This window comes from Microbacterium sp. KNMS (genome assembly GCF_053851835.1).
Window position 1 is genome coordinate 1 of the sequence record NZ_JBSQBP010000002.1, and the last position, 108,564, is coordinate 108,564.

General features: G+C 72.1%; 113 protein-coding genes, 5 tRNA genes and 1 pseudogene (1 of these 119 only partly in view). 65 read left to right on the forward strand and 54 right to left on the reverse strand.

Features of this window, described 5'->3' with window-relative positions; all coding sequences use genetic code 11:
• A partial coding sequence (locus tag ACWXWW_RS01235) for an HNH endonuclease signature motif containing protein (RefSeq protein WP_455968313.1) occupies positions 1-402 on the forward strand: 402 nt, incomplete at its 5' end.
• 66 nt (positions 403-468) lie between these two features.
• On the opposite strand, the gene ACWXWW_RS01240 is transcribed toward ACWXWW_RS01235, so the two are convergent.
• The 7 genes from ACWXWW_RS01240 to ACWXWW_RS01270 form a co-directional block, all read right to left on the reverse strand.
• Positions 469-945: a DUF2017 family protein gene (locus ACWXWW_RS01240; RefSeq protein WP_455968315.1), complete on the reverse strand. Its 477-nt coding sequence runs from the start codon at positions 943-945 to the stop codon at positions 469-471.
• A gap of 14 nt (positions 946-959) precedes the next feature.
• Positions 960-1,271, reverse strand: a complete 312-nt coding sequence (gene clpS / locus ACWXWW_RS01245; RefSeq protein WP_282977914.1) for an ATP-dependent Clp protease adapter ClpS — start codon at positions 1,269-1,271, stop codon at positions 960-962.
• The gene (locus ACWXWW_RS01250) at positions 1,268-1,615 is read right to left on the reverse strand and encodes a metallopeptidase family protein (RefSeq protein WP_271172052.1); all 348 of its coding nucleotides are present in this window, start codon (positions 1,613-1,615) and stop codon (positions 1,268-1,270) included. The genes clpS and ACWXWW_RS01250 overlap by 4 nt, the downstream gene beginning before the upstream one ends.
• Before the next feature lie 60 nt (positions 1,616-1,675).
• On the reverse strand, positions 1,676-2,386 hold the full coding sequence (locus ACWXWW_RS01255) for an alpha/beta fold hydrolase (protein ID WP_455968318.1): 711 nt from the start codon (positions 2,384-2,386) through the stop codon (positions 1,676-1,678).
• 88 nt (positions 2,387-2,474) lie between these two features.
• Positions 2,475-2,550, reverse strand: a tRNA-His gene (locus ACWXWW_RS01260).
• A 39-nt stretch (positions 2,551-2,589) separates the two neighbouring features.
• Positions 2,590-3,216 (reverse strand): oligoribonuclease, encoded by a 627-nt coding sequence (orn, locus tag ACWXWW_RS01265; RefSeq protein ID WP_455968320.1) that lies wholly within the window; start codon positions 3,214-3,216, stop codon positions 2,590-2,592.
• 40 nt (positions 3,217-3,256) lie between these two features.
• Positions 3,257-3,329: transfer RNA gene (locus ACWXWW_RS01270), tRNA-Arg, on the reverse strand.
• A gap of 145 nt (positions 3,330-3,474) precedes the next feature.
• Here ACWXWW_RS01270 and ACWXWW_RS01275 point away from each other — a divergent pair.
• Positions 3,475-3,678 (forward strand): methyltransferase, encoded by a 204-nt coding sequence (locus tag ACWXWW_RS01275; RefSeq protein WP_309299956.1) that lies wholly within the window; start codon positions 3,475-3,477, stop codon positions 3,676-3,678.
• 9 nt (positions 3,679-3,687) lie between these two features.
• Here ACWXWW_RS01275 and yczE read toward each other — a convergent pair whose 3' ends face one another.
• A complete protein-coding gene (gene yczE, locus ACWXWW_RS01280; protein ID WP_455968541.1) occupies positions 3,688-4,338 on the reverse strand; it encodes a membrane protein YczE in 651 nt (216 codons plus the stop codon).
• A 66-nt stretch (positions 4,339-4,404) separates the two neighbouring features.
• Between yczE and yczR the strand changes: the two genes are divergently transcribed.
• Entirely contained in the window at positions 4,405-5,838 is a 1,434-nt protein-coding gene (gene yczR, locus ACWXWW_RS01285; RefSeq protein ID WP_455968542.1) for a MocR-like transcription factor YczR, read from the forward strand.
• A gap of 3 nt (positions 5,839-5,841) precedes the next feature.
• Here the strand turns inward: yczR and ACWXWW_RS01290 are convergent, their stop codons facing one another.
• Positions 5,842-6,108, reverse strand: a complete 267-nt coding sequence (locus tag ACWXWW_RS01290) for a hypothetical protein (RefSeq protein WP_271172049.1) — start codon at positions 6,106-6,108, stop codon at positions 5,842-5,844.
• Between the two features lie 66 nt (positions 6,109-6,174).
• On the opposite strand from ACWXWW_RS01290, the gene msrA reads away from it, so the two are divergent.
• Together msrA and ssb are read left to right on the forward strand one after the other, a co-directional pair.
• On the forward strand, positions 6,175-6,720 hold the full coding sequence (gene msrA / locus ACWXWW_RS01295; RefSeq protein WP_455968321.1) for a peptide-methionine (S)-S-oxide reductase MsrA: 546 nt from the start codon (positions 6,175-6,177) through the stop codon (positions 6,718-6,720).
• Between the two features lie 145 nt (positions 6,721-6,865).
• Positions 6,866-7,348: a single-stranded DNA-binding protein gene (gene ssb, locus ACWXWW_RS01300; protein ID WP_455968323.1), complete on the forward strand. Its 483-nt coding sequence runs from the start codon at positions 6,866-6,868 to the stop codon at positions 7,346-7,348.
• A 3-nt stretch (positions 7,349-7,351) separates the two neighbouring features.
• Here the strand turns inward: ssb and ACWXWW_RS01305 are convergent, their stop codons facing one another.
• Positions 7,352-8,215: a hypothetical protein gene (locus tag ACWXWW_RS01305; RefSeq protein WP_455968325.1), complete on the reverse strand. Its 864-nt coding sequence runs from the start codon at positions 8,213-8,215 to the stop codon at positions 7,352-7,354.
• 127 nt (positions 8,216-8,342) lie between these two features.
• On the opposite strand from ACWXWW_RS01305, the gene ettA reads away from it, so the two are divergent.
• Complete coding sequence (ettA, locus tag ACWXWW_RS01310) at positions 8,343-10,022, forward strand: energy-dependent translational throttle protein EttA (protein WP_271172045.1); 1,680 nt, start codon at positions 8,343-8,345, stop codon at positions 10,020-10,022.
• Between the two features lie 66 nt (positions 10,023-10,088).
• Here the strand turns inward: ettA and ACWXWW_RS01315 are convergent, their stop codons facing one another.
• The 3 genes from ACWXWW_RS01315 to ACWXWW_RS01325 all read right to left on the reverse strand — a co-directional run bounded on the left by ACWXWW_RS01315 (position 10,089) and on the right by ACWXWW_RS01325 (position 13,317).
• Positions 10,089-10,997, reverse strand: coding sequence for a glycine betaine ABC transporter substrate-binding protein (locus tag ACWXWW_RS01315; protein ID WP_282977909.1), 909 nt, complete (start codon positions 10,995-10,997; stop codon positions 10,089-10,091).
• Between the two features lie 65 nt (positions 10,998-11,062).
• Complete coding sequence (locus ACWXWW_RS01320) at positions 11,063-12,010, reverse strand: ABC transporter permease (protein WP_455968326.1); 948 nt, start codon at positions 12,008-12,010, stop codon at positions 11,063-11,065.
• Positions 12,010-13,317, reverse strand: coding sequence for a quaternary amine ABC transporter ATP-binding protein (locus ACWXWW_RS01325; RefSeq protein WP_282977907.1), 1,308 nt, complete (start codon positions 13,315-13,317; stop codon positions 12,010-12,012). Before ACWXWW_RS01325 ends, ACWXWW_RS01320 begins: the two co-directional genes overlap by 1 nt.
• Positions 13,318-13,737: 420 nt before the next feature.
• Between ACWXWW_RS01325 and ACWXWW_RS01330 the strand changes: the two genes are divergently transcribed.
• From ACWXWW_RS01330 to sufU, 3 genes are all read left to right on the forward strand, one after another.
• Positions 13,738-14,220, forward strand: coding sequence for an acyl-CoA thioesterase (locus ACWXWW_RS01330; RefSeq protein ID WP_271172041.1), 483 nt, complete (start codon positions 13,738-13,740; stop codon positions 14,218-14,220).
• 68 nt (positions 14,221-14,288) lie between these two features.
• A complete protein-coding gene (locus ACWXWW_RS01335; protein ID WP_455968327.1) occupies positions 14,289-15,554 on the forward strand; it encodes a SufS family cysteine desulfurase in 1,266 nt (421 codons plus the stop codon).
• The gene (gene sufU / locus ACWXWW_RS01340; RefSeq protein WP_455968328.1) at positions 15,551-15,988 is read left to right on the forward strand and encodes a Fe-S cluster assembly sulfur transfer protein SufU; all 438 of its coding nucleotides are present in this window, start codon (positions 15,551-15,553) and stop codon (positions 15,986-15,988) included. Before ACWXWW_RS01335 ends, sufU begins: the two co-directional genes overlap by 4 nt.
• Here sufU and ACWXWW_RS01345 read toward each other — a convergent pair.
• A complete protein-coding gene (locus ACWXWW_RS01345; RefSeq protein ID WP_282978077.1) occupies positions 15,972-16,832 on the reverse strand; it encodes an acyl-CoA thioesterase in 861 nt (286 codons plus the stop codon). The genes sufU and ACWXWW_RS01345 overlap by 17 nt on opposite strands.
• A 121-nt stretch (positions 16,833-16,953) precedes the next feature.
• Here ACWXWW_RS01345 and ACWXWW_RS01350 point away from each other — a divergent pair, with 121 nt between their 5' ends.
• Positions 16,954-17,616, forward strand: coding sequence for a hypothetical protein (locus tag ACWXWW_RS01350; protein WP_271172038.1), 663 nt, complete (start codon positions 16,954-16,956; stop codon positions 17,614-17,616).
• A gap of 18 nt (positions 17,617-17,634) precedes the next feature.
• On the opposite strand, the gene ACWXWW_RS01355 is transcribed toward ACWXWW_RS01350, so the two are convergent.
• From ACWXWW_RS01355 to pepN, 3 genes are all read right to left on the reverse strand, one after another.
• Positions 17,635-18,057, reverse strand: coding sequence for a globin (locus tag ACWXWW_RS01355; protein ID WP_455968330.1), 423 nt, complete (start codon positions 18,055-18,057; stop codon positions 17,635-17,637).
• Positions 18,054-19,139: a mechanosensitive ion channel family protein gene (locus ACWXWW_RS01360; protein ID WP_455968332.1), complete on the reverse strand. Its 1,086-nt coding sequence runs from the start codon at positions 19,137-19,139 to the stop codon at positions 18,054-18,056. The genes ACWXWW_RS01355 and ACWXWW_RS01360 overlap by 4 nt, the downstream gene beginning before the upstream one ends.
• 69 nt (positions 19,140-19,208) lie before the next feature.
• On the reverse strand, positions 19,209-21,758 hold the full coding sequence (pepN, locus tag ACWXWW_RS01365; protein WP_455968333.1) for an aminopeptidase N: 2,550 nt from the start codon (positions 21,756-21,758) through the stop codon (positions 19,209-19,211).
• Between the two features lie 183 nt (positions 21,759-21,941).
• On the opposite strand from pepN, the gene ACWXWW_RS01370 reads away from it, so the two are divergent.
• The 4 genes from ACWXWW_RS01370 to ACWXWW_RS01385 are packed head-to-tail and all read left to right on the forward strand — an operon-like array spanning position 21,942 to position 26,211.
• On the forward strand, positions 21,942-23,144 hold the full coding sequence (locus tag ACWXWW_RS01370) for a ferrochelatase (protein WP_282977900.1): 1,203 nt from the start codon (positions 21,942-21,944) through the stop codon (positions 23,142-23,144).
• A 41-nt stretch (positions 23,145-23,185) separates the two neighbouring features.
• On the forward strand, positions 23,186-23,683 hold the full coding sequence (locus ACWXWW_RS01375) for a ribose-5-phosphate isomerase (protein WP_271172033.1): 498 nt from the start codon (positions 23,186-23,188) through the stop codon (positions 23,681-23,683).
• Between the two features lie 3 nt (positions 23,684-23,686).
• Positions 23,687-24,709, forward strand: a complete 1,023-nt coding sequence (locus ACWXWW_RS01380; protein WP_271172032.1) for an Fpg/Nei family DNA glycosylase — start codon at positions 23,687-23,689, stop codon at positions 24,707-24,709.
• Entirely contained in the window at positions 24,697-26,211 is a 1,515-nt protein-coding gene (locus ACWXWW_RS01385) for an amidohydrolase (RefSeq protein ID WP_455968543.1), read from the forward strand. The genes ACWXWW_RS01380 and ACWXWW_RS01385 overlap by 13 nt, the downstream gene beginning before the upstream one ends.
• 81 nt (positions 26,212-26,292) lie before the next feature.
• On the opposite strand, the gene ACWXWW_RS01390 is transcribed toward ACWXWW_RS01385, so the two are convergent.
• A complete protein-coding gene (locus ACWXWW_RS01390) occupies positions 26,293-26,778 on the reverse strand; it encodes a Dps family protein (RefSeq protein ID WP_271172031.1) in 486 nt (161 codons plus the stop codon).
• Between the two features lie 183 nt (positions 26,779-26,961).
• Here ACWXWW_RS01390 and ACWXWW_RS01395 point away from each other — a divergent pair, with 183 nt between their 5' ends.
• Positions 26,962-27,507, forward strand: a complete 546-nt coding sequence (locus ACWXWW_RS01395; RefSeq protein ID WP_271172030.1) for a gamma carbonic anhydrase family protein — start codon at positions 26,962-26,964, stop codon at positions 27,505-27,507.
• On the opposite strand, the gene ACWXWW_RS01400 is transcribed toward ACWXWW_RS01395, so the two are convergent.
• Together ACWXWW_RS01400 and ACWXWW_RS01405 are read right to left on the reverse strand one after the other, a co-directional pair.
• Positions 27,508-30,372 (reverse strand): helix-turn-helix transcriptional regulator, encoded by a 2,865-nt coding sequence (locus ACWXWW_RS01400; RefSeq protein WP_455968335.1) that lies wholly within the window; start codon positions 30,370-30,372, stop codon positions 27,508-27,510. It abuts the gene before it with no gap.
• A 47-nt stretch (positions 30,373-30,419) separates the two neighbouring features.
• Positions 30,420-30,602 (reverse strand): hypothetical protein, encoded by a 183-nt coding sequence (locus ACWXWW_RS01405; protein ID WP_271172028.1) that lies wholly within the window; start codon positions 30,600-30,602, stop codon positions 30,420-30,422.
• A 153-nt stretch (positions 30,603-30,755) separates the two neighbouring features.
• Here ACWXWW_RS01405 and ACWXWW_RS01410 point away from each other — a divergent pair.
• The 3 genes from ACWXWW_RS01410 (at position 30,756) to tig (ending at position 32,519) form a co-directional block, all read left to right on the forward strand.
• Positions 30,756-30,829 (forward strand) — tRNA-Gly (locus ACWXWW_RS01410).
• Positions 30,830-30,923: 94 nt separating this feature from the next.
• Positions 30,924-31,000: transfer RNA gene (locus tag ACWXWW_RS01415), tRNA-Pro, on the forward strand.
• Between the two features lie 70 nt (positions 31,001-31,070).
• Positions 31,071-32,519: a trigger factor gene (gene tig / locus ACWXWW_RS01420; protein WP_271172027.1), complete on the forward strand. Its 1,449-nt coding sequence runs from the start codon at positions 31,071-31,073 to the stop codon at positions 32,517-32,519.
• 60 nt (positions 32,520-32,579) lie between these two features.
• On the opposite strand, the gene treZ is transcribed toward tig, so the two are convergent.
• The 3 genes from treZ to glgX are packed head-to-tail and all read right to left on the reverse strand — an operon-like array spanning position 32,580 to position 38,784.
• On the reverse strand, positions 32,580-34,304 hold the full coding sequence (gene treZ, locus ACWXWW_RS01425) for a malto-oligosyltrehalose trehalohydrolase (RefSeq protein ID WP_455968336.1): 1,725 nt from the start codon (positions 34,302-34,304) through the stop codon (positions 32,580-32,582).
• Positions 34,301-36,604, reverse strand: a complete 2,304-nt coding sequence (treY, locus tag ACWXWW_RS01430) for a malto-oligosyltrehalose synthase (RefSeq protein ID WP_455968338.1) — start codon at positions 36,602-36,604, stop codon at positions 34,301-34,303. Before treY ends, treZ begins: the two co-directional genes overlap by 4 nt.
• Positions 36,601-38,784 carry a glycogen debranching protein GlgX gene (gene glgX / locus ACWXWW_RS01435; RefSeq protein ID WP_271172024.1) on the reverse strand — a complete coding sequence of 728 codons (2,184 nt, stop codon included), beginning with the start codon at positions 38,782-38,784 and terminating at the stop codon, positions 36,601-36,603. Before glgX ends, treY begins: the two co-directional genes overlap by 4 nt.
• Before the next feature lie 222 nt (positions 38,785-39,006).
• Between glgX and ACWXWW_RS01440 the strand changes: the two genes are divergently transcribed.
• The 3 genes from ACWXWW_RS01440 (at position 39,007) to clpX (ending at position 41,708) form a co-directional block, all read left to right on the forward strand.
• Positions 39,007-39,600: an ATP-dependent Clp protease proteolytic subunit gene (locus ACWXWW_RS01440; RefSeq protein ID WP_455968340.1), complete on the forward strand. Its 594-nt coding sequence runs from the start codon at positions 39,007-39,009 to the stop codon at positions 39,598-39,600.
• Between the two features lie 23 nt (positions 39,601-39,623).
• Positions 39,624-40,289, forward strand: a complete 666-nt coding sequence (locus ACWXWW_RS01445; protein ID WP_271172022.1) for an ATP-dependent Clp protease proteolytic subunit — start codon at positions 39,624-39,626, stop codon at positions 40,287-40,289.
• Positions 40,290-40,436: 147 nt separating this feature from the next.
• Positions 40,437-41,708, forward strand: a complete 1,272-nt coding sequence (gene clpX / locus ACWXWW_RS01450; protein WP_271172021.1) for an ATP-dependent Clp protease ATP-binding subunit ClpX — start codon at positions 40,437-40,439, stop codon at positions 41,706-41,708.
• Positions 41,709-41,759: 51 nt separating this feature from the next.
• Here the strand turns inward: clpX and ACWXWW_RS01455 are convergent, their stop codons facing one another.
• Positions 41,760-43,691 (reverse strand): amino acid transporter, encoded by a 1,932-nt coding sequence (locus tag ACWXWW_RS01455; RefSeq protein ID WP_455968342.1) that lies wholly within the window; start codon positions 43,689-43,691, stop codon positions 41,760-41,762.
• A 121-nt stretch (positions 43,692-43,812) separates the two neighbouring features.
• Here ACWXWW_RS01455 and ACWXWW_RS01460 point away from each other — a divergent pair, with 121 nt between their 5' ends.
• Both ACWXWW_RS01460 and ACWXWW_RS01465 read left to right on the forward strand, forming a co-directional pair.
• Entirely contained in the window at positions 43,813-44,901 is a 1,089-nt protein-coding gene (locus ACWXWW_RS01460) for a sensor histidine kinase (RefSeq protein ID WP_455968344.1), read from the forward strand.
• Positions 44,898-45,572, forward strand: a complete 675-nt coding sequence (locus ACWXWW_RS01465; protein ID WP_455968345.1) for a response regulator — start codon at positions 44,898-44,900, stop codon at positions 45,570-45,572. The genes ACWXWW_RS01460 and ACWXWW_RS01465 overlap by 4 nt, the downstream gene beginning before the upstream one ends.
• Positions 45,573-45,576: 4 nt before the next feature.
• Here the strand turns inward: ACWXWW_RS01465 and ACWXWW_RS01470 are convergent, their stop codons facing one another.
• On the reverse strand, positions 45,577-47,637 hold the full coding sequence (locus tag ACWXWW_RS01470; RefSeq protein WP_455968347.1) for a M3 family metallopeptidase: 2,061 nt from the start codon (positions 47,635-47,637) through the stop codon (positions 45,577-45,579).
• A 99-nt stretch (positions 47,638-47,736) separates the two neighbouring features.
• Between ACWXWW_RS01470 and ACWXWW_RS01475 the strand changes: the two genes are divergently transcribed.
• Both ACWXWW_RS01475 and ACWXWW_RS01480 read left to right on the forward strand, forming a co-directional pair.
• Positions 47,737-48,345, forward strand: coding sequence for an ArsR/SmtB family transcription factor (locus ACWXWW_RS01475; protein WP_455968348.1), 609 nt, complete (start codon positions 47,737-47,739; stop codon positions 48,343-48,345).
• A complete protein-coding gene (locus ACWXWW_RS01480; RefSeq protein ID WP_421076326.1) occupies positions 48,342-48,587 on the forward strand; it encodes a hypothetical protein in 246 nt (81 codons plus the stop codon). The genes ACWXWW_RS01475 and ACWXWW_RS01480 overlap by 4 nt, the downstream gene beginning before the upstream one ends.
• Before the next feature lie 29 nt (positions 48,588-48,616).
• On the opposite strand, the gene ACWXWW_RS01485 is transcribed toward ACWXWW_RS01480, so the two are convergent.
• Together ACWXWW_RS01485 and valS are read right to left on the reverse strand one after the other, a co-directional pair.
• Entirely contained in the window at positions 48,617-48,844 is a 228-nt protein-coding gene (locus ACWXWW_RS01485) for a hypothetical protein (protein WP_271172015.1), read from the reverse strand.
• Positions 48,844-51,408, reverse strand: a complete 2,565-nt coding sequence (valS, locus tag ACWXWW_RS01490; RefSeq protein WP_455968349.1) for a valine--tRNA ligase — start codon at positions 51,406-51,408, stop codon at positions 48,844-48,846. Before valS ends, ACWXWW_RS01485 begins: the two co-directional genes overlap by 1 nt.
• 413 nt (positions 51,409-51,821) lie before the next feature.
• Between valS and ACWXWW_RS01495 the strand changes: the two genes are divergently transcribed.
• A complete protein-coding gene (locus ACWXWW_RS01495) occupies positions 51,822-52,703 on the forward strand; it encodes a hypothetical protein (protein WP_455968350.1) in 882 nt (293 codons plus the stop codon).
• A 160-nt stretch (positions 52,704-52,863) separates the two neighbouring features.
• On the opposite strand, the gene ACWXWW_RS01500 is transcribed toward ACWXWW_RS01495, so the two are convergent.
• A complete protein-coding gene (locus ACWXWW_RS01500; RefSeq protein ID WP_455968352.1) occupies positions 52,864-53,520 on the reverse strand; it encodes a pentapeptide repeat-containing protein in 657 nt (218 codons plus the stop codon).
• 269 nt (positions 53,521-53,789) lie between these two features.
• Between ACWXWW_RS01500 and ileS the strand changes: the two genes are divergently transcribed.
• The 4 genes from ileS to ndk are packed head-to-tail and all read left to right on the forward strand — an operon-like array spanning position 53,790 to position 59,323.
• Positions 53,790-57,116: an isoleucine--tRNA ligase gene (gene ileS / locus ACWXWW_RS01505; RefSeq protein WP_271172011.1), complete on the forward strand. Its 3,327-nt coding sequence runs from the start codon at positions 53,790-53,792 to the stop codon at positions 57,114-57,116.
• The gene (locus ACWXWW_RS01510) at positions 57,113-58,471 is read left to right on the forward strand and encodes a bifunctional folylpolyglutamate synthase/dihydrofolate synthase (protein WP_455968354.1); all 1,359 of its coding nucleotides are present in this window, start codon (positions 57,113-57,115) and stop codon (positions 58,469-58,471) included. Before ileS ends, ACWXWW_RS01510 begins: the two co-directional genes overlap by 4 nt.
• Positions 58,447-58,869, forward strand: a complete 423-nt coding sequence (locus ACWXWW_RS01515) for a DUF4233 domain-containing protein (RefSeq protein WP_455968355.1) — start codon at positions 58,447-58,449, stop codon at positions 58,867-58,869. Before ACWXWW_RS01510 ends, ACWXWW_RS01515 begins: the two co-directional genes overlap by 25 nt.
• Positions 58,870-58,909: 40 nt before the next feature.
• On the forward strand, positions 58,910-59,323 hold the full coding sequence (gene ndk, locus ACWXWW_RS01520; RefSeq protein ID WP_271172008.1) for a nucleoside-diphosphate kinase: 414 nt from the start codon (positions 58,910-58,912) through the stop codon (positions 59,321-59,323).
• A gap of 67 nt (positions 59,324-59,390) precedes the next feature.
• On the opposite strand, the gene ACWXWW_RS01525 is transcribed toward ndk, so the two are convergent.
• Positions 59,391-59,987: a vitamin K epoxide reductase family protein gene (locus ACWXWW_RS01525; protein ID WP_455968357.1), complete on the reverse strand. Its 597-nt coding sequence runs from the start codon at positions 59,985-59,987 to the stop codon at positions 59,391-59,393.
• 285 nt (positions 59,988-60,272) lie between these two features.
• Here ACWXWW_RS01525 and ACWXWW_RS01530 point away from each other — a divergent pair, with 285 nt between their 5' ends.
• Complete coding sequence (locus ACWXWW_RS01530) at positions 60,273-62,705, forward strand: Rne/Rng family ribonuclease (protein ID WP_455968359.1); 2,433 nt, start codon at positions 60,273-60,275, stop codon at positions 62,703-62,705.
• A gap of 20 nt (positions 62,706-62,725) precedes the next feature.
• Here the strand turns inward: ACWXWW_RS01530 and ACWXWW_RS01535 are convergent, their stop codons facing one another.
• Complete coding sequence (locus ACWXWW_RS01535; protein ID WP_455968360.1) at positions 62,726-62,992, reverse strand: DUF4031 domain-containing protein; 267 nt, start codon at positions 62,990-62,992, stop codon at positions 62,726-62,728.
• A gap of 235 nt (positions 62,993-63,227) precedes the next feature.
• On the opposite strand from ACWXWW_RS01535, the gene rplU reads away from it, so the two are divergent.
• The 10 genes from rplU (at position 63,228) to ACWXWW_RS01585 (ending at position 70,117) form a co-directional block, all read left to right on the forward strand.
• The gene (rplU, locus tag ACWXWW_RS01540) at positions 63,228-63,536 is read left to right on the forward strand and encodes a 50S ribosomal protein L21 (protein ID WP_271172186.1); all 309 of its coding nucleotides are present in this window, start codon (positions 63,228-63,230) and stop codon (positions 63,534-63,536) included.
• 18 nt (positions 63,537-63,554) lie between these two features.
• Positions 63,555-63,809 (forward strand): 50S ribosomal protein L27, encoded by a 255-nt coding sequence (gene rpmA / locus ACWXWW_RS01545; RefSeq protein ID WP_271172004.1) that lies wholly within the window; start codon positions 63,555-63,557, stop codon positions 63,807-63,809.
• A 103-nt stretch (positions 63,810-63,912) separates the two neighbouring features.
• Positions 63,913-65,421, forward strand: a complete 1,509-nt coding sequence (gene obgE, locus ACWXWW_RS01550) for a GTPase ObgE (protein ID WP_455968362.1) — start codon at positions 63,913-63,915, stop codon at positions 65,419-65,421.
• The gene (gene proB, locus ACWXWW_RS01555; RefSeq protein WP_455968363.1) at positions 65,418-66,242 is read left to right on the forward strand and encodes a glutamate 5-kinase; all 825 of its coding nucleotides are present in this window, start codon (positions 65,418-65,420) and stop codon (positions 66,240-66,242) included. The genes obgE and proB overlap by 4 nt, the downstream gene beginning before the upstream one ends.
• Positions 66,239-67,525: a glutamate-5-semialdehyde dehydrogenase gene (locus tag ACWXWW_RS01560; RefSeq protein WP_455968365.1), complete on the forward strand. Its 1,287-nt coding sequence runs from the start codon at positions 66,239-66,241 to the stop codon at positions 67,523-67,525. The genes proB and ACWXWW_RS01560 overlap by 4 nt, the downstream gene beginning before the upstream one ends.
• Positions 67,526-67,568: 43 nt before the next feature.
• Positions 67,569-67,769: a hypothetical protein gene (locus ACWXWW_RS01565; RefSeq protein WP_271172000.1), complete on the forward strand. Its 201-nt coding sequence runs from the start codon at positions 67,569-67,571 to the stop codon at positions 67,767-67,769.
• A 10-nt stretch (positions 67,770-67,779) separates the two neighbouring features.
• Positions 67,780-68,379 carry a nicotinate-nucleotide adenylyltransferase gene (nadD, locus tag ACWXWW_RS01570; protein WP_271171999.1) on the forward strand — a complete coding sequence of 200 codons (600 nt, stop codon included), beginning with the start codon at positions 67,780-67,782 and terminating at the stop codon, positions 68,377-68,379.
• Positions 68,376-69,596 carry a hypothetical protein gene (locus ACWXWW_RS01575; RefSeq protein ID WP_455968366.1) on the forward strand — a complete coding sequence of 407 codons (1,221 nt, stop codon included), beginning with the start codon at positions 68,376-68,378 and terminating at the stop codon, positions 69,594-69,596. The genes nadD and ACWXWW_RS01575 overlap by 4 nt, the downstream gene beginning before the upstream one ends.
• Positions 69,596-69,970 (forward strand): ribosome silencing factor, encoded by a 375-nt coding sequence (gene rsfS / locus ACWXWW_RS01580; RefSeq protein WP_374727730.1) that lies wholly within the window; start codon positions 69,596-69,598, stop codon positions 69,968-69,970. The genes ACWXWW_RS01575 and rsfS overlap by 1 nt, the downstream gene beginning before the upstream one ends.
• Before the next feature lie 71 nt (positions 69,971-70,041).
• Positions 70,042-70,117, forward strand: a tRNA-Ala gene (locus ACWXWW_RS01585).
• Positions 70,118-70,179: 62 nt separating this feature from the next.
• Here ACWXWW_RS01585 and ACWXWW_RS01590 read toward each other — a convergent pair.
• Together ACWXWW_RS01590 and ACWXWW_RS01595 are read right to left on the reverse strand one after the other, a co-directional pair.
• Positions 70,180-71,745 carry an MFS transporter gene (locus tag ACWXWW_RS01590; protein ID WP_455968368.1) on the reverse strand — a complete coding sequence of 522 codons (1,566 nt, stop codon included), beginning with the start codon at positions 71,743-71,745 and terminating at the stop codon, positions 70,180-70,182.
• 18 nt (positions 71,746-71,763) lie between these two features.
• Positions 71,764-72,384, reverse strand: coding sequence for a class I SAM-dependent methyltransferase (locus ACWXWW_RS01595; RefSeq protein WP_455968370.1), 621 nt, complete (start codon positions 72,382-72,384; stop codon positions 71,764-71,766).
• A gap of 100 nt (positions 72,385-72,484) precedes the next feature.
• On the opposite strand from ACWXWW_RS01595, the gene ACWXWW_RS01600 reads away from it, so the two are divergent.
• From ACWXWW_RS01600 to ACWXWW_RS01615, 4 genes are all read left to right on the forward strand, one after another.
• A complete protein-coding gene (locus ACWXWW_RS01600) occupies positions 72,485-73,072 on the forward strand; it encodes a helix-turn-helix domain-containing protein (RefSeq protein ID WP_455968371.1) in 588 nt (195 codons plus the stop codon).
• A 30-nt stretch (positions 73,073-73,102) separates the two neighbouring features.
• The gene (locus tag ACWXWW_RS01605) at positions 73,103-73,390 is read left to right on the forward strand and encodes a SelT/SelW/SelH family protein (RefSeq protein WP_455968372.1); all 288 of its coding nucleotides are present in this window, start codon (positions 73,103-73,105) and stop codon (positions 73,388-73,390) included.
• 94 nt (positions 73,391-73,484) lie between these two features.
• The gene (gene msuE / locus ACWXWW_RS01610; RefSeq protein ID WP_282977871.1) at positions 73,485-74,066 is read left to right on the forward strand and encodes an FMN reductase; all 582 of its coding nucleotides are present in this window, start codon (positions 73,485-73,487) and stop codon (positions 74,064-74,066) included.
• 79 nt (positions 74,067-74,145) lie between these two features.
• Complete coding sequence (locus tag ACWXWW_RS01615; protein ID WP_455968373.1) at positions 74,146-75,024, forward strand: sulfurtransferase; 879 nt, start codon at positions 74,146-74,148, stop codon at positions 75,022-75,024.
• Position 75,025: 1 nt separating this feature from the next.
• On the opposite strand, the gene ACWXWW_RS01620 is transcribed toward ACWXWW_RS01615, so the two are convergent.
• Positions 75,026-75,943, reverse strand: a complete 918-nt coding sequence (locus tag ACWXWW_RS01620) for a LysR family transcriptional regulator (protein WP_455968374.1) — start codon at positions 75,941-75,943, stop codon at positions 75,026-75,028.
• Between the two features lie 88 nt (positions 75,944-76,031).
• Here ACWXWW_RS01620 and ACWXWW_RS01625 point away from each other — a divergent pair, with 88 nt between their 5' ends.
• Positions 76,032-77,048, forward strand: a complete 1,017-nt coding sequence (locus ACWXWW_RS01625) for a YeiH family protein (protein WP_455968376.1) — start codon at positions 76,032-76,034, stop codon at positions 77,046-77,048.
• A 63-nt stretch (positions 77,049-77,111) separates the two neighbouring features.
• On the opposite strand, the gene ACWXWW_RS01630 is transcribed toward ACWXWW_RS01625, so the two are convergent.
• From ACWXWW_RS01630 to ACWXWW_RS01640, 3 genes are all read right to left on the reverse strand, one after another.
• Positions 77,112-77,411, reverse strand: coding sequence for a hypothetical protein (locus ACWXWW_RS01630; protein ID WP_455968377.1), 300 nt, complete (start codon positions 77,409-77,411; stop codon positions 77,112-77,114).
• 119 nt (positions 77,412-77,530) lie between these two features.
• Complete coding sequence (locus ACWXWW_RS01635; protein ID WP_455968378.1) at positions 77,531-78,262, reverse strand: ThuA domain-containing protein; 732 nt, start codon at positions 78,260-78,262, stop codon at positions 77,531-77,533.
• Entirely contained in the window at positions 78,259-79,386 is a 1,128-nt protein-coding gene (locus ACWXWW_RS01640) for a Gfo/Idh/MocA family protein (RefSeq protein ID WP_455968379.1), read from the reverse strand. The genes ACWXWW_RS01635 and ACWXWW_RS01640 overlap by 4 nt, the downstream gene beginning before the upstream one ends.
• A 164-nt stretch (positions 79,387-79,550) precedes the next feature.
• Here ACWXWW_RS01640 and ACWXWW_RS01645 point away from each other — a divergent pair, with 164 nt between their 5' ends.
• On the forward strand, positions 79,551-80,309 hold the full coding sequence (locus ACWXWW_RS01645) for a B3/B4 domain-containing protein (protein ID WP_455968381.1): 759 nt from the start codon (positions 79,551-79,553) through the stop codon (positions 80,307-80,309).
• Positions 80,310-80,414: 105 nt separating this feature from the next.
• The gene (locus ACWXWW_RS01650) at positions 80,415-80,699 is read left to right on the forward strand and encodes a DUF2188 domain-containing protein (protein WP_282977861.1); all 285 of its coding nucleotides are present in this window, start codon (positions 80,415-80,417) and stop codon (positions 80,697-80,699) included.
• A 30-nt stretch (positions 80,700-80,729) separates the two neighbouring features.
• Here ACWXWW_RS01650 and ACWXWW_RS01655 read toward each other — a convergent pair whose 3' ends face one another.
• From ACWXWW_RS01655 to ACWXWW_RS01680, 6 genes are all read right to left on the reverse strand, one after another.
• Positions 80,730-81,698: a TIGR03557 family F420-dependent LLM class oxidoreductase gene (locus ACWXWW_RS01655; protein WP_455968382.1), complete on the reverse strand. Its 969-nt coding sequence runs from the start codon at positions 81,696-81,698 to the stop codon at positions 80,730-80,732.
• Positions 81,699-81,800: 102 nt separating this feature from the next.
• The gene (locus tag ACWXWW_RS01660) at positions 81,801-82,211 is read right to left on the reverse strand and encodes an arsenate reductase ArsC (protein ID WP_455968383.1); all 411 of its coding nucleotides are present in this window, start codon (positions 82,209-82,211) and stop codon (positions 81,801-81,803) included.
• Between the two features lie 41 nt (positions 82,212-82,252).
• Positions 82,253-83,137: a metalloregulator ArsR/SmtB family transcription factor gene (locus tag ACWXWW_RS01665; RefSeq protein WP_455968384.1), complete on the reverse strand. Its 885-nt coding sequence runs from the start codon at positions 83,135-83,137 to the stop codon at positions 82,253-82,255.
• Positions 83,138-83,206: 69 nt separating this feature from the next.
• Positions 83,207-83,365 (reverse strand): DUF2795 domain-containing protein, encoded by a 159-nt coding sequence (locus ACWXWW_RS01670; protein WP_455968545.1) that lies wholly within the window; start codon positions 83,363-83,365, stop codon positions 83,207-83,209.
• Between the two features lie 144 nt (positions 83,366-83,509).
• Entirely contained in the window at positions 83,510-84,190 is a 681-nt protein-coding gene (locus tag ACWXWW_RS01675; RefSeq protein WP_455968386.1) for an esterase/lipase family protein, read from the reverse strand.
• Entirely contained in the window at positions 84,187-84,969 is a 783-nt protein-coding gene (locus ACWXWW_RS01680) for an alpha/beta fold hydrolase (protein WP_455968387.1), read from the reverse strand. Before ACWXWW_RS01680 ends, ACWXWW_RS01675 begins: the two co-directional genes overlap by 4 nt.
• A 191-nt stretch (positions 84,970-85,160) precedes the next feature.
• Between ACWXWW_RS01680 and ACWXWW_RS01685 the strand changes: the two genes are divergently transcribed.
• Genes ACWXWW_RS01685 through ACWXWW_RS01695 form a run of 3 tightly spaced genes read left to right on the forward strand, consistent with a single transcriptional unit; the run spans position 85,161 to position 86,915 of the window.
• Positions 85,161-85,946, forward strand: coding sequence for a hypothetical protein (locus ACWXWW_RS01685; RefSeq protein ID WP_455968389.1), 786 nt, complete (start codon positions 85,161-85,163; stop codon positions 85,944-85,946).
• Positions 85,936-86,355 carry a phage holin family protein gene (locus tag ACWXWW_RS01690; protein ID WP_271171964.1) on the forward strand — a complete coding sequence of 140 codons (420 nt, stop codon included), beginning with the start codon at positions 85,936-85,938 and terminating at the stop codon, positions 86,353-86,355. Before ACWXWW_RS01685 ends, ACWXWW_RS01690 begins: the two co-directional genes overlap by 11 nt.
• Positions 86,352-86,915, forward strand: coding sequence for a DUF3618 domain-containing protein (locus ACWXWW_RS01695; RefSeq protein ID WP_271171963.1), 564 nt, complete (start codon positions 86,352-86,354; stop codon positions 86,913-86,915). The genes ACWXWW_RS01690 and ACWXWW_RS01695 overlap by 4 nt, the downstream gene beginning before the upstream one ends.
• A gap of 50 nt (positions 86,916-86,965) precedes the next feature.
• Here ACWXWW_RS01695 and ACWXWW_RS01700 read toward each other — a convergent pair whose 3' ends face one another.
• Positions 86,966-87,601 (reverse strand): hypothetical protein, encoded by a 636-nt coding sequence (locus ACWXWW_RS01700; protein WP_455968391.1) that lies wholly within the window; start codon positions 87,599-87,601, stop codon positions 86,966-86,968.
• 165 nt (positions 87,602-87,766) lie between these two features.
• Here ACWXWW_RS01700 and ACWXWW_RS01705 point away from each other — a divergent pair, with 165 nt between their 5' ends.
• The gene (locus tag ACWXWW_RS01705; RefSeq protein ID WP_271171961.1) at positions 87,767-88,219 is read left to right on the forward strand and encodes an SRPBCC family protein; all 453 of its coding nucleotides are present in this window, start codon (positions 87,767-87,769) and stop codon (positions 88,217-88,219) included.
• A gap of 59 nt (positions 88,220-88,278) precedes the next feature.
• Here the strand turns inward: ACWXWW_RS01705 and ACWXWW_RS01710 are convergent, their stop codons facing one another.
• The gene (locus ACWXWW_RS01710) at positions 88,279-88,596 is read right to left on the reverse strand and encodes a DUF7882 family protein (protein WP_282977830.1); all 318 of its coding nucleotides are present in this window, start codon (positions 88,594-88,596) and stop codon (positions 88,279-88,281) included.
• 291 nt (positions 88,597-88,887) lie between these two features.
• Here ACWXWW_RS01710 and ACWXWW_RS01715 point away from each other — a divergent pair, with 291 nt between their 5' ends.
• Entirely contained in the window at positions 88,888-89,694 is an 807-nt protein-coding gene (locus ACWXWW_RS01715) for a helix-turn-helix domain-containing protein (protein WP_455968393.1), read from the forward strand.
• Here ACWXWW_RS01715 and ACWXWW_RS01720 read toward each other — a convergent pair.
• Together ACWXWW_RS01720 and ACWXWW_RS01725 are read right to left on the reverse strand one after the other, a co-directional pair.
• Positions 89,681-90,439 carry a helix-turn-helix domain-containing protein gene (locus ACWXWW_RS01720; RefSeq protein ID WP_271171958.1) on the reverse strand — a complete coding sequence of 253 codons (759 nt, stop codon included), beginning with the start codon at positions 90,437-90,439 and terminating at the stop codon, positions 89,681-89,683. The two genes, ACWXWW_RS01715 and ACWXWW_RS01720, sit on opposite strands and share 14 nt — an antisense overlap.
• Positions 90,440-90,479: 40 nt before the next feature.
• Positions 90,480-91,007 (reverse strand): MarR family winged helix-turn-helix transcriptional regulator, encoded by a 528-nt coding sequence (locus tag ACWXWW_RS01725; protein WP_271171957.1) that lies wholly within the window; start codon positions 91,005-91,007, stop codon positions 90,480-90,482.
• Positions 91,008-91,171: 164 nt separating this feature from the next.
• Between ACWXWW_RS01725 and nagE the strand changes: the two genes are divergently transcribed.
• The 5 genes from nagE (at position 91,172) to ACWXWW_RS01750 (ending at position 97,016) form a co-directional block, all read left to right on the forward strand.
• A complete protein-coding gene (nagE, locus tag ACWXWW_RS01730) occupies positions 91,172-93,094 on the forward strand; it encodes an N-acetylglucosamine-specific PTS transporter subunit IIBC (protein WP_455968394.1) in 1,923 nt (640 codons plus the stop codon).
• Positions 93,095-93,326: 232 nt separating this feature from the next.
• The gene (locus ACWXWW_RS01735; RefSeq protein ID WP_271171955.1) at positions 93,327-94,616 is read left to right on the forward strand and encodes an ABC transporter substrate-binding protein; all 1,290 of its coding nucleotides are present in this window, start codon (positions 93,327-93,329) and stop codon (positions 94,614-94,616) included.
• A gap of 2 nt (positions 94,617-94,618) precedes the next feature.
• On the forward strand, positions 94,619-95,590 hold the full coding sequence (locus ACWXWW_RS01740; RefSeq protein WP_455968396.1) for a carbohydrate ABC transporter permease: 972 nt from the start codon (positions 94,619-94,621) through the stop codon (positions 95,588-95,590).
• Positions 95,587-96,501 carry a carbohydrate ABC transporter permease gene (locus ACWXWW_RS01745; protein WP_282977825.1) on the forward strand — a complete coding sequence of 305 codons (915 nt, stop codon included), beginning with the start codon at positions 95,587-95,589 and terminating at the stop codon, positions 96,499-96,501. Before ACWXWW_RS01740 ends, ACWXWW_RS01745 begins: the two co-directional genes overlap by 4 nt.
• A 104-nt stretch (positions 96,502-96,605) precedes the next feature.
• Entirely contained in the window at positions 96,606-97,016 is a 411-nt protein-coding gene (locus ACWXWW_RS01750) for a hypothetical protein (protein ID WP_282977824.1), read from the forward strand.
• A gap of 31 nt (positions 97,017-97,047) precedes the next feature.
• On the opposite strand, the gene ACWXWW_RS01755 is transcribed toward ACWXWW_RS01750, so the two are convergent.
• The gene (locus ACWXWW_RS01755) at positions 97,048-97,389 is read right to left on the reverse strand and encodes a hypothetical protein (RefSeq protein WP_455968398.1); all 342 of its coding nucleotides are present in this window, start codon (positions 97,387-97,389) and stop codon (positions 97,048-97,050) included.
• A gap of 110 nt (positions 97,390-97,499) precedes the next feature.
• Between ACWXWW_RS01755 and ACWXWW_RS01760 the strand changes: the two genes are divergently transcribed.
• The 5 genes and pseudogenes from ACWXWW_RS01760 (at position 97,500) to ACWXWW_RS01780 (ending at position 102,347) form a co-directional block, all read left to right on the forward strand.
• Positions 97,500-99,803 (forward strand): FdhF/YdeP family oxidoreductase, encoded by a 2,304-nt coding sequence (locus ACWXWW_RS01760; protein WP_455968399.1) that lies wholly within the window; start codon positions 97,500-97,502, stop codon positions 99,801-99,803.
• A gap of 2 nt (positions 99,804-99,805) precedes the next feature.
• Complete coding sequence (gene fdhD / locus ACWXWW_RS01765) at positions 99,806-100,702, forward strand: formate dehydrogenase accessory sulfurtransferase FdhD (RefSeq protein WP_271171949.1); 897 nt, start codon at positions 99,806-99,808, stop codon at positions 100,700-100,702.
• An 81-nt stretch (positions 100,703-100,783) separates the two neighbouring features.
• On the forward strand, positions 100,784-101,230 hold the full coding sequence (locus ACWXWW_RS01770; protein ID WP_271171948.1) for a hypothetical protein: 447 nt from the start codon (positions 100,784-100,786) through the stop codon (positions 101,228-101,230).
• 108 nt (positions 101,231-101,338) lie between these two features.
• A pseudogene (locus tag ACWXWW_RS01775) lies at positions 101,339-101,932 on the forward strand (SDR family oxidoreductase); the annotation flags it as partial.
• A 7-nt stretch (positions 101,933-101,939) separates the two neighbouring features.
• A complete protein-coding gene (locus ACWXWW_RS01780; protein ID WP_271171946.1) occupies positions 101,940-102,347 on the forward strand; it encodes a ribosomal maturation YjgA family protein in 408 nt (135 codons plus the stop codon).
• Here the strand turns inward: ACWXWW_RS01780 and ACWXWW_RS01785 are convergent.
• From ACWXWW_RS01785 to ACWXWW_RS01800, 4 genes are all read right to left on the reverse strand, one after another.
• Positions 102,301-103,860 carry a deoxyguanosinetriphosphate triphosphohydrolase family protein gene (locus ACWXWW_RS01785; protein WP_271171945.1) on the reverse strand — a complete coding sequence of 520 codons (1,560 nt, stop codon included), beginning with the start codon at positions 103,858-103,860 and terminating at the stop codon, positions 102,301-102,303. The two genes, ACWXWW_RS01780 and ACWXWW_RS01785, sit on opposite strands and share 47 nt — an antisense overlap.
• Positions 103,861-104,108: 248 nt before the next feature.
• Positions 104,109-104,699, reverse strand: a complete 591-nt coding sequence (locus tag ACWXWW_RS01790) for a DnaJ family domain-containing protein (protein WP_455968401.1) — start codon at positions 104,697-104,699, stop codon at positions 104,109-104,111.
• A 52-nt stretch (positions 104,700-104,751) separates the two neighbouring features.
• On the reverse strand, positions 104,752-105,585 hold the full coding sequence (locus tag ACWXWW_RS01795) for a hypothetical protein (RefSeq protein ID WP_455968403.1): 834 nt from the start codon (positions 105,583-105,585) through the stop codon (positions 104,752-104,754).
• 25 nt (positions 105,586-105,610) lie between these two features.
• A complete protein-coding gene (locus ACWXWW_RS01800) occupies positions 105,611-106,333 on the reverse strand; it encodes an NUDIX hydrolase (RefSeq protein WP_455968405.1) in 723 nt (240 codons plus the stop codon).
• A gap of 47 nt (positions 106,334-106,380) precedes the next feature.
• Here ACWXWW_RS01800 and ACWXWW_RS01805 point away from each other — a divergent pair, with 47 nt between their 5' ends.
• Entirely contained in the window at positions 106,381-106,875 is a 495-nt protein-coding gene (locus ACWXWW_RS01805) for a MogA/MoaB family molybdenum cofactor biosynthesis protein (protein ID WP_455968406.1), read from the forward strand.
• A complete protein-coding gene (locus tag ACWXWW_RS01810; protein WP_455968407.1) occupies positions 106,872-107,309 on the forward strand; it encodes a molybdenum cofactor biosynthesis protein MoaE in 438 nt (145 codons plus the stop codon). Before ACWXWW_RS01805 ends, ACWXWW_RS01810 begins: the two co-directional genes overlap by 4 nt.
• A gap of 3 nt (positions 107,310-107,312) precedes the next feature.
• Here the strand turns inward: ACWXWW_RS01810 and ACWXWW_RS01815 are convergent, their stop codons facing one another.
• The 3 genes in view from ACWXWW_RS01815 to ACWXWW_RS01825 are tightly spaced (each overlapping or abutting the next) and all read right to left on the reverse strand, a layout consistent with a single transcriptional unit that may run on beyond the window.
• The gene (locus tag ACWXWW_RS01815; protein WP_282977811.1) at positions 107,313-107,546 is read right to left on the reverse strand and encodes a MoaD/ThiS family protein; all 234 of its coding nucleotides are present in this window, start codon (positions 107,544-107,546) and stop codon (positions 107,313-107,315) included.
• The gene (gene moaC, locus ACWXWW_RS01820) at positions 107,543-108,025 is read right to left on the reverse strand and encodes a cyclic pyranopterin monophosphate synthase MoaC (RefSeq protein ID WP_271171938.1); all 483 of its coding nucleotides are present in this window, start codon (positions 108,023-108,025) and stop codon (positions 107,543-107,545) included. The genes ACWXWW_RS01815 and moaC overlap by 4 nt, the downstream gene beginning before the upstream one ends.
• Positions 108,022-108,564: the end of a molybdopterin molybdotransferase MoeA gene (locus tag ACWXWW_RS01825; RefSeq protein ID WP_455968408.1), read on the reverse strand. It continues 696 nt past the right edge of the window; the window shows 543 of its 1,239 coding nt (coding positions 697-1,239); the start codon falls outside the window, past its right edge; it ends in the stop codon at positions 108,022-108,024. Before ACWXWW_RS01825 ends, moaC begins: the two co-directional genes overlap by 4 nt.

Consider the following 108,564-nt stretch of genomic DNA (forward strand, 5'->3'; position numbering starts at 1 on the left):
CGGTACGCGCCGGGGTGGGAGCGGATCTTCCAGAACCCCGACACCGGTGCTCTGCTGACCGTCGATCACTACCAGCCGACCGCGGCGATCCGTCGTCTGGTCGAGCTGCGGGACGAGTGCTGCCGGTTCCCGGGCTGCTCGCGCCCCGCCCCGGGGTGCGAGAAGGACCACGTGCGGGAGTACTCCCGTGGCGGCCCGACGAACGCGGAGAACCTCGAGGCCCTGTGCCGGCCGCACCACTACCTGCGGCACCACACGAGGTGGTCTCCGCGGGCGCTCGAGGGCGGCGGCATCGAGTGGACCAGCCCGCTCGGGCACGTTTACGTCACCGAGCCCGAACCCCGACGACGACATCACGCCATCCACGACCCCCAGCCCCCACCCGAACCCCCACCCTTCTGAGACAACCCAGCCCCCACCATCCCCCACGCGCGCTTTCGCGCAGGCGGTGCGGGTGAGGGTGCCTGGTCAGGCGCCGTCGGCGGCCTGGAGCAGTCCGTCGAGACGGTAGCCGAGCCAGTCGTAGAGGGCGAAGCGCGGGTCCTCGTCGTCGTGATCCTCCGCGCTCTCGATGCCGAGTCGGCTCGCGAGCACGAGGCGCACGGCCGCGAGCGTCCGCAGCCATGCCTCGAGCGCGTCGCCGGCGATGGAGACGTCGACGGGGGAGAGCGCGTCTTCGAGCGGCGCCTCCTCGATCGCGGAGAGGTCGCGCAGAACGGTCGCCGCGTCCTGTGCGCGGCGGCCGAGGAGGTCTCCGCGCGTGACGCTGCGGAAGTCGTCCGCCGCGTCGGGATCGTCCGGGTATGCGTCGGGGGTGAGGCGCTCGAGCGCCGGATCCGCCGCCGTCGGCGTGCTCTCGACCAGGGTCGCGAACTGCGTCACGAGGTCGCGGAGATGCGCGGCCTCGATGCGCGTCAGAGTGAGGATCACGATTCGTTCGGTCATGGGGTGCGGTGTCCTCACATCGGCGCTCTGCGGACGGTCGCCCACAGTCCGTAGTCGTGCATGGCCTGGGCGTGCAGCTCCATCTGCTCGCGCGCGCCCTCGGCGACGACGGCGTGCCCCTCGTTGTGGACGGCGAGCATGAGACGCGTGGCGTGCTCCTCGTCGTAGCCGAAGTACTCGCGGAAGACACGGACGACGTAGCTCATGAGATTGACGGGGTCGTCCCACACGACGGTCTGCCATGGGGTCGCGTGCGCGGGTGCCTCGACGCGGTCCAGCTCCTCCTCGACCGCCGTCGACGCGAAGACCGTGTGCGCGGTGGTCATGCCCACCCCAGCTCATGGAGACGCTCATCGTCGATGCCGTAGAAGTGCGCGATCTCGTGCACGAGGGTCGTGTGGACCTCGTCGCGCAGCTCGCTCTCGGTCTCGCATCGCGCGAGATGGGATTCCCGGTACACGATGATGCGGTCGGGCAGCTCGCCCATGCCGTACCGGCCGCGCTCGGTGAGGGCGAGGCCGTCGTACAGCCCGAGGAGGTCCTCACCGTCCTCGGAGCGGTCCTCGACGACGAAGATCACGTTGTCGAGGCCGTCGACCATCTCATCGGGGAGCTGATCGAGCTCATCCACGACGAGCGCCTCGAAGGCGTCGGCATCCATGTCCATCATCGGCTTCCGAGTCTAGTCGCGTGCGCATCGCGGTCGGCGGCCGCGGCCCGACGGCTCGCGTCAGCCGGCAGACGGCGAGAGGAGCTCGAGCTGGCGCACGAGGAGCTCCGCCAGCTCCTCCGGGCGGGAGAAGCCGGGCAGATGTCCGCTCTCGATGACCTGGACCGGGGCGCCCGGCACGCGCTCCGCCGCGAGCCGTCGGATGAGCGCGAGCGGGAAGAGCCGATCGTCACGACCCGCGATCACGGCGGTCGGGATGGCGGGCCAGCGCTCGAGAGGGAAGACCGATGCGAAGATCCCCTCCGCCTGCGGAGGCGCGCCCTGAGCGACCAGGTCCCGGACGAGGTCGGCGGGAACGTCGTGCAGCAGGATCTCGGCGACGTCGCCTTCGGGGTCGAATCCCTCGACCGCCGCGTAGGCATGCGCCGCTTCCGCCTGACCCACGTTCGCGAACCACGCCCCGACGGCCTCTCCGGGTGCGGGGATCATCGGGCAGAGCAGGAGCAGGAGGTCCGCGTGCAGCCGCTCGGCGACGATCGGGGCGGTGAAGGCGCCCATGGACTGCCCGACGACGACGATCGGGCGTGTCGGAGCGCGTTCGCCGAGGGCATTCAGGCTCGCAGCCGCATAGCTCTCGAGGTCGGCGTCGTCGTCGGCGACCGGAAGATCGGGAGCCACGACCTCGTGCCCCGCGTGTCTCAGCGGGGGCGACACGCGCGCCCAGTAGCGCGCGTCCGAGCCCGCTCCGTGGATGAGGAGGAACGTCGCCATGCAGCGGGAGTGTATCCGGGCCGGACGGCAGGGAAAAGGCACGAGGCCCGCCAGCTCCCCTTGCGGGAACCCCGGGCCTCGTGCGGGCTGGGGTGGCTAACCGGGCTTGAACCGGCGACCCCCTGGACCACAACCAGGTGCTCTACCAACTGAGCTATAGCCACCATGTCTCCCCGGCCTGCCGGGGCAACTTCTCTATTCTGTCATACGTTCGGAGCGAATGACGACACGACGCGGGTCGCGATGTCGCGCGCCTCGTCGGAGGTGGGTCCGGGCTCGGCGACGAAGACCGCACGACGGTAGTACTCGAGCTCGCGGATCGACTCGAGGATGTCGGCCAGCGCGCGGTGCCCGCCGTCCTTTCCGGGCGCCTGGAAGTAGGCGCGGGGGTACCAGCGTCGCGAGAGCTCCTTGACGCTGGACACATCGACGTTGCGGTAGTGCAGGTGGCTGTCGACGCTCGGCATGTACCGGGCCAGGAACATCCGATCCGTCCCGATCGTGTTGCCCGCGAGGGGCGCCTTCCGCTCGAGCGGCACGAACCGGCGGATGTACTCGAGGGACCGCCGCTCCGCCTCCTCGAGGGAGACGCCGTGGGGGATCTCGTCGAGCAGGCCGGAGCTGCGGTGCATCTCCGTCACGAAGTCGCCCATGTGGTCGAGGGCGGCCTGCGAGGGCTTGATGACGACCTGGAATCCCGGGTCGAGGATGCGGAGCTCGAAGTCGGTCACGACGATCGCGATCTCCACGAGCTCGTCGACCGTGAGGTCGAGACCCGTCATCTCGCAGTCGATCCAGACGAGCCGGTCGTTCTCGGAGGCGCCTACCATCCCCCCAGCCTATCGAGGGGGTGGGACGTCGCCGTATCGGTCCCCCAGGCACGACTCGAACGTGCGACCTGCGAATTAGAAGTTCGTTGCTCTATCCACTGAGCTACTGGGGGCGGTGCCCTCAGGTTACCGGGTTCGCCTCGGCGGATCATCTCGGGCCCCACCAGCCGCGGGTGGCCCTGTCAAGGTCTGGCTTCTCGGCGGCGGGCGACGTACCGTCGTCGACAGGGGGACCAGCGGAGGGAGTCGAGGATGACGATGACGCAGACGAGTCGCCTGTGGGTGGCGCACGGCGCCGTGGGAGCGGTCGGTTCGATCAGGGAGGTCGACGGCAGCTTCGAGGTCCGGATGGTCGGAGTCGACGAGCCCGTCGGCACGTACCCGGAGCTGGAGATCGCCAAGCGCGCGCTGCACGCTCACCTCAAGCCGGGCGCCGAGCGCCCGGAGTTCCGGCGCCACTGACGCGCCGGGTCACCGCGCCGCCCGCGCGGCCGGGACGCTCTCGACCGCGCGGGAGCCGCTCTCGCGCGCGCCCGGAGCGAGGAGGCGCATCGCGAGATGCACGGCGGGGCCGATGCCGAGCGCGAAGACGATCGTGCCCACGCCGACCGTGCCGCCCAGCACCCATCCGAGCGCGAGCACCGTCAGCTCGACGCTGGCGCGGGACCGCCAGACCGGCCATCCGGTCCGCCGGCTGAGTCCCGTCATGAGGCCGTCGCGCGGGCCGGCGCCGAGAGCGGCGCCGAGGTAGATGCCGGACGCGACCGCCACGAGGGCGATGCCCGCGAGAAGGGCGAGCACGCGCAGGAGCAAATGCTCGATGGGCGGGAGCAGGTCGAGGGTGATCTGCATGCTCGTGCCCACGAGGAGCACGTTGAGCACGGTTCCGATGCCGGGACGCTGGCGCAGCGGGATCCACGCGAGGAGGATCAGCGCGCCGAGCGCGTTCGTCACCCACCCGACGCCGAGACCCGTGCGCAGGGAGATCCCCTCCGCGAGCACGGTCCAGGGGTCGACGCCCAGGCCGGCGGCGACGGTGAGGGCGCATCCGACCCCATAGAGAGGCAGGCCCACGAGAAGTCGGGCCAGGCGAACGGTGAGAGGGTGGGGTGCGGATGGCATGCCCTCCATGCCACCCGAGAAGTGGACTGCTTGCAAGATGCCAATCCTGCTACGGTGGTCCGCATGATGGACTCACGGCTCAGCGCGAGGGCGCTGAGCGACCGCCTCGGCCCATGGCGGACGCGCGAGCCCGCCTACGAGGCGCTCGCCGACGCCATCCGCCTGCTCTGCCTCGACAACCGGATCGCGCCGCGGACGGCGCTGCCGGCCGAGCGCGAGCTCGCGGCACGGCTCGGGGTCAGCCGGACCACGGTCGCGGCGGCATACCGCAGTCTGCGAGAGAGCGGGCACATCGAGAGCATCCGCGGCTCCGGCAGTGTGACCCTGGCGCTCGGGCGGCGGGATCTGGGCCGTGCGAGCGACGTCGATGGCGCGCTCGATCTGCAGCAGGCGAGCCCTGCCGCGTGGCCGGGGCTGCCCGCCGTGTACGCCGAGGCCGCCGCCGACGCCCCGCGCCTCGTCGCACGCTCGGGCTACGAGATGCACGGCCTGCGGAGTCTCCGTGCCGCGCTCGCGGATCGGTACACCGCGCGCGGGCTCCCCACCTCCGCCGAGCAGATCATGGTGGTCAACGGGGCGCAGAGCGCGATCGCCCTCACCGCCCGGCTGCTCGTGTCGCGCGGCGACCGCGTGATCATCGAGACGCCCACCTACCCGCACGCCGCCGAATGCTATGCCGCCGCGGGAGCGCGGCTGGTGGGCATTCCCGTGACGCCGGGCTCCGGCTGGGACCTCGATCGGGCCGAGGACGCGTTCCGCCGCGCCGCCCCCGTCATGGCGTATCTGATGCCCGACTTCCACAACCCCACGGGCGAGTCGATGTCGCGCGACGAGATCGCCCATATCGCCGGCGTGGCACGGGATTCGGGAACCGTGCTCGTCATCGACGAGACGACGGCGGAGCTCGACATCGATCGGGGCGGGGCTGCCGTGCCGTTCGCCGCTGCCGCTCCGTCGGGCGCGGAGATCATCACCGTCGGGTCGACCGGCAAGACGGTGTGGGGAGGACTGCGCGTCGGCTGGATCCGAGCGGACGAGGACATGATCCGTCGGCTTCTCGCGGCGCGCCCCGTCGGCGACCTGGGCACCCCCGACTTCGAGCAGTCCGTCGTCGAACGGCTCATCCCGCTCATGCCCGAGATCGTCGCTCAGCGCGCGGAGTCGCTTCGCGCGGGGCGCGACGCGCTCGTCGCCGAGCTCTCCGAGCGGCTCCCGGAGTGGCGCGTGCACGCCCCACTGGGCGGTGTCGCCCTGTGGGTCGAGCTCGGGCTCGCGCGCAGCTCCGCGCTCGTGCTCGCCGCGCGCCGTCGCGGACTGCTCCTCTCGGCGGGCCCGCGCTTCTCGGTGGGCGGCGGTCACGAGCGTCATCTGCGCATCCCCTTCACGGCCGCGCCGGAGGTGCTCGAGCGGGGTGCGGGCATCCTCGAGGAGGCGTGGGCGGAGGTCGTCGACGAGCCGACCGCGGCGCTCGCCGAGCGGATGTCGGACGCGCTCGTGTGACGCTCACCGAGACAGCAGGAGCGTCTCCACGGCCTCATCGGGCGTCCAGAACTCGCCGATCGGAAGCAGGGCGCCCGACGCCGGGTGGAAGCGCTCGGCGCGGTACCGCATTCCGAGCTCCGACTCGACGGCGCGCAGGTGGCCTGCGACCCGCTCGTCGAGGCCGACGACACGCCAGAGGGATGCTCCCGCTCGCGTGAGGCGCGCCCGTGCACGCGCCAGGCGCGGCGTCGCGAGGGGAATGGCGATGAGAGCGGCGGCGTTCGACATCAGTGCTCCTTCCGTGTCCTCTGCGACGATAGGAGGGGGCACCGACATCCGTTCTGAGGAGTGCACATGACAGAGACGTTCGTCGTCGCGGGAGGCTGCTTCTGGTGCCTCGACGCCGCATATCGCGCCCTGAGGGGCGTCGAGTCGGTGGTGTCGGGCTACACGGGAGGGCAGCGTCCGCACCCGACCTACGAGCAGGTGTGCACGGGCGCGACCAGTCACGCCGAGGCGGTGAAGATCTCGTTCGATCCCGAGGTGATCGCGCCCGACGTCATCCTGGACGCGTTCTTCACGATGCACGACCCCCGCCAGCTGAACCATCAGGGCGCCGATCGCGGCACGCAGTACCGCAGCGCGATGTTCTATGCCGACGAGGAGCAGAAGACCCTCTTCGCGGCCGCGCGGGAGCGGGCTGCCGAGATCTGGGATGCTCGCATCGGGGAGGAGGAGGGCACGATCGTGACCCGCCTCGAGCCCCTGGGCGAGTTCTACGACGCCGAGGACTACCACCAGGACTTCTTCGCGAAGAACCCGACGCAGGGCTACTGCCTCGCGGTCGCCGTTCCGAAGGTGAACAAGGTGCGCGCGCGCTTCGCGGAGTACGCCGTCTGACGCCGAGCCCCTCCGACGCCGTGTGCACAGCGGCGCGGAGGGGCTCTGCGCATCCACAGATGCGCTGGTCCTGCTCCGCCGGCAGGAGGGAGCCGATGTCCTGGTGAGATCACGCCGGGGACAGCCCCCGGCAGGAGGGATCGCCATGAAGGACCAGATCGCCGTCGTCGGGAACATCGCGACCGACCCGACGTCGAGCACGCTGCCATCCGGGACCGCTGCCCTGAGCTTCCGGCTCGCGACGAATCATCGGCGCTTCGACCGGGAGAAGGACGCGTACGTCGAGGAGGCGGCGAACTTCTACTCGGTGAGCGCGTACCGGTCGCTCGCCGCCAACGGCGCCCTGTCGCTCGCGAAGGGCATGCGGGTGGTCGTCTGCGGCCGGCTGCGCGTCCGCTCGTGGGACAACGACAGAGGAAAGGGCACGGGGATCGAGATCATCGCCGACGCGATCGGCATCGACCTCCAGTTCGCGACGGCCAGCGTGTCGCGCAACAGCTTCGCGGGCAGCGACAGCCGCGGACAGAGGGACACACGCGACGACAGCGCCGTCGATGAGGCCTCCTCCGATGCCGCCTGGGAGGTCGTCACCGTTCCGGAGGGAGAGCCCGCGGCGACGCCGTTCTGAGCGTCAGCCCGCGGTGTCGACAGGCTCGAGGGTCTGCGCGGGAACGACCCCCACGTCGACGATGTCGCGGTCGCCGAGGGGCGCGTCCAGCTCGAGCGCGAACGGGGTGGCCGGGTTGCTCTGACAGGTCCAGGCGTCGGCGGTCTCATCCGGTCGGACTCCGATGACGATCTCGACCGACTCGTCCGTCTCGATGAGGCTCGCGAGCTCGACGCGGCCCTCGGCGTCCTCGCCGCCGTGGCAGGCGAGCTCCGTCACGAGCAGGTGCACGGTCGTGTCCGAGGGGGCCGGCGGCTGCTCGGGGTCCAGAGCGATGGCGGCCGCGTTCAGCTCGCCCGCGTCTGCCCGCGGCGCGCACGGCCCCGACGACGTGACGGTCCACTCGGCGGGCCGGTCGGATCCCGCCTCGTGCCAGAGCAGGGTGACCTGCTCGAAGGCGGGTGCCGAGCCCTCGGCTTCGGCACGCGGATGGAGAAGGGCGATCTGACGGTCGTCCGCGCTCGCGACCAGCCAGGTCTCGGGCGCTTCGGCCGCAGCGACCGGCATGCCCGCATCGTCGGCCGCGGATTCCAGGGCCTCGCGGACGCGCTCATCGGCGCGGGAGAGGGGGACGGGCTTCACCAGCGCGTCGGACGAGAACGAGAGGCCACCGCAGCGGAGCGTCTGGCCCGGCTCGACGTCGTAGGCCGGGATGGTCGCCGACGGCGACGGGTCGCCGTCCGCATCGGGGCCCGGCCGGGCTCCCGGCATCGCGCAGCCGGAGAGGAGGACGGCGCACGCGACCGCCGCGGCCCATCCGCCGGCCGTGCGGCCTCCTCGGCGGCGGGGAATCCCCATGGTCGTCATCTCGCGGTCGGGGGTGCGCATGTCGGCCTCCAGCATCGTCGTCGGCGTGCAACTCTCACTGTCGGGTGTCCGCGAACCGGAGGATCGTCTCAGAACCCGTGCGAGGCTCTCGGTCCGCTGAGGGAGCGGCCCCTAGACTGGATGCCAAATGGCTGAATACATCTATCAAATGGTGCGCGCCCGCAAGTCGGTGGGCGACAAGCTCATCCTCGACGACGTCACGATGGCGTTCCTGCCCGGTGCCAAGATCGGCATGGTGGGCCCCAACGGCGCCGGCAAGTCGACGATCCTCAAGATCATGGCGGGGCTCGATCAGCCGTCGAACGGCGACGCGACCCTGACCCCCGGGTACTCCGTCGGCATCCTCATGCAGGAGCCCGAGCTCGACGAGTCGAAGACCGTGATCGAGAACATCCAGGACGGCATCGCGATCAAGGCGAAGCTCGACCGGTTCAACGAGATCTCGGGCCTCATGGCCGAGCCCGACGCCGATTTCGACGCGCTTCTCGCCGAGATGGGCGCGCTGCAGGAGGAGATCGACGCCGCGGACGGCTGGGACCTCGACTCCCAGCTCGAGCAGGCCATGGACGCTCTCCGCACGCCGCCTGCGGATGCCGCGATCGCGCCGCTCTCCGGCGGTGAGAAGCGCCGCGTCGCGCTCGCCAAGCTCCTGCTGCAGAAGCCCGACCTCCTGCTCCTCGACGAGCCCACGAACCACCTCGACGCCGAGAGCGTGCTGTGGCTCGAGCAGCACCTGCAGTCCTACAAGGGCGCCGTGATCGCGATCACCCACGACCGGTACTTCCTCGACCATGTCGCGGAGTGGATCGCCGAGGTCGACCGCGGGCGTCTCTATCCGTACGAGGGCAACTACTCCACCTACCTCGAGAAGAAGGCAGAGCGCCTCGAGGTGCAGGGCAAGAAGGACGCCAAGCTCCAGAAGCGCCTCAAGGAGGAGCTGGAGTGGGTCCGCTCGAACGCGAAGGGCCGCCAGGCGAAGTCGAAGGCGCGTCTCGCGCGCTACGAGGAGATGGCGAACGAGGCCGAGCGCACGCGGAAGCTCGACTTCGAGGAGATCCAGATCCCCGCCGGCCCGCGTCTGGGCAACGTCGTGATCGAGGCGAAGAACCTGCAGAAGGGCTTCGACGGGCGCACGCTCATCGACGGCCTCAGCTTCAGCCTCCCGCCGAACGGCATCGTCGGCGTCATCGGCCCGAACGGCGTCGGCAAGACGACGCTCTTCAAGACGATCGTGGGCCTCGAGCCGCTCGACGGCGGTGACCTCAAGATCGGCGAGACGGTGAAGATCAGCTACGTCGACCAGTCGCGCGCGAACATCGACCCGGAGAAGACGCTCTGGGAGGTCGTGTCGGACGGGCTCGACTACATCACGGTCGGCAAGACCGAGATCCCCTCGCGCGCGTACGTGTCGAAGTTCGGCTTCAAGGGTCCCGACCAGCAGAAGAAGGCGGGCGTCCTCTCGGGCGGCGAGCGGAACCGACTCAACCTCGCCCTCACGCTCAAGGAGGGCGGCAACCTTCTGCTCCTCGACGAGCCGACGAACGACCTCGACGTCGAGACCCTCGGCTCGCTCGAGAACGCGCTGCTCGAGTTCCCGGGCTGCGCCGTCGTGATCACCCACGACCGGTGGTTCCTCGACCGCATCGCCACGCACATCCTCGCCTACGAGGGCACCGACGAGAACCCGGCCAACTGGCACTGGTTCGAGGGAAACTTCGAGGCGTACGAGGCGAACAAGATCGACCGTCTCGGTCCGGACGCCGCGCGCCCGCACCGCACGACGCACCGCAAGCTCACACGCGACTGAGCGGCGTCGCGCCGACACGACGAAGCCGCCCCGGGAGAACCCGGGGCGGCTTCGTCGTGTCGGCCGTCAGTCGGCGACGATCGTGTCGAAGGCGTCGGGGTGCTCCTCGAGCCATGCGTCGACGGCCTCCGCCTCCTTGCCCTCGCCGAACTCGTTCACGACGAGGTCCTCGAGCGAGCCGTATTCGGCGTCGTCGAGCTGGATGCCGGCGATGAGCTCCGCCGCCTCGGGGAACTCCTCCGCGAAGCCGGCGGTGCCGAGGAAGTGCAGCGCCTCGGGGTCGCCCATCGCGCCCTTCGGGTCCTCGAGGTCCTTGATGTCGTAGGCGTCGTTGGCCCAGAACGGCCGCCACAGCGTGACCGCGATGTCCTCCTGCGCGTCGATGGCGCTGCCGAGCTCGGTCAGCATGGCCGCGGTCGACGACGTCACGAGCTCGTAGTCGGCATCGAGGCCGTACTCGGGCATCATGACCTCCTGCGTCTGCTTGGTCAGGCCCGCGCCGGGCTCGATGCCGTAGATCTTGCCGTCGAAGCGGTCGGCCTGACCCGCGAGGTCCTCGATCGAGTTCACGTCGTCCATGTAGGTCGGCACCGCGATCGTGAGCTTCGCGTTGTCGTAGTAGGCGCCGAGATCCTCGATGTCGTCGCCGTACTGCTCCATGTAGTCGCGGTGCGTGAGCTCGGGCCAGGCGGAGGGGTAGATGTCCACGTCGCCCTGCGCGAGTCCGGCGTACAGCGGGCCGGCCTCGGTGAGCGTCTGCATCTCGACCGTGTAGCCGAGCTTCTCGAGCTGATCCTGGAGCAGGTAGGCCGTGCTGAGGCCATCCGTCCAGGCGGGCAGGAAGCCGAGCGTGATCGTGCCCTTGTCTCCCTCGCCTGCGCCGGCGGCGTCGCCGTCGCCGCTCGCACAGCCCGCGAGGGCCAGGGCCGTGGTGGCGCCGAGGGCCAGGATGGCCGTGATGCGTCGCTTCGTCATGTTCGTGTTCCTTCTCTCGTTGCGTGTGATGTCGTGCGTTTCGGATGGTCGATGGCTGCGGATGGTCATGGCGTGGGCACGGCGGAGCGGGCGTCGGGGGCATGTGCGATCGCGGCGTCGTCCGATGTCGCCGCGCGCTGCGCCGCGCGTCGGCGCGACAGGAGGCCCAGAAGCGAGGACGGGTACTCGCTCGGCGTGCCGAGGGCCGCGGTGAAGCGATCGAGGAACACGGCGAGCAGGACGACGCCGAGCCCGGCCTCGACTCCCTGACCGGTGTTCACGGTGGAGATCGCCTGCACGACCATCTTCCCGAGGCCGTCGGCTCCCGCCATCCCGGCGATCACGGCCATCGAGAGCGCGAGCATGATCACCTGGTTGACCCCGGCCATGATGGTCGGCATCGCGAGCGGGAGCTGGACGCCTCGCAGGATCTGCCCGGGTGTCGCGCCGAACGCGTGCCCGGCCTCGACCGTCTCGGCGTCGACGCCGCGGATCCCGAGCTCGGTGAGGCGCACGCCGGGAGGGAGAGCGAAGATCACGGTCGCGACGAGGCCGGGGACGACGCCGATGCTGAAGAAGACGATCGCGGGGATGAGGTACACCATCGCCGGCATCGTCTGCATGAAGTCGAGCACGGGCTTGAGGACGGCGCGCACGGCATCGCTGCGCGCCGACCAGATGCCGAGCGGCACGCCGATCAGGACCGCCACGAACGCGGCGACGACCACGAGCGCGAGCGTCTGCATCGCGGGCTCCCAGAGGTCCATGCCGACGATCACGGCGAACGAGATCGCCGTGCCGACCGCGAGCTGCCACGAGCGGACGAGCCACGCGAGGAGCGCGGCGACCGCGATCGTGACGGGGAACGGCGTCGCGACGAGCGCGTCGGTGAGGCCGTTCACGAGGGTGCGCACGACGAGCGCGACGACGTCGAGGAGGCCCTCGAGGTTGTCCTTGGCCCAGTCGACGGCGGCGGAGACCGCGTCGCCGATCGGGAGGCGGAACCCGTCCATCAGCGCACCTCCTCGGAGTCGGCGGCGGCCGCCGCGGCGGCATCGGCCTCCGCGAGCACCTGATCGATCACGGCCGAGGGGATGGGCGGCTGGAGCACGGTGATCTCCTCGGTGGATCCGGGGCCGGGCCCGAGGGCGGCGAGCAGGGTGACACGGGGGATGACGCCCACGAGGCGACCCGTGTCATCGGTCACCGCGAGCGGGAGCGGCGACTCGACGGCGGGCACGAACAGGTCCATCAGGACGTCGTCCTGGCTCACGGCCTGCGGAACCGGCTTCAGGATCGACGCGAGCGCGCTCTCGCCGCGGCGGATGAGCTTCATCGCGTCGCGGTCGGTGATCATCCCGGCGAGGCGACGATCGCGGCCGACGACATAGGCCGCCGACGTGTAGGCGTCGCGCATCGTGCGCAGCGCCGTGCGCGGGCCGGCGCCCTCGGCGACGACGGGGCGAGGGCGCTCCATGACATTGCCGGCGGTCAGCACGCGGGCACGATCGACGTCCTGGACGAACTGCTCGACGTAGTCGTTCGCGGGGTCGGTGAGGATGTCCTCCGGCGTGCCGATCTGGACGATGCGGCCGTCGCGCATCACCGCGATGCGGTCGCCCAGGTACATGGCCTCATTGAGATCGTGCGTGATGAAGACGATCGTCTTCTGCAGGCGCTGCTGCAGCTCGATGAGCTGGTCCTGCATCTCCCGGCGGATGAGCGGGTCCAGGGCGCTGAACGCCTCGTCCATGAGCAGGATGTCGGTGTCGGCGGCCAGAGCGCGCGCGATGCCGACCCGCTGCTGCATGCCTCCGGAGAGCTCGGCGGGGAGCTTGTCGCCCCATCCTTCGAGGCCCACCAAGGCGAGGATCTCGGTCGCCTTCGCCTCGCGAGAGCGGCGGTCGACGCCCTTGAGCTCGAGCGGGTAGGCGACGTTCGCGGCCACCGTGCGGTGGGGGAGCAGGGCGAAGTGCTGGAACACCATCGAGACGTGCTCGCGCCGGGTCGCGCGCAGCCGACTCGCCGGGATCCCCGCGATCGGCTCCCCGTTCACGGTGATCGTCCCGGCGGTGATGTCGTGCAGGCCGTTGAGCATGCGGATGAGCGTCGACTTGCCGGAGCCGGAGAGCCCCATCACGACGAAGATCTCGCCGCGGCGGACCTCGAAGGAGGCGTCGATCACGGCCGCCGTGGCGCCGTCGAGCTCATCGCGCGGGGTTCCGGCGCGCAGGCGCTCGACGGCGTCGTGCGGTCGGCGCCCGAAGACCTTGTAGAGGCCCTCGGCGCGCAGGGCGATGGAAGTGTCGTTCTCGGTCACGTGTCCCCTGTGCCGAGCGCGGAGACTCAGGGCAGCGCGATCCGCGTTCGGTCATCGGTTGCGGTCCGGGCAGGCGACGGGCCGGGCACGAGGCTCCTGGCGCAGTCGTCCGGGTTGACGACTGGATCGTCTGCCATACGCATGCCGCGACGTGGCGGCATCCGCGGTCCTGGGCGGAACACCCCGGTCGTGTCGGACGCGTCGCCGGCGGTGTGAGGCGCGTCCCGCGCTGCGGCAGGACGACCTCGGTCACCCTAGCAAGCCGGTCGACGGCGCCGCGGGCGCGCTCCCACGTCGACCGCTCCGCCGCGATCCGCGTGATCATGCGGAAGGACGGGGTATCGTCGGACGAGGATGACCGGTCGCGACCGTGACCGTATCGTTACCGGCCGCGGTCCGTCCGGGCCGGAGAGGAGCCCGATGACCCGCGTGCACGTGCCCATCCAGCTGCGCTGGGGCGACCTCGACGCCTTCGGCCATGTCAACAACGCCTCGATGCTGCGCCTGCTCGAGGAGGCCCGGTGCCGCGCGTTCTTCCGCGCTGAGGACTCCGACGACGACATCCCGCCGACCGCCGTGTTCGATCCCGAGGTCCTCGGGTCGCCCACGGGGGTCGTGACGCTGATCGCGCGGCAGAGCATCGAGTACCTGCGGCCCGTGCCGTACCGTCACCGCCCGCTCGACGTGCAGCTCTGGCTCGGGCGCATCGGCGGGTCGAGCATCGACGTCTGCTACGAGGTGCACAGCGCGGTCGGCGAGGAGGAGCGCGTCGTGTACGCGCGAGCCGACGCCGTCGTCGTGCTCGTCGACATCGCGACCGGCCGACCGGTCCGGCTCACCCCCGAGATGCGCGCCGCATGGGAGCCGTTCCTGGAGGAGCCGGTGGCCTTCACCCGTCGGTGACGGAGACGACCGGCCCTGCGGATGAGAGACTGGAAGACGCCCTCCTCCACCCCTGCAGGGAGCCATCCATGCCAGACGTCACGCCCGCACCCGTCCGCGAGGACGTCCGCGCGGACTTCCCCGGGATCTCGGGACGCCCCGACCGCGTGTACCTCGACTCGGCCGCGACGTCGCAGCGTCCGGAGGCCGTGATCTCCGCCGAGGCCGACTTCGCGCGCCACGACTACGCGGCCGTGCACCGGGGATCGAGCCTCGCGACCGGCGAGGCGACGTTCGCCTTCGAGACCGCGCGCGAGCGCGTCGCGGCGTTCGTCGGCGCGGGGGAGCGCGAGGTCGTCTGGACCGAGAACGCCACCGACGCGCTCAACATGGTCGCGCTCGGGATCGCGGACGCGTCGGCCGGCCTCGGCGGAGCGCGCTTCGCGCTGCGCGCCGGCGACGAGATCCTCGTCACCGAGGCCGAGCACCATGCCGACCTCATCCCGTGGCAGCGACTCGCGCGCCGGACGGGCGCGACGCTGCGCTGGGTGCCGGTCGACGACCGCGGCCTCTGGACGATCGACGACCTGCGCGCGCAGCTGACCGCGCGGACCAGGGTCGTCGCGTTCGCGCACGTGTCGAACGTCACCGGGATGATCGCGCCGGCGGCCGAGATCGCGTCGCTCGCGCGCGACGTCGGCGCGCTCACCGTGCTCGACGCGTGCCAGTCGGCGCCGCATCTGCCGCTCGACCTGGGCGCGCTCGGCGTCGACTTCGCGGCGTTCTCGGGACACAAGATGCTCGGCCCGAACGGCATCGGGGTGCTGTACGGGCGCGCCGAGCTCCTCGACGAGCTGCCCCCCGCACGCACGGGCGGCTCCACGATCACGACCGTGACGATGGAGGACGCCGAGTTCCTTCCCGCACCGCAGCGCTTCGAGGCCGGCACCCAGCCCGTCACGCAGGTCGTGGGCCTGGGAGCAGCCGTCGACTACCTCGCGGGCATCGGGATGGACGCCGTGCACGCGCATGAGGCGCAACTCGCCGGCGAGCTCGTCGACGCCGTCGCGTCGGTTCCCGGCGTGCGGCTCGTCGGCCCCGAGCCCGGAGCAGAGCGCGCCGCGCTCGCGAGCTTCATCGTCGACGGCGTGCACGCGCACGACGTGGGCCAGTTCCTCGACGACCGCGGCATCACGGTGCGGACGGGGCACCACTGCGCCCAGCCGCTGCACCGTCGTCTCGGGGTCGCGGCGACGACGCGCGCGAGCGCCTATCTCTACACGACGTCGGACGAGATCGCGGCGCTGCGAGACGCGCTGCGCGAGGTCCGCGGATTCTTCGGAGCGGACCGATGAGCGCAGACCTGCAGAGCCTGTACCAGGAGCTGATCCTGGACCACGCGCGCGATCCCGAGGGCAAGGGCGACCCGACGCCGCTCGACTACACGCACCACGAGCTCAACCCGTCGTGCGGAGACGAGATCACGGTCGGCGTGAGCCTCGACGACGACGACGCGATCGCCTCGATCGTGTGGGATGGCCACGGCTGCTCGATCTCGATGGCCTCGGCGTCGATCATGACGGGGCTGCTCGAGCACACGACGCGCGAGGAGGCGCTCGCGCGCATCGACGAGTTCCGGACCATGCTGCGCTCGCGCGGGTCGATCGCGCCGTCCGAGGCGCTCGGCGATGCCGCGGCCCTGCAGGGCGTCGCGAAGTACGTCATGCGCATCAAGTGCGCCATGCTCGGCTGGGTCGCGCTCGAGGCCGATCTCAGGCAGGCGGGCTGACCGCGTCGGACGCCGGCACGCGGAGCATGATCTCCTGCGCGACCGACGCGACGAGCGCGCCGTCGCGCGTGTAGAGGCGGCCGAACGCGAGACCGCGGCCGCCCTGCGCTCCCGGCGACTCCTGCACGTAGAGCAGCCACTCGTCGGCGCGCGCCGGCCGATGCCACCACATCGCGTGGTCGAGGCTCGCGACTTTCAGCCCGGGCGTCGACCACGCGACGCCCGCGCCGCGCATCGACGGCTCCTGGATCGTGTAGTCGCTGAGATAGGCGAGAGCGGCCTGATGGAGCAGGCGGCTGTCGCCGATCGGGCGCCGCACGCGCGTCCAGACGGCCTGCGTCGGTCGAGCGCCGCCCGTCGGCTCCACGAGGAGGCTTCCCTCGACGTGCCGCACCTCGATCGGATTCGCCGCGAGGAGACGCTGCGAGTGCGGATGGCGGTCGAGCTCCCGGAGCGGATCGGGCAGGTCCTCGGGCGCGGGGACCTCGGGCATCGGCAGCTGGTGCTCGACCCCCTCGTCCTCGTCCTGGAAGGAGAGGATGCCCGAGAAGATCGGCACGCCGTCCTGATATCCCTGCACGCGCCGGCGGGCGAAGGATCGTCCGTCGTGGATGCGGTCGACGCCGAAGGTGATGTCCTTGCGCATGTCGCCCGGCCGCAGGAAGTAGCCGTGGAGCGAGTGCACGTGGCGGTCGTCGGCGATCGTGCGCGCGGCGGCGGACACGACCTGCGAGAGCACCTGGCCGCCGAACACGCGCCCGCTCGGCATGAAGTGCGAGCGCCCGAGGAAGATGTCCTCGTGCGTGCGGGCCTCCATCCGCTCGAGCTCGATCACGTCGAGCATCGTCTGGACGGGGTCGTCGGTCCGTGCGTCGATGGTCACTCGGGTCTCCGTTCGCCGCTCCGCCCGCGCCTCGTGAGCGCGAGCGCACGCAGCCGAGGCGTGCCTTGCTAGTTTAGAGCGGGTGACCGCTCGCCTCGTGCTCGCCGACGACCAGACCGCCCGCGATGCGCTGACCTTCGCCGGTCGCGCTTCCCGCATCGGGGACGAGGGCGTCCGGCTGCAGGCGTCGGAGGGCGTCCTCGTCATGTCCTCGGCCGCGCTGGCGCCTCAGGGACTGCTCGACCGCACGCCGACCGTCCTCGCGATGCGGGTCCTGCGAGCCGATCCCGAGCTGCAGTGCGACCTCACCGTGGCGTCGCTCACGGAGACCGAGGACCCCCGCGCCCTCGCGCTGCCCGACACCGCGCTCGCGCCCGCGTGGGCAGGGGTGTCGCCGCCTCGCGGCGGCTGGACCCGCACGGGCGGCATCGCCGCCGCGTCGCTCGCGAGCCGCGCGCAGTGGGGCATCGCCGCGGTCGCGCATGCGCTCCCGGATCAGCCGGGGGAGGACGTCGTCCGCCAGGTGCGCGGCAGCGTCTGGGGCGAGCCGGACGAGGAGCTCGGCGGTCTGCCGCGGGGCGTCGCGTTCGCCGCGTTCTCGTTCGGGTTCATCGGCGGCGAGGAGGAGGCGCGCGTGTCGACCGCGGGCCGCTGGACCCGCGTGACGCTCGAGCGCGGTCACATCCTCACCCGCGGGCCCGCGGCGGTCGGCCTCACGCCGGTTCGGGAGACGGGCGCGCGCTGACCCGAGAGCGCTGACCCGTCAGCGTCCGGGCTGGGGCTCGAACGTGTTCACCATGGCGTGCGCGGCGCGCTCGAGGTAGTCCCAGAGCGTCGCCTCGTGGACAGGCGACAGGCCGAGCTCGTCGACGGCTGCGCGCATGTGGGCCAGCCATCGGTCGCGCGCCTCGGGGTCGATGTGGAACCCGACGTGGCGCATGCGCAGGCGCGGGTGGCCGCGGGTCTCGCTGTACGTCGTCGGACCGCCCCAGTACTGCTCGAGGAAGAGCAGCAGGCGCTCCTCGGCGGGGCCCAGGTCCTCCTCGGGGTACATCGGCTTCAGCACCTCGTCGTCCGCGACGCCGCGGTAGAAGGCGGCGACGAGCCTCTGGAACGTCGGGCGCCCGCCGACCTGGTCGTAGAACGTCCCCACGCCGAGGGGGCGCAGGCTCTTCGGCTCGCTCACGTGTCGGCTCCCTCTTCCTCGTCCTGTCCGCCCTCCTGGCGTCCCGCGGGCGCCGTCGGGCTCTTCTCGTCGCGCGGTCGCGGTCGCCACGTCGGCCTCTCGGGGAGCTCGCTCGTGATCGTCGGCGGGTTCGCCCCGCGCACGCGGAGGGCGCCCTCCGCGCCCTCGAGCGTCGCGCGGGCGATGCCCGTGACGTCGATGCCCTCGGTGAGGAGGACCGCGCGCAGGCGCTCGCGCAGCTCGCGCGCGACGTCGTCCTTCGCGGTCGGCTTGGCCTTGATCACGAGGCGGACGACGAGGGTCTCGCCCTCGAGCGACTCGAGGCCCCAGACCTCCGGCTCGCCGATGACGCGCGAGCGCCAGCGCGGATCGTGCGCGAGTCCGAGCGAGGTGTCGGCGATGAGGCTCTCGACATCCTCGATCACGATGTCCTTCGGGAGGGTCAGGTCGAGGACGACCCGCGACCATCCCTGGGTCATGTTGCCGATGCGCGTGATCTCGCCGTTGCGGACGTACCAGAGCACCCCGTTGACGTCGCGGACGTGCGTGATGCGCACGCTGACGAACTCCACGACACCGGTCGCGAGGCCGAGGTCGACGACGTCGCCGATGCCGATCTGGTCCTCCGCGACGATGAAGATGCCGTTGAGGACGTCCTTGACGATGTTCTGCGCGCCGAAGCCGAGGCCCGCGCCGACGGCGGCGGTGAGCAGCGAGAGCGACGCCAGCACGTCCGGCACGAGGATCGAGGCGACGAGGACGAGCGCGACGACGACCATCGCGATGTTGACGACGTTCGTGAGGATCGAGCCGAGCGTGCGCGTGCGCTGCACGACGCGCACGGATGCGAGCGGCGACCGCTCGAGCGCGCGCGTGTCGTCGACCTTCGCCTTGCTCTTCGCGCCCTCGACGATGCGCTTCACGACGCGTCGGATGACGAGGCGGAGGATCCACGCGACGATCACGCACGCCGCGACGGCGATGGCGGCCCGCACGAGGAGCCAGCCGAACTGCCCCAGCTCGACGAGGCGCTCCTGCCACCAGCTGAGGTCGGTCACGTCCGCTGTCTCGGTCTTCATCATCACCTCGATCGTACGGCGCGAGCCCCGGTGGATCCTCTGGATCGCACCGGGGCTCGCTGTGAGCGGGGGCTACTCGGCGTCGCGCTCCTGCGCGGCGATCGCGCGCTCGACGCCGGCGAGGTTCTCGGCGACGATCCGGCGCAGCGCGGCCGGCGCATCGGCGTGCTCGCCGAGCCACGCGCGCGTCGCCTTGCGCAGGTCGGCGTTCGCGAGCGGCGCGGGGTACAGCAGCTCGATGAGGTACGACGCGATCTGGAACGTGCGGGACTCCCACACGGGGATCAGCATCTCGAAGTACTTCTCGACGAACGGCTCGAGCTGGTCGCGCGTCGCGGGGTGGACGAACCCGAGCGCCGCCGAGCGGATGACGATGTTGGGAAGCGCGTCGCTGTCGATGAGCGACGCCCACGCGGCGGCCTTCCCCTCGGCAGTCGGGAGCGCGGCGCGCGCCTGGGCAGCGGACTCGGCGCCCTTGGCCGTGTTGTCGGCGGCCAGTGCCGCGTCGATCGCCGCGTCGTCGGCGCGGCCGCCGGCCGCGAGCGAGACGAGCAGCTGCCACGAGAGGTCGGTGTCGATCTCGAGCCCCTCGAGAACGATCTCGCCGTCGCGCAGCGCGCGGACCCGATCCCAGTGCGCGGGCTCGGAGGCGGCGGAGGCGAAGGCCGTCGTCAGCTGCAGCTGGAGGTCGCTGCCGGGCTCGGCGTCCTGCAGGAGCGCCCAGAGGCCGTCGGCGACCTTGCGGCGCGTCTCGGTGCGCGTCTCGGGCGCGACGTAGCTGTTCGCCGCGAGCTGGAGCTGCGCGAGGGTCGTGCGGATGGTCGTCGACTCGGTCTCGCGGCCGATGTTGCGCAGGACGAGGTCGACGTAGTCGCTCGCTGCGGTCTCGGCGTCGCGCGTCTGATCCCACGCGGCGCCCCAGACGAGCGAGCGCGCGAGCGGGTCCGCGATGTCGGCGAGGTGGTCGATCGCCGTCGCGAGGCTGCGGTCGTCGAGGCGGATCTTCGCGTAGGCGAGGTCTCCGTCGTTGAGGAGGACGAGGGCGGGGCGGCGCATGCCCTTGAGCTGCGGCACCTCGGTGAGGTCGCCGTCCACGTCGATCTCGACGCTGTGCGTGCGCGTCAGGGCGCCGTCCTGCAGGTCGTAGAAGCCGATGCCGAGGCGGTGCGGGCGGATGGTCGGGTAGTCCGCCGGGGCCGTCTGCGTGATCGCGAAGCGCGTGATGCGGCCGTCGTGGTCGTCGTCGACGACGGGGGAGAGCGTGTTGACGCCTGCCGTCTCGAGCCACTTGCGAGACCACGGGGCGAGGTCGCGGCCGCTCGTCTTCTCGAGCTCGACGAGGAGGTCGGAGAGGGTGGTGTTCCCGTACGCGTGCTTCTGGAAGTAGGCGCCGACGCCCTGGAAGAACGCGTCGATGCCGACCCACGCGGCCAGCTGCTTGAGGACGGAGCCGCCCTTGGCGTACGTGATCCCGTCGAAGTTGACCTGGACATCCTCGAGGTCGTTGATCTCGGCGACGATCGGATGCGTCGAGGGGAGCTGATCCTGGCGGTACGCCCAGGTCTTCTCCATGGCGTTGAACGTCGTCCACGCCTCGGTCCACTCGGTGGCCTCGGCCGTGGCGATCGTCGACGCCCACTCGGCGAACGACTCGTTGAGCCACAGGTCGTTCCACCACTTCATGGTCACGAGGTCGCCGAACCACATGTGGGCCAGCTCGTGCAGGATCGTGACGACGCGACGCTCCCTCACGGCGTCGGTGACCTTGCTGCGGAACACGTACGTCTCGGTGAAGGTGACCGCTCCCGCGTTCTCCATCGCGCCCGCGTTGAACTCGGGGACGAAGAGCTGGTCGTACTTCGCGAACGGGTACGGGTATCCGAACTTCTCCTCAAAGTACGCGAAGCCCTGACGGGTCTTCTCGAAGACGTAGTCGGCGTCCATGTGCTGCCACAGGCTCTTGCGGGCGAAGATGCCCAGCGGGATGACGCGGCCGGACGCCGACGTCAGCTCCGAGCGGGTCTCCTCGTACGGGCCCGCGATGAGCGCCGTGATGTAGGACGAGATGCGCGGGGTGGGCTCGAAGCCCCACGTCGCGTTGACGCCGTCGTCGTGCGGGATGGGCTCGGGCGTGGGCTGGTTCGACACGACCTTCCACGACGCCGGCGCGGTCACCGTGAACTGGAACGTCGCCTTGAGGTCGGGCTGCTCGAACACCGCGAAGACGCGCCGCGAGTCCGGCACCTCGAACTGGGAGTAGAGGTACACCTCGCCGTCGACGGGGTCGACGAAGCGGTGGAGGCCCTCGCCCGTGTTCGTGTACAGGCAGTCGGCGTCGACGACGAGCTCGTTCTCGGCCTCCAGGTCGTCGAGTCGGATGCGCGCGTCGGCGTAGGCGGATGACGGGTCGATCTCGCGGCCGTTCAGGGTGATCTCCCGCACGTCTCGCGCGATGAGGTCGATGAAGGTGCTCGCTCCCGGCGTCGCGGCGAATCGCACCACGCTGCGCGATCCGAACACCTCTGCGCCCTTGGTCAGGTCGAGCGCGATCTCGTACGTCTGCGTCTCGACGATCGCGCGGCGCTCCTGCGCCTCGACGCGGGTGAGGTTCTCTCCAGGCACTGTTTCACTCCCATGGGGTAGGGGACGAAAGATCTCCGGGCGCGCGGGTGACGCCTGCGGCAACCTGAACAGCCTACGTGCTCGACGGGCTCCGCTCGCGGGAATCGCGGCGGGACCGCCCGTGACGGGACCCTGAACGCCGCCTGAACACCCTGATTTCTACGCGGGTGCGAAGATGGAGGGGTGACGACGAGCAGCACCCCGACGCAGTCAGCGGTCCCCTTCGCCTCCCCGGCCGCGGCCGGGGGAGACCCGTTCGTCGAGGTCCCCGTCGCCTACGACGCGATCGTGCTCTCGAGCTTCGGCGGCCCCGAGGGGCAGGACGACGTCATCCCCTTCCTGCGCAACGTGACGCACGGCAGGGGGATCCCCGACGAGCGTCTCGAGGAGGTCGCCGTCCACTACCGCCACTTCGGCGGCGTGAGCCCGATCAACGCCCAGAACCGCGCGCTCAAGGCCGCGCTGGAGGCCGAGATCGCCCGGCGGGGCCTCGACCTGCCGGTCTACTGGGGCAACCGCAACTGGGCGCCGTACCTCGATGACGCCGTTCGGGCCGCTCACGCCGACGGACACCGCACCCTGCTCGCGATCGCCACGAGCGCCTACAGCTCGTACTCGAGCGACCGTCAGTACCGCGAGGACTACGCGCGCGTCCTCGCCGAGACGGGCCTGGGAACGGGGGACGACCCCGTGACGATCGACAAGGTGCGCCTGTTCTTCGACCACCCCGGCTTCGTCGAGCCCTTTTACGAGGGTGTGCGCGACGCTGTCGCCGGGTTCCTCGCGGACGGCGTGGGCGCCGGGGCGGTGCGCGTGCTGTTCTCAACGCACTCGATCCCGACCGCCGACGCCGACCGCTCCGGTCCGCGCGACCGCTCCTGGCCCGAGGGCGGAGCGTACGCGGCGCAGCACCGGGCCGTGGCGGCGCACATCATGCAGCGCCTCGCCGACGAGATCCCGGCCGCAGCGGGGACCGGATGGGACCTCGTCTTCCAGTCGCGATCGGGCCCCGCGTCGCAGCCGTGGCTCGAGCCCGACGTCAACGACGTGATCGCCGGGCTGCCCGCGCAGGGTGTCGAGGCTGTCGCGATCGTGCCGCTCGGCTTCGTGAGCGACCACATGGAGGTCCTCTGGGACCTCGACAACGAGGCGATGGCGTCGGCCGCGGAGGCCGGCATCCGCGCGGTCCGCACCCGCACGCCCGGCACGCATCCGGCGTTCGTGGCGGGCCTCGTCGACCTCGTGGAGGAGCGCCTGCACGGAACGCCCGCGAGCGAGCGGCCGCACCTGACCGACCTGGGGCCCTGGTACGACGTGGCGCGCCCCGGCGACTGCGAGAACGCGCGGCTGGGCTTCCTGCCCGCCGCGGCGGGCGTCGCGCCCTGACCGTGCACGGGCACCCTCGCAGGTAGGGGAGAATCGTCTCCATGCGCATCCACATCGCGACCGATCACGCGGGTCTCGAGTTCTCGACCCAGCTGCAGCACCACCTCGCCTCCCAGGGCCACGAGGTCATCGACCACGGGCCGGTCGAGTACGACCCGCTCGACGACTACCCCGCGTTCTGCATCCGCGCGGCGCAGGCGGTCGTCGACGACCAGCGCGCCGGCGTCCCCGCCCTCGGCGTCGTCTTCGGCGGCTCGGGCAACGGCGAGCAGATCGCGGCGAACAAGGTCGAGGGCATCCGCGCGGCGCTCGTGTGGAACCTCTCGACCGCCGAGCTCGCGCGCGAGCACAACGACGCGAACGTCATCGCCATCGGCGCGCGCCAGCACACGTTCGAGGACGTCACGCGCTTCATCGACCGCTTCATCCAGACGCCGTTCTCGAACGACGAGCGTCACGTCCGCCGGATCGCGCAGATCGGCGCCTACGAGCGCGACGGCGCCCTCGTCGACGGGCCCGCTCCGCGCACGATGTCCTAGCGGATGCCCGAGGGTCATTCCGTCCACCGGATCGCGCGGCAGTTCGCGCGCAACTTCGTCGGCCGCCCGGTCGGGGCGACGAGCCCGCAGGGGCGCTTCGCGGAGGGTGCGGCCATCCTCGACGGCCGCACGATGACGCGCGCCGAGGCGGTCGGCAAGCAGATGTTCCTCGAGTTCGACGAGGATGTCTGGCTGCGCGTGCACCTCGGCCTGTACGGAGCGTGGGACTTCGCCGGCGAGATCCTCGTCGACCCGACGATCGCGTCCGCGAACGGGCGGATGGGGCAGACGAATCAGCGCGGCACCGACCTCTCCGACGCCGACCGCGTGTTCGACGACGCCGGCGAGAACTCCCTCGCGTCGATCGGCGCCCCGCGTCGCACGCGCGTGCACGTGCGGATGTCCGAGCAGACGCGAGGGCTCGACGAGCCGGACGGTCTGGCCGCCTCCGACGCCGAGTGGCCGCCGCCCGTCGTCGGCCAGGTGCGCGTCCGCCTCCTCACGGAGACGACCTGCGCGGACCTCCGCGGACCCACCGCATGCGTCGTGCAGCGGCCGGACGAGATCGCCCGCGTGATCGCCAAGCTCGGCCCCGATCCGCTCGTCGGCGACGTCGGTGAGGGCGAGGAGCGCTTCCTCGCGGCGGTCCGCCGCCGGAATGTCGCGATCGGCCAGCTGCTCATGGACCAGTCGGTCGTGAGCGGCATCGGCAACGTCTACCGCGCTGAGATGCTCTTCCGCGCGGGGCTCGACCCGCACACGCCGGGCAAGGACATCCCCGAGGAGACGGTGCGCGGGCTGTGGCGCGACTGGGTCGTGCTCCTGCGCATCGGCGTCGAGACGGGGCAGATGATGACCATGGACGGGCTCGAGGGCGACGCCTGGCGTCGCGCGATGGCGAGCAGGGACGACCGCCACTGGGTCTACCACCGCGCGGGCCTGCCCTGCCGGGTCTGCGGCACGGAGATCGTGCTCGAGGAGATGCAGGCGCGCAAGCTCTACTGGTGCCCGGCATGCCAGCGCTGAGCCGAGGCGACCGGGTCGACGTCATCGCGGATGTCCGCATCGGGGGCGAGGGGCGCGAGCTGCTCGCCCACCCCGAGTACGACGTCGACGGCGTGTACGACGTGTGGCTCGCGGACGGACGGATCGCCGACATCGCGCCCGCTGGCGCGATCCGCCGAAGCGGCGCGGTGCTCGACGGCGCGGGCGGATGGCTCGTCCCCGGCCTCTGGGACCATCACGTGCACACGCTCGAGTGCGCGCTCGCGCAGGGCACGCCGTCGGTCGAGCACGCCGCGTCCGCCGAGGAGGCCGCGCGCGCGGCCGCGGCCGCCCCGGTCCGAGCAGACGGGCGCCGGGTCGTCGCGCGCCTGCGTGACGGCCTCTGGACGGATGCCGCCGACCTGGGCCTCCTCGACGAGGTGACCGGCGACATCCCGACCTATCTCGTGAGCTCCGATCTCCACGGCGTCTGGCTGAACTCGGCCGCCGCGCGGCGTGAGGGCCTCGCGGCCGACGCCGCGGGTCTCGTGCGCGAGGGCGCCGCCTTCCTCGTCGAGCAGCGTCTCAAGCAGCTTGCCCCGGAGGACGAGGACGCCGCGCTGGACCGGATGCTCGCGGCCGCCGCCGCGAGAGGCATCGTCGGCGTGCAGGACCTCGAGATCGGGTGGAACGCCGATCGGTGGCGACGGCGGATGGCGCGGGGCGACGAGCGCGTCCGGGTGCGCTTCGACGTGTATCCCGACGACCTGGACCGGGCGATCGCGGAGGGGCTGTCGACCGGCGAGGCGCTCGACGGGTCGGACCGCGTGTCCTTCGGGATGCTCAAGGTCATCTCCGACGGGTCGCTCGGCACGCGGACAGCCGCGACGAGCGCCCCGTACGCCGACGGCGTCAGCCGCGGGCGCCTGAACGTCGAGCCGCGCGCGCTCATCGAGCTCGTCGCGCGCGCCGCGAGCGCGGGCATCGCGACGACGATCCACGCGATCGGAGACGTCGCGGCCCGGCACGCGCTCGACGCGTTCGCGGCCGCCGACGTGCCCGGGCGCATCGAGCACGTCCAGCTCGTCGCGCGCACCGACATCGCGCGGTTCGCCCGCCTCGGCGTCGAGGCCAGCGTGCAGCCCGAGCATGCCCTCGACGATCGCGAGCTCGCCGGCGTCGAGTGGGCTGCGCAGACGGCGGTCGCCTATCCGCTCCGCGAGCTGGTCGAGGCCGGAGCCTGCCTGCTGCTCGGGTCCGACGCGCCGGTCTCGCCCCTCGACCCGTGGGTCCAGATGGCCGCCGCGGTCTTCCGCGTCCGCGACGCGAGCGAGCCCTGGCGGGTCGATCAGGCTCTCGACGCCCGCACGGCCCTCGCCGCCTCGACCGACGGCGGCACGGCGGATCCGGCGCGGGTCCTCCCCGGCGAGCCGGCTGACCTGGCACTCGTCGGGCACGACCCGCTGACGGCGGGAGCCGACGCGCTGCGTGCCATGCCGGTGCACGCGACCCTCGTCGACGGGCGCCTCACGCACCTCGGCTAGGGAGCCGCGCGCCACCGCGCCGTGACACGTCGAAGGCCTCGCTCCGAGCGGAGCGAGGCCTTCTGACGAGGAGAGCGAGGGTCACTCGGCGATGTGCGCCACCAGGAACCAGCGGTCCTTCTCGAGGCCCGCCTTGATCTCGATGGCGACGTCCTGGCTCGTGAGGTCGACCTCGTCGAGACCGTCGATGGCGGCCTGGAGGTCGGCCAGAACGGCGTCGATGTCGGAGACGATGCCGCGGATGACGGCGTCCGACTGGGCGAAGCCCGCGGGCGCGCCGGTGGTCGGGACCTTGCCGGCGACGGCGGCGAGGCGCGCGTCGATGGGGAGGCCCAGGGCCACGATGCGCTCGGCGGCGAGGTCCGCCCACTCCTGCACGTGGTCGACGAGCGTGTCGAGGAACTCGTGCACGCCGATGAAGTTGGCGCCGCGCACGTGCCAGTGCGCCTGCTTGCCGTTGACGCCGAGAGCCTGGAGGCCGAGGACGACGGGAGAGAGGAACTGGGCCGAGCCGGCGGCGACGGTCGGGTCGGCGGCGGTCGCGGAGATGGTCTGTGCGTCGCTCATGAGGATTCTCCTTCGTCTTGCCGGGCGCGTGTCGCGCCCTGTCGCTGAGGACAACGCTACTCGTCGGCTGGCATTCCGCAAGCAAGCAGAGGCTCGGCTAAATCGCAGATGATCGGGCGAAAGTTAGGCTTGCCGAACCTGGCATCGAAAGCGAGAGGGCGCGCGCGGACGTATCGTCGGACCATGAGCGTCTCGCCCCGTGCCACGGTCCTGCCTCTCGACGGCGTGCGGCCGGTCGTCCCGCCCGATGCGTTCCTCGCCGACGGAGCGCGCGTCGTCGGCGACGTCGTGCTCGGCCCTCAGACGAGCGTCTGGTACAACGCTGTCCTCCGGGGCGACACCGGCGCCATCCGCGTGGGCGCGCGCAGCAACCTCCAGGACAGCGTCTCGGTGCACGTCGGCGGCGGCTTCGACACCGAGATCGGCGACGACGTGTCGGTCGGGCACAACGCCGTGGTGCACGGCTGCCGCATCGGCGACCGGTCGCTCATCGGCATGGGCGCCGTCGTGCTGCAGGGCGCCGAGATCGGGGCCGAGTGCCTCGTCGCCGGGGGAGCGGTCGTGCTCGAGGGCACGGTCGTGCCACCGCGGAGTCTCGTCGCGGGAGTGCCCGCGAAGGTCCGCCGCGCACTCACGGACGAGGAGGTCGCCGGACTCCTCCGAAACGCCGAGAACTACCTCGCGCACGCGGCGCGCCACGAGGCGGCGCTCCGCGACGGCGAGCGCTGATCAGGGCGCGGTCGCGCCGGGGAGGTCGGCCGCCCGGTGTGCGGCCTCCGTGCGCGTCGCCGCTCCGAGCTTGCGGAGGATCGCGGAGACGTGCACGCTGACGGTCTTCGTGCTGATGAACAGGCGCTGCCCGATCTGGCCGTTGCTGAGGCCCTCGGCGACGAGCTCGAGGACCTGGAGCTCGCGCGCCGTGAGCACCGGATCGGCGTGCCCGTCGCGTCCCTGGAGACCGGCCTCGTCGGCCAGTGCATCCAGGTCGCGCAGGACGCCGAGGACGCCGCGTTCGCGCGCGGCCGCGCGTGCGGACGGCACGAGAGCCCGGGCGCCCGCGCGGTCTCCGGCCTCGACCCGTGCCCGCACCTGCTGGGCGAGCGCGTAGGGCAGCAGCCCGACCGGCGCCTCGCGGCCCTCCGCTGCTGCCGCGGCCGCGCGCCATGACGGCTCGTCGTCGGCGAGCTCGGCGCGGGTGAGCGCACTCCACACGCCGTGCGTCGGCCAGCCCGCGAACTGGTCGATCAGGCGCTCGGCGAGCCGGCCAGCCTCCTGCCCGAACGCGTGTCCGCCGCGCCTCCCGGCCAGGCGCGCGACGCGGGCGAACGACCAGGCCAGGGGCACCGCGTTGCCCGAGTTCAGCGCGAGTCGCTCCACGGGCACGGCCCGCACGCCCGCGGCCGCGTCCCACGCGACCTCGGGCCGCCCGTCCGCGAGCGCGAGCTCCATGTCGACGCGCGCCACGGTGAGGAGGGCCTGGATCTCGTTCTCGGCGGTCGAGCGGAGCACGGCTCGGTGCGGTTCGAGCGTCGCGGCCGCGGCGGCGAGATCGCCCCGCCAGACGAGGGACCACGCGCGGACGACCGCGAGGTACGTCACGTTGACCGACGGGGGCGAGGCGGCCAGAGCGCGGTCGATGAGGGCGTCGACCTCGTCCCACCGGCCGAGGCTCGCGAGCGGGTCGGCGGCGTTCGACGCGAGGACGGTGCCCGAGGTGCGCTCGAGGCCGTAGGCCTGAGCCTCGGCCATCCCGAGCCGGGCGAGTTCGAGCGCGCGCTCCGGGTCTCCGGCCCGCTGCGCGAGATCCGACGCGTTGACCCAGTACCGCAGGCGCGCGGCGCGATCGTCGCCTGCCAGCTGCCGTGCCTGCTCGAGCTCGGCCCACCCCGCTGCGAGGTCGCCGCCGTGCGCGAGGCAGAGCCCGGCGACGTTCATCGCGTTCGAGACGAGCGCGGTCGCTCCGAGCCGCTCCGCGACGGCGGCGCCCTCGAGAGCCAGGCGGCGGGCATCGGCGCGCTCGCCGGCCAGCATGAGCCGCCCGGCGAGGGAGATGAGCAGATCGACGCGCAGCTCCTCGTGCCCGCCGATCCGCTCGACGGTCGCGAGGGCGTCGCGATACGCCTCGATGGAGCCCGGACGGGCCGCGTTGGAGAGGGCGCGCGCGAGATTGCGCGTGAGGCGGACGTGGTGGATGGAGTCGGGAGGGCACGCGGCCAGCGCGGAGCGCGACACGGCGATGCTGCGCTCGGTCTCGCCGGCGTTGCGGAGGTACGTCGCGGCCCTCCCCATGAGCTCGAGCCACGGCATCCCGGCCGTGCTCTCGGCGTCGGGCACGGCATCCCACATCGCGAGCGCCTGCTCGGCGTGCTGTGCGGCGGACGCGTAGGCGGAGCTCGCCCGCGCCTCCTGCATCGCGCGGATCGAGGCGGGGAACGCCCGCGCGGCGTCTCGCGTCGACGCCAGGTGGTGCGCGACGGCCGCTGCCACGCGCGCGCCGGATGCGGCACGCTCCTCGAGCGCCTCGGCGTAGCGCTCGTGGAGCCGCTCGCGCTCGCCGGGGAGGGCGTCCTCGAGGATGGCCTCGCGCACGAGCGCGTGCCGGAACGCGTAGCCGTCGTCCGTGAGGACGAGGAGGCCCGCGTCGAGGGCCTCGCGGAGGGCGGCGTCGCGCGCGGTCGCGTCGAGGCCGTCGACCCTCTCGAGGAGCGCGTGCGCGACGGACAGCCCGCCGACCGAGAGAGCGCGCGCAAGCGCTCGTGCCGGATCGGACAGCCGCTCGTACCGCGCGAGCAGCAGGCTCCGCAGGCCGCCGGGGAGGGCGCGCTCGTCGTCGCAGCCCTCCACGGCGACGAGCTCCTCGAGATAGAAGGGCACGCCGTCGCTGCGGGCGGCGATCGCGTCGAGCTGCGGCCCCGCGACCGCCGTGCCGGTCAGCTCGCCGACGAGCGCGCGGACGTTCTCGCGGTCCAGGCGGCCCAGCTCGACGCGCGTCGTGGCGCGGCTGCGCGCCAGCTCGCCGAGCAGATCGCGCGCGGGGTGCGTGCGGCCGATGTCCTCGGGCCGGTACGTGGCCACGACGAGCAGACGGGCGTCGAGCGAGACCCGCGCGAGGTAGGCGAGCACGCCGAGGCTCGCCCTGTCCATCCAGTGCACGTCCTCGAGGACGAGCACAACCGGGCGCTCGCGGCTCGCGGTCTCGAGCAGATGGGCGAGCGCCTCGTAGGGCTGCTGGCCGGTCGGCTCCGCCTCGCTCGCGAGCGCGGGCGCCATGCCCGAGAGGGCGGCGGCCCCGGGGCCCGCCAGCTCGCGCACGCGGTCGACGCCGAGGTCGGCGATGAGCACCCGCAGCGCGGCGGTGAAGGGCGTGTACGCCTCGCCGACGCGACCGAGGTCGACGCAGTGGCCCACGAGGACGCGCGCGCGGCCGCCGACCGCGGCCGCGAGATCGGAGACGAGCCGCGACTTGCCGATGCCGGCCTCGCCCGAGACGAGCGCGAGCGCGGGCTCGCCGCGCTCGGCGGCCTCGAAGAGCGCGACGAGCTGAGCGTGCTCGCTCTCGCGCCCGACCGTGCGCGGACTGGTCCTGATCGTCACCGCGTCATCATCACACGGACCGTCGACATCGCGGCGGACGGCGGACGTCACGACGAGAGGCGCGGGAGGAGTCGACGCGCCCGGGATGCTCGCCGAGTCGGGATCCGATCGCCCTGTGCGGCGTCGGCCTCGAGTCGCTCGCGGATCGAGCGCTCGCGAGCCGCACGGCGCTCGGCCTCCTCGATCTCGGCGCGGTGGACGGAGAGGCTGTGGAGAGGATCGATGAACATGACTCCACGGTCGTCCCTGAGGCGGCGCCGGAGCATCGGCAGAACGCCGTATTCCCGGGGCCGGACGAGCCGGATGAGGTACCTCAGACCGTGCCGTGTCGGAAGCACGTGCGCGCGTGGGATAGGATCGTTCACGCTGCCGGACGCAGTTCCGGGGATGTAGCTCAATGGTAGAGCCCCAGTCTTCCAAACTGGTCACGCGGGTTCGATTCCCGTCATCCCCTCCATCTCCTCTCTCGCCGCCCCGGGTGGCGAGTCCCGCCCGATCGGTCGGCTAGACTTTCCGAGGCCGTTTCGTGTTCCCGTGCGCGGGGATATCCGCGGGGCGTAGCTCAGCTTGGTAGAGCGCCCGCTTTGGGAGCGGGAGGCCGCAGGTTCAAATCCTGTCGCCCCGACCAACGGCCCATCCAGACCTCAGCCCGCGTCGCGACCGGCGTGCGGGTCCGTCACAAGGAGAAACGAACCAGCATGGTGAACAGCACCGTCGAGAAGCTCAGCCCGACGCGGGTGAAGCTTCACATCACGGTCAGCCCCGAAGACCTCAAGCCGAGCATCCAGCACGCGTACGAGCACATCGCGCGCGACGTGCAGGTCCCCGGCTTCCGCAAGGGCAAGGTTCCCGCTCCGATCATCGACCAGCGCGTCGGCCGCGGCGCGGTCATCGAGCACGCCGTCAACGAGGGCCTCGACGGGTTCTTCCGCGCCGCCGTCGCCGAGAACGACGTGAAGATCCTCGGGCGCCCGCAGGCGGACATCGTCGAGTGGCCGAGCGACAAGGACTTCTCGGGCGACCTCGTCGTCGACGTCGAGGTCGACGTGCGCCCCGAGTTCGAGATCCCCGCCTACGAGGGCCTCACCGTCACGGTCGACGCCGTCGAGATCGACGACGCGAAGATCGACGAGGAGCTCGACAGCCTGCGCGCCCGCTTCGGCACGCTCGTGCCCGTGGACCGCCCGGCCGCGAAGGGCGACTTCGTCGAGCTCGACCTCGTCGCCAAGATCGACGACCAGGAGATCGACCGCGCCGAGGGCGTGTCGTACGAGGTCGGCTCGGGCGAGCTGCTCGACGGCATCGACGAGGCCGTCGAGTCGCTCACCGCCGGCGAGGAGACCACGTTCCGCTCCAAGCTCGTGGGCGGAGACCACGCGGGCGAGGAGGCCGAGGTCGCCGTGACCGTCAAGGCCGTCAAGGAGCGCGAGCTCCCCGAGGCCGACGACGACTTCGCGCAGATGGCGAGCGAGTTCGACACGATCGCCGAGCTGCGCGAGTCGCTCAAGGAGACGGCCGCGACGCGCGGAGCGTTCTCGCAGGGCTCCGCCGCGCGCGACAAGCTCGTCGAGACGCTGCTCGAGGCGGTCGAGATCCCGGTTCCCGCGAGCCTCATCGAGGACGAGGTGCACCGTCACCTCGAGCAGGAGAACCGCCTCGAGGACGACGAGCACCGCGCCGAGGTGACCGAGGCGAGCGAGAAGCAGTTCCGCACGCAGATCCTCTTCGACGCGATCGCCGAGAAGCTCGACGTGCAGGTCTCGCAGGACGAGTTCACGCAGTACCTCATCCAGGCGTCGGGCCAGTACGGCATGTCGCCGCAGGACTTCGTGCAGGCGCTCCAGCAGGGCAACCAGCTGCCGGCTCTCATGGGCGACGTCGCGCGCAACAAGGCGATCGCGATCGTCCTCGGCAAGGTGTCCGTCGTCGACACCGCGGGCAACCCGGTCGACGTGAGCGACTTCGCGGCCGTCGACGACGAGCCCGAGGCCGAAGAGGCTGCTGCGGAGGAGGCTCCGGCCGACGAGGCTGGTGCGGCCGAGGAGGCTCCCGCTGCGGAGGAGGCTCCGGCCGAGGAGGCTCCCGCGGCCGAGAAGAAGCCCAAGCGCACGCGCAAGACCGCGAAGGCGGCAGACGAGGCCGAGTGATCTCAGCGGATCCCGAGGAGGGCGGGTGCTTCGGCACCCGCCCTCCTCGCGTCTGCCGACTCAGATCCGCACGACGGCTCCCGCGCGCGGCGGCACGAGCATCGCGCCGTCGTCGTCATCGAGCGGCGCCGTCGCGAAGACGACGTCCGCGGTCGGCCGGATGCGCAGCGGCTCGTCCGCCAGGTTGACGACGATCTCCAGGCCGCCCCGTCGGAGCCGGATCCAGCGCTCGTCCTCGCTCCACTCCGCCGACACCCGCTCGAGGCGCGGATCGACGAGGTCGGGCTCCGCCCTGCGCAGGCGCGCGAGCGCGCGATGGACGGCGAGGATGCGCGTGTGCCGCGTCGGAGCGCCATCCGCGGGATAGGGCTCGCTCCAGTCGAGCCGCGAGCGCGCGAACGTCGCAGGGTCCTGCGGGTCGGGCACGGTCTCGCGCTCCCATCCCATCCGCGCGAACTCCTCCCTGCGCCCCTCCCTGGTCGCCTCCCCGAGCTGCGGATCGGGATGCGACGTGAAGAACTGCCAGGGCGTGGACGCTGCCCACTCCTCGCCCATGAAGAGCATCGGCGTGAACGGCGACGCGAGGCAGAGGAGCGCCGCGACGGCGAGCAGGTCCTCGTCGAGCGCGGCGGCCAGGCGATCGCCCGTCGAGCGGTTGCCGATCTGGTCGTGATTCTGCGTGTAGGTGACGAGCCGCCACGCGGGAGTGCCGGGCGGAAGGGGGCGGCCGTGCGCGCGTCCGCGGAAGGACGACCACGTGCCGTCGTGGAAGAATCCGCGGGTCGCCGCCTTCGCGAGGGCCGACAGCGGAGCGAAGTCGGCGTAGTAGCCGTGCGTCTCGCCCGTGAGCGCGACGTGGACAGCGTGGTGGTAGTCGTCGCTCCACTGCGCGTGCACGCCGTACCCGCCCGCCTCTCGGGGCGAGATGAGGGTCGGATCGTTGAGGTCCGATTCGGCGATGAGCGTGAGCGGCCGACGCAGGTGCGCGCTGAGCGCGTCGACCTCCTCGGCGAGCTCCTGGAGGATGTGCGTCGGGCTGCCGTCGACGAGCGCGTGGACGGCGTCGAGCCGGAGGGCGTCGACATGGTGGTCCCGCAGCCACATGAGCGCGTTCTCGACGATATGCGCGCGCACGGCGGGCAGGCGCAGGTCGACGCCTGCGCCCCACGTGTTCTCGTCGTCCTCGCGCAGGTACGGCCCGAACCGGGGGAGGCGGTTGCCGCTCGGCCCGAGGTGGTTGTAGACGACGTCCTGGATCACGCCGACGCCCGCGGCGTGGCAGGCGTCGACGAACCGCTGGTAGGCGTCCGGGCCGCCGTAGCTCTCGTCGACCGCGTACCAGAGGACGCCGTCGTAGCCCCAGTTCCGCGGGCCGTCGAAGGCGTTCACGGGCAGGAGCTGGACGAAGTCGACGCCGAGGTCGACGAGGTGCGGCAGACGCGCCGCGGCGGCGTCGAGCGTCCCCTCGGGCGTGAACGTGCCCACGTGGAGCTCGTAGATGAGGCCGCCCGCGAGCTGCCGGCCCGTCCATCCGCTGTCCTGCCACGCGTGTGCTGACGGGTCGTGCACGCGGCTGAGCCCGTCGACCCCGTCGGGCTGCCAGCGCGAGCGCGGATCGGGCAGGGGCGTGTCGTCGTCGTCGAGCAGGTAGCCGTAGGCGGCGCCGTGCCGCGGCTCGGCGTCGGACGTCCACCATCCGTCGGGCGCTGCTCGCATCGCGAGCCGCGATCCGTCGAGCACGAGCGTCGCGGTCCGCGCGTGCGGCGCCCACACCTCGAAGCTCACGGCGCCTGCCTCAGGAGCAGGGCGACGGGGTAGGTGCGCAGAAGCTCGGCGAGGGGGACGGCACCGCCCTCGGTCTCGGCGTCGGTGAGGGCATCCGCGTATCGGCCGGGAGGGAGCAGGACGGATGCGCTGCCCCATCCGCCGGCGCGGGCGAGGCCGATCGGGAGGCGGGTCGCGATCGCGACGGCCCCGCCGCGGTCGAACGCGATCGCGTGCCGCCCCGCGTCGCCGATCACAGTCAGCGGCGCGTAGCGCGTGAAGAGCTCGGGTCGATCGCGTCGCGCCCTCAGCGCGCGCGAGGTGACGAGCAGCTTCGCCGCGCCGCTCTCGTCGAGGGGCGGCGGCGCGCCCGCATCGAGCTGCGCGAGCAGGGCGCGCCGCTCGCCGAAGTCGACGGGGCGCCGGTTGTCGGGATCGACGAGCGAGCGGTTCCAGAGCTCCGCGCCCTGGTACACGTCGGGCACGCCGGGCATCGCGAGCTGCAGCACCTTCGCGGAGAGGCCGTTCGACCAGCCGGCCGGGCGGATGGCGTCCACGAGGCCCTCGAGGGCGGCGGCCGCCTCGGGGTCGTCGAATGCCGCGTCGACGAGGGCGTGGAGCCGCCCCTCGAAGTCCGCGTCGGGAGAGCGCCACGATGTGCCGGTCGCGGCCTCCCGTGCGGCCTTCTCCGCGTAGGCGTGAGCGCGTTCGCGGGAGACGGGCCACGCCCCCGCGAGTGTGCTCCACAGGAGCGCCGCGAGCGGCGCGTCGCCCAGGGGAGCGCGCGCGAGAAGCGTCGCGAGGGTCGTGCGCCAGAGCTCCGGCACCTCGGCGAGCGCATCGATCCGCGCACGGGTGTCCTCGCCGCGCTTCGTGTCGTGCGTCGAGAGCGTCGAGAGCGATGCGGGCGTGCGCGCCTGACGCTCGATCTGGCGCCGGTGGAACTCGGCGACATCGATCGCGAACTCCGAGGGATCGCCACCCACCTCCGCAAGCGAGGCGAGGCGCGCGACGCGGTAGAACACGGTGTCCTCGACGCCCTTGGCCATCACGGCGCCCGAGGTCTGCTGGAGGCGCGCCGCGGCGGGCTCCGCGGGGTCGGAGAGGACCGGGAGGAGCGCCTCGACGGCCGCCGCCAGGTCGGGCCGTCTCCGCGCCGCCTCGGCGACGGCGGCGTGGAGGTGCTCGGCTCCGGCGGGCAGATACGACCGGTACACGGGGAAGCAGGCGAGGATCTCGGCGAGCGCGTCGGCGGCGTCCGCGCCGCCGGGCAGGGCCCGGTCCGGCAGGAGCCGCACGAGCCGACGCACCTCGGACGCGAGGATGCCGTCGGCCGCGGCGCGCTTGCCGTCGTGGACGAGGTCGTCCCACGCGGCGCGCGAGCCGCGCAGCTCCTCCTCGAGCGCGTCGAGCTGGGCGCGGCCGGCCGGGTCGACGAGCACGCGATCGACGTCTCCGAGCGCCTCGTACCCGGTCGTGCCAGCCGTCGCCCAGTGCGCGGGCAGGTGCTCTCCGGCCTCGAGGATCTTCTCGACGACGACGTAGCGGCCCCCGGTCGCGTCCGCGAGGCGTGCGAGGTACCCTCCCGGGTCGGCGAGGCCGTCCGGATGGTCGATGCGGAGCCCGTCCACGAGGCCGTCGCGGAGCCAGCGGAGGATCTCGGCGTGCGATGCGTCGAACACCCACGGCTCCTCGACGCGGATCGCCGCGAGCGAGGAGACCGCGAAGAACCGACGGTAGTTCAGCTCCGCGTCGCCGCGCCGCCAGTCGACGAGCTCGTAGTGCTGGCGGCCGTGCACGGTCTCGGGATCGGCGCCGTCGTCGGCCGATCCCGGGGCGAGGGGGAATCTCTGATCGCCGCAGCGCAGCTCGCCGTCCTCGATCCGAAGCGGCGGGCTGTCGTCGCCGAGCACGGGCAGGCGCACGCGTCCGCCGCCCGCGGCCCAGTCGATGTCGAACGCATCCGCCCACCGGGACGCCCGGCCGTGCGCGAGGACATCCCACCACCAGGGGTTGTTCGCCGGCGTCGCGACGCCCATGTGGTTCGGGACGACGTCGACGAGCACGCCGAGCCCAGCCTCCCGTGCGGCCGCGGAGAGACGGGCGAGCCCGTCGGCTCCGCCGCGCAGCGGGTCCACGCGCGTGTGGTCGACGACGTCGTAGCCGTGGTTCGAGCCGGGTTCCGCCGCGAGCAGGGGCGAGAGGTAGAGCCAGTCTGCCCCGAGTGCGCGCACATACGCGACGGCACCCGCCGCGTCATCGAGGTCGAAGTCCGCGCTGATCTGCAGGCGGTACGTCGAGCGCGGCGCTCGCGGGGTCACGAGCCGTCCTCTTCCGCGGCGCGCTCGAGCCGGAGCCGCACCGATGCGGCGGGGGAGTGATCGGGCGACTCCTCCGGTGCACGGTGCTCGCGGAGCACGAGCATCGAGCGGGCCGTCACGGCGAGCGACGACCCGGCCGCGCGCGGCGTCGGATCTGCGCCGTCCGCGGTGTCGAGCACGATCTCCCACTGGGGGCAGTACTCGTCGGGCGGCAGCGTGAACTCCACCTCGCTGTCATGCGCGTTGAAGCAGATGAGGAAGTGCACGTCGACGATCCGCTCGCCGCGCGGGCCGCGGCCGCCGATGCCCTGCCCGTTCAGGAAGACGCCGAGCGAGCGCGCGTACGCGGTCTCCCAGTCCTCGGGCTCCATGGGGTCGCCGCCGGGGCGCAGCCACACGATGTCGGGCAGAGGGTCGCCCTTGCCGCGGCGGACGGGCCGCCCGTCGAAGAACCGCAGTCGTCGGAACGCCGGGTGCCGCCGGCGCAGGCGCGACACGGCGGCCGTGAACTCGATGAGCGGGCCGTCCGCCTCGTCCCAGTGCACCCACGTGAGCTCGCTGTCCTGCGCGTAGCCGTTGTTGTTGCCGCGCTGCGTGCGTCCGAGCTCGTCCCCGTGGGGAAGCATGGGAACGCCCTGCGAGAGCAGGAGAGTCGCGAGGAAGTTCCGCTGCTGGCGCGCGCGCAGCTCGAGGACAGCGGGGTCGTCGGTCGGTCCCTCGACTCCCAGGTTGTACGAGCGGTTGTGGGACTCGCCGTCGCGCCCGCCCTCCCCGTTGGCCTCGTTGTGCTTCTCGTTGTACGACACGAGGTCGTTGAGCGTGAACCCGTCGTGCGCCGTGACGAAGTTGATCGAGGCCGACGGGAGCCGTGCCGAGGTCTCGTAGAGGTCGGCCGACCCGGTGATGCGCGACGCGAACTCGCCGAGCGTCGCGGGCTCGCCGCGCCAGAAGTCGCGCACGGTGTCGCGGTACTTGCCGTTCCACTCCGTCCACTGCGGAGGGAAGTTGCCGACCTGGTAGCCGCCGGGTCCGACGTCCCACGGCTCGGCGATGAGCTTGACCTGCGAGACGACCGGGTCCTGCTGCACGAGGTCGAAGAAGCTCGACAGCCGGTCGACGTCGTAGAACTCGCGCGCGAGCGTCGCCGCGAGGTCGAAGCGGAAGCCGTCGACGTGCATCTCGGTGACCCAGTACCGGAGCGAGTCCATGAGGAGCTGGAGCGCGTGCGGGTTGCGCACGTTGAGGCTGTTGCCCGTGCCGGTGTAGTCCATGTAGAAGGACGGGTCGTCGTCGACGAGCCGGTAGTACGCGCGGTTGTCGATCCCGCGGAACGAGAGGGTCGGGCCGAGGTGGTTGCCCTCCGCGGTGTGGTTGTAGACGACGTCGAGGATGACCTCGATGCCGGCGGCGTGCAGTGCGCGGACCATCCCCTTGAACTCCTGCACCTGCGCGCCGGCGTCGCCCGATGAGGAGTACTCGTTGTGCGGCGCGAAGAAGCCGAGCGTGTTGTACCCCCAGTAGTTGCGCAGGCCCCGCTCGATGAGATGGCCGTCGTGCACGAACTGATGGACCGGCATGAGCTCGATCGCGGTCACGCCGAGCTTGCGCAGGTGGGCGATGACGCTCGGATGGGCGATGCCCGCGTAGGTGCCGCGCTGCGCCTCGGGGACGTCGGGGTGCAGCGCCGTGAGGCCCTTCACATGCGCCTCGTAGATGAGCGTGCGGTCGTACGGGACGGACGGCGGCCGGTCGTCCCGCCAGTCGAAGTACGGGTTGACGACGACCGCGAGCAGCGTGTGGCCCGCGGAATCGGCCTCGTTCGGCTTCTCCGGGTCGTCGAAGTCGTAGTCGTAGAGCGACGCGTCCCAGTCGACCGCGCCGGAGAGCGCCTTCGCGTACGGATCCACGAGCAGCTTGTGCGGGTTGCACCGGAGCCCCTGGGCGGGGTCGCGCGGCCCGTGCACGCGGTAGCCGTAGCGCTGGCCGGGGCCGACATCCGGGAGGTACGCATGCCAGACGAACGCGTCGACCTCGGTGAGCTCGACGCGGGTCTCGGCCCCCGCATCGTCGAAGAGGCAGAGCTCGACGCGCTCGGCGACCTCGCTGAAGAGGGCGAAGTTCGTCCCGTCGCCGTCGTACGACGCTCCGAGGGGGTAGGGGTTTCCGGGCCAGGTGTTCATGCGCGCCTTCCTCGCGGTCCGGAGGCTCCCGGGGCGGACCCCTCCGTTGATCCGCGCCGATGCCGCCACGCTAACGGGCGCGACGTGCCGGAGGGAAGGGCTTGCGGAAGGGCGGTCCGACAGGGCATGCGACACCCGATATGCCCAGGGCGAACACGACCGGACCGCTGAAACGGCGCCGGTAGGGTCGATCTCGACGCATCACCGAAATGGAGTGATTTCATGGCCGAACCGCTGATGGCACAGAGTGTCTTCGACAGGCTTCTCAAGGACCGCATCATCTGGCTGGGCTCGGAGGTGCGCGACGAGAACGCGAACGAGATCTGCGCGAAGATCCTCCTTCTCGCCGCGGAGGACTCCGAGAAGGACATCTACCTCTACATCAACTCGCCCGGCGGCTCGATCACGGCCGGCATGGCGATCTACGACACCATGCAGTTCGTGCCCAACGACATCGTCACGGTGGGCATCGGCATGGCCGCCTCGATGGGGCAGCTCCTGCTCACGAGCGGGACGAAGGGCAAGCGGTACATCACGCCCAACGCACGCGTCCTGCTGCACCAGCCGCACGGCGGCTTCGGCGGCACAGCGAGCGACATCCAGACGCAGGCCGAGCTCATCGTCTCGATGAAGAACCGCCTCGCCGAGATCACCGCGGCGCAGACCGGGACGACCGTCGAGCAGATCAACGAGGACGGCGACCGCGACCGCTGGTTCACCGCCGACGAGGCGCTCGAGTACGGGTTCGTGGACCACATCCGCGAGCATGCGGCGGACGTGACGGGCGCGGGCGGCACCGACCGCGACGCGCAGTGAGCCGAGAGACGAGGACGCACACGATGAACACCCCCTACACCGGCGCGGCGACCCCGCAGGGCTTCCAGCTCCCGAGCAGCCGCTACATCCTGCCGCAGTTCGAGGAGCGCACGGCATACGGCTACAAGCGCCAGGACCCGTACAACAAGCTCTTCGAGGACCGCGTGATCTTCCTGGGCGTCCAGGTCGACGACGCGTCGGCGGACGACGTCATGGCGCAGCTGCTCGTGCTCGAGAGCCAGGACCCCGACCGCGACATCATCATGTACATCAACTCGCCCGGCGGCTCGTTCACGGCCATGACGGCGATCTACGACACGATGCAGTACATCTCGCCCCAGATCCAGACCGTCGTGCTGGGTCAGGCCGCCTCGGCGGCGGCCGTGCTGCTCGCGGCCGGCGCGCCGGGCAAGCGCCTCGCGCTGCCCAACGCGCGGATCCTCATCCACCAGCCCGCGGTCGGCGAGTCCGGCCACGGGCAGGCGTCGGACATCGAGATCCAGGCGGCCGAGATCCTGCGCATGCGCACGTGGCTCGAGGAGACGCTCGCGAAGCACTCGAACAAGTCGCAGGCCGAGGTCCACAAGGACATCGACCGCGACAAGATCCTGGGTGGCACCGAGGCGGTCGAGTACGGCCTCGTCGACCAGGTCCTCACGTCGCGCAAGCGCACGCCGCTGACGAAGTAGGACGAGCAGGATCCTGCAGGATGCCCCGGTCGCGCGCTCGCACGGCCGGGGCATCCCGCATCCATGCCGCGTCGGACGGCGTCGGTGTCGGCGGCAGCGGTTAGGCTCGAAGAAGACCCCCTTCCGGGACCCAGGAGGAGAAGGACCATGGCTCGCATCGGTGAGAGTGCCGACCTGTTCAAGTGCTCCTTCTGCGGGAAGAGCCAGAAGCAGGTCCAGCAGCTGATCGCCGGACCCGGCGTCTACATCTGCGACGAATGCGTCGAGCTCTGCAACGAGATCATCGAAGAGCGGATGGCCGAGTCCAACGCCGACGGCGGGGTCGCGGAGTTCGACCTGCCGAAGCCGCGGGAGATCTTCGGGTTCCTCGAGGAGTACGTCGTCGGCCAGGAGCCCGCCAAGCGCGCGCTCGCGGTGGCGGTGTACAACCACTACAAGCGCGTCCGCGCGCGCGGCGAGATCAAGACGGCCGAGCAGAAGGCCGAGGACGTCGACATCGCCAAGAGCAACATCCTCATGCTCGGGCCGACCGGGTCGGGCAAGACCTACCTCGCGCAGACGCTCGCGAAGCGGCTCAACGTCCCGTTCGCCGTCGCCGACGCGACGGCCCTCACCGAGGCGGGCTACGTGGGCGAGGACGTCGAGAACATCCTCCTCAAGCTCCTCCAGGCCGCCGACTTCGACGTCAAGCGCGCCGAGACCGGCATCATCTACATCGACGAGGTCGACAAGATCGCCCGCAAGGCGGAGAACCCGTCGATCACGCGCGATGTGTCGGGCGAGGGCGTGCAGCAGGCGCTCCTGAAGATCCTCGAGGGCACGGTGGCGTCCGTCCCTCCGCAGGGCGGGCGCAAGCACCCGCATCAGGAGTTCATCCAGATCGACACGACGAACGTGCTGTTCATCGTGGCCGGCGCGTTCGCCGGGCTCGAGGACATCATCTCGGCGCGCGTCGGGCGCCACGGCGTCGGGTTCGGCGCCCCGCTCCAGGACAAGCGCGACGACGGCGGGCTCTACGCGGAGGTGCTCCCGGAGGACCTCCACAAGTTCGGGCTCATCCCGGAGTTCATCGGCCGCCTTCCCGTCATCGCGTCGGTCGGCGCGCTCGACCAGGAGGCGCTCATGGAGATCCTCACCGTCCCGCGGAACGCGCTCGTGAAGCAGTACCAGCGCATGTTCGAGCTCGACGGCGTCGCGCTCGACTTCGAGGAGGACGCGCTGCGCGCGATCGCCGATCTCGCCGTCGGGCGCAAGACGGGAGCCCGCGGGCTGCGTGCCATCCTCGAGGAGGTGCTCGGGCCGATCATGTTCGAGATCCCGTCCACCGATGACGTCGCGAAGGTCATCGTCACCCGCGCCGCCGTCGAGGAGGGCGCGCCCCCCACGGTCGTGCTGCGGCAGCGCAAGAAGAGCGCGTAGCCGAGTGGACGCCTCCGGGCCGGGGATCGAGGATCCTCGGCCCGGAGCCGCTCAGCCCACGTGCACGTCGGGGCGGAGACGCCGCTTGGGCTCCACGCGCCGCAGCACCTCGCGCGTGACCGGCGCGATCTCGCCCGTCCCGAAGACGAGGAAGCGCAGCATGTTCGACGCCGGATTGCCTTCGCTCCACTCGAAGTAGACGTCGGGGACGACGCCGGTCTCGTCCCGGATGGCGAGGAGCACAGCGGCGATCGCGTTCGGCACGCTCGTGGCATGGACGCTGAGGATGCGGTGCCCCGCGTGCTCCTCGCCGCGGACGACGAGGTCGTCCTCGAAGTCCGACGAGTCGCCGAGGATGACCTGCAGGAACACCACCTGCGCCGAGCGGGGGATGCCGTTGAAGCGCCGCTCGTTGCGGAGCTTGTCGGCGAACTCGGCCGCCGTCCCGGAGCCCGGCTCCTTGGGCACGACGCGGATCGCACCGTGGTGCTCCGCGTCGTGACGGACGAACGCGAGGGCCGCCTCGTCGAAGACGACCGAGCGCGCGCGGAGCTGGAACGACCGCGGGATGCGCGACAGCACGGACACCGTCACGATGCCGAGGATGAACAGCGCGGCGATCTTGACCCCGTCGGGCCGCTCCACGACGTTGACCGCGGTCGTGGCGAGGAAGACGGCGGCGATGACCGCGTAGCCGGCGGCCGCGCGCGGGTGCCGCCGCCGACGCACGGACAGCGCCACCGCGATCGACGCCGAGGTGATGAGCACGAGCACGCCGGTCGCGTAGGCGCCGCTCTGGGCGTCGACGTCGGCCTCGAAGGCGAGCGTGACGGCGAACGCGATCGCGGTGAACACGATGACGAGGGGGCGCGTGGCGGCCGCCCAGCGCGGGGCCATGCCGTAGCGCGGCAGGTAGCGGGGCACGAGGTTCAGCAGGCCCGCCATCGCCGACGCGCCCGCGAACCAGAGGATGAGCACGGTCGCGATGTCGTAGGCGGTGCCGAAACCCTCCCCGAGCAGGCCGTGGGCGAGGTACGCGAGCGCCCGGCCGTTCGCCGAGCCGCCGGGCGCGAACTCCTCCTGGGGGATGAGCAGCGTCGTGACGACGCTCGAGCCGAGCAGGAACGCGCTCATCGTGAGCGCGGCGGCCGTGAGCAGCTTGCGGGCCCCGCGGATGCGGCCGACCGGCCGCGCCTCCGTGTCGCCGCGGATGCCGCGGATCTGCGGCATCACGGCGACGCCCGTCTCGAAGCCGGAGAGGCCGAGCGCGAGCTGCGGGAAGACGAGGAGCGCCACCGCGATCGCCGCGAGCGGACTTCCGTGCGCGGTGGTGAGCGCGGCCGTCCAGTCGCCGACGACCCCGGGATGTGCGGCCACCTCGGCGAAGGACACGAGCACGACCACCGCGTTCAGCGCGAGGAAGACCCCCACGAGCGCCACCGCGATCGAGATCGCGCCGCGGAAGCCCTTGAGGAACACCGCCCCGAGGAGCGCCACGAGGAACAGGGTGATCGGGATCTCCATCCCCTCCCATTCGTCCGGCGCGAACGGGTTCTCCACGATGTGCGCCGTCGCGTCGGCGGCCGACAGGGTGATGGTGATCATGAAGTCGGTGGCGGCGAAGCCGAGCAGGACGAGCACGAGGAGCTTCCCGCCCCACCAGGGGAGGAGGCGCTCGAGCATGGCGATCGACCCCTCGCCGTGCGGGCTCTCCTTCGCCACGCGTCGATAGACCGGCAGGGCGCCCAGCAGCGTGACGAGGATGAGCACGAGCGTCGCGATGGGGGAGAGAAGGCCCGCGGCGAGGGCTGCGATCGCCGGCTGGTAGCCGAGGGTCGAGAAGTAGTCGACGCCCGTGAGGCACATGACGCGCCACCACGGCGCGCCCCTCCCGGAGTCGATCTCCGATGTGGACTCCCCGGTGACGTCCGGGGGCACTGCGCTCTCGACGAGCATCTCTTCTCCGCCTCTCGATCTGGACATCGGACGACGCTAGTCCCGTCGCGGCGCGCGGGACCCGCCTTCGCGTCAGGATTCCGTCAGGATTTCCGCCGCCCGCGCGCGCCGCCGTCGTCAGCCCGACCGGAGCCGCGAGACTTCCTCTGTGCAGCGGTTCGCGATGCTCCCCGTGCGACGGCAGCTCGCCGCCGCGGCCGTGGTCACGGCGGCGCTCGTGGGAGCGACGGCGGCGGTCGCAGCGTCGGTCGACCCGCAGGACCTCGTGGTCGCGGCGCTCCTGTACCTGCTCATCGTCGTCGTGGGCGCCGTGCTGGGTGGGATCGTCGTCGCCCTCGTCGCGTCGATCGCTGCGGGGCCGCTCCTCATCTACTTCTTCGCGGAGCCCGTGCACACCCTGCACGTGACCGACGGCGCGCAGCTCGTCGCGATCGGCGTGTTCGTCGCGGCGGGCGTGATCGTGAGCCTCGTCGTCGGGCAGTCGGAGGCGCGCCTCCTGCTCGCGCGTCAGGCGCTCGCGGCGCAGAGCCGAGCCGACGCCGCGCAGGAGGCGGACCGGCTGCGCAGCGCCCTTCTCGCGGCCGTCGGGCACGACCTCCGCACTCCGCTCGCCGCCGCATCGGCCGCGGCGACGAGCCTCGCCAGCTCCGACGTCGTCTGGACGCCCGACCAGCGGGGCGAGCTCCTCGGCACGACGATCGCCTCGCTCGCTCGCCTCGAGCGGCTGCTCGACGACCTGCTCGACTCGTCGCGGCTCGACGCGGGCGTGCTGCCGGTCTCGATCGAGCCCATGCGGGTCGAGGACGCCGCCGCGCTCGCGCTGGATGAGCTGGGCGACGAGGGCGCCGTCGCCGTCACGGTGGCGCCCGGGATGCCGGACGCGCTCGCCGATCCCGTGCTCGTGCAGCGGATCGTCGCGAACCTCGTGGGCAACGCCCTCCGCCACGGTGGCGGCGACGTCGCGGTGAGGATCCGCACGGCCGGGGCGCGCGTGGAGCTCGCGGTCGTCGACCACGGTCCGGGGATCCCAGCCGCGTCGCGCGATGAGGCGTTCCGCGCATTCCGTCGCCTCGACGACAGCGGGTCCGGCGCGGGGCTCGGTCTCTCCCTCTCGCGCGGGTTCGCGGAGGCGATGGGCGGCACGCTCGAGCTGCGCCCGTCGGAGGGCGGAGGGCTCACGTGCGTGCTCGAGCTGCCCATCGCACCCGTCGCGCCGCGGGATGGGGGCGTCGCATGACCATCCTCATCGTCGAGGACGACGCGGCGATCCGCCGCACGCTCGCCCTCAACCTCGAGGCGCGCGGGTACGAGGTGCGCGAGGCGGCGGACGGCGCCGAAGCGGTCAGGGAGATCGCTCGGAACGAGCCCGCTCTCGTCATCCTCGACCTGGGGCTGCCGGCGCTCGACGGCGCGGGGGTCATCACCACGGTGCGCGGCGCGCACCGGATGCCCATCCTGGTGCTCAGCGGACGGTCGCAGACGGCGGAGAAGGTCGCGGCGCTCGACGCGGGCGCCAACGACTACGTCACGAAGCCGTTCGCGGTCGATGAGCTGCTCGCGCGCGTGCGCGCCCTCCTGCGGACCGCGCCCGCGCCATCCGAGGAGGCCGATCGGCACGCGATCGGCCCCTCCCAGATCGACCTCGTGGCGCACACGGCCACGCGCGATGGCGAGCCGGTGCACCTCACCGCGACCGAGTGGTCGATGCTCGAGGTGCTGCTGCGCAACGTGGGCCGCCTCGTCGGGAAGCGCGAGCTCCTCACGGCCGTCTGGGGCCCGGCGTACACGGGGGAGGACGCCTACCTCCGCCTCTACATGAGCCAGCTGCGGCGCAAGCTCGAGGCGGACCCGGCCCGGCCCCGCCATCTGCTGACGGAGCCGGGGCTCGGGTACCGCTACCGGCCCTGAGGCGTCACGCGTCGAGGCCGCGGCGCTTCAGCAGCGGGGCGATCTCGGCGTCGCGCCCGCGGAAGTCGCGGTATGCCTCGAGCGGATCCTTCGCACCGCCCACGCCGAGCAGCCGCGCGCGGAAGCGGTCGCCGCCCGCGCGCGAGAGCCCGCCGTTCTCACGGAACCACTCGACGGTGTCGGCATCGAGCACCTCGGCCCAGATGTAGGAGTAGTACCCCGCGCTGTACCCGCCCGCGAAGATGTGCTGGAAGTAGGTCGAGGAGTACCGCGTGGGCACGGTCGGCTCGTCCAGGCCGATGTCGGCGAGCGCGGCGGCCTCGAAGGCCGCCACGTCGGTCACCGCCGCCGCCTCGGACGGCGACAGCGCGTGCCACGCCTGATCGAGCCAGGCGGCCGCGAGGTACTCGCTCGTCTCGAAGCCCTGGTTGAACGTCTCGCTCGCGCGGAGCCGTTCGACGACGTCCGCGGGGAGGGGCTCGCCGGTCTCGTGGTGGACGGCGTAGTTCGCGAGCACCTCGGGCCAGAGGATCCACATCTCGTTCACCTGGCTGGGGAACTCGACGAAGTCCCGGTGGACGGCCGTGCCCGCGAAGTGCGGGTACGTCACGCGCGCGAAGAGCCCGTGCAGGGCGTGGCCGAACTCGTGGAAGAGGGTCGTCACGTTGTCGAGCGTGAGGAGGGTCGGCTCGCCGGCGGCCGGCTTGACGACGTTGAGGTTGTTCACGACGACCGGCTTCGTGCCGCGGAGCGCGGACTGCGCGACGAGCGAGTTCATCCAGGCGCCGCCGCGCTTCGTGTCGCGCGTGTAGAGGTCGAGCAGGTAGAGGCCGAGGGGCGTGCCGTCGGAGTCGAGGACCTCGAAGGCGCGCACGTCCCGGTGGTAGCTCGGGAGGTCGGCGCGCTCGCGGAAGGAGAGCCCGTAGAGCTCGTGCGCCGCGTGGAACACGCCGTCGCGGAGGACGCGCTCGGCTTCGAACCAGGGCCGCAGAGCCGCCGTGTCGATGTCGTACTCGGCCTGACGCACCTTCTCCGTGTAGAAGGCCCAGTCGTGCGCTGCGAGCGGGAAGGGCTCGGGCTCCGTCTCGTCGACGATGCGCTGGAGCGCGGCCTTCTCCCGCTGCGCGTTGCGCGCCGCCGGCCCGGCGAGGCGACGCAGCAGAGCGCGCACGGCCTCGGGAGATCCGGCGGTCTCGTCGGAGGTCACGTACGCCGCGTGCGAGGGGTACCCGAGCAGCGCGGCGCGCTCGGCGCGGAGCCGCACGATCTCGCGGACGACCTCGGAGCTGTCGTTCGCGTTGCCTCGCGACGCCCGGGCGCGGGAGGCGGCGAGGATGCGCTCGCGCGCGTCTCTGCGGACCAGCGAAGACAGGTGCGGATGGCCTGTGAAGAGCGTGAGGGTGACCGCATAGCGCCCGTCGAGCCCTCGCTCGCGGGCGGCCTCGGCCGCGGCGGACAGCTCGCCGGGCGCGAGGCCCTCGAGCTCCTCCGCGCTGTCGAAGACGACCGCGAGGTCGTTCGTGTCGGCGAGGAGGTTCTTCTCGAATCGCGTGGTGAGGGTCGACAGGCGCGCGTTGAGCTCGGTGAGCCGCTCCTTGGCCGTGTCGTCGAGGGCGGCGCCGGCGCGCGTCATCTCGGTGTGGCGTCGCTCGACGAGGCGACGCTGCTCCGCGGTGAGGTCGAGCTCGTCGAGCCGGTCGCGGACGGACCCGATCCGCGCGTACAGCGCCGCGTCGAGCTCGATCGCGTCGGAGTGCGCCGACATGAGCGGTGCGAGCTGCTCGTCGATCTCCTGGATCTCCGCCGTCGCGTGCGCCGAGTTCACGGTGTAGAACGCACGCGAGACCGCGTCGAGAAGCGCGCCGGAGCGCTCGAGCGGCTCGAGCGTGTTCTCGAAGGTCGGGGCGTCCGGGTTCGCCGTGATCGCATCGATCTCGGCGCGGTGCTCGGCGAAGGCGCGCTCGAACGCGGGCAGGTAGTGACCGGGCTCGATGGCCGCGTAGTCGGGCAGTCCGTAGGGGAGGGGCGAGGGCGCGAGCAGGGGGTTGAACACGGGCGCGGTCATCCCGTCAGCCTATCCAGGGCCGTCGTGCTGGGCGCGGCACGCGCCGCGTCATGCAAAGAGATACTTGCAAAGAGCCGTTTGCAAAGATATCTTTGCACTATGACCGACGAACCGGCGAAGGTGTCCGAGGAGCGCGAGACGCGCGTGCTCGACACGGCGGCGCTGCGTGCGCTCGCACATCCGCTGCGGGTGCGCATCCTCGACCTGCTGAGCAGGGAGGGCCCGCAGACCGCGAGCTCGCTCGCCGCGCTCACGGGCGAGTCATCCGGCTCGACGAGCTACCACCTGCGGATGCTCGCGCGCCACGATCTCGTCCGCGAGGTCGCGGGGCGCGTCGGCCGGGAGCGGTGGTGGGAGCGGCCCCGCGGCCGGATCGCCTTCGGCAGCGAGTCGGTCGGCGACTCGCCGGCCGGCAGAGCCGTGCTCCAGGTGGCCGTCGCCGAGTACCACCGGGCGCGCTTCCAGGAGATGTTCGACTACTTCACGGGCGGGTACGACGACGAGCCCGAGGAGTGGCGCGACGCGAGCGTCTCGACGACGTCGACCGCCCATCTCACCGCGGCGCAGCTCAAGGAGCTCGCCGAGCGCGCGGACGCGCTGTTCAGCGAGTACGTCGACCGCTACCGCGGGCAGGAGGGCGAGGGTGTGCGGAGCGTGTCTCTGCGCGCCGACCTCTTCCCCCTTCCGCAGAGAGGAGCAGGATCATGACCACGCTCACCGTGACGCTGTCGGTCACGATGCCCGACGCGGCGCCGCCGCTCGCGCTCGGCGCGGGGGAGCGGCTGGCGCTGCGCGTCGCCGAGGGCCTCCAGGCGCGCGTGCATCGGCGCGCGGCCGCGCGGACGGCGCGCATCGCGGCGGATCTCGCCCGCGAGGGGCTCATCGCCGAGTCGCGGCGCGCCGGCGATCGCGCCGCGGCCGCGAACGGCGTCGGAGCGCTGCGCTGGTGAGGCGCCGCCGACGACGTCGGCGGCGCCTCTCAGTCGGAGAACGGGCGCGAGATCGCGACCCCGTCGGGGCCGATGACGACCTCGATCCCCGTGTCGAGCTCGGCGATCGGCCGTCCCTCCAGCCACGTGAGCGTCCACGACGGCCGCGGAGCGTCATCCGGCAGCTCCGCCTCGACGCGCGAGATCTCCGCGCGCAGCGAGGCGGGCACGCTGGCCGGCGGCTCCGAGCCGGCCGACCAGCGCGTTCCGAGCTGCATCAGGCCTCCTCGGCCAGCTGGATGTCGGTGACCGCGAACGCGTCGGCGTCCTCGATCTCGAGCGCGGCGATCCGGCCGACGGCCTTGAGGTCGTCGGCCGCGAGCCGCAGGGCGGCCGCGCGCTCGGCGGGGGCCGCGACGACTGCGCGGGCGACGGGCGTCTTCTGCGAGGCCTTCGCCTCGGTCTTCGCGCGGCGGATGCCGATCAGGGCCTCGCTCGCGGCGGCGAGCACGTCCGTGTCGCCGCCGAGCCCGGTCGGCTCGGGCCAGGCTGCGCGATGCACGGAGCCGCTCTCGAACCAGGACCACGCCTCCTCCGCGGCGAAGACGACGACGGGCGCGAGCAGGCGCAGGAGCGTCGAGAGCGCGGTGCGCAGCGCGACGGCCGCCGAGGCGCCCGCGTCGCCGCCCGCGTACGCGCGCTCCTTCACGAGCTCGAGGTAGTCGTCGCAGAACGTCCAGAAGAACGACTCCGAGAGCTCGAGGGCGCGGGCGTGGTCGTACGCGTCGAGCGCGGCCGTCGCCTGCACCACGACGTCGTCGAGCGCGGCGAGCATCGACAGATCGAGCGGCTCGGTGACCGAGGCGCCCTCGGGCGCCTCGAAGCCCAGCACGAACTTCGCGGCGTTGAGGACCTTGATCGCGAGGCGGCGTCCGATCTTGATCTGCGTCGGGTTCTGCGGGTCGAACGCCGCGTCCGTCCCGAGGCGGCTCGACGCGGCCCAGTATCGGACGGCGTCGGACCCGTGCTTCTCGAGGATGTCGGCGGGCGTGACGACGTTGCCCTTCGACTTCGACATCTTCTTGCGGTCCGGGTCCACGATGAAGCCGGAGATCGCGGCGTGCGCCCACGGCGCACGGTCGTCCTCGAGAGCGCTGCGCAGCAGGGTCGAGAAGAGCCACGTGCGGATGATGTCCTGGCCCTGCGGGCGCAGGTCGAACGGCGCCACGAGGCTCCACAGATCCTCGTCGCGCTGCCATCCGCCCGCGAGCTGCGGGGTCAGCGACGACGTCGCCCACGTGTCGAAGACGTCGGTCTCCGCCTCGAATCCGCCCGGCACGCCGCGCTGGTCCTCGGTGTAGCCCGGCGGGACGTCGCTCGACGGGTCGACCGGGAGGCTCGCGGCGTCGGGCACGAGGACGCGCGCGTAGTCGCGCTCGCCGTTCTCGTCGAGGCCGTACCAGACCGGGATCGGCACGCCGAAGAAGCGCTGACGCGACACGAGCCAGTCGCCGGTGAGGCCGTTCACCCAGTTCTCGTAGCGGACCCGCATGAACTCGGGGTGCCACTCGATCTCCTGGCCGAGCGCGAGGAGCCGCTCGCGCAGCTCGGCGTCGCGCGCTCCGTTGCGGATGTACCACTGGCGCGTCGAGACGATCTCCAGCGGTCGGTCGCCCTTCTCGAAGAACTTCACGGGATGCGTGAACGGGGCCGACACGCTCGTGAGCTCGCCGGACTCCTCCAGCAGCTCGACCATCCGCTTCTTGGCGCTGAAGACCGTCTTGCCGGCGATCTCCGCGAACGCGGCCCTGCCGCCATCCGACGTGATCGCCTCGGGCGCGTCGGCGACGACGCGGCCGTCCTTGCCGATGATGGTCCGGTTGGGGAGGTCGAGCTCCCGCCACCAGATGATGTCGGTCACGTCGCCGAACGTGCAGATCATCGCGATGCCCGAGCCCTTGTCGGGCTGCGCGAGCGGGTGCGCGAGGACGGGGACCTCGACGCCGAACACGGGCGTCGTCACGGTCGAGCCGAACACGGGCTGGTAGCGCTCGTCGTCGGGGTGGGCGACGAGCGCGACGCACGCCGCGAGCAGCTCGGGACGCGTCGTCTCGATGTGGATGTCGCCTGAGCCATCCGTCCGGTGGAATGCGAGGCGGTGGTAGGCGGCCTGCTGGTCGCGATCCTCGAGCTCCGCCTGCGCGATCGCGGAGCGGAAGTCGACGTCCCACAGAGTGGGCGCGAGGTCCTGGTACGCCTCGCCCCGCTCGAGGTTCTTCAGGAACGCGAGCTGGCTCGTGCGGATGGTGTCGTCCGAGATCGTCCGGTAGGTCTGCGTCCAGTCGACCGAGAGCCCGAGGGTGCGCCACAGGTCCTCGAAGGTCTTCTCGTCCTCGACTGTGAGCTTCTCGCACAGCTCGATGAAGTTGCGGCGGCTCACCGGGATCTGGTCGGCGGCCTTGATCGTCTTCGTCGTCCCCTCGAACGGCGGTGTGAAGTCGGGGTCGTAGGGCAGCGACGGGTCGCAGCGCACGCCGTAGTAGTTCTGCACGCGGCGCTCGGTGGGCAGGCCGTTGTCGTCCCAGCCGATCGGGTAGAACACCGTCTTGCCGCGCATGCGCTCGTAGCGGGTCTTCACGTCGGTGTGCGTGTACGAGAACACGTGGCCGATGTGGAGGCTGCCGCTCGCGGTCGGCGGCGGGGTGTCGACCGAGAAGACGCCGGCGCGCCCCTTCGCGCGGGCGGCGTCGCGGTCGAAGAGGTAGGTGCCCTGCTGCTCCCAGGACTCACCCCACTTCGCTTCGAGACCCTCGAGTGCGGGCTTGTCGGGAATGGCGGCCATGGGATCTCCTCGCGCGCTATGTACGGCACGGTGTCTGCGTGCCTGAGTGTGGGTGCGCGACCAGTGTACCGGGGCGGGGAGGACTGGCCCGGGAGGGCCGGGGCCGGCGGGGCGGGGGCCGGCGGGGGCGGGGCGGGGCCGGCGGGCGGGGCCGGCGGGCGGTCGGCGCCGTTCGCCGCGTTTCGCGGCGATTCGGATGGCGTTCGCCGCGTTTCGGGGCAGGTCCCGCGGACATCCGCCTCGTTCTGCGGCGAACCCGCGCCGCTTCGCCGCATTCCGCGGCGTGCGGGATCGAGCCCGCCGCGCCCGTCGGCAGCCGCACGCCGTGTGCACAGGAGCGCGACGACGGCGTGCCTCCTCCCCCGGCTGGGGAGAGTCGTCGACTGGCCCCGGTCCGCGCGCAGAGTCGGAGCATGTCGCGATCGCCGTCCCCCTTGCCGCAGCGCGTCTCCGGTCGCGCCTTCCGCGTGGAGGAGGTGCCGGAGGTGTCGTCAGCGCGGCTCCGCGCCGGCGATCTCTGGATTCCCGCGCAGGGGGTGCGCCTGCCGACGCAGTTCACCGACCTCGAGAGCATCTGCCAGGCCATTCTCCTGACGATGCCTCCGTCGGCGGCGTTCAGCCATGAGACGGCCGCCCGGCTCCTGGCGCTTCCCCTGCCTCGCCGGCTCATCGCCCCGGGCCGGGTGCACGTCACGACTCCCACCGGCGTGCGCGCGCGCCGCGGGCGGCGGATCGTCGGACACGAGCGAAGCCTGCCCGCTGACGCGGTGGAGGTGCTGCGCGGCGTTCCCGTGACCACGCCGGCGCGCACCTTCTGCGACCTCGCCGGTGCCCTGACGCTGGCGGAGCTCGTCGCGCTCGGCGACGCGGCGGCGCGCATGTGTGGGTCCGAAGCCCTGCGTCGCGCGGCGGAGGCGGTTCCTCGCGGGCGAGGACCGGCGAAGCTCGGCCGTGCGATCGAGCTCGTCGATCCCGGCGCGGAGTCGCCCAAGGAGTCGGAGCTGCGCGTCCTCCTCGTCGAGCAGGGGCTCGGAACCCTCGAGACGAACTTCGAGCTCTTCGACGATGAGGGCCGCTTCGTCGCTCGCGTCGACCTCGCGCTCACTGCGCTGAGGATCGCGATCGAGTACGAGGGCGATCACCACCGGGACAAGGAGCAGTGGCGGCGCGATCTCGCACGTCGACGCAGGATCGAGGCGCTCGGATGGGTCTACATCCCGGTGACGCAGGCGGATCTCGACGACCCGCGTCGGCTGCTCGCGGATGTGCGAGCGGCTATCGCACGGCGACGCTGACTGTGCACTTCGGCCTTGCCGCGAATCGCGGCGATCCGCCATCCGTTCGCCGCGTTCTGCGGCGAGCCTCCTGTGGACCTGCCTCGGAATGCGGTGATCAGCCTCGGGTTGGACGCGGTCTGCGGCGAACCGGGATGCGACCGCCTCAGCCCCTCGCGCCTCAGCCCTTCACGTCGATGCCCGCGGCCGCCGCGAACGCGGGAGCGAGCATCCGCACCTGGTCGTCCGTGAGCGTGGCGCCGCGCAGAGCGAGCACGTCGAGGTAGGACAGCGCGTCGAGCCCGCGCAGGTCGAGGTCGGCGGCGCGCATGCCGCGCGGGTCGACCTCGTCGGCCCGGCAGCCCTCGAACGCCACCCGCGTCAGGCGCGCCTGCGGCAGATCGATCGCGCGGATGGTGCTGTCGACGATGCGCACATCCTCCAGTCGTGCGCCCGCGAACGAGAGGTAGTCCACGCGCACGTCGCGCAGCTCGAGCTCCGCGACGCCCGCGTCCGCGAGGTCGAGCGTCCCGATGCGGCCGCCCGTGATGCGCAGCCGACGGATGGTCGCGTCGCGGGCGACGACGGAGACGGCGCGGATGTCGGAGATCTCGACGTCGATGAGCGTCGCGCCGCGCAGGGCGAGGGTCTCGACCGACGGAGCGGCGATGACGCACTCCTCGAGCGACGCGTGCTCGAGGTCGACGTCGCCCGCGAGACCCGCCAGGCGCGACCGCTGCAGGTCCGCGTATCGCCGAGGGACGGCGTCCTCGAGGGCGTCCGGCAGATCCGGTGCGCTCACGCGCGGGGCGATCGGGCGATCCTGCTTTCTGGCCATCCGTCGACCCTACGCGCCCGCGCCGACACGCCGTGCGCACCGGCGCCCGGCGGCGGTAGGATGGGGGCATCGGCACCGATCCGGCCATCACCGGGGAGCTCGCGGAAGAACGGGAACGCAAGGACCTCAGTAGAACCGCGCGGGGCAGGCCCGTCACAGCCGCAGTGAGAGCGGCGTCGCATGCGGCGCAACGCGGGGTGGTACCGCGGCTCCTGCCGTCTCGTCGGCGGAGGTCGTCCTCGCAGTCCCCTTGGAACTGCTGGAGTGAGATGACCTACCCGAAGTCCTCGTTCGGCCCCGCCGCCGACAAGAGCACCGTCGTGCCGAGCCCCCGCTTCCCCGAGATCGAGCGCGAGATCCTCGACTTCTGGGCCGCGGACGACACCTTCCGTGCGTCGATCGCGCAGCGCGAGGGCGCCGAGGAGTGGGTCTTCTACGACGGGCCGCCGTTCGCGAACGGCCTGCCGCACTACGGGCACCTCCTCACCGGGTACGCGAAGGACCTCTTCCCGCGCTTCCAGACGATGCGCGGGCGCAAGGTCGACCGCGTGTTCGGCTGGGACACCCACGGGCTCCCCGCCGAGCTCGAGGCGATGAAGCAGCTCGGCATCACCGAGAAGCACGAGATCCTCGAGATGGGGATCGACGCGTTCAACGCCAAGGCCCGTGACTCCGTGCTCGCCTACACGCGCGAGTGGGAGGACTACGTCACCCGCCAGGCGCGCTGGGTGGACTTCGAGCGCGGCTACAAGACGCTCGACACGACGTACATGGAGAGCGTCCTCTGGGCGTTCAAGACGCTGTTCGACAAGGGCCTCGCCTACGAGGGCTACCGCGTGCTCCCGTACTGCTGGCGCGACCAGACGCCGCTGTCGAACCACGAGCTGCGCATGGACGACGACGTCTACAAGATGCGGCAGGACCCGTCGGTCACGGTGACCTTCCCGCTCGTCGGCGAGAAGGCAGCGGCGCTGGGCATCGAGGGCGCGCGCGCCCTGGCCTGGACGACGACCCCGTGGACGCTGCCGACGAACATGTCCCTCGCGGTCGGCCCGGACATCGTGTACGCGGTCGTCCCGGTCGGCCCGAACGGGGCAGGCGAGGCGGCGGATGGCGCGGAGTTCCTGCTCGCGGAGGACCTCCTCGGCGGCTATGCCAAGGACCTCGGCTACGACGACGCGGCCGCCGCGCGCGAGGCCGTGCGCGTCCGCGTCACGGGCGAGCAGCTCCGCGACGTCGCCTACGAGCGGCTGTGGGACTACTTCGCCGACGCCGAGACCTGGGGCACGCAGCGCGCGTGGCGGATCCTCGTCGACGACTACGTCACCACCGGCGACGGCACGGGCATCGTCCACCAGGCTCCCGCCTACGGTGAGGACGACAAGCGCCTCAACGACGCCGCGGGCATCCCCACCATCGTGTCGCTCGGCGACGACGGCCGCTTCCTCGACATCGTCCCGGACGTCGCGGGCGAGCTCTGGCTCGACGCGAACACCCCGCTCGTGCGCCTGCTGCGCCAGGGCGGGCGGCTCCTGCGCCTGCAGTCGTACGAGCACTCGTACCCGCACTGCTGGCGCTGCCGGAACCCGCTCATCTACAAGGCCGTGTCGAGCTGGTTCATCCGGGTGACCGACTTCCGCGACCGCCTCGTCGAGCTCAACGAGCAGATCACGTGGGCGCCCGAGAACGTCAAGCACGGCCAGTTCGGGAAGTGGGTCGAGGGCGCGCGCGACTGGTCGATCAGCCGCAACCGCTTCTGGGGCTCGCCGATCCCCGTGTGGAAGTCGGATGACCCGAATCACCCCCGCGTGGACGCCTACGGCTCGCTCGAGGAGCTCGAGCGCGACTTCGGCCGCCTCCCGCGCAACGAGAAGGGCGAGGTCGACCTGCACCGCCCGTACATCGACGAGCTCACGCGCCCGAACCCCGACGACCCGACGGGGAAGAGCACGATGCGCCGCATCGAGGACGTCTTCGACGTCTGGTTCGACTCGGGCTCGATGCCGTTCGCGCAGGTGCACTACCCGTTCGAGAACAAGGACTGGTTCGAGACGCACGCCCCGGCCGACTTCATCGTCGAGTACATCGGGCAGACGCGCGGCTGGTTCTACGTCATGCACGTGCTGTCGGGCGCGCTGTTCGACCGGCCCGCCTTCACGGGCGTCTCGTGCCACGGCATCGTGCTCGGCAACGACGGCCAGAAGATGTCGAAGTCGCTGCGGAACTACCCCGACGTGTCGGAGGTCTTCGACCGCGACGGGTCGGATGCCATGCGCTGGTTCCTCATGTCCTCGAGCGTGCTGCGCGGCGGCAACCTCGTCGTGACCGAGGAGGGAATCCGCTCGGGCGTGCGCGAGTTCCTCCTCCCGCTGTGGAACTCGTGGTACTTCTTCGCGACGTACGCGAACGCCGCAGCGGGCCCGGATGGCGCGGGCTACGAGGCCACGCGACGCACGGACTCGACGGATGTGCTCGACCGCTACATCCTCGCGCTCACGGGCGACCTCGTGCGCGACGTCGCGGCCGACCTCGACCAGCTCGACTCCACGACGGCCTCGGCGCGGCTGCGCGACTTCGCCGAGGTCCTCACGAACTGGTACATCCGCCGCTCGCGGGACCGCTTCTGGCTCGGCGTCACGGACGACCCGCGCAGCCGCGAGGCCTTCGACACGCTCTACACCGTGCTCGAGACGCTCACGCGCGTCGCGGCGCCGCTCATCCCGCTCGTGAGCGAGCGCGTGTGGCAGGGGCTCACGGGTGGACGCAGCGTGCACCTCGAGGACTGGCCCGATGCCGCCGAGTTCGCCGATGCGGCCGACATCCGGACGGCCATGGACGCCGTGCGCGAGGCCTCGAGCGTCGCGAACGCGCTCCGCAAGAAGGAGGGGCTGCGCGTGCGCCTTCCGCTCGCGAAGCTGACCGTGGTGACGGCGAACGCAGAGGCGCTCGCGCAGTTCGACGACATCCTGCGCGACGAGCTCAACGTGAAGGCCGTCGAGCTCGTGGAGCTCGGCGACGACACGGCGGCCCAGTACGGCATCTCGCACCGCCTCACGGTCAACGCGCGCGCCGCGGGACCGCGTCTGGGCAAGCAGGTGCAGCAGGTCATCCGCGCCGCGAAGTCGGGCGCCTGGACCGAGCAGGACGGCGTCGTGACCGCCGACGGCATCGCCCTCGAGCCGGGGGAGTACGAGCTCGCGCTCGACACGTCGGGCCGGCCGGATGGCGAGGCGATCGCGACCCTGCCGTCGGGCGGCTTCGTGCTGCTCGACACGACGACGACGCCGGAGCTCGAGGCCGAGGGCCTCGCCCGCGACGTCGTGCGCGCCGTGCAGGACACGCGCAAGGCCGCGGGCTTCGAGGTGAGCGACCGCATCCGCCTGCAGCTCGCGTTCGCGTCGGCCGACGACGCCGCTGCCGTGCGCCGCGCGTGGGATGTCGCCGACGTCGCGGGGGAGACCCTCGCCGTCGAGCACGCGGTCGTCGAGGGCTCGACGACCGACGCCGCGGAGCACACGGCGACCGTGCCCGCGGGAACCTACGCGAACGCGGGCGACTTCGCCGTCGCCGTCTCGCGAGTGGGGAGCGCCGCGTGAGCGCGAACGACCGGGCCAGGGCCGACGCCGTCTACGACGCGCTGCTGGCGAGGGCGGGGGAGCAGTGGGTGCAGCCGCGTGTCGAGCGCGTCGGCCGCATCCTCGAGCTCCTCGACAACCCGCAGCGCACCTACCGGGTCGTGCACATCACGGGGACGAACGGGAAGACCTCGACGGCACGCATCATCGAGAGCCTCATCCGCGCGCACGGCCTCCGCACGGGGCTGTTCACGAGCCCGCATCTCACCCGCTTCACCGAGCGGATCCTCATCGACGGCGAGCCGATCGCGGATGCGGCGATCGCCGACGCCTGGGACGAGATCGAGCCCTTCGTCGGGATCGTCGACGCCGAGCTCGAGGCCCGCGGCGACGCGCGCCTGACGTTCTTCGAGCTCCTCACCGTGCTCGCGTTCGTCGCGTGCGCGGACGCGCCCGTCGACGTGCTCGTGCTCGAGGTGGGGATGGGCGGCAGCTGGGACTCCACGAACACGGCCGACGGCGACGTCGCGGTGCTCACGCCCATCGACATCGACCACGTGAGCCGCCTGGGATCGACCGTGGAGGAGATCGCCGAGGTCAAGGCCGGCATCATCAAGGACAGCGCGTCGGTCGTCTCCGCCGTCCAGCGTCCCGAGGCCGAGGCCGTCATCCGCCGCGTCGCCGCGCAGAGGAACGCGACCGTCGCGTTCGAGGGGCAGGACTTCGCCCTCGTCGACGACCGGCTCGCGGTCGGCGGTCAGCTCATCTCCGTCAAGGGCCTCGCCGGCTCGTACGACGAGGAGTACCTCCCGCTCTACGGACGTCATCAGGGGCAGAACGCCGCGGTCGCGATCGCGGCGGTCGAGGCGCTGATCGGCGCGGGCAGCCAGGCGATCGCGTCGGGCGTGCTCACCGACGGGCTCCAGCAGGCGACCTCGCCGGGTCGGCTCCAGCTCGTCGGCATCGAGCCGACCGTCGTCGTGGACGCCGCGCACAACCCGCACGGCGCGCGCGCCCTCGCGGCCGCGCTGAAGGAGTCGTTCGACTTCGACGAGTGGGGCGTCGTCCTCGGCGTCCTCGACGACAAGGACGCCGCGGGCATCGTGGCCGCGCTCGCCCCGGTCGCCGCGCACGTCTTCGCCACGGCTCCGTCGTCGGACCGCGCGAGCGACGCGGATCGACTCGCCGACATCGCGGAGGCCGCGGGTCTCCGCGTCACGGTGCACTCCGGCGTCTACGACGCGGCCGAGGCGGCTCGCGCGTGGGCGCAGGAGGCGCCGCGGCGCGCGGTCGCGATCGCGGGCTCGGTCGTGCTCGCGGGAGAGGCCGTCCTGCTCGCGCAGGAGGAGGAGTGGAAGCCGGTGAGCGGATCGTGACGGGCGCCGCGCGCCGGGCGCCGCGCTACCGCGCCTTGCCCGAGAAGATCGGCTCGATCGTCCTCGTGTTCGAGGCGGTCGTCGTGTTCCTCGCCGGCCTGTCGATCTACGGGCTCCGCGCGCTTCCCGAGCCGATCGCCCCGTGGTGGGGGATCGTCGCGGGCGCCGTCGTCGCCATCCTGATGGTGCTCACGAGCGGCCTGCTCCGGCACCGCTGGGGGTTCGCGGTCGGATGGGCGCTCCAGGTCGTGACCGCCCTCGGCGCGCTCTTCGTGCCCGCGATCCTGCTCGTCACGCTCGTGTTCGGCGGCATGTGGGCGTATGCGACGATCGGAGGGGCGCGGATCGAGCGGCGCGTCTCCGCGCAGCGCGCCGCGGCCGAGTCCGAGACCGACTGACCGGCACCCGCACCACCCGTTCCACGAGAAAGGCACTCCCATGGCCACCGAAGAGACCCTCGTCCTCGTCAAGCCCGATGGCGTCGCCCGCGGCCTCACCGGCGAGATCCTCCGCCGCATCGAGGCGAAGGGCTACTCGCTCGTCGACATCAAGCTCGTCGAGCCGAGCCGCGACCTGCTCGCCCGGCACTACGCCGAGCACGAGGGCAAGCCGTTCTACGAGCCGCTCCTCGAGTTCATGCTGTCGGGCCCCGTCGTCGCGATCCGCGTCGCCGGGAACCGCGTGATCGAGGGCTTCCGCGCGCTCGCCGGCACGACCGACCCGACGACCGCCGCCCCGGGCACCATCCGCGGCGATCTCGGCCGCGACTGGGGCCTCGCCGTGCAGCAGAACCTCGTGCACGGCTCGGACAGCCCCGAGTCCGCCGCCCGCGAGCTCGAGATCTGGTTCTAGACGCTCAGCGAGCCGAGAGAGCCGGCATCGGGAACGCTCCCGATGCCGGCTCTCTGCGTGCGTCGGCCTAGAACAGCATCCCGAGGACGTCGAGGCGCAGCTGGGCCATGACCGCGATGGCGACGTAGCTGAGCACGGCGAGGAGCGGCAGCCAGCCGATGAGCGTGTCGGCGCCCCTGCGCACGGGACGCGGGAGGGGGATCGCCCCGATCCGGATGGCGTGGAGCAGCACCGCGTAGAACGACGGGATGGTGACGACCCACGTCACCATGCACCACGGGCACAGCGTCCCGATGACGAAGATGCTCTGGCCGATGAGCCAGCACACGAAGCCGAACGCGAACGCCATCCCGAGCGTGAACAGGGCCCAGAACCAGCGGGAGAAGCGCGCGCCGGCGAGCAGCGCCATCCCGACGACGATCGGGGCGACCCATCCGGTGACCCCGAGCAGGGGGTTCGGGAAGCCGAACACGGAGCCCTGCCAGGCGTCGAGGTTCGCCGCGCACTGGACGAGCACGTTGAAGTCGCAGCCGAGCGCCGCACTCGGGTTCTCCAGCAGGTGGAACTTCTCGACCGTGAGCGAGAACGCCGCCCACCAGCCGATGACGCCGGCGACGACGAGCCAGATGGCCAGAGCGGTGGGGCGCGTGCGAGTCTCGGGCATGGTCGGATTATCGCATCGCGGCCTGCGCGCGCCGTCCGCGCGGCGCGCCCGGGCACCCTTCCTCGCGCCTCAGGGTGCGGGTGAACAGCAGGTAGTGAGATAATGGTCCCGACGTGCACCCCGGCGAGGTCGGGGAGCCGTCGAGTGACAAGACTTCGGGGCAACGGCTGCCCCGCGCGACCAGAGCGAAGTGCCGGTCGCATGCCGATGGAGTTCGCGGCCGCGCGATGCGGGGCCGCACGAGATTCTCGGGCGGACCTCCGCCCCGCAGGGAGTACGCCAGCGATGGCTGAAGTGAACAACGACACAGACGGAACCTTCGACGCGAACGGAGGCGACGAGGCGGCTGTCGAGCCCACGACGCAGCCCGACGCGCAGCGCGAGAGCGCCACGGACGAGACACCGGACGCGCCCGACGCACCGCAGGTCGAGAAGGCCGAGCAGGAATCGGATGGCGCGGAGCCGGCCGCCGAGACGGACGCGCCCGAGGGCGAGAGCTCGGAAGCCGGATCCGCGGACTCCGAGGACTCCGACGCGGCGGCGGACTCCGACGCGCCGGCGGAGGACGAGGTGCCGGCGGAGGAGCCCGAGCCGGTCACTGCGGTGAGCCTCGGCCTCCTCCCGGCCGACTTCGTCTCGCGCGTCACGACGGACCTGCACTTCTACGCGCCCGACATCACGCCGCTGCCCGCGCTCCCCGAGCCCGAGCCCGAGGAGCAGCAGGGCGGGCGCTCGTCGCGCCGTCGGCGCCGTCGCGGCGGATCCGACGGGGTCGACGAGGCGCCGCAGGACGAGCCGCGCCGCCGGCAGCGCGTCGTCGAGGTGATCACCGAGCCGCAGCGCATCAAGGGCTCGACGCGCCTCGAGGCGAAGAAGCAGCGCCGTCGGGACGGCCGGGAGGCGGGCCGCCGTCGCCCCGTCGTGACCGAGGCCGAGTTCCTCGCCCGCCGCGAGGCGGTGGACCGCCAGATGATCGTCCGCTCGAAGAACGGGCGCATCCAGATCGCCGTGCTCGAGGACAACGTGCTCGTCGAGCACTACGTGGCGCGCAACCAGGACGCATCGCTCATCGGCAACGTGTACCTCGGCCGCGTGCAGAACGTGCTGCCCAGCATGGAGGCCGCGTTCGTCGACATCGGCCGCGGCCGCAACGCCGTGCTGTACTCGGGCGAGGTCGACTGGGATGCCGTCGAGACCGGCAACCAGCCGCGTCGCATCGAGCTCGCGCTCAAGCAGGGCGACCGCGTCCTCGTGCAGGTCACGAAGGACCCCGTGGGCCACAAGGGCGCGCGCCTGACCAGCCAGATCTCGCTCCCGGGCCGCTACCTCGTGTACGTGCCGGGCGGCGCCATGAACGGCATCTCGCGCAAGCTGCCCGACACCGAGCGGGCGCGCCTCAAGAAGATCCTCAAGGAGGTGCTCCCCGAGTCGTCGGGCGTCATCGTCCGCACCGCCGCGGAGGGGGCCACCGAGGAGCAGCTGACCCGCGACGTCAACCGCCTCACCTCGCAGTGGGCGCACATCAACGAGCTCGTGCAGAAGGGCAACGCGCCCGCGCTGCTGCACAGCGAGCCCGACCTGCTCGTCAAGATCATCCGCGATGTCTTCAACGAGGACTTCACGAAGCTCCTCATCCAGGGCGCGGAGGCGCAGCGGACGATCGTCGACTACCTCACGGGCGTCGCGCCCGACCTGCTCGACCGCGTCGAGCACTACGAGGGCGACCGCGACCCCTTCGACGAGTACCGCATCACGGAGCAGATCGAGAAGGCGCTCGACCGCAAGGTCTGGCTGCCGTCGGGCGGCTCGCTCGTCATCGACCGCACCGAGGCGATGACGGTCGTCGACGTGAACACGGGCAAGTTCGTCGGCTCGGGGGGCAACCTCGAGGAGACCGTCACGAAGAACAACCTCGAGGCGGCCGAGGAGATCGTCCGCCAGCTCCGGCTGCGCGACATCGGCGGCATCATCGTCGTCGACTTCATCGACATGGTGCTCGAGTCGAACCGCGACCTCGTCCTGCGGCGCCTCATCGAGTGCCTGAGCCGGGACCGGACGAAGCACCAGGTCGCCGAGGTCACCTCGCTCGGCCTCGTGCAGATGACCCGCAAGAAGCTCGGCCTGGGCCTGCTCGAGACGTTCAGCGAGCCGTGCGAGGTGTGCGCCGGCCGCGGCGTCATCGTCCATCACGACCCCGTGGTCAAGCACCGCTCGAACGGCGCAGGCTCGAACGGCTCGAACGGCTCCGGCCGTCGCTCGCGCGGCGGGCAGTCGTCCCAGAGCGCCGCGCCCGCGCAGCCGTCGTCGGCCGCGCACGTCATCACGGACGGCGTGAAGTCGGCGCTCGCGCAGATCGCCGCGTCGACGATCGCGAAGCCGGAGTCCGAGGCGTCGGAGCCGCAGCGCCCCGAGCAGCCCGCGCGCGCGGAGCAGCCGGCCGACCTCGCGTCGCTCGGCATCGAGCTCCCTGAGGGGCCGCGCGGCGGCGCCCAGAGCGAGGAGCGCGAGCGCCCCCGGCGACCGCGCAAGAAGCGCTCGGTCGAGAAGCCCCCGTCGGTCGCGCCGACCTCGGAGGCCGCGCAGCTGCTCGACTCCGTGCTCGAGGCGCTGCCCGAGCCGAAGGCGCCCGGTCAGGGCCGTGCCCGCCGTCGTGTCACGACGGCCGCGCTGCTCGGCACAGCGGTCACCGTCAATCCCGCGACCCGCGACGGGGAGTGACGTCACGCGCGCTCGGGGCCTCAGCGGCGGTGCCGAGCGCGCACCCGCAGGCCGGAGGCGATGAGGGCGCGCGTGAGCTCGTGCGCCGAGACCGCCGTGGCGCCCGCCGCGACGAGCCGGGGAAGCGCGTCCTCCGGCACGTCGTAGTGGTCGCGGTCGAACGCCCGCCGTGGGATGTCGTTGGCCGCTGCGAAGGCATGCAGCTCGGCGAGGCTCTCGTCGCTCACGAGATGGGCCCACAGGCGCCCGTGCGCGGGCCACATCGCCTGGTCGACGAGAACGGTCATGGCCATCCAGCCTACGGACATCCGCGCCCGACGCGCCGCGTCGCCGCTTTTGGCCGAACCGCCCGACATCGGGTAAAGTATTCCTTTGGTGCGTCCCCTGTCGCGCGCTCTCCCACTGGCGGCGCGACGAAAGTCTTGCCCGAGACGCACCTCGCACATCCGGTGCGACCCGCAAGCGAAGTCTTCCCGTGAGATTCGGAAGCCGCACGGCTTCCCCAATGAAACAGGTATGAACGTGGTTTACGCAGTTGTTCGCGCCGGTGGCCGGCAGGAGAAGGTCGAGGTCGGGACCATCGTGACGCTCGACCGCCTCAAGGCTGCCGAGGGTGAGACGATCGAGCTGCCCGCCGTCCTCTTCGTCGACGGCGACACCGTGACGACCGACGCCAAGAAGCTGGCGAAGGTCAAGGTCACCGCCGAGGTCCTCGGCGACCTGCGCGGCCCCAAGATCGTCATCCAGAAGTACAAGAACAAGACCGGCTACAAGAAGCGCCAGGGTCACCGTCAGGACCTGACGCGCGTCAAGGTCACCGGCATCAAGTAAGCGGAAGAGGCTCCAGAGATGGCACATAAGAAGGGCGCAAGCTCCACCCGCAACGGCCGCGACTCGAACGCGCAGCGCCTCGGCGTCAAGCGCTTCGGCGGCCAGACCGTCAACGCGGGCGAGATCCTCGTCCGTCAGCGCGGCACGCACTTCCACCCGGGCGCCAACGTGGGCCGCGGCGGCGACGACACGCTCTTCGCGCTCGCTGCCGGTGCCGTGGAGTTCGGCACCAAGGGCGGCCGCAAGGTCGTCAACATCGTCGCGGGCGAGTAATCACCGCAGACGCACATGCATCTGGACGGGGCGGGCTTCGGCCCGCCCCGTTCTCTTTCCCCCGGTTCGTCCGGGACGCTCCCGCGAGAGGTCAGGAACCGACATGGTCACGTTCGTCGACGAGGTGACGCTGCACCTGCGCGCAGGCAAGGGCGGCAACGGCTGCGTCTCGGTGCACCGTGAGAAGTTCAAGCCGCTCGGCGGCCCCGACGGCGGCAACGGCGGAGACGGCGGCGACATCGTGCTCGTCGCCGATCCGCAGACGACCACCCTCCTGAGCTACCACCACTCGCCGCATCGGTCGGCGGGCAACGGCGGCTTCGGGATGGGCGACCACCGATCGGGCGCGCAGGGCGAGGACCTCGAGCTGCCGGTTCCGGTCGGCACGGTCGTGAAGTCGCCGGACGGCGAGGTGCTCGTCGACCTCATCGAGCCGGGGATGCGCTTCATCGCCGCCCCCGGCGGCCGCGGCGGGCTGGGCAACGCGGCGCTCGCATCGCCCAAGCGGAAGGCGCCGGGGTTCGCGCTCCTCGGCACCCCCGGCTGGGAGGGCGACGTCGTCCTCGAGCTGAAGACCGTCGCCGACGTCGCGCTCGTCGGGTTCCCGTCGGCGGGCAAATCGAGCCTCATCGCGGCGATCTCCGCCGCGCGGCCGAAGATCGCCGACTACCCCTTCACGACGCTGCACCCGAATCTCGGCGTCGTCCAGGCCGGCGACATCCGCTACACGGTCGCCGACGTGCCCGGCCTCATCGAGGGCGCGAGCGAGGGGCGCGGGCTCGGCCTGGAGTTCCTCCGCCACGTCGAGCGGTGCACCGCGCTCGTCCACGTGCTCGACTGCGCCACGCTCGAGCCGGGACGCGACCCGATCACCGACCTCGAGACCATCCGCCAGGAGCTCGCGAACTACCCGGTGGCGGACGGCCAGGTGCCGCTCCTCGAGCGCCCGCAGATCGTCGTGCTCAACAAGGTCGACGTGCCCGAGGCGCATGAGCTCGCCGAGTTCGTGCGGCCCGACCTCGAGGCGCTCGGCTACCGCGTGTTCGAGATCTCGACGGTCGCGCGGCGCGGGCTCCGCGAGCTGACCTTCGCCCTCGGCGAGATCATCGACGAGCACCGGAAGGCCGCGCCGGTCGAGCCTCCGCGGGAACGGGTCGTGATCCGCTCCAAGGGCTCCGAGAAGGAGTTCACGGTGCGCGTCGAGGGCGGAACGTACGGGAACGTGTACCACGTGCTCGGCGAGAAGCCGCTGCGCTGGGTGCAGCAGACCGACTTCCAGAACGAGGAGGCCGTGGGCTTCCTCGCCGACCGCCTCGAGAAGCTCGGCGTCGAGGATGAGCTGTTCCGGCTCGGCGCCGTGCCCGGCTCCACGGTCGTGATCGGCGGCGACGCCGGCATCGTGTTCGACTGGGAGCCGTCGATCGCGTCGGCGGCGGAGCTCATCCAGGCGCCGCGCGGCCTCGATCCGCGTCTGGACCCGAACCGCCGGCGCACGACGGCCGAGCGGCGCGAGCAGTACTACGCCCGTCAGGATGCCCGCACGCTCGAGCGGGCGATGGAGGAGGAGCGCCGCCGGGCACGTCGCGACGACGAGGAGGACGACGCCGAATGACGGTGCGGCACAGGAGCGAGCTGGCGACCGCGGGTCGCATCGTCGTGAAGGTCGGCTCGTCGTCGATCAGCGGCGAGGCCGCGTGGCGGATCCCGGTCCTCGTCGAGGCTCTCGCGGCCGCGCACGCGCGCGGCGCCGAGGTGCTCCTCGTCTCGTCCGGGGCGATCGCGACGGGGATGCCGTTCCTCGACCTGGAGTCCCGCCCGCACGACCTCGCGACGCAGCAGGCGGCCGCCGCCGTCGGCCAGAACGTCCTCGTGTACCGCTACCTCGAGGCGCTGCGGCCCTTCGACATCATGGCGGGGCAGGTGCTGCTCACCGCCCACGACATGGAGGACCCGACGCACCGCAGCAACGCGCGCCGCGCGATCGAGCGCCTGCTCGGACTGCGCATCCTCCCGATCATCAACGAGAACGACACGGTCGCCACGCACGAGATCCGGTTCGGGGACAACGACCGCCTGGCCGCCCTCGTCGCGCGTCTCGTCGGAGCCGACGCGCTCGTTCTCCTGAGCGACATCACGGCGCTGTACACGCGTCCGCCGGGGGAGCCGGGGGCCGAGCCGATCCACGTCATCGAGCCGGACGACGATCTGTCTTCGTACGCCTTCGGCTCGAAGGTCGTCAACAGCGTCGGCACCGGGGGAGCGGCGACCAAGGCCTCGGCCGCGCGTCTCGCCTCGAGCGCCGGTATCGGCGTGCTCGTCACGAGCGCCGACCAGGTCGCCGACGCCCTCGCGGGCGCGCCCGTCGGCACGTGGTTCGCGCCGTCCGACGGAGGGGCCGTCGCGACCGGCCCGTTCGCTAGAATGGGCGGATGACGACAGACGCACTCATCGCCCCCGAGCACACCGCGGTCGAGGTCCCGGAGGACCGCCTGCGGCGCGCCAAGGAGGCGTCGCGCGCGGTGGCGCGTCTGACGAGCGACGAGAAGAAGGCCGCGCTGCATGCGATCGCCGATGCGCTCATCGCGCACCGCGCCGAGATCATCGCCGCGAACGCCGAGGATCTGCGCCGCGGCGAGGAGCAGCAGATCGGCGCATCGCTCCTGGACCGCCTGCGCCTCGACGAGGCGCGCATCGACGCGCTCGCGGCCGCCGTGCGCCAGGTCGCCGCGCTGCCCGACCCCGTGGGTGAGCTCGTCCGGGGGCAGCGGATGTACAACGGGCTGCTGCTCGAGCAGCGCCGTGTGCCGTTCGGCGTGGTCGGCGTGATCTACGAGGCGCGCCCCAACGTCACCGTCGACATCGCGGCGCTCGCGCTGCAGTCGGGGAACGCCGTCGTCCTGCGCGGCGGCAGCGCCGCCCGGTCGTCGAACACGGTCCTCGTCGACGTGATGCGCGGCGCTCTCGAGGCACAGGGCGTCGTGGGCGACGCGGTGCAGACGGTCGACGACTTCGGGCGCGACGGCGCGCGCGCCCTCATGCGCGGCCGCGGGCTGGTCGACGTCCTCGTCCCGCGCGGGAGCGCAGGTCTCATCGAGACGGTCGTCACGGAGTCGATCGTGCCGGTGATCGAGACCGGCGCGGGCAACGTGCACGTCGTGCTCGATGCGTCGGCGCCGGAGGACTGGGCCCGCGACATCGTCGTGAACGCCAAGGTGCAGCGGCCGAGCGTGTGCAACGCGGCGGAGACCGTGCTCGTCGTCCGCGAGGCGGCCGACCGGCTCATCCCCTCGGTCGTCGCGGCGCTGCAGGCGGAGGGCGTGACCGTCCACGGCGACGAGGCCGTCGCGGCGCTCGCGTCCGGCATCGTCCCCGCGACGGAGGAGGACTGGGAGACCGAGTACCTCAGCCTCGACATCGCGATGCGCGTGGTCGACACGCTCGACGACGCGATCGCGCACATCCGCCGGTACAGCACGGGCCACACGGAGTCGATCGTCACGGCCGACGTGCGCAACGCCGAGCGCTTCCTCGACGAGGTCGACTCGGCGGCCGTCTTCGCGAACGCGTCGACCCGCTTCACGGACGGCGGCGAGTTCGGGTTCGGCGCCGAGGTCGGCATCTCGACGCAGAAGCTGCACGCGCGCGGGCCGATGGGCCTTCCCGAGCTGACCAGCACCAAGTGGGTCGGGCGTGGCTCCGGCCAGGTGCGGGGCTGACGGTAAGCTGGAAGGGTCCGCCCGACCGTAGAACGGAACACCTATGCACTTCGCCACCGCGATCGCGACCCTCGCCGCAGAATCCGAGCACGGCAACGTCGCCCTGGAGACCCTGCCCTTCGGACTCGTCGCCTTCGGGATCTTCGGCGTCCTCGCGCTCGTGGCCGCGTCGTACCGCAACGTCGCCAACCGCCACGCCGACGCGAGCGAGCACGTCGACGGCGAAGCAGGGCACGGCCACTAGGCCTCGGAAGGTGACGACCACGACGCGTGCTCCTCGGATCGGGGTGATGGGCGGGACGTTCGATCCCATCCACCACGGTCACCTCGTCGCCGCGAGCGAGGTCGCGACGTCGTTCGACCTCGACGAGGTCGTCTTCGTGCCGACGGGGCAGCCGTGGCAGAAGGAGAAGGTGTCGCCCGCGCAGGCACGGTACGAGATGACGGTCATCGCGACCGCGTCGAACCCGCGCTTCACGGTCAGCCGCGTCGACATCGACCGCGGAGGGCTCACCTACACGGTCGACACGCTGCGCGACCTGAAGGCCGAGCGCCCCGATGCCGAGCTGTTCTTCATCTCGGGCGCCGACGCCGTGGCGCAGATTCTCAGCTGGCGGGACCATCATGAGCTGTGGGAGCTCGCCCACTTCGTCGCCGTCTCGCGTCCCGGTCACGTGCTCAGCACGGATGGACTGCCCGACGACGGCGTGAGTCGCCTGGAGATCCCCGCACTGGCGATCTCCTCCACTGATTGCCGGGACCGCGTGAGACGCGATCTTCCCGTCTGGTACCTCGTGCCGGATGGCGTGGTGCAGTACATCGCGAAGCATCATCTGTATCGGAGCAAGTCATGAGCACATCAGACGGTCGTCCCCTCACACGACGTCAGCTGCGTGAGCTGCGCCAGACCGGACAGACGCCGATCCTCACCGCGGACGACATCGCGGCCGACCGCGATGCGAGAGCCGTCGAGGAGGATGCGGCAGCGCCCGCGATCGACGAGCCGTCCGACGAGAACCCCGCCCCCGCGTCGGACGACGGCGAGGCGACCGACGAGGTCGAGGAGCTCGAGGTCGTGCCGGCCGTCGCCGAGGAGGAGCGCGAGGAGGCGCAGACCGCGGACGCCGAGCCCGCTGAGCCCGTGGACGAGCCCGCTGAGCCCGCGGACGCTGACGCCGCGGACGAGCCAGCTGAGCCCACTGCGTCGGCGACGCCCGACGACCGGGCATCGTCCGAGGGGGAGAGCGCCCCGTCGCCCGCTCCCGCTCACCCGGTCCTGACGCGCCGTCAGCTGCGCGAGCAGGAGCGTCTGCGCACCAACGCGACCCCCACGGTGAACGCCGAGCAGGCCGAGCCGGAGACGCAGGCCGAGCCGGAGACGATCGAGGCCACCATCGTCACCGACGAGGTGCCGCAGACGGCGGCGCCCGCCACGGTCGACGTCGAGCTCGTGGAGCAGACTCCGGAAGCGCCCGTCGAGGAAGCGCCCGTCGAGGATGAGGCCCCTGCCGCGTCGGCGACCCCGCGTGCGTCGTCCGAGGCGCCGACCGCGGAGGACGCGGGGGAGCAGCAGGCCACGCTCCGCCCGGACTTCGGAGAGGGCGTCGAGGTCGAGGCGATCACCCACTCGCCGGCGTCGTTCGACGAGCTCCTCACCCAGCCGCAGGAGACGAGCGGCTCCAGCTCGGCCCCGAGCACCCTCGTCCTCGATGAGATCCCGGCGACCGCGGCGCTCAGCGCGCCGATCACGGCGACCGGCGAGCTGCTCATCACGAGCTCGCACAAGCTCCCCGAGGGCTTCGGCTCGAGCGGCGCCGCGAAGGGCACGACCGACGGCCGCGAGGTCGACGCGGTGCTCATCGACGGCGAGATCCCGCTCTCCTCGTCCCCGACGCCGATCGCCGCGAGCGACGCGGTGTCGACCTCGAAGAGCCCGGGAGAGGTCATCCGCCCTCCCGCGCCCGAGAAGAACCACAAGCTCATCTTGACGCTCGGCATCACCGCAGGAGGCCTCGGCATCGCCGTCGTCGCGGCCGTCGTCATCGCCTACGCGACAGGAGTATTCGGCTGATGGCAACACAGTCGTCCATCGACATGCTGCAGATCGCCGCCGCCGCGGCGGATTCCAAGGGCGCAGAGGATCTCGTCGCGCTCGACGTCTCGCAGCCCCTTCCGCTCGTGGACATCTTCCTCCTGGCGACGGGGCGCAGCGAGCGCAATGTCGCGGCCATCGCCGACGAGATCGAGGACAAGCTCCTCGAGGCGGGCCACAAGTGCCTGCGACGCGAGGGCCGCTCGGAGGCGCGCTGGGTGCTCCTCGACTTCGGCGACCTCGTGGCGCACATCTTCCACCAGGAGGAGCGGTCGTTCTACGCGCTCGAGCGCCTCTGGAAGGACTGCCCCGTGGTGCCGATCGACCTCCCCGCGACGCGCCCGGCGGACTGAGCGGATTTCACCGCGCGGAAACCGTCATGTAAGCTAAAGGAGTTGTCCGGGGCTTCTACCGGACAGCGTCTGGGCCTGTGGCGCAGCTGGTAGCGCACCTGCATGGCATGCAGGGGGTCAGGGGTTCGAGTCCCCTCAGGTCCACCAGAAGAGCGAGAGCGCCCCGTCGGAATACGGGGCGCTCTCGCGTTGTGAGGCGAGGTCCCGGCTCAGCTCGCGTCCGCGGACGGCGAGCGGTCGACAGCGGATACCGGTCCGCGCACGAGGATGGCGATGGCGACCGCGCCCAGGACCGCGGCGCCCGCCCACATCGTCTGCTGCCAGCCCACGACGAAGGCGATGCGTGCGGCATCGAGGATCTGCGCCGCATGGGGACCGGCCTCCGTCGCGATCGCGGCGGCGGTCGCGATGCCCTCGCTCGCGGCGCCGGCCCACTCCGCCGGCACGCCGTCCAGCCGCGCCGAGATCGCGTCGCGGTAGCCGGCGACGAGGAGCCCGCCGAGCAGGGCGATGCCGAGGGCCGCGCCGAACTCGCGTGCGAGGTCGTTGACGGCCGATGCGACTCCCTGACGCTCCTCGGGAAGCGACGAGGTGATCGCCTCGGTCGACGGGGTCATCGCGAGCCCTGCGCCGGCGCCCAGGACGACGAGGCCCGGCAGAACGCTGAGGTAGCCGCCATCCGCGGACACGAGGCCCGCCATGAGTGCGAGACCCGCCGCCGCCATCCCGAGGCCCGCGACCATCGCGGCCCGTGTGCCGACGCGCGCAGCGAACCGCGGAGCGAGGCCGGACGCGAGCATCATCATGAGCGCCAGCGGCATCAGGCCGAGCGTGGCGAGGCGGCCGCTCCACCCGAGCGCGACCTGGAGGAACGGATAGAGCATCAGCGAGACGCCGCCCTGCACGCCGAACAGCACGAGGAGGATCGCGGAGCCGGACGAGAGGCCGCGCCGGCGGAAGAACCGCAGGTCGAGCAGGGGGTCGTCCGTGCGCAGCTCCCACACCGCGAATGCGACGGCGGCGAGCGCGGCCGCCGCGAGTGCGATGAGCACGACCGGATCGGTCCAGCCGTGCGTCGGAGCCTCGTGGAGCGCGAACGTGAATCCGACGGCGGCGACGACCGAGGTCACGGCGCCGACGAGGTCGAAACGGCCGCTCGCGACCTCGCGCGAGTCCGGCACCGCTCGGATGGCGACGAGGAGCGCCGCGATCGTCAGCGCGATGGGCAGCGCGAAGAGCCATCGCCACGAGGCGAGGTCGACGAGGAGGGCCGAGAGGTACATGCCGAGGAGGCCGCCGCTCGCCGCGACCGCGCTCCAGATGCCGATCGCGCGCGAGCGCTCGCCCTCGGGGAACGTGGCGGTGATGACCGCGAGCGTCACGGGCATGATCATCGCGGCTCCGACTCCCGCCAGGAGCCGCGCGGCAAGCATCGCCTCGAGCACGGGCGCGACAGCGCCGGCGATGTTGGCGAGCCCGAAGAGGGCGAGCCCGAGCAGGAGCACGCGGCGTCGTCCCAGCCGGTCTCCTGCGGCGCCGAGCGGAAGCAGGAGGGCCGCGAGCGTGAGCGTGTAGGTGTTGATGATCCAGAGCACGTCGCCCTGCGACGCGGCGAACGCGCTCGCGAGCTGCGGCTGCGCGACGTTGAGCCCGGAGACCGACGCGACGACGGCCATGAGCGCGATGCCGACAGCCCAGAGGATCGCGCGGCGTCGCCGCGGATCGTCGACGACGAGGGATGGCGGATGGACGCGGACGGGGGAGGTCGAGGTCATGGAGCGGGCCTTTCCGGTTCAGTGGACACGATGAGCGCGCACGACGACGTCGCGGAGATGCTGCCGATGGGTGCCGATCGTCAGCGCCCGGGACGACGTGTACCGGCTGTCGACCTGCCATTCGGGCGCGGCCAGCAGCGACGCGATGTCGCCGGGGGAGGCGGTCGCGTGCGCGGGATGCGGGACGGCGCCATGCCCGTGGGCGGGCGAAAGCGCGTGGGCGACGACGAGGAGCGTGCCGCCCGGTGCGACCTGTGACGCGAGGAGCCTGAAGAGGTCGAGCTGGCCGATGTCGGCGTGCGCGTAGCTCGTCAGGACGAGGCTCCACGTCCGCCTCGGCTGCCATCGTGCGATGTCTGCCTCGACCCAGTCGATCCGATCCGCGACCCCCGCAGGGGCGGCGCGACCCGCGGCCGCTGCCAGTGCCTTCGCGGAGAGGTCGACGCCGGTGACCTGCCATCCTCGTTCGGCGAGCCAGACCGCCTCGGCCCCGGTCCCGCACCCTGCGTCGAGCGCGGTGCCGGGCGCGAGGCCGCCGATCTCCCTGTCCAGGTAGGGGTGGGGTGCGTCGAGCCCGGGATCCGAAGGGGCATGGGCGGACCAGTGATCCTCCCAGAAGGCCTTGTCGAAGTCGTGCATGCTCATCTCCTTCTCCCCGACCGTGCGCGGGGTGCGGGAAGAGCGTCCCACCTCGAAAGTCGCCCTGGCAAGCAATCTTGCCGAATGGCAAAATGGTGCCATGCGACCATCTGCGGACCAGACTCTCGACGCGGTCGGGCCGAGGCTCAAGCACCTTCGGCTGCGGCGCGACATCACGCTCACGGCGCTCGCGGAGGCGACCCGGATCTCCGTCAGCACGCTGTCGCGGCTCGAGGCCGGTCTGCGTCGGCCCACCCTCGAGCAGCTCCTGCCCCTCGCCCGGTACTACGGCGTCACGATCGACTCCCTCGTCGACGCCCCGCGCACGGCCGACCCCCGGGTGGACCTGCGCCCGATCTCCTGCGGCGACGGTTCGGTCATCATCCCGCTCACCCGGCGCCCCGGTGGGGTGCAGGCGTTCAAGTTCGTGCTGCCGGCCGACCGGGACGACCGGGCTCCCGATCTCCGCTCGCATGAGGGGCACGACTGGGCGTACGTCCTCAATGGGACGCTCCGGCTCGTCCTCGGTGACCAGGACCTCCTTCTCCACGCGGGCGAGGCGGTGGAGTTCGACACGCGCACCCCGCACTGGTTCGGTGCGACGAGCGCGGGAGCTGTCGAGTACCTGAGCCTCGTCGGCCGTCATGGGCAGCGCGCGCACGTGCACGGGGGCGCCGCGACGGCGTAGCTCCCTGCGACGAGTCGATACCGTGGGTGCATGGCCTCCCCGCGCATCGTCATCACCTACTGCACCCAGTGCCGCTGGCTGCTGCGCGCCCAGTGGTACGCGGGCGAGCTCCTCCAGTCGTTCGAGGACGAGATCGGCGAGGTCGCGCTCGTGCCCGCGACGGGCGGCGTGTTCCGGATCGACGTCGGCGAGGTGCACGTGTGGAACCGGAAGCGCGACGGCGGCTTCCCGGACATCGCCGACCTGAAGCGGCGCGTGCGCGACCTCATCGCGCCGGGCAAGTCGCTCGGGCACGCGGATCGCGCCGCAGGGGACTGAGCCGCGACGTGCGCCGGTGACGTCGTGTTACCGAGTTCGTCGCCCGGCTACGCGCTCGGCCCCGTCGACGCGGATGCGCTCGTAGCGTGCTCGCATGGTCACCGTCTCCCTCGTCGCCGTCTCCGGCAGCCTCCAGTCGCCCTCGCGCACGAGCGTTCTCGCGCGCGACATCCTCACCGCGTACGCCGACGCCCTCGGCGACGAGCATCTCGTCACGACCGACGTGATCGAGCTCAGCGAACTCGGTCGCGAGTTCAGCGGCGCGCTGCGCCGCGATGAGCTCTCGGTGCGCGCGGAGGACGCCCTGCGCCGCATCGAGAGCGCGTCCCTCCTCGTCGTCGCGAGCCCCGTCTACCGCGCCTCGTTCACCGGGCTGTTCAAGCACGTGTTCGACTTCGTCGACCAGTACGCCCTCGTCGACACGCCCGTGCAGCTCGCCGCGACCGGCGGGAGCGATCGGCATGCCCTCGCCCTCGAGCATCAGTTCCGCCCGCTCTTCGCGTTCTTCCAGTCCCTCACGCTCCCGCTCGCGGTCTACGCGCGGGACACCGACTTCACGGACGGTCGCATCGCCTCGGCCGCTCTGCACGACCGGCTCGAGCTCACAGTGCGTCGGGGGCTGCCGTCGGTGCGCGCGGCTCTCGCCACGTCGTCTCCGGTGGCCGCGGGCGTGTAGCGCCCGGGCCGACGACGCACGACGTCATATTCCCTATCGGAATGATCGGGAATGCGGTGCGCGGGGTCAGGATGGCCTCATGTCGCCTCTCATCTCCGCTGCCGACCTGCACGAAAGGCTCTCCGGCGGCGCACGCGTGAGCCTTCTCGACGTCCGCTGGCGCCTCGACCTCCCGGAGGGCCGACCCGCCTACCTCTCGGGTCACCTCCCCGGCGCGGTGTACGTCGATCTCGAGACCGAGCTCGCCCGTCGCGGTCATCCGGAGGAGGGCCGGCATCCGCGTCCGGCACACCGCGATCTCGAGCGCGCGGCGATCCGATGGGGCGTGCGCCGCGGCGACCTCGTGGTCGTCTACGACGACAACGACTCGGTGGCCGCGGCGCGGGCGTGGTGGCTGCTCCGGCGCACCGGGCTCGAGGTCCGCGTCCTCGATGGAGGCCTGCGCGCGTGGATCGCCGCCGGACATCTCCTCGACACGGGCGATGTCGCTCCGCCCCGTGGTGACGCGACGCTGCGCGACGTCGATCCCGGGGACCTGCCGATCGACGAGGCGGCGACCCTGCCGAGCCGCGGCGTGCTCGTCGATGTGCGGTCCCCTGAGCGATACCGCGGTGCGCACGCGGGAGCCGATCCGACGGCGGGCCACATCCCGGGCGCCGTCAGCCTCCCCGCCGTGACGCACATCCGACCGGACGGCACGCTGCGCACGCCGGCCGAGATCCTCACGGCCTTCGCGCGGATCGGGGCTCGACCGGGCCGCGAGATCGGGCTGTACTGCGCGTCGGGCGTCGCATCCGCGCACAGCGCCCTCGCCCTCGCGACAGCGGGGATCGAGGCGCGGGTCTTCTCGGGCTCGTGGAGCCGGTGGGTCCAGAGCCCGGGGCGGCCCATCGCCGTCGGCCCGACGCCGGCCGGGCGGGTCGTCGGGCACCTGCGGAGCTCTGCGCTCGCCCGGTGACTCAGGTCGGGATGCCGCGCCGAACCGCGGCTTCGAGAAGGTCGCGGCTCGTCGGCGCGAGGTCGCGCGGTGTGCCGCGCCAGAGCGCCGTGATCGGGCGCGAGATGGCGGGCCCGGCGATCGCGATCCGCCGCAGCCGCGCCAGGCGCACATCGTCCGCCACGACGAGGTCGCTCAGAACGGCGGGGGCGATGCCCTCGGCGACCGCAGACCGAACCGCCGCCGAGGTGGACAGGACCATGGCCGGCGCGACCGGCGTGCGTCCGAGTCGCTTGCGGACCGCGGACTCCCACGCCCTCCGCGTGCCGCTGCCGTCCTCGCGCGCGATGAGCGCGGTGTCGGCGACGTCGTCGAGCGACACGCTCCCGTGGTCGGTCCACGGGTGCGAGGGCGCCGTGACGAGGACGAGCACATCGTCCGCGACCGTCGAGCTCGACAGGTCGTCCGGGATGTCCGGACTCTCGACGAACCCGAGGTCCGCCGTGCCCGTGCGCACGAGCTCGGCCGTCTCGTCGCTGTTCGCCGTCACGAGGCGAACGGAGGTCGGCTCCCTCCCGTCCTCGAGCTGCGCGGCGCGCAGGGCGAGGAGCCACGCGGGCAGCATGTGCGCGGCGACCGTCTGACTCGCGGCGACGACGAGCGCGCGCGTGCTCTCCCCGCGCAGCCGCTCGACGCCCGCGCGGAACCGCTCGGCGGCCGCGAGCAGGTCGTCGGTCCAGGTCAGCACCCGGCGTCCGCTCGCGGTGAGCGCGACGCCGTGCGGGGAGCGCGTCACGAGCTCGAGGCCGAGCGTGCGCTCGAGCGAGCGGATGCGCGCCGACGCGGACTGCTGCGTGCAGCCGGTCTCGCGGGCCGCGGCCGAGATCGAGCCGTGGTGCGCGACGGCCCTCAGGAGTTCGAGGGCGTCGATCGAGGGCACGTGTCGCATGGTCCCTACAGTCTGGCCCTGTACCCCCACGCACGCCAGCCGGATACCGCGCGCCCCGTGGTCCGGCGACCGTGGGAGCATGCCCCAGCTCCTTCTGCACCGCACGATGCGGGCGGCCCCCGGTCTCGCGGCCTGCGGCGCGATCGCCCTCGTCTCCCTCGTGATCGGCCGCGCAGCCCCCGCGGTCGGCAGCGCGGCGCCCGCGATCGCCCTCGGCGTCGGCTGCGCGGTGCTCCGCGCTCCGGGGCCTGCGCTGCACCCCGGTATCGCGTGGGCGAGCGGCGCGGGCCTGCGGGTCGCCATCGTGCTCCTCGGCGCGGGCCTCCCGATCCAGAGCGTCGCCGCGGCCGGTGCCGAGGCGCTTCCCGTCATGGCCGCCACGCTCGCGGCGTGCGCGCTCGCGACGGTCGTCGTCGGCAGGGTGCTCGGCGTGGGGCGGCGGCTGCGGACCCTCGTCGGCGCGGGCACCGGGATCTGCGGCGCGTCCGCCATCGCCGCGGTCGCCCCCGTGATCGGCGCCTCGAGCGCCGAGATCGCCTACGCGATGTCGACGATCTTCCTCTTCAACCTCCTCGCGGTCGTCGTGTTCCCCGTGCTCGGGCACGCGCTGGGGCTCGACGCGCACGCGTTCGGGGTGCTCGCGGGCACCGCCGTGAACGATACGAGCTCGGTCATCGCGGCGGCGGGGGTGTTCGGCGGCGGCGCACTCGCCGTGGCGGTCGCCGTGAAGCTCGTCCGCACGCTCGCGATCATCCCGCTGAGCATCGCGCTCTCGATCGGCGAGAGCCGACGGGGCGGGGGAGGGAGCCCGCTGACCCCGAGCCGGGCCGCGGCGCTCGTGCCGTGGTTCCTCATCGGGTTCGCGCTCCTCGCGCTCGCCCGGTCGGCCGGATGGATCCCGGCTGGGATGCAGGAAGCGGTCTCGCAGGCGAGCGGGTTCCTCATCGCGGCCGCGCTCGCGGGTGTGGGCCTCTCGGCCGACATCCGAGCCGTGCTCCGAGCCGGGTGGCGCCCGCTGGGGCTCGGCGCGATCCTCTCCGCGGTCGTGGCGGGCACCGCGCTGGCCGTGATGTCCGCGTTCGGCGCTCTCGCCTGAGGGTCTGCGCAGACGAGGAGGCGCCGCCCGGCGATCCGGGGGGCGCCTCCTCGTCGCGATCGGTCAGACGGTCGTGAGACCGTGCGGGATGTCGGTGACGAGATCGCGGATGGCGACGGTGAGGCTCGCGCGGGTCCCGATCGAGCGCGCGTCGGCCATGTGCGCGCCGGCGAAGCACTCCCACTCGCGTCCCTTGACGCAGATGTACCCCTTCACCTGGTCTGCGAGCGCCACCTGGTAGCAGGTGAGGCTGATGGGGATGAGGACGGCTTCCGGCGCGCGTCCGAGGCTCGGATGACCGGTCCTCATGGTCGACGCGGTGCGTGCGGGGGCCTGCGGGGCTGTCTCTGCGATCAGCGACATCTGTCCTCCGTTCTCGGTGCCGCGGGGTGCGGCGATAGAAGATGTCTATCGACCGCGCCGCCTCCTCTCCAAGACGGACCTCAAGGCTTGACACCGTCGCCGCGATCGGGCAGACGGCGTCAGGACCACGTCCTCCGCGCGGGGTTGCTCACCTCCGGCTGTCGGCGCTCGCCTGGCGTCGGGGCCGTCCAGCGGACGGCGTTCGCGAGCACGCGGCGCACCTGAGGGTGGAAGTAGACGGGGTACTCCTGATCGCCGGGGCTGAAGTAGAAGATCCGCCCGCGGCCGCGCGTGAAGGTCACGCCCGAGCGGAACACCTCGCCGCCCTCGAACGAGCTGATGAACACCTGGTCGTCGGGGTTCGGGATGTCGAAGTGCTCGCCGTACATCTCCTGTCGCTCGATGACGATCGGACTCTCGACGCCCTCCGCGATCGGATGCCCGGGCGCGGTCGTCCAGACCAGCTCGCGCTCTCCGTCGTTGCGCCAGGCGAGGGAGCACGTCGTGCCGAGCAGTCGCGTGAAGATCTTCGAGAAGTGGCCGGAATGCAGCACGATGAGGCCCATCCCGCCGAGGACATGGCGCTGCACGCGCGCCACGACCTCGTCCGCCACCTGATCGTGCGCGATGTGGCCCCACCACAGGAGCACGTCCGCGGCCGCGAGGGCATCTTCCGTCAGGCCGTGCTCGGGCTCCGCGAGCGTCGCCGTGCGCACTGCGACGTCGTCGCCGAGGAGATCGGCGAGGCCCTGCGCGATCGCGCCGTGGATCCCGTCGGGATAGATGGCGCGGATGTCGTCCTGCGTCGTCTCGTGGACGTTCTCGTTCCAGACGAGGGCGCGGATGGTCATGCTGTTCCTCCGATGATGTTGAGGTCGGTGTCGAGGGCGATCTCGCGCCCGGCGGCGGCCGACGCGTAGCAGGCGTCGACGAGGCGCGCGCGGCTGAGCCCGACGCTCCCGTCGTGCTCGGCCCACGTGCCGGGGTCGGCGACGTGGTCGAGGAACGTCTCCACGACGGCGGCGTGACCGCGACCTGCGGGCGCCTGGATCGGGGTGTCCTGGCGCGACGCGCCATCGCCCGTGAAGATCGTCAGCTCGCCCGACGGGGCGTAGTCCACGACGGAGAGGTCGGCGCCGCCGTCGGTGCCGTACAGCGCGATGCCGAACTGATCGGGGGTCGAGCGGTGCGACGCCCAGCTCGTCTCCAGCACGATCGACCCGCCGCCCTCGAGGCGCAGGAGCGCGGTGGCGAGGTCCTCGACCTCGTACGCGTGACCGGTCCCGTGCTTGACGCCTCCCGAGCCGCCCAGGCCGCGCGGGCCGAGCTCGGAGTGCGTGACGGCGGATACCGCGGTCACGCGGGGCTCTCCCATGAGGTGGAGCGTCCAGTCGAGCACATGCACACCGAGGTCGACGAGCGGCCCGCCTCCCGACATCTCGGCGTTCGTGAACCAGCTCCCGAGAGCCGGGATGCCCGAGCGCCGCAGCCACATCGCGCGCGCGTGGTAGGGGCGACCGATCGTGCCGTCGTCGACGGCCGCGCGGATCGCCTCGATGTCGCCGCGGCGGCGGTGGTTGAAGGTGATCTCGAGGATGCGCCCGGCCTCGCGCGCGGCGTCGACCATGCTCTGGCCCTCGTCGCCCGTGCGGGCGATCGGCTTCTCGCACAGGACGTGCGCGCCGGCGCGCAGCGCCGCGATGCTGATCGGCGCGTGGAGGAAGGTCGGCACCGCGACGCTGACGACGTCGAGGTCGCCGCGGCCGATCATCTCCTCCCAGTCGGCGTACGTCTCGTCGATGCCGTAGGTCTCCGCGAGCTGCGCGCGGACGTCGTCTTCCTTCCCGGCGATCGCGACGAGGTCGACCTCCGGGCGGGCGGCGTACGCCGCCATGTGCTGCTGGCCGGCCCATCCGATTCCGACGACGCCTGCACGGATGCGACGAGCGGGAGTGGGGGAGGACTGCTGTGTCACTGTTCCTCGTTCTCTCTCCGGGCATCGACGCCCGGATGATTGAGTATCTAAATATATGCGTGTCTCGACCGTAGGAGACATCTCCCGGAGAGTCAATCACCCGCCTGCGGGCGCGTCGATACCGGTTTCTCGGAGCCTGGCCATTCAGTGCAGTTTCGTGCACTATGCTCGGGGAACGGGAGACCGAGGAGGAGCTCACGGCGGGAACGACACGGATCGACAGGATCCTCGAGGACAGCTTCGTCCACGAGGAGGTGTTCGCCCTCCGCCCCGACTGCCGGGCGATGCTCGTCGTGATCGAGGGGATCGCTCCGGCGGCAGGCGACGCGGAGAGCGAGGCGCTGCTCGTCCGCGCCGAGGAGCACGCCCGGCGCGTGGCCGCCGCCGGGCCGATCGAGGATGAGCCGCACATCGCGTCGTGGCGCGAGGCCTATCGGGCGTTCGGGGCGAAGCCGCAGCGCACGCGCAACAGCCTCGAAGCGCTCACCCGCCGTGCGGCGGATGCGCTGCCGCGAGTGAATCGCCTCACCGACGTGTACAATGCCGTCTCGGTCCTCCATGGGCTCCCGCTCGGCGGTGAGGATCTCGACCGGTACGTGGGTGCGCCGCGCCTCGTGCGCGCGACCGGGACGGAGCCCTTCGACACGGTGGCCGGCGGAGACCCGGTCGTCGAGCACCCCGACCCGGGTGAGGTCGTCTGGTGCGACGGCGAGGGCGTGACGTGCCGCCGATGGAACTGGCGTCAGGGCCGCCGCACGCGGCTGACCGACGGCACGCGCACGGCCCTGTTCATCCTCGACGCTCTCGCGCCGACGACGGATGCCGAGCTGGAGGCCGCCGCGGACGCGCTCGTCGGGCACCTCGGCGCGGGCGCGACGGTCGCGCGACGCCTGCTCGCGGGACCGGATTCCGCTCTCGGATGACGCTGCCCGCGGACGGCGTGAGGCGCACCGGGCCAGGGCGCAACCCCCTGTCGACATGCCGGCGCCCGTCGTAGCGTCGCTCCCGACATCGACGAGGGAGGACGCATGACCGGAACGCATGTGGAGACGTTCGCCAAGCGCGGGCAGTGGATCAGCCGGGTCGCCGGCGACAGCGCGCTCTCGCAGAGCTCGGCGAGCAGGGAGGAGGCCATCGAGGCCGGGCGTGCGCTCGCCGAGCGCCTCGGGGTGCCGCACCGGGTCGTCGACAGCGAGCCGACCGGGGTCGCGAGCGACGAGCAGAGCGAGGCCGACGCGGCCGAGGTGGCCGACGAGATGCTGCCGGACACCACCGACGAGCGGGGGATGCCGCTCGACAACCCCTCCGGCTGAGCCGCGCCGGCCTGCCCTGCGGGGGAATCGTCAGAGCGCGCGGAGTCGCTCGAGCAGCGGCTCCGCGATCTCGGCGAGGAAGCGCTCCTGCTGAGCGTCTCCCACCTGGACGATCGCGACATCCGTGAAGCCGGCATCGACGAACGGGCGCACGCTCTCCGCGAGGGCGTCGAGGTCGGGTCCGCACGCGATCGAGGCCGCGACGTCCTCGGGACGCACATACGCGCTGGCCCCCTCGAAGCCGGCGGGCGTGGGCAGGTCGGCGTTCACAGCCCAGCCGCCCGCGAACCAGCGGAACTGCTCGTGCGCTCGTGCGACGGCCGCGTCGCGGTCGGGGTCCCAGGAGATCGGGATCTGCCCGATCTTGCGGGATGCGCGGCCTCCCCGAGCCTCGTCCCAGGAGGCGAGGAGGTCGGCGTCGGGAGCGGTCGTGATGAGGTGGTCGGCGAGCGGTGCGAACTCCGCGACCGAGCTGTCTCCGGACACCGCGACGCCGATCGGCACGCCGCCGTCCGGGGCGTCCCACACGCGTGCGGAGTCGACGCGGAACCACTCGCCCTCGTAGGTCACGAGGTCGCCCGTGTGCAGCGCGCGGATGATCTCGATCGCGTCCGCGAGCATGTCCTGGCGCGCGTGAACGGCCGGCCATCCCTCGCCCACGACGTGCTCGTTGAGGTTCTCGCCCGATCCCAGTCCGAGCGTGAACCGCCCGTCCGAGAGCACCTGCATCGTCGCGGCCTTCTGCGCGACCACGGCGGGGTGGTACCGCATCGTGGGGCACGTCACATATGTCATGAGCTCGACGCGCGACGTGGCCTGGGCGACCGCGCCGAGCACCGTCCAGGCGTAGGGGGCGTGGCCCTGGCTCACGAGCCACGGGGAGTAGTGGTCGCTGCACGCGAGGTAGTCGTACCCCGCCGCCTCCGCGGCCTGCGCGTACGCGACGAGCTCTCGCGGGCCGCTCTGCTCGGTCATCAGCGTGTATCCGAAGCGCGTCATGTGGACCTCCTGTGTCGTCGGCTTCCCCCGCACACTAGGCGCGGGGGAAGGCCGCGAACAGGGGGTTGCCGCGGGCCGGGAGGTCCTCGATGATGCCCGCTCTCAGGCGGGCGCGATCTCCGCGACGAGGCTCTCGACGCGCGCCCGGATCTCGTCCCGGATCGGCCGGACCGCCTCGATGCCCTGCCCGGCCGGGTCGTCGAGCTGCCAGTCCTCGTAGCGCTTCCCCGGGAAGATCGGGCAGGCGTCGCCGCAGCCCATCGTGATGACCACGTCGGACTCCCGGACGGCGTCGACGGTCAGCACCTTCGGGGTGGCCGCCGAGATGTCGATGCCCTCCTCGGCCATGGCGGCGACGGCCACCGGGTTGATCTGGTCCTTGGGCTGCGAACCCGCGGAGAGCACGTCGACGCGGTCGCCCGCGAGCGCCTGCAGATAGCCCGCGGCCATCTGCGAGCGGCCCGCGTTGTGCACGCAGACGAAGAGGACAGCGGGGCGGGTGGTCTCGGTCATGGCTCCTCCGGGTCGGGTCGCCTCAAAGCATAGACCGTTGTCTATGTAATGGGAAGCAGGTCCCCGAGAAGACCGCGCACGCGGCGCTCGATCTCGTCGCGGATGGCCCGGACGCGCGGGAGCGGCTGGTCGGCGGGATCGTCGAGCGGCCAGTCGAGGTAGGTCTTGCCCGGGAGCACGGGGCACGCGTCGCCGCAGCCCATCGTGACGACGACGTCGGCCGCTCGCAGGGCCTCTGCCGTCAGCGGCTTGGGGAACTCGTCTCCCAGCGGCACCCCGATCTCGTCGAGCACCGCGACGACGTGCGCCTTGACCTCCTCGGCCGGCTCGGACCCGGCCGTGCGGGCGCGGACCCGGTCGCCGGCGAGATGCCGCAGGATCGCCGCGGCGAGCTGCGAGCGGCCCGCGTTGCGCACGCAGACGAAGAGCACCTCGGGCGCGCCGCGGTCGACGGATCGGGAGCGCGTGAGCGCATCGAGGCGCTCGACGGCGAGGGCCGACACCCGCGAGGCGAGGCGGGCCGGCGTGCGCTCCTGTCGGCGGAGGAGCTCATGGCTCGTCCGCACGAAGAGCGACACGGTCTCGGCGCCGTGCACGCCCTGGTACCGCTCGGTGAGATCCGCGGCGATGCGCTCGAGGTCCGGGCCGGCGGCGGGGGCATGGCCAACGAGGCCGATCACCTCATCGACGCGATCCGGTGCGAGCGAGAACCACGCCCGCCGTCCCTCCTGCCGCCGCTCGACGACGCCCGCCGACGCGAGCGCGCGCATATGGTGGCTGACGGTCGGCTGGCGCAGTCCGAGCTCGCCGGCGAGCTCGGTCACGCTCACGCGGCCCTCAGCGGAGTCGAGGATGAGCCGGATGATCCGGGCGCGCGTCGGGTCGGCGACCGTCGCGAGGACAGCGGGGGAGGTCGCGGCGGGCATGGATCGCAGTCTATGCCTCATGGGACCGAGCGGAGAGGGAGCGCCGGCGTCGGCCGGCGCCCCCTCGCGTCACTCCGCGTCGCTCACGGCCGAGCTGACGGCCGTCGGCGCGTCGTACTCGCGATCGGGGATGCGGCCGAGCGCATCGAGCACGGCGTCATCCGCGCCCGCGTCCCGCGCCGATGCGAGGATGTCCTCCTTGCTCGCGGGATAGTCGATGCCGCCCAGGAACTTCTGACGGGCCCACGACGACGGCGCCGATGCCGGCGCCCACGCACCCGGACGCGCGCTTCTACGGCACGACGGACGTCCCGAACACGGTCGAGCGGATCGCGGGCGCGGCGCAGGACAGGCTGCACCGCGAGTAGGCGCTCATCGGTCCGCCGTCTCGGCGAGGGCGGCCACCTCCGCGATGACCCGCGGATGCGCGAGCACCCGGAAGTGGCCGCCCGTCTCGAGCGCGACGTTGCGCGCACCGAGGAGCTCGCTGCCCTCGGGGATGTGCGGGTCGAAGCGCGCGTACACCGACACGATCCGCGCGTTGACCTCGGTCGCCTGCGCGAGCGCACGGAGGGCCGCGTCGCGCGGCGAGAATGCGCGGAGAGTGGGGGCGGCGAGGAAGCGCGCATAGCGCGAGCCGCCGAACGGCGTCGCGACCGCGACCATCCCGTGCACGCGCCGGGCGGCGGCCGGAAGCGACATCGCGCGCTTCCCGATGAGCCCGCCCTTGCTGTGCGCGACGAGGACGACGTCGCGCAGCTCGCGCGTCTCGAGGAGCTCGGCGACGAGGTCCGCTCCGGCCGAGAACGGCATGCGGTTGTGCCGGAGCGGCTCGACGACGTGCACGGGATGGCCGCGTGCGTGCAGGGCGACGACGAGCGGGGTGAGGAATCGCCACGACTCGTACACCCCGGGGATCACGACCACCGGTGCGAGGGAGCCCGAGCGGAACTCGGCCGCTGAGCGACGCCGCGTGAGGGCGCGCAACTGGGCGAGGGCCGCGTAGGCGTAGTCGGCCGCCCACCAGGCGAGCCGCCGCAGCGGCCCGATCACGGGCCCTCCGCGTCCCCCGCGCGCGACGGCTCCCGGTCGGCGGCGAGGAACGGCCGCAGCACGGCGGCGACGGCGCGGGGTGCGGTGTGCTGCACGAGGTGGGGCTGGCCGGCGATCTCGACGAGCCTGCCGTCCTGCGCGGCGTCGCGCAGGCGCACGCACCACGCCCGTCGGGCGACCGGGTCGCGCTCTCCGCGCGCGATGAGCAGCGGCCGACGGAGCGCGGTCACGCGCTCCTCCGGCCGGTACGCGAGCATGTGCGGGAGCTGGCGTAAGTACCAGCGCGGCCCGCAGCGCACGTAGTCGCTCAGCACGATCTCGTTCGCGGAGACGGTCTCGCGCAGGCAGTCGTGGGCGAGAGCCAGGGCCTGCCGCGCGGCGGAGCGACGCCGCTCGTCGACGACCGGCCCGATCGCGACGACGCGCGACACGAGGCCGGGGTGCCGGCAGGCGAGCTCGATCGCCCACTGCGTGCCCATCGAGTTGCCGACGACCGCGAACGGGCCGTCGCCGAGGCCAGCGACCACGTCGGCGAGCAGCTCGGCCATCGCGGGCACGTCGGGGGAATGCCCGGGACGCGGCAGGTCTCCGAAGCCCGGCATGTCGAGGACGTGCACGACGTCGTCTGCGGCGAGCACCTCGGCGAGCCGGGAGAAGGCGCGGTGCGAGATGCCGATCCCGTGCACGAGCACGATCGGCGGATGGCCGGAGCCGGGCCGCCCGCGCGTGCGCACGCGGAACGTCGCATCGGCCACGCGCACGAGTCGGTCGGTCGTCATGGACCCAGTCTCCCGTTCCGGGCGGACGGTGTCTCGGGGTTGACGCGGGCGGCCGGAGGCGGCGACCTCTCGATCGCGCGCCGCGCGTGCCACACGCGGAGGGGGTCCGTCAACCCTCGCGAAATCGGACGCGGGACGGTGTTGCATCGCCGGTGAATCCATCCGCAGCGGTAACGGAAAGGAAGTCCCCCATGTCTCAGTTCTCTGGTCAGGTGCCGACCGAGGCGGACAGCCGCCCCACGGGCGCCGTCGACACGGCGCGACAGGAGGCCGCCGACGTCACGGAGACGGCCAGGGCCGAGGCCGGCCACGTCGTCGACACCGCCAAGCAGGAGGCGTCGCATGTCGCCCACGAGGCGAAGGCGCAGCTCAAGGACGTCTACAGCCAGACGCAGCGCGAGCTGCGGGATCAGGCCGCCGCGCAGCAGCGGCGCGTCGCCGAGGGGCTCCGCTCGGTCGGCGACGAGCTCGAGTCGCTCGCAGCGGGCTCGGAGAATCCCGGCGTCGCGACGGACATCGTGCGCCAGGCCTCCACCCGTCTGAAGGGCGCGTCCACCTGGCTCGACGACCGCGACCCCGGCTCGCTCATGCACGAGGTCACCTCCTTCGCCCGCCGTCGCCCCGGCGTGTTCATCGCGGGCGCGCTGCTCGCGGGGCTCGCCGCCGGGCGCCTCACGCGCGCGCTGGCGGAGAGCGGTGCGGAGAGCGCGCAGGGCGCGTCGGCCGAGCGCGCGGCAGACGTCGCCGCGGCTCCGACAGCTCGCGCCGTGCCGGCCGCCGCACCGACGACGACCGCGGGCGACGGCACGCCGTCGGCGGCAGCCCCGGGCGGATACGGCGAGCCGGGCGCGCCGGTGTCGGACCCGCTCGCCACGCCGTCGGACCTTCCGCCGTCGCGCGAGGAGGGCACGCCCGTCTACGACCGCTCGCGCGCCGAGCGCGCGCGCCCGGGGGAGGGGATCGGGAATGACCTCTGACCAGCCGACCCCGTCGGAGCAGAAGGCGGCGACGACCTCGCTCGGCGACCTCCTGTCCGAGGTGACGAGCGACATGTCCCTGCTGATGAGGCAGGAGCTCGAGCTCGCCAAGGCGGAGCTGCGGGAGTCGGCGACCCGCGCGGGGAAGGGCGCCGGCCTGCTGAGCGGCGCAGCGTACTCCGCGCTCATGGCGGTGTTCTTCCTGTCCGTGGCGCTGTGGTGGGCCATCGGCCTGCTCACGGGCCTCGGGTGGTCGGCCGTCATCGTCGCCGTCCTCTGGGCGATCGCCGCGGCCGTGATGTTCGCGATCGGCCGCAAGGACCTGAAGAACGTGAAGGGCGCTCCGCAGACCGTGGAGTCGCTCAAGAAGATCCCCGGCGCTCTGGGGAGAGATGAGGAGAACCGATGACCGATTCACCCGACGCCATCCGCGCCGACATCGAGCGCACGCGCCGCGAGCTGGGCCGCGACGCCGACGCCCTCGTCGACAAGGTGACGCCTTCGAAGATCATGGACAGGCAGACGAGCAGGCTCAAGGGGGCCTTCGGATCGCTGCGCGAGCGCGTGATGGGAGCGGCCGACGACGCCGGCTCGAGCCTGCACGACGCCGGTGAGACGGTCGCCGACGCGACGCACCGCGCCGCGGCGAAGGCCGAGGGCAACCCCATGGCTGTCGGCCTCATCGCCTTCGGCGTGGGGCTGCTCGCCTCGTCGCTCATCCCCGCGTCCGGCAGGGAGAAGCGGATCGCGCAGGATGTCAGGGAGCAGGCTCAGCCGCTCGTCGACGAGGTCAAGGACGTCGCACAGGAGGTCGGCGCGCACCTCAGGGAGCCGGCCCAGCAGGCGGCGGAGTCGATCAGGGACACCGCGACCGAGGCCGCCGAGCATGTGAAGTCGGAGGCTCAGGGCTCGGCCGACGCCGTGGCCGGGCGCGCCCAGGAGGCGCGCGACAACGTGCAGGGAAGCTGACTCCGGCAGGACAGCGGGCGGGCTCCGCGGAGCCCGCCCGCTGTCCTGCGTCAGCCCGCGCCGAAGAGGAGCCCGATGAGGCTCCAGGCGCCGTACACGGCCAGCGAGGCGCCGCCGATCACCGCTGCGGCGGCGGCCGACCCCGCGACGATGAGCCACGTCCGCACGCGGGAGCGCGCGGGTGCGCGGCCGCGCTGCGCGATCGCGTCGGCCGACGACTCGGCGAGCGCTGCCGCCTTCGCGCTGCGCAGCTCGACCGGCGCGAGCGGCGAGCCCGTCCACTTCTCGACGCCCCACGCGGTCGCCCTCGCGGTCTGGTTCCTGAGGGTCGCACCCCAGCCGCCGGTCGGCGCGACGGCGGTGGCGCGCAGCCGCTGCGCCGCTGCCCGCGCGTGCTCGGCGTCGCGCAGCCCCGCCTGGGCGAGATCCGCCGCGAGGGCCTGCAGGCGCCGCCGCGCCCCCTTGCGGAGGCCCGCGTCGGAGGCGCGTGCCGCGATGCGGTGCATCGAGGTGCGCACGCCGTCGAGCGTCCGATGCGCGTCCGCGAGGTAGCGGGCCGCCTGGCGGTCGGGGCCGACGGACAGGAACGCGGACTCCTCGGCGAGAGCGTCGACGGCCTGGTCGAATGCGAAGACCGCGCGGCGCGCATCCTCGTCGCGGGGCCCGATCCGGTCGGGAAGCGCCATGCGTCCTCACCCTCCTCGAGACGTGCGTCCTGCCGACAGCTTACGAGGGCCCGTGCGCGGCGGGACGCCCGATACCCGAGGCCTCGCGATGTGGCAACCCCCGTGACGCGTCATCCGAGCGCGGCACACGATGGAGCCCAACCCAACGATCGGAAGGACACCCCCATGGCTCGCATCACGGAGAGCATCGATGTCGACGTCGACGTCACGACGGCGTACGACCAGTGGACGCAGTTCGAGACGTTCCCGCAGTTCCTGAGCTTCGTCGAGTCGATCCGGCAGATCGACGATGAGACGCTCGCCTGGAAGGTGAACATCGGCGGCGCCGAGCGCGAGTTCACCGCCAAGATCACCGAGCAGCACCCCGACGAGCGCGTCGCGTGGACGAGCGTCGCGGGTGAGGCGGATCACGCCGGCGTCGTGACCTTCCACCGGCTCGGCGACGCGAGCACGCGCGTGACCGTGCAGCTCGACTGGGAGCCGACGGACCTCACCGAGAAGGTCGGCGCCGCCCTCGGCATCGACGACCACGCCGTCAAGAAGGACCTGCGGAAGTTCAAGGAGTTCATCGAGTCCCGCGGCACCGAGACCGGTGCGTGGCGCGGCGACATCGACTGATCCGCGCAGATCGGCCCCCGCCGCTCCGGTGATCGGAGTGCGGGGGCCGTGTCGCGCCGTCAGTGCTTCTCGGGCGTCCGGATGTGCTCCTCGACGAGCTGGATGCCGCCGAGGGCGTTCGCGGAGACCGCGAGCTCCTCGAGCCACTCGCGGTTGAGCGTCGGAGCATCGGCCTCGTCGAACTCGAAGCGCAGCGGGATCGCGGGGTGGATCCAGATCGTGCTGCGGCCGCCCTCGCCCTCGTCGGGGTGTCGCCACGAGACCGAGAAGCTCTCGTCACGGCGCAGCTTGCTGATGATGACGACCTTGATGTGCGCGAGCGCACGGTCGTCGATGTGGATGGCGGAGGCGTTCGCGCCGTAGTAGAGCACTCCCATGGCGGTCACGCTAGACCGGGCCGTCGCGCACCGCTCGGCCCGCGCGGCCGCGCGGCAGACCGGTGGATAGGGCGCGCTCCCGCTCGTGGCGCGGGGGACGACCGCGACACACCGACGCGGGAGGCGCGCGCTTTTCCGACGATCGTCGGAAAAGCGCCGTCGCGGACCGCGAGGACGCCGGGGTGGGTGCGTCAAGGGCACGCGCCGGGCCGTCGCGTCGTCCTACCGTCGAGGGGAAGGACAGCGCCGCGTGCGCGCGGCGTGAGGTGAGCAGGACATGGCGGAGTGGCAGTGACGTCTCAGACGCGAGGATCGCGCGAAGGCATCGAGCACATCTCAGGGGACGCGACGTCAGGCGCTCGCGTCCACGTCTTCCGGAGGCTCCTCGACGACGAGCGCGCCGTGCGCGTGCGCGCGCTCGCCCAGGCGGCCGATCGCCGCTGGCTCGACCGCTCGGAGGGCCTCGTCGTCGCGCTCCTCGACACCGTCGGATCGGACGACGAGCGGCGCCGTCTCGCGACGGCGATCCAGTCCGACGGGCGCGGCGCGACGTGGCACGTCGGCGATCTGGCCGACCATCCGGTCCTCGTCGTCTCCCGGAGCAGGCTCGACGGCGACGTCGAGGACGTCCTCGCGTCGGCAGCTCACCGCCATGGCCATCCCGCCGCGCGCTTCGCGACCGCGGCCGTCGCGCCGGACGAGGACGACATCCGGCCCGCCGTGCGGGAGGCGCGGCTTCTCCTCGAAGACCCCGAACACGTCACGCCGGCGGGCATCCGGGCGCTCCTGGACGATCTCCCCGTGCCGATCGACCTCATCCGGCGCGCGTCGCCCGGTGCATTCGCGCTGTGGCGTGCGGGGGATCGCCAGCAGCTCGACACGGTCGAGGCGTATCTCGACGCGGGTGCGCGCGTCTCCGAGGCCTGCCGGCGGCTGCACCTCCATCGCACGACGCTCTACTACCGTCTCGAGAACCTGCCAGAGCCGGTCCGCGCGGAGCTCGCGGACGGCGTGCGCAGGAGCGTGCTCCACGTCGCGCTCAAGCTGCTTCGACGGCGCTCGGGGGCGGCCGAGGCCGCGCGCGTCACGGATGGATGATCGTCAGCAGCGAGTCGGGGTGATCCGGCACGATGAGGGTCTGCCAGGTCGCGCGCTGCCAGCCGTGCTCGGCGTCGTAGAAGAGGCTCGTGCCGAACGTGAGCTTCCGCGCCCGCTGGCGTGACCACAGCTCCCGGAAGGCGGGGTACCGGCGCCGCAGGAGCGCGAGCAGCTCCTGGAACCGCGGTTCGTCGGGCGCGGTGTGGAAGCGCATCGAGTCGACGAGGCGCGTCGCCGTCGCGCGCCATTCCTCGGCGGACGGCGCCTCGTGCTCGTGCTCGAAGACCTCGATCAGGAGGTTCCGCCCCTCGTCCAGGAATCCCTTCGCGATGCCCGCGCACGAGCGGTTCACGACGAGCACGTCGTGGACGCCGTTCGTGATGTACGCCGGGTGGGGCTCGACGAGGCGCAGGATGGCGAACGCGCCGGCCGGGAGGCCCTCGCGCGTCGACAGGGCCCGCGTCGCGCTCGTCTGCGCGAGCTGCTGGAAGTACTCGGTGGTGTCGGGATCCAGCTGCAGGGCGCGAGAGAGCGCCGAGACGACCTGAGGCGACGGGAGGTGCCCGTGCGCCTGCTCGAGGCGGATGTAGTAGTCGCGATTGATCCCGGCGAGCTCGGCGACCTCCTCACGGCGGAGGCCCGGAACGCGGCGGCCGTCGCCGCGGGGGATCCCGACGTCCTCGGGCTGCAGCTCTGCCCGGCGGCCGCGCAGCAGCTCGGCGATGAGGGCGTGGCGAAGGCTCATGGTGTCAGCATCCTCCCGCGGACGGTCCGGCGCGAGCGCGTCACGGTCGCGCGTCGCGCTCGGCGGAGGCGCCGATCGTGCGCAGCGCGTCGATGAGCGCCGCGACCTGGTTCCAGGAGAGGCCCTCGAGCAGGCGCGCCTCGGCCGCGACGAGGGTGCGCATGGCCGACTCGACGCGCTCGCGACCCGCGGGGAGGAGAGTGACGATGCGGCTGCGCTGGTCGGCAGGGTTGTCGGTGCGCGCGACGTAGCCGCGCTCCTCGAGGCGCTCGATCCGGTACGTGATCGTGCCGCTCGTCGCCGTCGTCCACGCGGCGAGCTGCGACGGCGTCATGGACAGGTCGTCGGGGGAGCGGCGGAGGAGGGAGAGGATGTCGAACTCCCATGCGCGCAGACCCGACGCGGAGAAGGCGGATTCGCGGACGCGCTGCAGATCGCGCGCCACGCGTCGCAGGCGCGACATCACGTCGAGAGGGGAGAGGTCCACGTCGGGGAGGATCGTCGACCACGCGTCAATGATGAGGTCCACCTCGTCATCGCCGGACTGTGAGATCTCCGTGCCTGCCACCTCCCACAGCATAGGACCGCGCGCCCTCCGATCCGCGTCACGACGCCCCGCGCGGATTTGTAAGGGATTTTAACGATTAGCTTGGCGCGGCATCCGCGAGCGTGTACCGTCATGCGCATCACAGCACGCGCACGCCCGAAGTGCGCCCCTTCCAGGAGGTACCGATGAAGTTCTTCCAGAGGCTCGGCAGGTCGTTCATGCTGCCGGTCGCCGTCCTCCCGATCGCCGCGATCCTGATGGGCGTCGGGTACTGGATCCAGAACGTCGCAGGCGACAACATCGCCGTGACGTTCCTCAACGGCGCGGGCGGTGCGCTGCTCGGCAACATGCCGATCCTCTTCGCGATCGGCGTCTCACTCGGCATGGCGACGAAGACCGACGGCACGTCGGCGCTCGCGGGGCTCGTCTCGTGGCTCACGATCACGACGCTCCTGAGCACCGACACCGTCGCCCTCTTCCAGGGGGTCGAGGCCGCTGAGGTCAACCCGGCCTTCGGCGTCATCAACAACGTCTTCGTCGGCATCATCGCGGGTCTCATCGGCGCGTTCGCGTACAACCGCTTCAAGGATGTCAAGCTGCCCGACGCCCTGGCCTTCTTCTCGGGCAAGCGCTCGGTCGCGATCGTCGCCGCCGGCATCTCGCTCCTCGTCGTGATCCTCCTCTTCTTCATCTGGCCGTTCGTCTACAGCGGTCTCGTCGCCTTCGGCGAGTTCATCGCGACGCTCGGCCCGGTGGGCGCGGGCATCTACGGCTTCATGAACCGCCTGCTCATCCCGCTCGGGCTGCACCACGCGCTGAACTCGGTGTTCTGGTTCGACGTGGCCGGCATCAACGACCTCAACAACTTCCTCTCGGGCACGGGCGAGTATGGCGTCACCGGCCAGTACATGACCGGGTTCTTCCCCGTGATGATGTTCGGCCTCCCCGGTGCGGCGCTCGCGATGTACGTCACCGCGAAGAGCACGCGCAAGAAGGTCGCCGCGGGCCTGCTGCTCTCGGGCGCGATCTCGTCGTTCGTCGTCGGCGTGACCGAGCCCCTCGAGTTCGCGTTCATGTTCCTCGCCCCGGTCCTCTACCTCATCCACGCCGTCTTCATGGGCATCTCGCTCGCCGTCAGCGCGATCCTCCCCGTCCGGATGGGCTTCGGATTCTCCGGCGGCGGGATCGACCTGCTCCTGGGATGGGTGAACCCGATGGCGCAGAACCCGTGGCTCATCCTCGTCATGGGCGTGTTCTGGTTCGTCGTCTACTTCCTCGTGTTCCGATTCGTCATCCTGCGGTTCAACCTGAAGACGCCGGGCCGCGAGGACGACGACGTCGCGCTCGACGGATCCGGCGCGACGACGGCCGACGGGGGCTATCTCGCGACGGCCGCGCGCTTCATCGACGCGCTCGGCGGGCGCGACAACATCGTGGAGCTCGAGAACTGCGCGACCCGGCTCCGGATGGAGCTGGGTGACGTCGCGAAGGCCGACGAGGCCGCGCTCAAGCGCGCGGGCGCGGCGGGCGTGATGAAGCCCGGCGGGCGCTCGTACCAGGTGATCTACGGCCTCAACGTGCAGTTCGTGAAGGACGCCATGGAGCAGATCATGTCGGGGCGCGCCGAGGCGCCGGCGCCGTCCGCGCCGACCGCCGAGCCGGTCGCGGCCCCGCCGCAGACGGCGACCGCGGTCGCCGCTCCCGCGACGGTGCGGCTGCGTCAGCCGATCGAGGGTGCCGTCGTGCCGCTCTCGTCGGTGCCCGACGCCACGTTCGCCGAGGGCATCATGGGCCCGGGCGTCGCGATCGAGCCGACCGGTGACACGGTCGTCGCCCCGGTCGACGCGACCGTCGGGCACGTCTTCGAGACGGGGCACGCGATCGCCCTCGTGCTCGACGACGGAACGGAGCTGCTCATCCACGTCGGCATCGACACCGTCGCGATGAAGGGCGAGGGCTTCCAGTCCCTCGTCGAGGCCGGGGCGCGTGTGACCGCGGGGACCCCGCTGCTGCGCGTCGACCTCGACCGCATCCGCGCGGCCGGCCATCCCACCGTGACGCCCGTGATCGTCCTCAACAACGAGAGCGCCGTGATCGAGCTCATCTGACCGCGACCCGCGCGAGGCGCCCCGCAGGCACGCCTGCGGGGCGCCTCGCCGTCTGCGCGCGCCTCGTGTTCCCACGTTGCAAAGCAGGTGGTCGACAGGCAGGATGACCCGGGCGCCCGTCGTGCTTGACACGACCCCCGAGAGTGCGCCTATGATGCCAGAAACCGGTTTCTCCGGTTCTCGTCCTCGCAACGACGCGAAAGGGAAGACAGTGAGCGCATCACGTGTGGAGATGAGCCGTCGGACACTCCTCGGTCTCGGACTGGGCGCCACGGCGCTCATGCTGGCCGGCTGCAACCGCTTCGGCATCAGCACCGAGCCGTCGACGGCGGCGTCCACGCTCAACATGATCTGGTGGGGCGACGCGGCCCGCGCCGAGGCGACGGAGGCGATGCTCGCGGTCTTCACGAAGGAGCACGACGGCCTCACGATCAAGACCGAGTACCAGGACTCTGGCCCCTACGCCGACAAGATGGCGACCCGCTTCGCGGCCGGCGACATCCCCGACCTGTTCAACCAGCGCCGCGACAGCCTGCGCGAGTACGCCGACCGCGGCGCGCTGCTCGACCTCAACCAGCACCTCGACGTGCTGAACCTCGACGACGTCCCCAAGACGGCGCCGCTCGGCGTCGTGGGCGACGCGCTCTACGGCATCCCCGCGGGCCTCAACGCGGTCGGCTTCGTCATCAACCGGAACCTCACCGACCAGTACGGCGTCGAGATCCCCGACGGCGACACGTGGTCGTGGGACGACCTCTGGGCGTTCAGCAAGGCGGTCACCGACGCGTCGGGCGGTCAGGTCTACGGCGTCGACATGGCCTTCGACACCGTGCAGAACCTCGTCGTCTTCGTGCGTCAGACGGGTGAGGAGCTCTACAACGAGGACGGCTCGTTCGGCGCGAGCGAGAAGACGCTCACGGACTGGTTCGCGATGTCGGTCGAGCAGCGCGCGGCCGGCGCGCTCGCCCCGGCCGGGCACATCGAGACGGTCGGCAGCTCGGCCGAGCAGTCGCCGCTCGCCGCCGGTCTCGTCGCGGGGCAGGTCATCCCGACGAACAACCTCAAGGCCTACAACGACGCGTCGGGCGGCGCGCTCGAGCTGCTGCGCATGCCGGGCGAGGTCCAGGGCGCTCGGCGCGGCATGTCGATCGACACGTCGATGTACTGGTCGATCGGCCAGGAGTCGCCGAATCAGGAGATGGCGCTCGAGCTGCTCGACTTCATCGTCAACAGCGTCGAGGGCAACGAGGCCGTCGGCGCGACCCGCGGCCTTCCGGCGAGCACGGTCGTGGCGGAGGCGATCGCGGACTCCCTCACCCCCGAGGACCAGCGCTCGATCGCGTACATCACGGCCCTCGCCGAGGAGGAGCTGCCGGACTCGCGCCCCGACCCCATCGGAGGCCAGGCCGTGCAGGATGCGCTGACCGACATCGCGACCGAGGTCACCTTCGGCCGCATCACGGCTCAGGAGGCCGCGAAGCAGGTCATGGCCGCGGCGAGCGAAGCCCTCGGGCAGGCCTGACGATGGTCGCCACCGTGGATGCGCCGCCCCGCGGCGAGCGCACCCTTCCGCCGACGGCGCCGGTCGTGCGCCGTCGGCGGAAGCCGACGAGGGCCGGCCGGATCGACTGGTCCGGCTACCTCTTCCTCATCCCGTGGTACGGCGGGATGCTCCTCACGATCATCCCGTTCGGCGCCTCGCTGTACCTCGCTTTCACCGACTACAACCTCCTGAACGCCCCCATCTTCGTGGGCTTCGAGAACTTCGCCGAGATGCTCTCGGATCCCCGGGTCGGGCAGTCGCTCATCGTGACCTTCGTCTACACGTTCGTGTCGGTTCCGCTGTCGCTCGTCGCGGCGCTCGGCGTCGCGATGGCGCTCAACCAGGGTCTGCGCGGCCTCTCGTTCTACCGCGCGATCTACTACCTGCCCTCCCTGCTGGGGTCGAGCGTCGCGATCGTGATGCTGTGGCGCGAGCTGTTCGGCACGCGCGGCGTCGTGAACACGGCGCTCGGCTGGCTCGGGATCGACGGCCCCGCCTGGGTGTCCGATCCCGACACCGCACTCAGCGTGCTCATCATGCTGAACATCTGGACGTTCGGGTCGCCCATGGTGATCTTCCTCGCGGCACTCCGGCAGGTGCCCGCCATGTACTACGAGGCCGCGGCGGTCGACGGAGCGACGAAGTGGTGGCAGTTCCGCTACATCACCGTGCCGCTCATCAGCCCGATCATCTTCTTCAACCTCGTCCTGTCGATCATCGGGTCGCTGCAGACCTTCACGCAGGGCTACGTCATGAGCAACGGGTCGGGCGGCCCGGCCGGATCGACGCTCTTCTTCAATCTCAACCTCTACATCGAGGGATTCGGACGCTTCAACATGGGATACGCGTCGGCGCTCGCGTGGCTGCTGCTGCTCATCATCGCCGCGCTCACCGCGGTCAACTTCATCGCCCAGAAGCACTGGGTGTTCTACGAGGACGCGGAGGAGCGATGACCGTCACCGAGGTCCAGACCGTCGTCCGGCCCCGTCGCTGGAGCCGGCCCCCGCAGGATGTCCGCGCGGTCGGCCGCCGTCGCGCGACCGCCCGCTCGCGCTTCCTCCGGCACGTCGTGATCGCGGGGGTGGGGCTCTTCATGCTCTACCCGCTGCTGTGGATGCTCTCGAGCTCCTTCAAGCCCGACGACAGGATCTTCACCGAGCAGGGCCTGTGGCCCGCCGAGTGGGATCTCGCGAACTACACGGACGGCTGGAACGCCCTCGAGCATCCGTTCGACGTGTACCTCGTGAACTCGCTCATCATCGTGGTCCTCAGCATCATCGGCACCCTCGTGTCCACCGCGCTCGCGGCGTTCGCGTTCGCCCGGCTGAACTTCCCGGGGCGGCGCCTCATGTTCGCGCTCACGCTGGGAACGCTCATGCTCCCTGGCCACGTGCTGCTCATCCCGCAGTACATCATCTTCGCCGAGCTCGGGTGGGTGAACACGTACCTGCCGCTCGTCGTGCCGCACTTCCTCGCATCGAACGCGTTCTACACGTTCCTCATGGTGCAGTTCATGCGCGCGCTGCCGCGGGAGCTCGACGACGCCGCGCGCATCGACGGATGCGGGACCTTCGGCATCTTCTGGCGGATCATCCTCCCGCTGTGCACGCCCGCGTTCGCGACGACGGCGATCTTCACCTTCATCGCGACCTGGAACGACTTCTTCTCGCCGCTCATCTACATCACGGACACCGACCTGTACCCGGTGCCGCTCGCGCTGCGCCAGTTCATGGACTCGGAGGGCCAGGCGTCGTGGGGGCCGATGTTCGCGATGTCGGTCGTGTCGCTCCTGCCGATCGTCGGGTTCTTCATCGCGGGTCAGAAGTACCTCGTCCAGGGCATCGCGACGACCGGGCTCAAGTGAGCATCGACACGGCGAGGGAGCGGTCGTAGCATCGCCCACAAGGAGGCGCTTCGCGTCCACCGGGTCGGCCGTCGGCTCGCGCGAAGCGCAGGGAGCGAGCTGACATGGACATGAAGACCATGACCGACATGATGGCCGATTCGGACACGATGATGCCGATGGACCACGACGTCATGCAGGCCTGCATGGAGGCGTGCATGGCGTGCGAGCAGGCGTGCACGATGGCCGCCGACATGGAGTCGGGCGCCGAGATGTCGATGTGCCGCAGCATGTGCATGAGCTGCGCCGACATGTGCCACACGATGATGCGCATGATGCTCCGCCCCATGGGCATGCACATGGGCGCGATGATGGCCATGCACGAGGCGATGAAGACCATGGCGATGGCGTGCTACGACGAGTGCATGAAGCACGCCGAGACGAGCGAGGCGATGCGGATGTGCGCTCAGGCGTGCATGGACTGCGCGAACGCGTGCGACGCCATGATGAAGAGCATGAGCTCGGCCTCGATGTGAGGCGCGGCGGGCCGGATGCGACGGGCGCGGCTCAGCCGCGCTCGTCGCGCACGTTCAGCCACCTGCCCGCTGCCGAGAGCACGTGGTAGCCGGCGTGCAGGGCGACGGGCTCGCCGGGCGCCACGATCGACGCCAGCGGCGCGTGGTGCCACACGCGCGTCAGCGCGCGACCCTCGAGATCGCGCAGCTCGAGCCATCCGTCGGCGTCCACGGCGCCCGCGATCGCGTCGATCCAGCGGCTCGGGGTCGCGGCGACGATGCGCCGCTGGATGAGGTGCATGTCGTGACCCGGTCCGACCTCGGCGCAGAGGGCGCCGGCCTCGTGCAGGCACACGACGGTGTGCTCGGCGGAGACGCTGAGGGGGCTGGTCACGGGATGCTCCTGTCGACGGGTGCGGTCGGGCGTTTCGACCACGGTACGGTCCCTCGCCGCGCCCGTCACGCCGCCGTGTAACGCAGGGAAACCCGCCGTAGCATGGCGGAATGGCGAAGAGGGCACCCCGGGCGGACATCGACGAGACGCGGCTGGTCGTCGGGGAGCGGGAGACCTCCGCGGTCGGCGTGCCGGGCGTGTACCACGCGATGAAGACGTCGCTCGAGCAGATGGGCGTCGTCCGGAGCGCGCGGACGCTCCTGCGCGTGAATCAGAAGGACGGCTTCGACTGCCCCGGCTGCGCATGGCCAGAGGAGGACAGGCGCCATGTCGCGGAGTTCTGCGAGAACGGCGCGAAGGCGGTGGCCGAGGAGGCGACGCTGCGCCGCATCGAGCCGTCGTTCTTCGCCGCGCACTCGGTCGACGAGCTCCGCGGCCACGATGACTGGTGGCTCGGCCAGCAGGGCCGCCTGACGACCCCGATGGTGCTCGACGAGGGCGCGACGCACTACCGGGAGGCGGGGTGGGAGGAGGCCCTCGATCTCGTCGCGGGCGCGCTGGCAGGCCTGGACGACCCGGACGAGGCGGTCTTCTACACCTCGGGGCGCACATCGAACGAGGCGGCCTTCCTCTATCAGCTGCTCGTGCGGGGGCTCGGCACGAACAACCTCCCCGACTGCTCGAACATGTGCCACGAGTCCAGCGGGTCGGCGCTCACGGAGACGATCGGCATCGGCAAGGGGACCGTCTCGATCGAGGACATCCACGAGGCCGACCTGCTCATCGTGGCGGGGCAGAACCCCGGCACGAACCACCCCCGGATGCTGTCGGCCCTCGAGAAGGCGAAGCGGCGCGGCGCGACGATCATCGCCGTCAACCCGCTGCCCGAGGCCGGGCTCATCCGGTTCCGCAATCCGCAGACCCCGCACGGGCTCGTGCTCGGCGGCACGCGCATCGCCGACGAGTTCCTGCAGATCCGGCTCGGCGGCGACCAGGCGCTGTTCCAGGGCATCGGCAAGCACCTGCTCGAGCGCGAGGCGGAGGAGGGCGGCGTCCTCGACCGGGCCTTCATCGAGGGCTTCACCACGGGCTTCGACGCGTACGCCGCGGCGGTCGCGGAGGTCGGCTGGCCGCAGATCGAGGAGGCGACGGGGCTCGACGAGCGGACGATCCGGGCGACGGCGGAGCGCGTGCGGCGCTCGCGCGGCACGATCGTCTGCTGGGCGATGGGCCTCACGCAGCACAAGCACTCCGTCGCGACGCTGCGCGACGTCGTCAACGTGCTGCTCCTGCGCGGCGACATCGGGCGTCCCGGAGCGGGCGTCTGCCCCGTGCGCGGCCACTCGAACGTGCAGGGCGACCGGACGATGGGCATCTACGAGAAGCCGTCCGAGACGTTCCTCGCGGCGCTCGACGCCGAGTTCGGGTTCCGCGCCCCGCGCGCGCACGGGCACGACACGGTGGCGGCGATCCGCGCGATGCGGGACGGACGCGTGCGGGTGTTCCTCGGGATGGGCGGCAACTTCGTCTCGGCGACGCCCGACACCGCCGTCGTCGAGGCGGCGATGTCGCGCGTCGACCTCACCGTGCACGTGTCCACCAAGCTCAACCGGTCGCACGTCGTGCACGGCCGCCGTGCAGTCATCCTGCCGACGCTCGGCCGCACCGACCGCGACCGCCGCGGGCGCGGCGAGCAGCGCGTGACCGTCGAGGACTCGATGGGCGCTGTGCACGCCTCGCGCGGACGCCTGGCCCCGCCGAGCGGCGACCTGCTCAGCGAGGTCGCGATCATCGCGCGCCTCGCGGAGCGCGTGTTCGCGGACCGGCCGAACGCGCCTCGTGCCGACTGGCGCGCGCTCGAGGACGACTACGCGCGCGTGCGCGCGCACATCGCGCGCGTCGTGCCCGGGTTCGACGACTACGAGCGCCGCATCGAGATGGGCCGCACCTTCCTGCTGCCGAACGGGCCGCGCGACGCGCGCCGCTTCGACACCCCGACGGGGCGGGCGGTGTTCACGGCGAATGCGCTCGAGCACCCGCGCATCCCGGAGGGGCGGCTGCTGCTGCAGACCCTCCGCTCGCACGATCAGTACAACACCACGGTCTACGGCCACGACGACCGCTATCGCGGCATCCGCGGCGGGCGTCGCGTCGTCTTCGCGCACGCCGACGACATCCGCGCGCTCGGGTTCGCGGAGGGAGACATCGTCGATCTCGTCTCGGAGTGGGATGGCCCGCTCGGCCGCGAGGAGCGTCGCGCCGAGGCGTTCCGGCTCGTCGCCTACGACACGCCGCGCGGCAATGCGGCCGCGTACTACCCCGAGACGAACGTCCTCGTGCCGCTCGACTCGGTCGCCGACACGAGCGGGACCCCCACGTCGAAGGCCGTCGTCGTGCGGCTCGAGGCGCGCTGAGCATGGGCCGCCTCACGGCGCACCGCCCGGTCGTCCGCGTCCGTCTCGGGGACGACGGCGCGTCGGCCGCGCGACGACCCGACGCGCTCGCCGTCGAGGAGCCCCTCGAGATCCGCGTCGCGGGCGAGCCGGTCGCCGTCACGATGCGGACCCCGGGCCATGATGTCGAGCTCGCCTCCGGCTTCCTCGTCTCGGAGGGGGCCGTGCATGCGCAGGACGACGTGCGCGCGGCCATCCACTGCGGAGGGCCAGGGACCGGGGGCACCGAGAACACCTACAACGTGCTCGATGTCGCCCTCGCGCCCGGGAACCGTCCTCCCGTCGCACGCGGCTTCTACACGACGAGCTCGTGCGGCGTGTGCGGCAAGGCCTCGATCGAGGCCGTCGAGACCGTGTCGGCGTTCGACATCCGCTCGGACCCGACGCGCGTCGCGGCACCGGTTCTCGCGACCCTGCCCGACCGCCTCCGATCCGCGCAGGCGCTCTTCGACCGGACAGGCGGCCTGCACGCGGCGGCGCTGTTCCCCGCCGAGGGCGGCGAGCCCCTCGTCGTGCGCGAGGACGTGGGGCGCCACAACGCGGTCGACAAGGTCGTCGGATGGGCGCTCGCGCGGGGGATGCTGCCGCTGCGCGGCACCGTGCTCATGGTGTCGGGGCGCGCGAGCTTCGAGCTCGTGCAGAAGGCCGCGATGGCCGGCGTCCCGCTGCTCGCGGCCGTGTCGGCGCCGTCGTCGCTCGCGGTCGAGCTCGCCGCGAGCCGGGGCATCGGGCTCGTCGGGTTCCTCCGAGGCGACACGATGAACGTCTACGCAGGGGCCGAGCGCGTCGATCTCGACGGGGGAGTTGTCCCCACGCCCGGGCGTCCGGGCGACTCCCGCGGCGCCGACCGCGTCCGATAGGGTCGATCGCGGGGGTCGCCGGCATCGTGCTCGGCGTGGTGTCGTCTGCGCGGCTCGCCGCACACGACGACAGGAGCACTCATGGCCATCCGCCGCACCACCAAGACCGTCCTCGCCGCAGCCGCCGCGCTCGCCCTCCTTCCCGGCCTGGCCGCCTGCGGCGCCGGCGGGCAGTCGGTCGCCGACGCGTGCGAGCTCATCACCTCGGGCACCTCGGACATGAACTCGAGCATGAGCGAGCTCTCCACCGCGATGACGAGCGGCGACACCGAGGCGCTCAGCGAGCAGGTCTCGGCCATCAACGACGAGGTCGCCGCGATCGGCGAGAAGGTCACCAACGAGGAGGTCGCCCCGGTCTACGAGAAGTTCGCGGGCGCCTTCGGCGACCTCACGACGCAGATCGAGGGCATGGGCGAGCTCGACATGACCGACACCGAGGCGATGACCAAGGTGAGCGAGGACATGACGGCCGCGTCGACCGCGCTCACCGAGGCGCAGTCCGAGCTCACCGAGCTCTGCGGCGCCTGAGCCGCCGCTTCGCGAGAGCCCGTGCCGACCGGCACGGGCTCTCGGCGTCTCCGCGCCTGTGGCCGCGCGCGACCGTAGGGTGGGAGGACGCGAACGGAAGGGGATCCCATGGCCCGCATCCTGATCTTCGGAGGGCACGGCAAGGTCGCGCTCCTGCTGGCGCCGCTCCTCGCGGGCCGCGGAGACGAGGTGACGAGCGTGATCCGCAATCCCGCGCACGCCGACGAGGTCGCAGCGACCGGCGCGGAGCCCCGCGTGGCCGACGTCGAGACGCTCGACGTCGATGCGCTCGCGCAGCTCGTGCGCGGCCACGACGCGATCGTGTGGTCGGCGGGAGCCGGCGGCGGGAATCCGGCCCGGACCTACGCCGTGGACCGCGACGCGGCCATCCGCTCGATGGACGCCGCACGTGCGGCGGGCGTCGACCGCTACGTCATGGTGTCGTATCTCGGCTCACGACCCGATCACGGCGTTCCGCGCGACGAGCCGTTCTTCGCGTATGCGGAGTCGAAGGCCGCCGCCGACGAGCATCTGCGCGCGAGCGGGCTCGCGTACACGATCCTCCAGCCGGGGCCCCTCACGCTCGACGAGCCGACCGGTCTCATCGAGACGGCGGAGCCGGGCACGGGGCGCGTGACGCGAGGCGACGTCGCGGCGGTCGCCGCGGCCGTGCTGAGCGATGACGCGACGGCGGGGCGCTCGCGGCGCGGTGAGGCGCGTCGCGCTCGCCGTCGCGGGGGCGCTCACGGTCGCGGCGGGGCTCCTCGTCCACACGGCTCTGCCCGAGACCGCCGCGTCCGACGCGGCGGGCGACGCGCTCTACGCGGTGCTCGTGTACCTGCTCGCGGCGTTCGCGGCTCCCCGTGCGCGCCTGCTCGTCGTCGCGGCAGCGGCTCTCGCCTGGTGCACGGCCGTCGAACTGCTGCAGCTGACCGGGCTCCCCGCGCGCTGGGGCGCGGCCTTCCCGCCCCTCCTGCTCGTGCTCGGCACGGTGTTCTCGGCCGCAGACCTCGCCTGGTATGCGGCCGGCGTCGCGATCGCCGCGGGCGCGGACGCCGCGCTGCGGGCGCTCAGAGCCCCTGGCCGGCGTCCCACAGGCGCTCGGGGGAGCCGTTGATGAGCGCGTCGATGTGCATGGCCTGGGCGTCGGTGAGCGACGCGACGTAGTCGACGATCCCGCGCCCGGTGGCGCGCCGCCGGAGCTCGGCGCCATCCGACGCGTCGGCGAGCTCCGGCGCCTCGCGGCGCACCCGCGCGTAGTCCTCTGCCGCGAGATCGACGAGATCGAGCAGACGGCGCGGCGCCCGGCGCACGTCGCGCGGATCGTCGAGCCACGCGGCGAAGCCGTCGACGAGCCGCTCGAGCACGCTCGCCTGTCCGCGCTGGTACAGCGCGAGATCGGGCCGCTCGAGGATGAACCGCTGGTGCAGGAACTTCAGCACAGCGACCTCGTGCCACGCGGTGCGGTCGAGGCTCACGTGACCCGAGCGGATGGGCGGGGTCGCGGTGACCGCGATCGAGTGCTGCAGGCGCGCGATCCACGCGGCCGTGAACTGCGAGAGCGTGCGCTCGGTCAGCATCGAGCCGTCGAAGGGGACCGCGAGCAGGCCGTCGATGACCTCGTCGTTCACGCGCGCGACCGCGTCCGCGAACGCGTCCTCGTCGGCGATCCACGGATCCTTCGCGGCGAGACGGCGCCACAGGAGCTCGAGGGCGCGGCCCGGAGCACGCTGGGAGAGGACGAGATCGCCCTGCTCGGCGGCGTGCAGCTCGGCGCGCTCACGGCGCCATGCCCGGAACTCGGCCGAGATCGTGGACTGGTTGAGCAGACCGGCACGGTAGAAGTCGTCGAGGTCGTGGAGCGAGTAGGCGATGTCGTCGGCGATGTCCATGACCGAGCACTCGACGGTCTGCTGGAGGGGTGCGATCTCGGGGTACGCCGCGCGGGCCTCGTGCATCTCGTGCACGTCGAGCGCGAAGGCCGAGAACTTGTACGCGCCCGTGCCGGGGCTCGCGGGCGTGATCCCGCGCGGAGCCTCGTCGCGGCCGAACCAGTCGTCGCCCTCGCCCCGCAGCCACGGGTACTTCAGCACGGCCGCGCGCACGGCCGCCGTGAGGTTGAGCCCCGCGCCCGCGCGGTCGTACTCGTCGAGGCGCGTGATGATGCGGAACGTCTGGGCGTTGCCCTCGAAGCCCTCGCGGAGGCCGAAGCGGTCCTTCGCGAGCCGGTCGAGGGTCTGCTCGCCGAGGTGCCCGAAGGGCGGATGGCCGAGGTCATGGGCCGCAGCGGCGGCCTGCACCACGACGGGGTCGCATCCGCCGAGCCGATCCACGAGGGCCGCATGCTCGCCGTTCGCGAGCTGCACGGCGATGCCGCGGGCGACGGCGGCAACCTTGACCGAGTGCGTGAGCCGGTTGTGCACCGCGAGGCCGGCGCCGGCCTGCGCGATGACCTGCGTCACGGCCGACAGCCGCGAGTAGTACGGCGAGAAGCGGATCCGCTCGACGTCGACGCGGTACTCCGGGTTCCGCTCGCGCTGCTGGTACGCGTCGAGCGCCTCGGGCACGCGCCGGGCGGTGCGGGGGTCGTGTGCGCCGGCCGTGGGGCCGCCGGAAGGTGCATCGGTCATCGGGACGATGCTACGAGACCGGAGGAGGAGTCAGGTGCGGCGACGGCGGAGGAAGCCCCGGCGCGGGGGCGCCCCCCGTGCGGGGGTTCGTGCCGGGGGTGCTCGGGTGGATGGACGTCGGGTGGTGCCAGGGCACTTGCCGCGAAGGGCCGGTCAGGACGGCCGATGGCGGCCGCTTGCGGCAAGCACATCCGGCTGCGCGAGGGGACCTGCCTGTGGCGCGAGGGCGCATGCCGCGACGGACCGCGTCAGCGGCGACGGCGGAGGAAGCCCCGGCGCGGGGGCTCCTCGGGGGCTGCCGGACGCGCGGCGGCGCGACGACGCTCGTCGCGGCGCTCCGCCCACGCCGCGACCTCGGCGTCGATGTCGACCGTGGGCGTGACGACGGGAGGCCCGCCGAGCAGCTGCATGCGGGCGAGCCTGACGCGGCGGTTGAAGTCGTCGAGATGCGCGCGCACGTCGGCCTCGCGCGAGAAGCCGTCGAGGGTCTCGTGCAATGCGGCATGCTCGGTGCGCAGCTGGAGAGCGGGCGGGCCGATCCCGGTGAGCCCCTCGCGCTCGATCTTGCGGCGGATCCACCAGTCCGGGTCGTGCGACGTCCCGAGTCCCTCGATCGGGCGGCCCGCTCCCGGCAGGTCGTCGAACTCGCCGCGGCGCATCGCCTGCTGGATGACCATCTCGACGTACGCGTGCCGATCCGACGCCGTCGCGGCCCCGGCCGTGCTGCGGCGCTCGTCCTCATCCGCCGGCTCGCCGAGCTCCTCGCGGATGCGGTCGATCCGATACTGGGCGGCTGCGAGCCGCGGGTCGTCGGGCTGCTCGCGCTCGCGTGCTGCCATCGCCATCACCTCCGCGTCACCAGGCTACGTCGCGCGGGGGGCAGAGGGGCCGTCAGGCGCCGAGGTCGCCGCGCAGGCGCGTGAGGTGCGCGGCGGTCAGGTCGTCCTCGGCGCGCTCCGCGGTGGGGATGTCGCGGATGACCTCGAACCCGACAGCGGGGACGCCGCCCGCAGGGCGCACGTCGAGGTGCACGACCTCGTCGCCCCGCGCGTGCAGCCAGGCGGCCATGTCGTAGTCGCTCGGGGAGTCTCCCGCCGTGAACCAGCGGCGCGGCGCGGCCATCCGCTCCTCGATGAGGCCGAGCGCGCGCTCGGCGCCGAGGGCCTTGCCCGCCGTCACATGCTCGATGTCGACCGAGATGATCGTCGGGACGATGTGGAAGTCGGAGGCGAGCGCCAGCTCGTCGATCACGGCCTGGCAGGCCGCGACGAACGCGGGCTGCGCCGCGAGGTAGTCGGCGTTGGCCGTGTCGACGTTCTGCTCGACGGAGATCATCGTCCGCTTGGTGTCGTCCCAGAACATGAGGTCGCGCTCGCGCTCGGCGAGCGCGCGGATGGCGTCGAGCAGCTCCTGCGGCGGCCGCAGCGCCTCGTCGGCGTGCACCTGCCCGGCGCGCGGCGTCTCGGCCGACGCGTCGAGCGCGAACCACGTCGCGCCCTTCTCTCCGACGCCCCAGACCGGGGCGTCGGCGCGGAGCCCCGCATCCGCGAGCGCCGGGATGACCCGCTCCACGAGGAAGGCGTGCGAGCGCCCGGTGTTGAACACCACGGGCGCACCCGCATGCGCGAGGGCGACGAGGTCGGGCGCGATCGATGGCACGCGCAGGGTGCGGGTGACGGTGCTCGCGAGCGGGCCGTCGACGTCGAGGAGGAGTCCGAGGGTCACCGCTCCATCCTCCCCGATCGCGGGGTCACACCGGAACGTCGATGATCCGGCCCTCGTCCCACGGCTCGGTCCAGCCGAGCCGATCGAACATCGCGTCGAGCACACCCGCCGTGAAGCCCCACACGACGCGCTCCTCGCGCGTGCGCGGATCCGCGAGCACGAACGCGGGGCCGCGCCACTCGCGCCCGCCGCGGCGGGTGACGGAGGTGCGGCGGTTCTCAGGCGCGAGGAGATCCGCGACCGGAGCGCGGAACACGGACGACGACTCGGCCGCGTCGACCGCGCGAACAGGCGAGGGGCGCCGCCACCAGGCGAGCACCGGGGTCACGAGGTGGCCCGAGACCGGCACGGGGATCTCGCGGAGCGCGCCGAGAACGTCGACGCCGGCGGGGTCGAGCCCCGTCTCCTCGCGCGCCTCCCGCAGGGCCGCCGCGACGATGTCGCGGTCGCCGGGCTCCACGCGGCCGCCCGGGAAGGCGATCTGCCCTGCATGGGAGCGCAGGGTGGTCGCGCGCGCGAGCAGCAGCACGTCGAGGTCGCTCGAGACCGCGCAGCGATCGTGCGCGGCGGATGCGGGGAGCGCGTCCAGGACGCCGAACAGCACGAGCACGGCCGCGGGCCGAGTGGCGCCCGCCATGAGCTGCGCCCGTTCGCGCGCCCACGGGCCTTCGAACCCCGGGTCGGCCGCGAGTGCCTCGAGCTGCGCGCGCGCCGTCGACGCCGGGAGCTGTGCGTGCGCGGACGACATGGCCACGAGCGTAACGCGCCGCATCGCGCCCTAGGCTGGTCGCTGTGATGTCGGACGAGAAGACGCCGCCGCTCGCGGTCGTCGTGACCGTGAGCGACCGCTCGGCGGCGGGGGAGCGCGAGGACGCCGCGGGCCCGCGGGCCGTCGACGCCCTGCGTGCCGCGGGATGGCGGTGCGAGCCCGCGCGGGTCGTCCCGGACGGCGAGGCCTCCGTCTCGGCGGCTCTGCGGCAGGCGGTCGCAGACGGCGCGCGCCTCGTCGTGACGACGGGCGGCACGGGCGTCGGGCCGCGCGATCGGACGCCCGAGGGCACGCGCGCGGTGCTCGATCGGGAGGTGCCCGGGATCGCCGAGGAGCTGCGCCGTCGCGGCGCGCAGGAGAAGCCGGCCGGCATGCTGACCCGCGGCCTCGCGGGCATCGCCGGGTCGGCGCTCGTCGTGAACCTGCCCGGTGCGCCGCGAGCCGTGGACAGTGGGATGCCGGTCGTGCTCTCGGTCGCCGGGCACGTCGTGTCGCAGCTCGACGGCGGAGACCACGCGTGACCGGCGCCGGTCGGGTCGCGATCGCGCGCATCAGCGCCGAGCCGCTCGACGTCGCCGCGCATCTCGCGGCCGTCGACGATCCGCGCGCGGGCGCGGAGACGTCGTTCGTCGGCCGTGTGCGCGACCACGACCCGGACGCCGGGGGAGCGGTCGTGGCGCTCGAGTACACCGCGCATCCGGACGCCGAGCGCGTGCTCGCATCGCTCGCCGGGCGGGCCGCCACTGACCACGGCGCGACGGTCGCCGTGAGCCACCGCGTCGGGCACCTGGGCGTGGGCGACGCGGCGGTGGTCATCGCGGCCGCGTCGGCGCACCGAGCCGAGGCGTTCGCGGCGTGCCGTCAGCTCATCGAGGACATCAAGCGCGAGCTCCCCGTGTGGAAGCGCCAGGTCGAGGCCGACGGCACGGCCGCCTGGAAGGGCATCGGGGGCTGAGGCTCACCCGCCCGCGAACGGCGGCAGCACGTCCACGTGCACGGCGCCCGCGAGCGGAGCGTCGTCGTCGCGGCGCTCGCCGTCGACGAGGACGGCGCAGCGCGGCAGCACGGACCCGAGGGCCGGGTGGTCGGCGACGAGCGCCGCGCGGAGCGCGTCGAGCGTCGCCTCCGTGCGCTCCTCCTCGGCGACGCCCGCGGCCTCCTCGGCGGCGGCGAAGTAGCGCACACGCGTCATGCCGGCGCCTCGCCGTCGCGGATCCAGTCGCCGGAGCGCCCGCCGGACTTCGCGACGATGCGCGCGCTCTCGATCGCCGCGGATCGGTCGATGCCCTTGATCATGTCGACGACAGCGAGCGCCGCCACCGTCACGGCCGTGAGGGCCTCCATCTCGACGCCCGTCCGGTCGGCGGTGCGGACCTCCGCCTCGATCGCGACGCCCTCGTCCTCCACGGCGAGGTCGACGCGTGCACCGTGCACGCCGATCACGTGCGCGAGCGGCAGGAGCTCGGCGCAGCGCTTGGCTCCCTGGATCCCCGCGATGCGCGCGACAGCCAGGACGTCGCCCTTCGGCACGGCGCCGTCGCGCAGGGCGTCGGCCGTCGCGCGTGCGCAGCGCACGAAGCCGCGCGCTGTCGCGGAGCGGACCGTGGGCTGCTTCGCCGTGACGTCGACCATGCGGGCGTGGCCCGCGGCATCCAGGTGCGTGAAGGTCATGACAACAGCATGACATCCACGGGGTCGCCCGCCGCGACAGCGTCGACCTCCGCGGGAACGACCGCGTACGCCGTCGCCGCCGCGAGGCTCCCCGCGAGATGAGAGCCCGATCCGCCCGGTGCGGCCGGGCGCACCGACCAGCGCGCGGGGTCCGATGTGTCCACGATCGTCGGCAGGTACTGGCGTCGCCCGGCGGGCGTGCGCCATCCGACCGCGGCGGGCAGCCGGATGACGGGGCGGGCGGTGTCTCGGATACCCTGCATCGCGCGCAGCGCGGGGCGCACGAACACCTCGAACGACACCGCGGCGCTCACGGGATTGCCCGGGAGGCCGAACAGCAGCGGGCCGTCGGCGAGACGGCCGAAGGCCTGCGGCTTACCGGGCTGCATCGCGACCTTGACGAAGGCGACCTGCCCCGCGAGCGCGTTCTTCACGACCTCGTACGCGCCCGCGCTGACCCCACCGGAGGTGATCACCGCATCCGCGTCGTGTGCCGCGTGCAGGAGCTCGCCGAACGCCTGCTCGTCGTCGGACGACAC

Bases quoted from the DNA above. Each gene is read 5' to 3' on its own strand.
- ACWXWW_RS01240 (WP_455968315.1), bottom strand. From the start codon at position 945: ATGACCGAACGAATCGTGATCCTCACTCTGACGCGCATCGAGGCCGCG.
- clpS (WP_282977914.1), bottom strand. From the start codon at position 1,271: ATGACCACCGCGCACACGGTCTTCGCGTCGACGGCGGTCGAGGAGGAG.
- ACWXWW_RS01250 (WP_271172052.1), bottom strand. From the start codon at position 1,615: ATGATGGACATGGATGCCGACGCCTTCGAGGCGCTCGTCGTGGATGAG.
- ACWXWW_RS01255 (WP_455968318.1), bottom strand. From the start codon at position 2,386: ATGGCGACGTTCCTCCTCATCCACGGAGCGGGCTCGGACGCGCGCTAC.
- orn (WP_455968320.1), bottom strand. From the start codon at position 3,216: ATGGTAGGCGCCTCCGAGAACGACCGGCTCGTCTGGATCGACTGCGAG.
- ACWXWW_RS01275 (WP_309299956.1), top strand. From the start codon at position 3,475: ATGACGCAGACGAGTCGCCTGTGGGTGGCGCACGGCGCCGTGGGAGCG.
- yczE (WP_455968541.1), bottom strand. From the start codon at position 4,338: ATGCCATCCGCACCCCACCCTCTCACCGTTCGCCTGGCCCGACTTCTC.
- yczR (WP_455968542.1), top strand. From the start codon at position 4,405: ATGGACTCACGGCTCAGCGCGAGGGCGCTGAGCGACCGCCTCGGCCCA.
- ACWXWW_RS01290 (WP_271172049.1), bottom strand. From the start codon at position 6,108: ATGTCGAACGCCGCCGCTCTCATCGCCATTCCCCTCGCGACGCCGCGC.
- msrA (WP_455968321.1), top strand. From the start codon at position 6,175: ATGACAGAGACGTTCGTCGTCGCGGGAGGCTGCTTCTGGTGCCTCGAC.
- ssb (WP_455968323.1), top strand. From the start codon at position 6,866: ATGAAGGACCAGATCGCCGTCGTCGGGAACATCGCGACCGACCCGACG.
- ACWXWW_RS01305 (WP_455968325.1), bottom strand. From the start codon at position 8,215: ATGCGCACCCCCGACCGCGAGATGACGACCATGGGGATTCCCCGCCGC.
- ettA (WP_271172045.1), top strand. From the start codon at position 8,343: ATGGCTGAATACATCTATCAAATGGTGCGCGCCCGCAAGTCGGTGGGC.
- ACWXWW_RS01315 (WP_282977909.1), bottom strand. From the start codon at position 10,997: ATGACGAAGCGACGCATCACGGCCATCCTGGCCCTCGGCGCCACCACG.
- ACWXWW_RS01320 (WP_455968326.1), bottom strand. From the start codon at position 12,010: ATGGACGGGTTCCGCCTCCCGATCGGCGACGCGGTCTCCGCCGCCGTC.
- ACWXWW_RS01330 (WP_271172041.1), top strand. From the start codon at position 13,738: ATGACCCGCGTGCACGTGCCCATCCAGCTGCGCTGGGGCGACCTCGAC.
- ACWXWW_RS01335 (WP_455968327.1), top strand. From the start codon at position 14,289: ATGCCAGACGTCACGCCCGCACCCGTCCGCGAGGACGTCCGCGCGGAC.
- sufU (WP_455968328.1), top strand. From the start codon at position 15,551: ATGAGCGCAGACCTGCAGAGCCTGTACCAGGAGCTGATCCTGGACCAC.
- ACWXWW_RS01345 (WP_282978077.1), bottom strand. From the start codon at position 16,832: ATGCTCGACGTGATCGAGCTCGAGCGGATGGAGGCCCGCACGCACGAG.
- ACWXWW_RS01360 (WP_455968332.1), bottom strand. From the start codon at position 19,139: ATGATGAAGACCGAGACAGCGGACGTGACCGACCTCAGCTGGTGGCAG.
- ACWXWW_RS01375 (WP_271172033.1), top strand. From the start codon at position 23,186: ATGCGCATCCACATCGCGACCGATCACGCGGGTCTCGAGTTCTCGACC.
- ACWXWW_RS01380 (WP_271172032.1), top strand. From the start codon at position 23,687: ATGCCCGAGGGTCATTCCGTCCACCGGATCGCGCGGCAGTTCGCGCGC.
- ACWXWW_RS01385 (WP_455968543.1), top strand. From the start codon at position 24,697: ATGCCAGCGCTGAGCCGAGGCGACCGGGTCGACGTCATCGCGGATGTC.
- ACWXWW_RS01390 (WP_271172031.1), bottom strand. From the start codon at position 26,778: ATGAGCGACGCACAGACCATCTCCGCGACCGCCGCCGACCCGACCGTC.
- ACWXWW_RS01395 (WP_271172030.1), top strand. From the start codon at position 26,962: ATGAGCGTCTCGCCCCGTGCCACGGTCCTGCCTCTCGACGGCGTGCGG.
- ACWXWW_RS01405 (WP_271172028.1), bottom strand. From the start codon at position 30,602: ATGTTCATCGATCCTCTCCACAGCCTCTCCGTCCACCGCGCCGAGATC.
- tig (WP_271172027.1), top strand. From the start codon at position 31,071: ATGGTGAACAGCACCGTCGAGAAGCTCAGCCCGACGCGGGTGAAGCTT.
- glgX (WP_271172024.1), bottom strand. From the start codon at position 38,784: ATGAACACCTGGCCCGGAAACCCCTACCCCCTCGGAGCGTCGTACGAC.
- ACWXWW_RS01440 (WP_455968340.1), top strand. From the start codon at position 39,007: ATGGCCGAACCGCTGATGGCACAGAGTGTCTTCGACAGGCTTCTCAAG.
- ACWXWW_RS01445 (WP_271172022.1), top strand. From the start codon at position 39,624: ATGAACACCCCCTACACCGGCGCGGCGACCCCGCAGGGCTTCCAGCTC.
- clpX (WP_271172021.1), top strand. From the start codon at position 40,437: ATGGCTCGCATCGGTGAGAGTGCCGACCTGTTCAAGTGCTCCTTCTGC.
- ACWXWW_RS01455 (WP_455968342.1), bottom strand. From the start codon at position 43,691: ATGTCCAGATCGAGAGGCGGAGAAGAGATGCTCGTCGAGAGCGCAGTG.
- ACWXWW_RS01465 (WP_455968345.1), top strand. From the start codon at position 44,898: ATGACCATCCTCATCGTCGAGGACGACGCGGCGATCCGCCGCACGCTC.
- ACWXWW_RS01470 (WP_455968347.1), bottom strand. From the start codon at position 47,637: ATGACCGCGCCCGTGTTCAACCCCCTGCTCGCGCCCTCGCCCCTCCCC.
- ACWXWW_RS01475 (WP_455968348.1), top strand. From the start codon at position 47,737: ATGACCGACGAACCGGCGAAGGTGTCCGAGGAGCGCGAGACGCGCGTG.
- ACWXWW_RS01480 (WP_421076326.1), top strand. From the start codon at position 48,342: ATGACCACGCTCACCGTGACGCTGTCGGTCACGATGCCCGACGCGGCG.
- ACWXWW_RS01485 (WP_271172015.1), bottom strand. From the start codon at position 48,844: ATGCAGCTCGGAACGCGCTGGTCGGCCGGCTCGGAGCCGCCGGCCAGC.
- valS (WP_455968349.1), bottom strand. From the start codon at position 51,408: ATGGCCGCCATTCCCGACAAGCCCGCACTCGAGGGTCTCGAAGCGAAG.
- ACWXWW_RS01495 (WP_455968350.1), top strand. From the start codon at position 51,822: ATGTCGCGATCGCCGTCCCCCTTGCCGCAGCGCGTCTCCGGTCGCGCC.
- ACWXWW_RS01500 (WP_455968352.1), bottom strand. From the start codon at position 53,520: ATGGCCAGAAAGCAGGATCGCCCGATCGCCCCGCGCGTGAGCGCACCG.
- ileS (WP_271172011.1), top strand. From the start codon at position 53,790: ATGACCTACCCGAAGTCCTCGTTCGGCCCCGCCGCCGACAAGAGCACC.
- ndk (WP_271172008.1), top strand. From the start codon at position 58,910: ATGGCCACCGAAGAGACCCTCGTCCTCGTCAAGCCCGATGGCGTCGCC.
- ACWXWW_RS01525 (WP_455968357.1), bottom strand. From the start codon at position 59,987: ATGCCCGAGACTCGCACGCGCCCCACCGCTCTGGCCATCTGGCTCGTC.
- ACWXWW_RS01530 (WP_455968359.1), top strand. From the start codon at position 60,273: ATGGCTGAAGTGAACAACGACACAGACGGAACCTTCGACGCGAACGGA.
- ACWXWW_RS01535 (WP_455968360.1), bottom strand. From the start codon at position 62,992: ATGACCGTTCTCGTCGACCAGGCGATGTGGCCCGCGCACGGGCGCCTG.
- rpmA (WP_271172004.1), top strand. From the start codon at position 63,555: ATGGCACATAAGAAGGGCGCAAGCTCCACCCGCAACGGCCGCGACTCG.
- obgE (WP_455968362.1), top strand. From the start codon at position 63,913: ATGGTCACGTTCGTCGACGAGGTGACGCTGCACCTGCGCGCAGGCAAG.
- proB (WP_455968363.1), top strand. From the start codon at position 65,418: ATGACGGTGCGGCACAGGAGCGAGCTGGCGACCGCGGGTCGCATCGTC.
- ACWXWW_RS01560 (WP_455968365.1), top strand. From the start codon at position 66,239: ATGACGACAGACGCACTCATCGCCCCCGAGCACACCGCGGTCGAGGTC.
- ACWXWW_RS01565 (WP_271172000.1), top strand. From the start codon at position 67,569: ATGCACTTCGCCACCGCGATCGCGACCCTCGCCGCAGAATCCGAGCAC.
- ACWXWW_RS01575 (WP_455968366.1), top strand. From the start codon at position 68,376: ATGAGCACATCAGACGGTCGTCCCCTCACACGACGTCAGCTGCGTGAG.
- rsfS (WP_374727730.1), top strand. From the start codon at position 69,596: ATGGCAACACAGTCGTCCATCGACATGCTGCAGATCGCCGCCGCCGCG.
- ACWXWW_RS01590 (WP_455968368.1), bottom strand. From the start codon at position 71,745: ATGACCTCGACCTCCCCCGTCCGCGTCCATCCGCCATCCCTCGTCGTC.
- ACWXWW_RS01595 (WP_455968370.1), bottom strand. From the start codon at position 72,384: ATGCACGACTTCGACAAGGCCTTCTGGGAGGATCACTGGTCCGCCCAT.
- ACWXWW_RS01600 (WP_455968371.1), top strand. From the start codon at position 72,485: ATGCGACCATCTGCGGACCAGACTCTCGACGCGGTCGGGCCGAGGCTC.
- ACWXWW_RS01605 (WP_455968372.1), top strand. From the start codon at position 73,103: ATGGCCTCCCCGCGCATCGTCATCACCTACTGCACCCAGTGCCGCTGG.
- msuE (WP_282977871.1), top strand. From the start codon at position 73,485: ATGGTCACCGTCTCCCTCGTCGCCGTCTCCGGCAGCCTCCAGTCGCCC.
- ACWXWW_RS01615 (WP_455968373.1), top strand. From the start codon at position 74,146: ATGTCGCCTCTCATCTCCGCTGCCGACCTGCACGAAAGGCTCTCCGGC.
- ACWXWW_RS01625 (WP_455968376.1), top strand. From the start codon at position 76,032: ATGCCCCAGCTCCTTCTGCACCGCACGATGCGGGCGGCCCCCGGTCTC.
- ACWXWW_RS01630 (WP_455968377.1), bottom strand. From the start codon at position 77,411: ATGTCGCTGATCGCAGAGACAGCCCCGCAGGCCCCCGCACGCACCGCG.
- ACWXWW_RS01635 (WP_455968378.1), bottom strand. From the start codon at position 78,262: ATGACCATCCGCGCCCTCGTCTGGAACGAGAACGTCCACGAGACGACG.
- ACWXWW_RS01645 (WP_455968381.1), top strand. From the start codon at position 79,551: ATGCTCGGGGAACGGGAGACCGAGGAGGAGCTCACGGCGGGAACGACA.
- ACWXWW_RS01650 (WP_282977861.1), top strand. From the start codon at position 80,415: ATGACCGGAACGCATGTGGAGACGTTCGCCAAGCGCGGGCAGTGGATC.
- ACWXWW_RS01655 (WP_455968382.1), bottom strand. From the start codon at position 81,698: ATGACGCGCTTCGGATACACGCTGATGACCGAGCAGAGCGGCCCGCGA.
- ACWXWW_RS01660 (WP_455968383.1), bottom strand. From the start codon at position 82,211: ATGACCGAGACCACCCGCCCCGCTGTCCTCTTCGTCTGCGTGCACAAC.
- ACWXWW_RS01665 (WP_455968384.1), bottom strand. From the start codon at position 83,137: ATGCCCGCCGCGACCTCCCCCGCTGTCCTCGCGACGGTCGCCGACCCG.
- ACWXWW_RS01680 (WP_455968387.1), bottom strand. From the start codon at position 84,969: ATGACGACCGACCGACTCGTGCGCGTGGCCGATGCGACGTTCCGCGTG.
- ACWXWW_RS01685 (WP_455968389.1), top strand. From the start codon at position 85,161: ATGTCTCAGTTCTCTGGTCAGGTGCCGACCGAGGCGGACAGCCGCCCC.
- ACWXWW_RS01690 (WP_271171964.1), top strand. From the start codon at position 85,936: ATGACCTCTGACCAGCCGACCCCGTCGGAGCAGAAGGCGGCGACGACC.
- ACWXWW_RS01695 (WP_271171963.1), top strand. From the start codon at position 86,352: ATGACCGATTCACCCGACGCCATCCGCGCCGACATCGAGCGCACGCGC.
- ACWXWW_RS01700 (WP_455968391.1), bottom strand. From the start codon at position 87,601: ATGGCGCTTCCCGACCGGATCGGGCCCCGCGACGAGGATGCGCGCCGC.
- ACWXWW_RS01705 (WP_271171961.1), top strand. From the start codon at position 87,767: ATGGCTCGCATCACGGAGAGCATCGATGTCGACGTCGACGTCACGACG.
- ACWXWW_RS01710 (WP_282977830.1), bottom strand. From the start codon at position 88,596: ATGGGAGTGCTCTACTACGGCGCGAACGCCTCCGCCATCCACATCGAC.
- ACWXWW_RS01720 (WP_271171958.1), bottom strand. From the start codon at position 90,439: ATGAGCCTTCGCCACGCCCTCATCGCCGAGCTGCTGCGCGGCCGCCGG.
- nagE (WP_455968394.1), top strand. From the start codon at position 91,172: ATGAAGTTCTTCCAGAGGCTCGGCAGGTCGTTCATGCTGCCGGTCGCC.
- ACWXWW_RS01735 (WP_271171955.1), top strand. From the start codon at position 93,327: ATGAGCCGTCGGACACTCCTCGGTCTCGGACTGGGCGCCACGGCGCTC.
- ACWXWW_RS01740 (WP_455968396.1), top strand. From the start codon at position 94,619: ATGGTCGCCACCGTGGATGCGCCGCCCCGCGGCGAGCGCACCCTTCCG.
- ACWXWW_RS01745 (WP_282977825.1), top strand. From the start codon at position 95,587: ATGACCGTCACCGAGGTCCAGACCGTCGTCCGGCCCCGTCGCTGGAGC.
- ACWXWW_RS01750 (WP_282977824.1), top strand. From the start codon at position 96,606: ATGGACATGAAGACCATGACCGACATGATGGCCGATTCGGACACGATG.
- ACWXWW_RS01760 (WP_455968399.1), top strand. From the start codon at position 97,500: ATGGCGAAGAGGGCACCCCGGGCGGACATCGACGAGACGCGGCTGGTC.
- fdhD (WP_271171949.1), top strand. From the start codon at position 99,806: ATGGGCCGCCTCACGGCGCACCGCCCGGTCGTCCGCGTCCGTCTCGGG.
- ACWXWW_RS01770 (WP_271171948.1), top strand. From the start codon at position 100,784: ATGGCCATCCGCCGCACCACCAAGACCGTCCTCGCCGCAGCCGCCGCG.
- ACWXWW_RS01785 (WP_271171945.1), bottom strand. From the start codon at position 103,860: ATGACCGATGCACCTTCCGGCGGCCCCACGGCCGGCGCACACGACCCC.
- ACWXWW_RS01790 (WP_455968401.1), bottom strand. From the start codon at position 104,699: ATGGCAGCACGCGAGCGCGAGCAGCCCGACGACCCGCGGCTCGCAGCC.
- ACWXWW_RS01800 (WP_455968405.1), bottom strand. From the start codon at position 106,333: ATGTCGTCCGCGCACGCACAGCTCCCGGCGTCGACGGCGCGCGCGCAG.
- ACWXWW_RS01805 (WP_455968406.1), top strand. From the start codon at position 106,381: ATGTCGGACGAGAAGACGCCGCCGCTCGCGGTCGTCGTGACCGTGAGC.
- ACWXWW_RS01815 (WP_282977811.1), bottom strand. From the start codon at position 107,546: ATGACGCGTGTGCGCTACTTCGCCGCCGCCGAGGAGGCCGCGGGCGTC.
- moaC (WP_271171938.1), bottom strand. From the start codon at position 108,025: ATGACCTTCACGCACCTGGATGCCGCGGGCCACGCCCGCATGGTCGAC.